Origin of the sequence: Corallococcus sp. EGB (assembly GCF_019968905.1) — a bacterium.
In the GTDB taxonomy this organism is placed as follows: domain Bacteria; phylum Myxococcota; class Myxococcia; order Myxococcales; family Myxococcaceae; genus Corallococcus.
Genome location: NZ_CP079946.1, coordinates 3,420,211 through 3,535,553, shown reverse-complemented (window position 1 = coordinate 3,535,553; position 115,343 = coordinate 3,420,211). Strand labels below are relative to the sequence as shown.

General features: G+C 68.7%; 91 protein-coding genes, 2 tRNA genes and 3 rRNA genes (2 of these 96 only partly in view). 45 read left to right on the top strand and 51 right to left on the bottom strand.

The window, feature by feature from the left end; genetic code table 11:
* The 5 genes in view from KYK13_RS14835 to KYK13_RS14815 are tightly spaced (at most 57 nt apart) and all read left to right on the top strand, a layout consistent with a single transcriptional unit that may run on beyond the window.
* Positions 1 to 7, top strand: partial view of a hypothetical protein gene (locus KYK13_RS14835; protein WP_223645090.1) — the final stretch only. It extends 290 nt beyond the left edge of the window; only the last 7 of its 297 coding nucleotides appear in the window; its start codon lies off the left edge, out of view; its stop codon occupies positions 5 to 7.
* Complete coding sequence (locus KYK13_RS14830; RefSeq protein WP_223645089.1) at positions 4 to 732, top strand: ImmA/IrrE family metallo-endopeptidase; 729 nt, start codon at positions 4 to 6, stop codon at positions 730 to 732. The genes KYK13_RS14835 and KYK13_RS14830 overlap by 4 nt, the downstream gene beginning before the upstream one ends.
* Before the next feature lie 2 nt (positions 733 to 734).
* Positions 735 to 1,922, top strand: a complete 1,188-nt coding sequence (locus KYK13_RS14825) for a hypothetical protein (protein ID WP_223645088.1) — start codon at positions 735 to 737, stop codon at positions 1,920 to 1,922.
* Between the two features lie 18 nt (positions 1,923 to 1,940).
* Positions 1,941 to 4,040, top strand: coding sequence for an ATP-binding protein (locus tag KYK13_RS14820; RefSeq protein WP_223645087.1), 2,100 nt, complete (start codon positions 1,941 to 1,943; stop codon positions 4,038 to 4,040).
* A 57-nt stretch (positions 4,041 to 4,097) separates the two neighbouring features.
* A complete protein-coding gene (locus tag KYK13_RS14815) occupies positions 4,098 to 5,465 on the top strand; it encodes a hypothetical protein (RefSeq protein ID WP_223645086.1) in 1,368 nt (455 codons plus the stop codon).
* Positions 5,466 to 5,469: 4 nt separating this feature from the next.
* On the opposite strand, the gene KYK13_RS14810 is transcribed toward KYK13_RS14815, so the two are convergent.
* From KYK13_RS14810 to KYK13_RS14800, 3 genes are all read right to left on the bottom strand, one after another.
* Complete coding sequence (locus tag KYK13_RS14810; RefSeq protein WP_223645085.1) at positions 5,470 to 5,787, bottom strand: hypothetical protein; 318 nt, start codon at positions 5,785 to 5,787, stop codon at positions 5,470 to 5,472.
* 148 nt (positions 5,788 to 5,935) lie between these two features.
* Positions 5,936 to 6,232, bottom strand: a complete 297-nt coding sequence (locus KYK13_RS14805) for a hypothetical protein (RefSeq protein ID WP_223645084.1) — start codon at positions 6,230 to 6,232, stop codon at positions 5,936 to 5,938.
* A 162-nt stretch (positions 6,233 to 6,394) separates the two neighbouring features.
* Positions 6,395 to 7,582, bottom strand: a complete 1,188-nt coding sequence (locus KYK13_RS14800) for a cyclic nucleotide-binding domain-containing protein (protein WP_223645083.1) — start codon at positions 7,580 to 7,582, stop codon at positions 6,395 to 6,397.
* A 146-nt stretch (positions 7,583 to 7,728) separates the two neighbouring features.
* Between KYK13_RS14800 and KYK13_RS14795 the strand changes: the two genes are divergently transcribed.
* From KYK13_RS14795 to KYK13_RS14780, 4 genes are all read left to right on the top strand, one after another.
* A complete protein-coding gene (locus KYK13_RS14795; protein ID WP_223645082.1) occupies positions 7,729 to 8,715 on the top strand; it encodes a Rieske 2Fe-2S domain-containing protein in 987 nt (328 codons plus the stop codon).
* Positions 8,702 to 9,613, top strand: coding sequence for a fatty acid desaturase (locus tag KYK13_RS14790; protein ID WP_223645081.1), 912 nt, complete (start codon positions 8,702 to 8,704; stop codon positions 9,611 to 9,613). The genes KYK13_RS14795 and KYK13_RS14790 overlap by 14 nt, the downstream gene beginning before the upstream one ends.
* 83 nt (positions 9,614 to 9,696) lie before the next feature.
* Positions 9,697 to 11,136 (top strand): phosphatase PAP2 family protein, encoded by a 1,440-nt coding sequence (locus tag KYK13_RS14785; RefSeq protein ID WP_223645080.1) that lies wholly within the window; start codon positions 9,697 to 9,699, stop codon positions 11,134 to 11,136.
* 102 nt (positions 11,137 to 11,238) lie between these two features.
* The gene (locus KYK13_RS14780) at positions 11,239 to 12,549 is read left to right on the top strand and encodes a DUF418 domain-containing protein (RefSeq protein WP_223645079.1); all 1,311 of its coding nucleotides are present in this window, start codon (positions 11,239 to 11,241) and stop codon (positions 12,547 to 12,549) included.
* Here the strand turns inward: KYK13_RS14780 and KYK13_RS14775 are convergent.
* A complete protein-coding gene (locus KYK13_RS14775; protein ID WP_223645078.1) occupies positions 12,512 to 13,138 on the bottom strand; it encodes an SgcJ/EcaC family oxidoreductase in 627 nt (208 codons plus the stop codon). The genes KYK13_RS14780 and KYK13_RS14775 overlap by 38 nt on opposite strands.
* A gap of 199 nt (positions 13,139 to 13,337) precedes the next feature.
* The gene (locus KYK13_RS14770) at positions 13,338 to 14,498 is read right to left on the bottom strand and encodes an IS4 family transposase (RefSeq protein ID WP_223645077.1); all 1,161 of its coding nucleotides are present in this window, start codon (positions 14,496 to 14,498) and stop codon (positions 13,338 to 13,340) included.
* A 612-nt stretch (positions 14,499 to 15,110) separates the two neighbouring features.
* Between KYK13_RS14770 and KYK13_RS14765 the strand changes: the two genes are divergently transcribed.
* Positions 15,111 to 16,400: a FadR/GntR family transcriptional regulator gene (locus KYK13_RS14765; protein WP_223645076.1), complete on the top strand. Its 1,290-nt coding sequence runs from the start codon at positions 15,111 to 15,113 to the stop codon at positions 16,398 to 16,400.
* Between the two features lie 204 nt (positions 16,401 to 16,604).
* On the top strand, positions 16,605 to 17,894 hold the full coding sequence (locus KYK13_RS14760; protein WP_370645419.1) for a type I restriction enzyme HsdR N-terminal domain-containing protein: 1,290 nt from the start codon (positions 16,605 to 16,607) through the stop codon (positions 17,892 to 17,894).
* A gap of 16 nt (positions 17,895 to 17,910) precedes the next feature.
* Here the strand turns inward: KYK13_RS14760 and KYK13_RS14755 are convergent, their stop codons facing one another.
* Together KYK13_RS14755 and coaA are read right to left on the bottom strand one after the other, a co-directional pair.
* Complete coding sequence (locus KYK13_RS14755; RefSeq protein ID WP_223645074.1) at positions 17,911 to 18,903, bottom strand: cysteine synthase A; 993 nt, start codon at positions 18,901 to 18,903, stop codon at positions 17,911 to 17,913.
* Between the two features lie 16 nt (positions 18,904 to 18,919).
* Positions 18,920 to 19,873 carry a type I pantothenate kinase gene (gene coaA / locus KYK13_RS14750; RefSeq protein ID WP_223646625.1) on the bottom strand — a complete coding sequence of 318 codons (954 nt, stop codon included), beginning with the start codon at positions 19,871 to 19,873 and terminating at the stop codon, positions 18,920 to 18,922.
* 177 nt (positions 19,874 to 20,050) lie between these two features.
* Between coaA and KYK13_RS14745 the strand changes: the two genes are divergently transcribed.
* Both KYK13_RS14745 and KYK13_RS14740 read left to right on the top strand, forming a co-directional pair.
* Positions 20,051 to 21,349: an OprO/OprP family phosphate-selective porin gene (locus tag KYK13_RS14745; protein ID WP_223645073.1), complete on the top strand. Its 1,299-nt coding sequence runs from the start codon at positions 20,051 to 20,053 to the stop codon at positions 21,347 to 21,349.
* A gap of 163 nt (positions 21,350 to 21,512) precedes the next feature.
* Complete coding sequence (locus KYK13_RS14740; RefSeq protein WP_223645072.1) at positions 21,513 to 22,520, top strand: hypothetical protein; 1,008 nt, start codon at positions 21,513 to 21,515, stop codon at positions 22,518 to 22,520.
* 4 nt (positions 22,521 to 22,524) lie between these two features.
* On the opposite strand, the gene KYK13_RS14735 is transcribed toward KYK13_RS14740, so the two are convergent.
* A complete protein-coding gene (locus KYK13_RS14735; protein WP_223645071.1) occupies positions 22,525 to 23,811 on the bottom strand; it encodes an AAA family ATPase in 1,287 nt (428 codons plus the stop codon).
* Positions 23,812 to 23,839: 28 nt separating this feature from the next.
* Positions 23,840 to 24,535 (bottom strand): glutamine amidotransferase, encoded by a 696-nt coding sequence (locus KYK13_RS14730; protein ID WP_223645070.1) that lies wholly within the window; start codon positions 24,533 to 24,535, stop codon positions 23,840 to 23,842.
* A gap of 227 nt (positions 24,536 to 24,762) precedes the next feature.
* Here KYK13_RS14730 and KYK13_RS14725 point away from each other — a divergent pair, with 227 nt between their 5' ends.
* The 7 genes from KYK13_RS14725 (at position 24,763) to KYK13_RS14695 (ending at position 31,791) form a co-directional block, all read left to right on the top strand.
* A complete protein-coding gene (locus tag KYK13_RS14725; protein WP_223645069.1) occupies positions 24,763 to 25,848 on the top strand; it encodes a M35 family metallo-endopeptidase in 1,086 nt (361 codons plus the stop codon).
* Positions 25,849 to 25,938: 90 nt separating this feature from the next.
* The gene (locus tag KYK13_RS14720; RefSeq protein ID WP_223645068.1) at positions 25,939 to 26,562 is read left to right on the top strand and encodes a protease; all 624 of its coding nucleotides are present in this window, start codon (positions 25,939 to 25,941) and stop codon (positions 26,560 to 26,562) included.
* 133 nt (positions 26,563 to 26,695) lie between these two features.
* Positions 26,696 to 27,784 (top strand): isopenicillin N synthase family oxygenase, encoded by a 1,089-nt coding sequence (locus KYK13_RS14715; protein ID WP_223645067.1) that lies wholly within the window; start codon positions 26,696 to 26,698, stop codon positions 27,782 to 27,784.
* Positions 27,785 to 27,855: 71 nt separating this feature from the next.
* Positions 27,856 to 29,139 (top strand): MFS transporter, encoded by a 1,284-nt coding sequence (locus KYK13_RS14710; protein ID WP_223645066.1) that lies wholly within the window; start codon positions 27,856 to 27,858, stop codon positions 29,137 to 29,139.
* A 185-nt stretch (positions 29,140 to 29,324) separates the two neighbouring features.
* Complete coding sequence (locus KYK13_RS14705) at positions 29,325 to 29,504, top strand: hypothetical protein (RefSeq protein WP_223645065.1); 180 nt, start codon at positions 29,325 to 29,327, stop codon at positions 29,502 to 29,504.
* A 43-nt stretch (positions 29,505 to 29,547) separates the two neighbouring features.
* Positions 29,548 to 30,114 (top strand): class I SAM-dependent methyltransferase, encoded by a 567-nt coding sequence (locus tag KYK13_RS14700; RefSeq protein ID WP_223645064.1) that lies wholly within the window; start codon positions 29,548 to 29,550, stop codon positions 30,112 to 30,114.
* Between the two features lie 42 nt (positions 30,115 to 30,156).
* Positions 30,157 to 31,791, top strand: coding sequence for a fumarate hydratase (locus KYK13_RS14695; protein WP_223645063.1), 1,635 nt, complete (start codon positions 30,157 to 30,159; stop codon positions 31,789 to 31,791).
* A 9-nt stretch (positions 31,792 to 31,800) separates the two neighbouring features.
* Here KYK13_RS14695 and KYK13_RS14690 read toward each other — a convergent pair whose 3' ends face one another.
* Positions 31,801 to 33,225, bottom strand: coding sequence for a ComEC/Rec2 family competence protein (locus tag KYK13_RS14690; protein ID WP_223645062.1), 1,425 nt, complete (start codon positions 33,223 to 33,225; stop codon positions 31,801 to 31,803).
* A gap of 21 nt (positions 33,226 to 33,246) precedes the next feature.
* Positions 33,247 to 34,320 carry a type IV pilus twitching motility protein PilT gene (locus KYK13_RS14685; protein ID WP_370645418.1) on the bottom strand — a complete coding sequence of 358 codons (1,074 nt, stop codon included), beginning with the start codon at positions 34,318 to 34,320 and terminating at the stop codon, positions 33,247 to 33,249.
* A 237-nt stretch (positions 34,321 to 34,557) separates the two neighbouring features.
* Here KYK13_RS14685 and KYK13_RS14680 point away from each other — a divergent pair, with 237 nt between their 5' ends.
* Complete coding sequence (locus KYK13_RS14680; RefSeq protein WP_223645061.1) at positions 34,558 to 34,851, top strand: FruA-associating protein, FapA; 294 nt, start codon at positions 34,558 to 34,560, stop codon at positions 34,849 to 34,851.
* A 99-nt stretch (positions 34,852 to 34,950) separates the two neighbouring features.
* Here the strand turns inward: KYK13_RS14680 and KYK13_RS14675 are convergent, their stop codons facing one another.
* On the bottom strand, positions 34,951 to 35,349 hold the full coding sequence (locus KYK13_RS14675; protein ID WP_223645060.1) for a MarR family winged helix-turn-helix transcriptional regulator: 399 nt from the start codon (positions 35,347 to 35,349) through the stop codon (positions 34,951 to 34,953).
* Positions 35,350 to 35,561: 212 nt separating this feature from the next.
* Between KYK13_RS14675 and KYK13_RS14670 the strand changes: the two genes are divergently transcribed.
* From KYK13_RS14670 to KYK13_RS14660, 3 genes are read left to right on the top strand one after another with little or no spacing between them, the layout of a single operon-like run.
* Entirely contained in the window at positions 35,562 to 36,998 is a 1,437-nt protein-coding gene (locus tag KYK13_RS14670; protein WP_370645358.1) for a TolC family protein, read from the top strand.
* A gap of 26 nt (positions 36,999 to 37,024) precedes the next feature.
* Entirely contained in the window at positions 37,025 to 38,212 is a 1,188-nt protein-coding gene (locus KYK13_RS14665; protein WP_223646623.1) for an efflux RND transporter periplasmic adaptor subunit, read from the top strand.
* Between the two features lie 30 nt (positions 38,213 to 38,242).
* Positions 38,243 to 41,401: an efflux RND transporter permease subunit gene (locus tag KYK13_RS14660; protein ID WP_223645058.1), complete on the top strand. Its 3,159-nt coding sequence runs from the start codon at positions 38,243 to 38,245 to the stop codon at positions 41,399 to 41,401.
* Positions 41,402 to 41,493: 92 nt separating this feature from the next.
* Here KYK13_RS14660 and KYK13_RS14655 read toward each other — a convergent pair whose 3' ends face one another.
* Both KYK13_RS14655 and KYK13_RS14645 read right to left on the bottom strand, forming a co-directional pair.
* Positions 41,494 to 42,486, bottom strand: a complete 993-nt coding sequence (locus KYK13_RS14655) for a hypothetical protein (RefSeq protein WP_223645057.1) — start codon at positions 42,484 to 42,486, stop codon at positions 41,494 to 41,496.
* 145 nt (positions 42,487 to 42,631) lie between these two features.
* Entirely contained in the window at positions 42,632 to 44,200 is a 1,569-nt protein-coding gene (locus KYK13_RS14645) for a glucan 1,4-alpha-maltotetraohydrolase domain-containing protein (RefSeq protein WP_304504110.1), read from the bottom strand.
* A 193-nt stretch (positions 44,201 to 44,393) separates the two neighbouring features.
* Between KYK13_RS14645 and KYK13_RS14640 the strand changes: the two genes are divergently transcribed.
* On the top strand, positions 44,394 to 45,680 hold the full coding sequence (locus KYK13_RS14640) for an MFS transporter (protein ID WP_223645056.1): 1,287 nt from the start codon (positions 44,394 to 44,396) through the stop codon (positions 45,678 to 45,680).
* Positions 45,677 to 46,168, top strand: a complete 492-nt coding sequence (locus KYK13_RS14635; protein ID WP_223645055.1) for a GNAT family N-acetyltransferase — start codon at positions 45,677 to 45,679, stop codon at positions 46,166 to 46,168. Before KYK13_RS14640 ends, KYK13_RS14635 begins: the two co-directional genes overlap by 4 nt.
* A gap of 1,570 nt (positions 46,169 to 47,738) precedes the next feature.
* On the opposite strand, the gene KYK13_RS14630 is transcribed toward KYK13_RS14635, so the two are convergent.
* Genes KYK13_RS14630 through KYK13_RS14620 form a run of 3 tightly spaced genes read right to left on the bottom strand, consistent with a single transcriptional unit; the run spans position 47,739 to position 51,228 of the window.
* Positions 47,739 to 48,971: an HlyD family secretion protein gene (locus KYK13_RS14630; protein WP_223645054.1), complete on the bottom strand. Its 1,233-nt coding sequence runs from the start codon at positions 48,969 to 48,971 to the stop codon at positions 47,739 to 47,741.
* 3 nt (positions 48,972 to 48,974) lie between these two features.
* Positions 48,975 to 50,606, bottom strand: coding sequence for a DHA2 family efflux MFS transporter permease subunit (locus KYK13_RS14625; protein WP_223645053.1), 1,632 nt, complete (start codon positions 50,604 to 50,606; stop codon positions 48,975 to 48,977).
* Position 50,607: 1 nt separating this feature from the next.
* Complete coding sequence (locus KYK13_RS14620) at positions 50,608 to 51,228, bottom strand: TetR/AcrR family transcriptional regulator (protein ID WP_223645052.1); 621 nt, start codon at positions 51,226 to 51,228, stop codon at positions 50,608 to 50,610.
* A gap of 362 nt (positions 51,229 to 51,590) precedes the next feature.
* Between KYK13_RS14620 and KYK13_RS14615 the strand changes: the two genes are divergently transcribed.
* Complete coding sequence (locus KYK13_RS14615; RefSeq protein ID WP_223645051.1) at positions 51,591 to 52,250, top strand: hypothetical protein; 660 nt, start codon at positions 51,591 to 51,593, stop codon at positions 52,248 to 52,250.
* 48 nt (positions 52,251 to 52,298) lie between these two features.
* On the opposite strand, the gene KYK13_RS14610 is transcribed toward KYK13_RS14615, so the two are convergent.
* Positions 52,299 to 55,568, bottom strand: a complete 3,270-nt coding sequence (locus KYK13_RS14610) for a C45 family autoproteolytic acyltransferase/hydolase (protein ID WP_223645050.1) — start codon at positions 55,566 to 55,568, stop codon at positions 52,299 to 52,301.
* Positions 55,569 to 55,812: 244 nt separating this feature from the next.
* On the opposite strand from KYK13_RS14610, the gene ada reads away from it, so the two are divergent.
* The 3 genes from ada to KYK13_RS14595 all read left to right on the top strand — a co-directional run bounded on the left by ada (position 55,813) and on the right by KYK13_RS14595 (position 58,660).
* Positions 55,813 to 56,886 carry a bifunctional DNA-binding transcriptional regulator/O6-methylguanine-DNA methyltransferase Ada gene (gene ada, locus KYK13_RS14605; protein WP_223645049.1) on the top strand — a complete coding sequence of 358 codons (1,074 nt, stop codon included), beginning with the start codon at positions 55,813 to 55,815 and terminating at the stop codon, positions 56,884 to 56,886.
* A 17-nt stretch (positions 56,887 to 56,903) separates the two neighbouring features.
* Positions 56,904 to 57,584: a 2OG-Fe(II) oxygenase gene (locus KYK13_RS14600; RefSeq protein ID WP_223645048.1), complete on the top strand. Its 681-nt coding sequence runs from the start codon at positions 56,904 to 56,906 to the stop codon at positions 57,582 to 57,584.
* A 200-nt stretch (positions 57,585 to 57,784) separates the two neighbouring features.
* Positions 57,785 to 58,660, top strand: a complete 876-nt coding sequence (locus KYK13_RS14595) for a CARDB domain-containing protein (protein ID WP_223645047.1) — start codon at positions 57,785 to 57,787, stop codon at positions 58,658 to 58,660.
* 436 nt (positions 58,661 to 59,096) lie between these two features.
* Here KYK13_RS14595 and KYK13_RS14590 read toward each other — a convergent pair whose 3' ends face one another.
* Positions 59,097 to 60,515 (bottom strand): cytochrome P450, encoded by a 1,419-nt coding sequence (locus KYK13_RS14590; RefSeq protein WP_223645046.1) that lies wholly within the window; start codon positions 60,513 to 60,515, stop codon positions 59,097 to 59,099.
* A 21-nt stretch (positions 60,516 to 60,536) separates the two neighbouring features.
* Positions 60,537 to 62,567, bottom strand: coding sequence for a lipoxygenase family protein (locus KYK13_RS14585; protein ID WP_223645045.1), 2,031 nt, complete (start codon positions 62,565 to 62,567; stop codon positions 60,537 to 60,539).
* Between the two features lie 292 nt (positions 62,568 to 62,859).
* Between KYK13_RS14585 and KYK13_RS14580 the strand changes: the two genes are divergently transcribed.
* Complete coding sequence (locus KYK13_RS14580) at positions 62,860 to 64,923, top strand: lipoxygenase family protein (RefSeq protein WP_223645044.1); 2,064 nt, start codon at positions 62,860 to 62,862, stop codon at positions 64,921 to 64,923.
* 7 nt (positions 64,924 to 64,930) lie between these two features.
* Here KYK13_RS14580 and KYK13_RS14575 read toward each other — a convergent pair whose 3' ends face one another.
* Positions 64,931 to 65,824, bottom strand: coding sequence for a 1,4-dihydroxy-2-naphthoyl-CoA synthase (locus KYK13_RS14575; RefSeq protein WP_223645043.1), 894 nt, complete (start codon positions 65,822 to 65,824; stop codon positions 64,931 to 64,933).
* An 87-nt stretch (positions 65,825 to 65,911) separates the two neighbouring features.
* Here KYK13_RS14575 and KYK13_RS14570 point away from each other — a divergent pair, with 87 nt between their 5' ends.
* From KYK13_RS14570 to nth, 3 genes are read left to right on the top strand one after another with little or no spacing between them, the layout of a single operon-like run.
* A complete protein-coding gene (locus KYK13_RS14570; RefSeq protein WP_223646620.1) occupies positions 65,912 to 66,229 on the top strand; it encodes a putative quinol monooxygenase in 318 nt (105 codons plus the stop codon).
* A gap of 1 nt (position 66,230) precedes the next feature.
* On the top strand, positions 66,231 to 67,397 hold the full coding sequence (locus tag KYK13_RS14565; RefSeq protein ID WP_223645042.1) for an iron-containing alcohol dehydrogenase: 1,167 nt from the start codon (positions 66,231 to 66,233) through the stop codon (positions 67,395 to 67,397).
* A 10-nt stretch (positions 67,398 to 67,407) separates the two neighbouring features.
* Positions 67,408 to 68,043 (top strand): endonuclease III, encoded by a 636-nt coding sequence (gene nth / locus KYK13_RS14560; protein WP_223645041.1) that lies wholly within the window; start codon positions 67,408 to 67,410, stop codon positions 68,041 to 68,043.
* 4 nt (positions 68,044 to 68,047) lie between these two features.
* Here nth and KYK13_RS14555 read toward each other — a convergent pair whose 3' ends face one another.
* Positions 68,048 to 68,836 (bottom strand): hypothetical protein, encoded by a 789-nt coding sequence (locus KYK13_RS14555; RefSeq protein ID WP_223645040.1) that lies wholly within the window; start codon positions 68,834 to 68,836, stop codon positions 68,048 to 68,050.
* Between the two features lie 113 nt (positions 68,837 to 68,949).
* Positions 68,950 to 69,270 (bottom strand): hypothetical protein, encoded by a 321-nt coding sequence (locus KYK13_RS14550; RefSeq protein WP_223645039.1) that lies wholly within the window; start codon positions 69,268 to 69,270, stop codon positions 68,950 to 68,952.
* A gap of 390 nt (positions 69,271 to 69,660) precedes the next feature.
* Here KYK13_RS14550 and KYK13_RS14545 point away from each other — a divergent pair, with 390 nt between their 5' ends.
* Both KYK13_RS14545 and KYK13_RS14540 read left to right on the top strand, forming a co-directional pair.
* Complete coding sequence (locus tag KYK13_RS14545) at positions 69,661 to 71,325, top strand: M14 family zinc carboxypeptidase (RefSeq protein ID WP_223645038.1); 1,665 nt, start codon at positions 69,661 to 69,663, stop codon at positions 71,323 to 71,325.
* 117 nt (positions 71,326 to 71,442) lie between these two features.
* Positions 71,443 to 74,226, top strand: coding sequence for a CHAT domain-containing protein (locus KYK13_RS14540; protein WP_223645037.1), 2,784 nt, complete (start codon positions 71,443 to 71,445; stop codon positions 74,224 to 74,226).
* Between the two features lie 12 nt (positions 74,227 to 74,238).
* Here KYK13_RS14540 and KYK13_RS14535 read toward each other — a convergent pair whose 3' ends face one another.
* Complete coding sequence (locus KYK13_RS14535) at positions 74,239 to 75,132, bottom strand: cupin-like domain-containing protein (RefSeq protein WP_223645036.1); 894 nt, start codon at positions 75,130 to 75,132, stop codon at positions 74,239 to 74,241.
* On the bottom strand, positions 75,129 to 75,959 hold the full coding sequence (locus KYK13_RS14530) for a cupin-like domain-containing protein (protein ID WP_223645035.1): 831 nt from the start codon (positions 75,957 to 75,959) through the stop codon (positions 75,129 to 75,131). Before KYK13_RS14530 ends, KYK13_RS14535 begins: the two co-directional genes overlap by 4 nt.
* A gap of 267 nt (positions 75,960 to 76,226) precedes the next feature.
* Between KYK13_RS14530 and KYK13_RS14525 the strand changes: the two genes are divergently transcribed.
* Positions 76,227 to 76,397 carry a hypothetical protein gene (locus KYK13_RS14525; protein ID WP_223645034.1) on the top strand — a complete coding sequence of 57 codons (171 nt, stop codon included), beginning with the start codon at positions 76,227 to 76,229 and terminating at the stop codon, positions 76,395 to 76,397.
* 26 nt (positions 76,398 to 76,423) lie between these two features.
* Here KYK13_RS14525 and KYK13_RS14520 read toward each other — a convergent pair whose 3' ends face one another.
* From KYK13_RS14520 to aspS, 3 genes are all read right to left on the bottom strand, one after another.
* Entirely contained in the window at positions 76,424 to 77,404 is a 981-nt protein-coding gene (locus KYK13_RS14520) for a cupin-like domain-containing protein (protein WP_223645033.1), read from the bottom strand.
* Positions 77,405 to 77,466: 62 nt separating this feature from the next.
* Positions 77,467 to 78,723 carry a carbohydrate porin gene (locus tag KYK13_RS14515; protein WP_223645032.1) on the bottom strand — a complete coding sequence of 419 codons (1,257 nt, stop codon included), beginning with the start codon at positions 78,721 to 78,723 and terminating at the stop codon, positions 77,467 to 77,469.
* 188 nt (positions 78,724 to 78,911) lie between these two features.
* Positions 78,912 to 80,729 (bottom strand): aspartate--tRNA ligase, encoded by a 1,818-nt coding sequence (aspS, locus tag KYK13_RS14510; protein ID WP_223645031.1) that lies wholly within the window; start codon positions 80,727 to 80,729, stop codon positions 78,912 to 78,914.
* 169 nt (positions 80,730 to 80,898) lie between these two features.
* On the opposite strand from aspS, the gene KYK13_RS14505 reads away from it, so the two are divergent.
* From KYK13_RS14505 to KYK13_RS14495, 3 genes are all read left to right on the top strand, one after another.
* Positions 80,899 to 82,197, top strand: a complete 1,299-nt coding sequence (locus KYK13_RS14505) for a hypothetical protein (RefSeq protein WP_223645030.1) — start codon at positions 80,899 to 80,901, stop codon at positions 82,195 to 82,197.
* 11 nt (positions 82,198 to 82,208) lie between these two features.
* Entirely contained in the window at positions 82,209 to 82,985 is a 777-nt protein-coding gene (locus KYK13_RS14500; RefSeq protein ID WP_223645029.1) for a hypothetical protein, read from the top strand.
* Positions 82,986 to 83,188: 203 nt separating this feature from the next.
* Positions 83,189 to 83,428, top strand: a complete 240-nt coding sequence (locus KYK13_RS14495) for a YHS domain-containing protein (RefSeq protein ID WP_223645028.1) — start codon at positions 83,189 to 83,191, stop codon at positions 83,426 to 83,428.
* Positions 83,429 to 83,449: 21 nt separating this feature from the next.
* Here KYK13_RS14495 and recJ read toward each other — a convergent pair whose 3' ends face one another.
* On the bottom strand, positions 83,450 to 85,165 hold the full coding sequence (gene recJ, locus KYK13_RS14490) for a single-stranded-DNA-specific exonuclease RecJ (RefSeq protein ID WP_223645027.1): 1,716 nt from the start codon (positions 85,163 to 85,165) through the stop codon (positions 83,450 to 83,452).
* Between the two features lie 170 nt (positions 85,166 to 85,335).
* Here recJ and KYK13_RS14485 point away from each other — a divergent pair, with 170 nt between their 5' ends.
* On the top strand, positions 85,336 to 85,920 hold the full coding sequence (locus KYK13_RS14485; RefSeq protein WP_223645026.1) for an outer membrane beta-barrel protein: 585 nt from the start codon (positions 85,336 to 85,338) through the stop codon (positions 85,918 to 85,920).
* Between the two features lie 70 nt (positions 85,921 to 85,990).
* Here the strand turns inward: KYK13_RS14485 and secF are convergent, their stop codons facing one another.
* The 6 genes from secF to KYK13_RS14455 form a co-directional block, all read right to left on the bottom strand.
* Positions 85,991 to 87,154, bottom strand: coding sequence for a protein translocase subunit SecF (gene secF, locus KYK13_RS14480; RefSeq protein WP_223645025.1), 1,164 nt, complete (start codon positions 87,152 to 87,154; stop codon positions 85,991 to 85,993).
* 30 nt (positions 87,155 to 87,184) lie between these two features.
* Positions 87,185 to 88,957: a protein translocase subunit SecD gene (gene secD, locus KYK13_RS14475; RefSeq protein ID WP_223645024.1), complete on the bottom strand. Its 1,773-nt coding sequence runs from the start codon at positions 88,955 to 88,957 to the stop codon at positions 87,185 to 87,187.
* Complete coding sequence (gene yajC, locus KYK13_RS14470; protein WP_223645023.1) at positions 88,957 to 89,307, bottom strand: preprotein translocase subunit YajC; 351 nt, start codon at positions 89,305 to 89,307, stop codon at positions 88,957 to 88,959. Before yajC ends, secD begins: the two co-directional genes overlap by 1 nt.
* A 151-nt stretch (positions 89,308 to 89,458) precedes the next feature.
* Positions 89,459 to 90,595 carry a tRNA guanosine(34) transglycosylase Tgt gene (gene tgt, locus KYK13_RS14465; RefSeq protein ID WP_370645417.1) on the bottom strand — a complete coding sequence of 379 codons (1,137 nt, stop codon included), beginning with the start codon at positions 90,593 to 90,595 and terminating at the stop codon, positions 89,459 to 89,461.
* Positions 90,596 to 90,651: 56 nt separating this feature from the next.
* Positions 90,652 to 91,740 (bottom strand): tRNA preQ1(34) S-adenosylmethionine ribosyltransferase-isomerase QueA, encoded by a 1,089-nt coding sequence (queA, locus tag KYK13_RS14460; RefSeq protein WP_223645021.1) that lies wholly within the window; start codon positions 91,738 to 91,740, stop codon positions 90,652 to 90,654.
* A gap of 51 nt (positions 91,741 to 91,791) precedes the next feature.
* Positions 91,792 to 92,898, bottom strand: a complete 1,107-nt coding sequence (locus KYK13_RS14455; protein WP_223645020.1) for a SpoIID/LytB domain-containing protein — start codon at positions 92,896 to 92,898, stop codon at positions 91,792 to 91,794.
* Positions 92,899 to 93,012: 114 nt separating this feature from the next.
* On the opposite strand from KYK13_RS14455, the gene KYK13_RS14450 reads away from it, so the two are divergent.
* The 3 genes from KYK13_RS14450 (at position 93,013) to KYK13_RS14440 (ending at position 94,585) form a co-directional block, all read left to right on the top strand.
* Positions 93,013 to 93,561 (top strand): hypothetical protein, encoded by a 549-nt coding sequence (locus KYK13_RS14450; RefSeq protein ID WP_223645019.1) that lies wholly within the window; start codon positions 93,013 to 93,015, stop codon positions 93,559 to 93,561.
* A 38-nt stretch (positions 93,562 to 93,599) separates the two neighbouring features.
* Positions 93,600 to 93,935: a hypothetical protein gene (locus tag KYK13_RS14445; RefSeq protein ID WP_223645018.1), complete on the top strand. Its 336-nt coding sequence runs from the start codon at positions 93,600 to 93,602 to the stop codon at positions 93,933 to 93,935.
* A 62-nt stretch (positions 93,936 to 93,997) separates the two neighbouring features.
* On the top strand, positions 93,998 to 94,585 hold the full coding sequence (locus KYK13_RS14440) for a hypothetical protein (RefSeq protein ID WP_223645017.1): 588 nt from the start codon (positions 93,998 to 94,000) through the stop codon (positions 94,583 to 94,585).
* A gap of 33 nt (positions 94,586 to 94,618) precedes the next feature.
* Here the strand turns inward: KYK13_RS14440 and KYK13_RS14435 are convergent, their stop codons facing one another.
* The 10 genes from KYK13_RS14435 to KYK13_RS14390 form a co-directional block, all read right to left on the bottom strand.
* The gene (locus tag KYK13_RS14435) at positions 94,619 to 95,854 is read right to left on the bottom strand and encodes a KamA family radical SAM protein (RefSeq protein ID WP_223645016.1); all 1,236 of its coding nucleotides are present in this window, start codon (positions 95,852 to 95,854) and stop codon (positions 94,619 to 94,621) included.
* Positions 95,854 to 97,224, bottom strand: coding sequence for a KamA family radical SAM protein (locus KYK13_RS14430; RefSeq protein ID WP_223645015.1), 1,371 nt, complete (start codon positions 97,222 to 97,224; stop codon positions 95,854 to 95,856). The genes KYK13_RS14435 and KYK13_RS14430 overlap by 1 nt, the downstream gene beginning before the upstream one ends.
* A 116-nt stretch (positions 97,225 to 97,340) precedes the next feature.
* Complete coding sequence (locus tag KYK13_RS14425) at positions 97,341 to 100,145, bottom strand: serine/threonine-protein kinase (protein WP_223645014.1); 2,805 nt, start codon at positions 100,143 to 100,145, stop codon at positions 97,341 to 97,343.
* A gap of 370 nt (positions 100,146 to 100,515) precedes the next feature.
* Positions 100,516 to 100,632 (bottom strand): 5S ribosomal RNA (rrf, locus tag KYK13_RS14420).
* Positions 100,633 to 100,810: 178 nt separating this feature from the next.
* A 23S ribosomal RNA gene (locus tag KYK13_RS14415) occupies positions 100,811 to 103,776 on the bottom strand.
* A 293-nt stretch (positions 103,777 to 104,069) separates the two neighbouring features.
* Positions 104,070 to 104,142, bottom strand: a tRNA-Ala gene (locus KYK13_RS14410).
* Positions 104,143 to 104,186: 44 nt separating this feature from the next.
* Positions 104,187 to 104,263: transfer RNA gene (locus KYK13_RS14405), tRNA-Ile, on the bottom strand.
* 213 nt (positions 104,264 to 104,476) lie between these two features.
* A 16S ribosomal RNA gene (locus KYK13_RS14400) occupies positions 104,477 to 106,012 on the bottom strand.
* Together the 16S, 23S and 5S rRNA genes with 2 tRNA genes alongside form the textbook arrangement of a ribosomal RNA operon.
* A 957-nt stretch (positions 106,013 to 106,969) precedes the next feature.
* Positions 106,970 to 107,593, bottom strand: a complete 624-nt coding sequence (gmk, locus tag KYK13_RS14395) for a guanylate kinase (protein ID WP_223645013.1) — start codon at positions 107,591 to 107,593, stop codon at positions 106,970 to 106,972.
* Positions 107,590 to 108,468 (bottom strand): YicC/YloC family endoribonuclease, encoded by an 879-nt coding sequence (locus KYK13_RS14390; RefSeq protein ID WP_223645012.1) that lies wholly within the window; start codon positions 108,466 to 108,468, stop codon positions 107,590 to 107,592. Before KYK13_RS14390 ends, gmk begins: the two co-directional genes overlap by 4 nt.
* Before the next feature lie 82 nt (positions 108,469 to 108,550).
* Between KYK13_RS14390 and KYK13_RS14385 the strand changes: the two genes are divergently transcribed.
* On the top strand, positions 108,551 to 109,660 hold the full coding sequence (locus tag KYK13_RS14385; protein ID WP_223645011.1) for a glycosyltransferase family 9 protein: 1,110 nt from the start codon (positions 108,551 to 108,553) through the stop codon (positions 109,658 to 109,660).
* A gap of 168 nt (positions 109,661 to 109,828) precedes the next feature.
* On the opposite strand, the gene KYK13_RS14380 is transcribed toward KYK13_RS14385, so the two are convergent.
* The 6 genes in view from KYK13_RS14380 to KYK13_RS14355 are tightly spaced (at most 31 nt apart) and all read right to left on the bottom strand, a layout consistent with a single transcriptional unit that may run on beyond the window.
* Positions 109,829 to 110,317 (bottom strand): adenylyltransferase/cytidyltransferase family protein, encoded by a 489-nt coding sequence (locus KYK13_RS14380; RefSeq protein WP_223645010.1) that lies wholly within the window; start codon positions 110,315 to 110,317, stop codon positions 109,829 to 109,831.
* Positions 110,314 to 111,327 (bottom strand): bifunctional heptose 7-phosphate kinase/heptose 1-phosphate adenyltransferase, encoded by a 1,014-nt coding sequence (locus tag KYK13_RS14375; RefSeq protein WP_223645009.1) that lies wholly within the window; start codon positions 111,325 to 111,327, stop codon positions 110,314 to 110,316. The genes KYK13_RS14380 and KYK13_RS14375 overlap by 4 nt, the downstream gene beginning before the upstream one ends.
* A 31-nt stretch (positions 111,328 to 111,358) precedes the next feature.
* On the bottom strand, positions 111,359 to 112,438 hold the full coding sequence (gene lpxK, locus KYK13_RS14370) for a tetraacyldisaccharide 4'-kinase (protein ID WP_223645008.1): 1,080 nt from the start codon (positions 112,436 to 112,438) through the stop codon (positions 111,359 to 111,361).
* Positions 112,435 to 113,466 carry a glycosyltransferase gene (locus KYK13_RS14365; protein ID WP_223645007.1) on the bottom strand — a complete coding sequence of 344 codons (1,032 nt, stop codon included), beginning with the start codon at positions 113,464 to 113,466 and terminating at the stop codon, positions 112,435 to 112,437. Before KYK13_RS14365 ends, lpxK begins: the two co-directional genes overlap by 4 nt.
* Positions 113,466 to 114,467, bottom strand: coding sequence for a glycosyltransferase family 4 protein (locus tag KYK13_RS14360; protein WP_223645006.1), 1,002 nt, complete (start codon positions 114,465 to 114,467; stop codon positions 113,466 to 113,468). The genes KYK13_RS14365 and KYK13_RS14360 overlap by 1 nt, the downstream gene beginning before the upstream one ends.
* A protein-coding gene (locus KYK13_RS14355) for a 3-deoxy-D-manno-octulosonic acid transferase (RefSeq protein ID WP_223645005.1) crosses the window boundary here: on the bottom strand, positions 114,464 to 115,343 show its 3' portion. It continues 404 nt past the right edge of the window; 880 of the gene's 1,284 nt are visible here — the last part of the coding sequence; the start codon falls outside the window, past its right edge; the stop codon is at positions 114,464 to 114,466. The genes KYK13_RS14360 and KYK13_RS14355 overlap by 4 nt, the downstream gene beginning before the upstream one ends.

The window sequence follows — 115,343 nt, the reverse complement described above, 5'->3', positions numbered from 1 at the left end:
GCCATGAGTGAGCAATGGCTGGAGGAGGCCATCGCGGTGAGCAGGCTCTCCTTCCCACCGGAGTTCCCCCGCGACATCGCGGCGGTGGCCCCACTGCGCCATCCGCTCGATCTCGTGGGAATGCCAGGCCTGACGGCGGAGGGCATACGCCAATGGCTCGTTCAACGCGGCCGACCGGCTGAACTCAGAGGAGCCAACCGTAGGCTCTACGGATGCATGGTGGCCCGGGCGGGGACTGCGGCGTTGTTTTTCGACAGCGATGACTCCGAGGCGGAACAGCGATTCACCCTGGCCCACGAGGTGGCGCACTACGTGCTCGACCACCTCCTGCCCAGGGCCCGGGCCCTGGAGTTCTTTGGTAAGGACATCCTGCCGGTCCTCGACGGCGAAAGGCACCCAAGGCTGGACGAGTACATGGACTCGCGGTTCAGCGACGTCCCCCTGGGCCTCCAAGTGCACCTGATGGACCGGGGTGCAGGGGGACGCGTGGACTCGAGTTCCGTGCTGGAGGCGGAACAACAGGCGGACCGCCTAGCCCTGGAGTTCCTCGCGCCCGTGGAGGTGGCTCGCGCGGAGCTGAAAGAAGTGTCCGTCATGGACGGCCCCCGGCGGCTGGAGGCCCGCTTCGGGCTACCGACCTCGGCGGCGCGGACCTACGCCCGGATGCTGCGTCAGCGTCGCCATCCACCGGAGCTCTCAGTCCTCGACTTCCTGGGTGATGACGAAAGGTGACCATGGCCGACGAAACGCCCCCTGACGATGCCGTACCCAACCTCCTGGGTGACAAGGAGTTCAGGACCACCTTTGGCGAAGACTTGGCGCAGACGCTGAACCTGGACACGTGGAGTCCGGGCATGGACCCGAAGGAGATCATGTTCCGGTTCCAACGGGAGATCTCCACCTCGGTTCAAAGGGAAGACCGCATGCGGGAGCTCATCCGAAAGGAGCTCCTCCCACGCATCGCGGGACGCAAGCACGGCCCTGCGGAGGCCGGCGTGTTCCGGGCGACCCCACAGGAATTGACCACCGTCCACGAGGGGCTGCTCTTTCCAGGGAATGTCATCGCCGTGCTGGGCACGTCGGTGTCCCATGAAAGTCTTCCGCTGGGCATCACCCAGATTGGGGTAGCGGCCGTCGGCTATCAGGGGAACGCGGGGACATTCTCCCAGCGCCTCTTCCGGAAGGACCTGGCGGCGAAGGACACCAATTCTTTGCAGGAAGCTGTCGACTACATCGCGAACCGCCACAACCCCAAGACCGTCAGCCACCGGGAACTTCTCTCCCGCCTGGCCCAGCGGGGCATCCGCACCTACGCGGAGCGAGCCGTCCTGGTGGACAAGGTGACGACGGAGTGGCGCATCGGGCATGGCAATCCTTTCGCGCATGAGTTGCTCACCGGCTCGGGCCATGTCGGTCTGTTGAAGGCTTCGCTGGCGGTGCTGGATCGCCTCGTCCGGGTCCAGCAGAAGTTCGTGTTCGTCTCCAACGCGCAGATGGAGCGGGGGCTGCTGACGCTGGGCCTCTCCCTCGACGCGGGCGAATACATCGTCTTCGAGAACTTGGAGCGGCTGAGCAGTCAGTTGTTCGGCTCGTGGAAGGAGACCGACCCTCGCTTGCCCTTGGTCCGGAAGTTCGTCCAGTCCTACTGCCCCAACGTGCTTCTTGGCGTCTTCCGGGTCTCGAACCGCACGGCACCGCGCCTCTTCTACGCCCACCGCGAGCACGTCCACATGGCGGCCCGCGTGGCCATGGCGGACAGCATCCTGCGCCTGGAGAAGAGCTATCCACTTCTGCTGGACGTCGCGGACCTCACATGCCGAAGCATCTTCGGCGAGGACGGCTTCGAAGGGCTGGTGCAGGACGCCTACGCGCAGGCGGGAGCGCACCTCCAGTATCTGCTCGAGCGCGAATCACGTCGGTAACGGGGGAAGACACACACCATGTCGAACAACGGCAAATCATTCAATCCACCAGGCACGGCCTCTCTCAACGGCGCTTCTCATCCCGCCCAGCCCCCGCCGCCCCGGCCGTCCGGAAATGTCGTCCGCACCGGGACGCAGGCCCCCGTCGCAAAACCGGCTTCCCCCTCCATGAGCGCGGACGGCGGAACCGCGCAGAAACAGGACGCGCCAAGGCCACTCATCAACCAGACTCCCGCGAGGACGCTCAGCGAATTGGCCGACATCAGCAACCGGGCCGGCACGATGCCCCAACTGGACCCTGAGCTGGCGAGCGCGGTGGGCTTCACGCACTTCGACACCTCGAGCAGCGATGACAACCTGCTCACGGTGTTGATGACCCGTGACGACCTGCACCGGTTGGCGTCCCAGACGCTCGTCCGGGTGAAGTCGCGTGAGGACAAGCGCGACTACCTGGGAGTCGTGGTCCGGGGGCCTTTCGCTGAGCCCAATGGCGTTCCCGCGAACTCCACAATGGCCGTGGGGGTCATTACGCACGGCAAGAAGCTGACGTACACGTTCGAGTACCACGGCCGTGCCGAGATCGAGCTGTTGGGGCAGGAGGTCGGAGGCGTGCTACAGCCGCCCCGCTTCCGGCCTCGCCCCCAGAGCCCGGTCTTCGTGCTGAGCGAGGAGGAGAGCGCGAAGGTGCTGGGCGTGGGCGGATTGCTGAGCCTGGGCCGGGTCGTGGGCTATGAGCGCATGGAGGCGAGGCTGAATCCTCGCGACAAGGCCATCCTTCCCCGTCACACGGGCATCATTGGCACCACGGGCGGCGGCAAATCTACGACCGTCGCGACGCTCATCCACCGAGTCCAGCGCTCCGGAATCGCGACCATCGTTTTCGACGTGGAGGGTGAATACACCCACTTGGACAAACCCACCGACCACGATGCGATGCGCGAGATGCTCAAGCGGCGGGGACAGGAACCTGAAGGCGTGGATGACATGCACATCCACCACCTCACGGGCCGAGAAAGCCGCAATCCAAAACATCGACATCGGCACGACTTCTCACTGAAGTTCTCTAGCCTGTCGCCCTACGCCATCTCGGAAATCCTGAACATGTCGGACGCGCAGCATGAGCGGTTCCTGCGCGCCTTCGACGTCACGAAGCTGCTCTTGGAGGACTTCAAGATCTTCCCCAGGAACGAAGCCGAGAAGCAGCGGGTCCTGGAGGTGGACGAGCAGGACACCGGCTATCCACGAATGACCATCGACCACATCCTGGATGTCGTAAATACCTATACGTACAGCCTGGGCAGCGAGGGCAGGACGGAGGCGAAGGCTGGCGGCGGACGGCGCAGGCGGGCCGAGGAGCCTGATCCCGAGGGAGAGGAGGACAGCGCAGAGGAAGCGCCCAGCGTATCGCGGGGTCTCACTCTCCTTAGCGAGTTCCGAGGCAACGCCAAGCTGGTGAAGGCACGGGTCATGGCGCAAAGGAGCACCAGTGAGGCGAGTTGGAAGACACTGAGCAACAAGCTTCAGCTGCTGAAGCGACTGAAGGTCTTCGACGTTGAGAACACCGCTGGCGTGAACTACGAATCCATGCTCCAGGCCGGACGGGTGTCGGTCATCGACCTGTCGAACACGGACTCGCCGCAGCTGAACAACCTGGTCATCGCGGACATCCTGCGGGGACTTCAGGAGCACCAGGAGCAGCACTACCAGAAAGCATCCGAGCGGGACGAACCCGTCACGCCCGTGCTCATCATCATTGAGGAGGCCCACGAGTTCCTGTCCGCCAGCCGCATCTCTCAGATGCCCGTGCTGTTCGAACAGGTAGCGCGGATCGCCAAGCGGGGCCGCAAACGGTGGCTGGGGCTCGTCTTCGTCACGCAACTGCCCCAGCACCTGCCTCCGGAAGTGCTTGCCCTGCTCAACAACTTCATCATCCACAAGATCACGGATGGGGCCGTCATCAACCAGCTGAAGAAGAGCGTGGGCAGCATCGACGAAAGCCTGTGGAGCCGCGTGTCGCGGCTCGCGCCCGGCCAGGCACTGATGTCGTTCAGCCACTTCACCCGGCCGCTCATGGTGGCGGTGGACCCCGCGCCCGTGAAGCGGCTGCTCGTCGACTAGGGTTGACCCAAAGTCCAGGAACGACCGGAGGCAGGAGCGATAAAGAGGCGAGCCGTCATGCTCGGCTCCGCGCTCCTTGCCTCCGTCATCGTTGCCCAGGCCCCTGTGTCCCCGGTCTCACGTGCCGCGGAAGAACTGGGCCTGGGCCCTGTCCTCGACTCCGTCGTTCACCAGGGCGTCACCTACGCCGCGCTCGCACGGGGCGGCATCGCCGTGCTCAAGCTGGACGGTGCGGCGCCTCAGCTCGTGCGGCGCATCGAAGAGGGTCGCCGCTTCGTGCGGCTCGTCGTCGTGGGCGCGTCACTCCTCGCCATCGAGCAGCGCGAGGAGGCCCATGCGTTCTCGCTCGCCACGCCGGAACAGCCCCAGCCGGACTCGCTCGCCTCCGCGCTGGGCTCGGCGCGCGACCTCACCGTCGTCACCCAGACGCCGTATCCCCAGTCACCACCCCCCGCATCCATCCCCTCCTCCTCCCGGGTCACCGTCACCGCCGTGAGTGATGGTGACGTGACGCTCTCCGGAGGTGCTCGGGCCGGCCTGACGGAGGGCACCCGCGTCCGGGTGCGCACGCAGGACTCCCGTGAGGTGGTGCTGAGCGTCATCGACTCACGCGAGGACACGGCTGTCGCCCGCCTGGGCCGTGGGGAAACGGTGCGCGTGGGAGACACCGCCGCCGTCACCGACGCTCCCGCCACCGCGCGCCTCTTCTTCCCAGAGACCGCCGTGCCGCGCCTGCGCTACGGCTTCCATGCCCGGCCCTTCCTCGCGCTGGACGCGAAGACGCGCGCGGGCAACTCCGCTCGCGCGGGCGGCCTGCTCCTGGATGCGTTCATCGCGTGGCGCCCGGGAGACCTGCCCCTGGTGCTGAGCGCCCAGTTCGACCCGGTGGGATTCGGGCTGGGCACCGGCCTTCGCCACACGCCGGGCTCCGGCTACGTCGCCGTGGCCTACTCCACCGCGTTCCTGGAGGTCGGACTCGGCGCGGGCGCGCTGTTCGGTCAGAAGGCGTGCCACACCGAGTTCGACTACGACCCCATCACCTACGAGCCCGTCACCCCGCGGGACGTGTGCGACTCCAAATCAGGGCCTTCCTTCCAGCAGGTGCTGCGGCTGGGTGCGCTCGACGGGTTCCACCTCGCGTGGAACTCCGCCATCCTCTCGCGCGACAACCAGTTCCGCTTCGGCTCCGGACGCGGCGAAGTCCAGGTGCCCCTCACGCCCAGCCTCTCCCTCTTCGGCGCGGGCGGCGGCTCGGCCAGCGGATGGAACTTCGGTGAGCTGGGTGTGCGCAGCTTCCTCAAGGGCACTGGCGGCTCCAGCACCACCGTGCTGTCCGCCAGCCTGGGCATCGTGTCGCTGTCTGACGGAACCGGCGAGTCCCTCACCGGCCCCTCCATCGCCATCGGCATCGAGCGCCGGCCCTGAAGCGTCAGTGGCCGGAGACCGTCGACGCGGCGAACTCCTCGGGCACCATCGCGCCAGAGATGGGGAAGTCCTTCGGCGCCCGCTTCCACGCCTTCCCACCGGCCGGGCGTGCGGCCGTCTGGGAGAGCCGCCCCAGGCCCATGAGCGTCAGCGACAGCACGCCCAGGCCCACGGCGCCCGCGGCCAGCTCGCTCACGAGGCCGGCCCGGCGAAGGCCGCCCACTCCCAGGAGCGGGAGCGCGGCGATGGGCGTGGCCACCCACGCCAACCACGTGCGCCAGTTCGCGCGTGCCTGTTGCCGCAGTGCATCGATTGAAGCCATGGGGGCGTCCTTCCGAACGGAAACGTTGTTCAGGACGATGGGGGCGGCCCGCTGGCCGTGAAAGGCCCCCTCGCCGTGCTCGCCTGCCCCCTCACGGGCGGGGCTGGAGTGCTCGCGGGTCGCGCGGACACAACGGCCTGAAGCCCCTTCAGGATTTGCGCCGGGTGAAGCCTTCCTTGCGCAGCTTCTTCATCAGGCGGTCCGCGGCGGCCTGCGCCTGCCACTCGTGCGCGAAGCGCTTGGACGTCGTGCGCCCCTTCTCTCCCAGCGAGCCCTTGCGGACGTGGAGCACACTGCGGGCGACCCGCACGCCTTGGAACCGGCTGTCCGCGTGCGCGTAGAGCACCTCCCCCCTGACTCCTCCACCCGCGGGCTTCTTCGGCGCCACCAGGGGCTTCGCGGCCTTGAGGCTCACGTCCACCCAGGCCGCGCGGCGCACCCCCACCTGGGGCTTTCGTGCCGAAGTGGAACGTGACGTGCCAGCGCGCCTGGGCCTCGGACTCGAAGAGGGCCTCGCCCCACGATTTGCATGCGCCTTGGAGACTGGTCGAATCACCCAAGGTGCGGGACCGTAGGAGGCCCACGCTCACCCGGGACACTCCCGAGTTCAGCCGCTCAGCGCCCGCACGCGCGCCGCGAGGCTCTGCGTGAAGAGCCGGTGGATGTGCAGCGAGGCCGCGTCGTGCGTGGCCAGGTAGTGCTGGAAGCTCTCGCGGGTGATGCGCAGCGCGCGCACCGCCGTCTTCGCGCGCACGTTCGCGGACACGGGGCCGTCCTGCACGAGCGAAATCTCTCCCAGGAACGAGCCCGGCCCCAGCGTGTTGAGGAGCCGCGCGTTCGGCTCGTTGCCGGAGAAGACGTCCACCGTGCCCTCCAGCAGCACGAGCAGCCCCGTGCCGGGCGCGCCCTTCTCCAGCAGCACCGTGCCCGGCGCGGCGTTCACGGGCCGCGCCAGCCGGTACAGGTCCTTCATGTCCTCCAGCGTCAGCTCGCCGAAGATGGGGATGGCCTTGAGGAAGCGGTAGCCGCTGGCCTCCGGCACGGACGCCCCCGCGGCGAGCCGCGCGAGCAGCGCCTCCGCCTCCACGTCCAGGCCCATGCGCCGGAGCAGCCGCGCCTTCTCCGTCACCAGGATGGGGTCCGCGCGCAGGTGCTCGGAGCTGCTCAGCGCGTCCGCCAGCACCGCGAGCGCCCGGTGCGTGAAGCCGCCGCCGTCCAGCACCTTGCAGGTGCGCAGCACGGCCTCCACGTAGCGAGGGTCCTCCGCGAGCACCCCGCCCAGGGCCTCCGCCTCCGCGTGGGCCTGGCCCAGCTCATGGTAGAGGTCCGCGGCCTCGAAGGGGCGGCCCAGGCGGACCAGACAGTGCGCCATGGACTCGCGGGCGCCCAGGCCCCGGTAGACCTCCAGCGCACGCTCGAGCGCCCCGCCCCGCTCGAAGGCCGCCGCGGCGCGCTCCACCTCGCCCGCGCGCAGGTACGCCTCCGCGGCCGCCACGTGCTGACCGCCTTGGGCATACAGGTCCGCCACCGACACGTCGTCGCCGCTGCCGTCCAGGAGCCGCGCCGCGCCCGTGAAGTCGCGCGCCCGCCGCAGCACGTCCACCAGCCAGTGGCGCTCCTTCACCGTCCCCTGCGCGGCCTCCTTGCGCAGGCGCTCGCGCTGCGCCGCGCCCAGCTCCTCGTAGAGCTGCGCCGCGCGCTCCGGCTCACCTTGCGCAGCCAGGGACTGCACCACCTGGAGCGTGCCGCCCCGCGCCGAACCGCCCCGACTGCTGCCCGCCGTATCGCCTGCCATGTCACACGTCCCTTCCCAGGCCCGCCCCGTCGGGGCGACGCGCCCGGCTCCGCCAGCGCCTGACTAACCAGGAACCCGGGCGTAAAGCCAGCCTCCACCGGCCTCCTCGTGGCCCTCACGACACCGGGTCCAGTAGGGTCCCGGGCATGGTTGTTCCCGTCCCGGCCGGGGTGGCACCGGACCGTCTCCCCGGGCCCTCGCGCCCGCGCTCCTGGTACCTGGTGGCTCCGTCCGCGGCCTTGCGGCCCGGTCAGACGATGGGCGTCCAGGTGGGGGGCCAGGAGGTGGTGCTCTTCCGGAGCCAGTCAGGCCAGGTCCACGCGCTGTCGGCGCACTGTCCCCACCTGGGGGCGCACCTGAAGCACGGCACCGTCCAGGGCGAGCTGCTGCGCTGCCCGCTGCACCATTGGGACTTCGACGGAGAAGGCCGCTGCCGCGCCGTGCCCGGCCGCAGCGATGTGTCCTGCCTGCCAGGCCCCCGGACGTGGCCGGTGGAGGAGCGCTTCGGCGGAGTGCTCGTGTTCAACGGCCCCGAGGCGCTGTTTCCCCTACCCGACCTGGAGGGTGAGGAACACGTGTGGGACGTGGGACCTCCGGTGACGGTGGGCTGCCCCTGGCTGCCGCTCGCGGCGAACTCGTTCGACCTGGATCACCTGCGCACGGTGCACCACCGCGAGCTGTGGACCGCGCCGGCGTGGGAGACGCCGGACCGCTACACCCTGCGGCTTCGCTACACGTCGCGGGTCATCGGCACCGGCGCGAGCGACCGGCTGATGAAGGTGCTGTCGGGCAACCGCATCCGCGTGGAGCTCACGCTGCATGGGGGGACGCTGATGTCGGTGAAGAGCGACCTGGGCCGGGCGCGGGGGCTGCTGCTCGCGAGCCTGACGCCGGTGGCCGAGGGGACGTCGGTGAGGCTCGCCGTCGCGGCGAGGCGGGGACGGTTTCCGGGCGCGGACGCGCTGGTGCTCGGGGTGTCGCGGTGGCTCTACACGTCGTTCCTGCGCAGGGACCTGTCGGTGCTGGACGGCATGCGCTTCAACGTCGCGACGGCGACAGCGGATCCGGTGATGCGCCAGCTGCTCGACCTCGCGGTGGGCCTGCCCGAGGACGGGGACGATGCGCGCCGATGACGCTCCACCGATTCCCGCCGCGCTCAATGCCGTATTGCTCGCCGCGGCGATGGGCGCGGGGGCGCTGTGTCTGTGGACGGCGTCGCACGCGGAGGCCCTCTGGGCGCGGCTGGTGGCGGCCGGGGTGTTCTCCTACGTGAACAACACGGTGTTCTCGCTGCTGCACGAAGCGACGCACGGGGTGCTGCACCCGTCGCGGCGGATCAACGACGGCTTGGGCCGCGTCGCGGCGACGTTCTTTCCCACGTCCTTCACGTTGCAGCGCGCGTTCCACCTCACGCATCACCGCTACAACCGTACGGCGCGCGAGCAGTTCGACTACCTGCATCCGGGCGACCACCGCTTCCTCAAGTATGCGCAGTGGTACGTCATCCTGACAGGCATCTACTGGCTGTTCGTGCCGCTGGGAGCGCTGGTGTTCTCGCTCGCGCCGGGACTGCTGCGGAGGCTGCGGGGACCTGGCACGCGCTACGGGGAACAGACGGGCGCGGACGCGTACCTGGGGCGCCTGGAGGACGCACCGCGGGCGGCCATCCGAGCGGAGGTCCTGGGCATGCTTGCGGTGCACGCGGGGCTTGTGCACGCGCTGGACCTGACGCTCGCGGGCTGGGGGCTCTGCTACGCGGCGTTCGCGGTGAACTGGAGCTCGCTCCAATACGCGGACCATGCCTGGTCGCCGCTGGACGTACGCGAGGGCGCATGGGACCTGAAGGTCGCGGCGCCGGTGCGCTGGGTGTTCCTCAACTACCACTACCACCGAGCGCATCACCTGCACCCGCAGGTGCCCTGGCTCCACCTGGGCCGCTACGTGGACGAAGGTGTCGAGCGGCCATCCTTCCTGGGCATCTGGCTGTCCATGTGGCGAGGCCCGCGGCCGTTTCCGGAGCAAACGAAGTGAACCTGCCCGCCAGGAAGGGACCGCATGCGGAAGGCCCGCTCTTCGGCATTCCAGCACCAGGGGAACTGAAGCGCACGGCCGCGATGGCCTGCTTCTTCGCGCTGTTCTTCCTCGCGGCCTACGGCGGCGCGAGCTGGGTGACGGGCTTCTATCCCGGGGGCCTGCGGGTGGACCTGCCCTTCGAACGGCACATCCCGTTCCTGCCCGGCTTGGCCGCCATCTACGTGAGCATGGACGTGTTGCTGCTGTTGTCCCTGTTCATCTTCCGGACCTGGAGACAGATGCTCCCCTTCGCGCTGGTGCTCTGCGCGGAGACAGCGCTGGGAGCGCTCTGCTTCCTCGTCCTGCCGGTGGAGGTGGCGTGGCCGCAGCGCACCGTGACCGGCGTCTGGACCTCCGTCTTCCAGGCCGCGGACACGATGAACCTGGAGCGCAACTACCTGCCGTCGCTCCACGTCGCCTTCGCCTGTACGGCGGCGCTGGCCTACCGCGAGCGTTCAGGACCGATGGCCCGCGCCGTGTTCACGCTGTGGGCGCTGGCCATCGCGGCGTCCACGCTGCTCATCCACGAGCACCACCTGGTGGACGTGGTCGCGGGAGCGCTGCTCGCCTGGGGCATGTGGCGCGTCGTGGCGCCCCGGCTCCGGCGGGAGGTGTTCCTCGAAGCCGTGCGGGTCGAGGCGCTCTGCGCGCGGGAGATGTACCGCTTCGCGCGCAGGCACCCGCGTTACGGGCTCATCGCGCTCGTGCTGTATCAGCAGTCGCTGGGGCGCTGGCGCAAGGCACGAAGGGCGCGGGTGGGATTCAGTTTCCTCCAACTGGTGGACGACGTGCTGGATGGAGACCGCCCCGTCGACGGTGAACCGCTGGACGCCATCGACGCACTGCTCCACACGCTGGAGACCGGAGCGCCGGGCCCCGCCACGGAGTTCCACGACACCGCCATCTCACTGGGCCAGACGCTGCTCACGGAGCTGACGGCCCCGGAGGCGCGTGGGCATGTGTTCGAACTGGTGCGCACAATGCGCAGGGACCGCGAACGCGTGCGAGAGGGTCGCTGGTGGGACGCGACGGCACTCCAGGCCCAGTTGGAGGCCACCTTCCGGCTGTCCGTGAGCTTGATGCTGCACGTCGCGGACGCACAGGTGCGGGCCGAGGAGTCCCCTTCCCTGCTCGCGGCGCTGGCCTGGTGCTCCGTGATGCGCGACCTGCGCGAGGACCTGGCCCAGGGCCTCTTCAACGTGCCGGTGGACGTCGCCGAGGATGTGCGCGCCCAGGGGCATGATCCGGCGGACTTCGACTCACTGCTCGCGACGGAGCCCGGGCGGGCCTGGGTGCGCGGTGAGTACCAGCGGGCCCGCGCGCTGCTGGACCGCTCCGCGAAGGAGCTGGCCTCGTTGGAAGGCAGGCAAGGCGCTGCGCTGCTGCGCCTCTTCCACAGGTCTGTGGAGTCCTTCTGGGCCCGGAAGCTCCCGCGTCGCATGCCCTTCCTGCGCGAGGCGGCGGTGCTCGATGCTTCCTGAGACCTTCACTCGCGGTCGTCGTCCATGCGCGTGGGGTGAGGCTGCCGCGAACGACGCGGTGCATGCGTTGACGTGAAGCAGACGGAGGCATCTGCTGGACGAATGTCCGACTCCGCCTCTTCCGTCGCCGGCGCCCGCCCGGTGGATGTCTCCGAACGGCTGCCGCTCCTGGACGTGTTGCGCGGCTTCGCGTTGTGGGGCGTCTTCTTGTCGAACAGCTTCTCCTGGTTCAGCGGGCGGGTCCTCATGCCGAAAGAGCAGGTCCAGGCGCTGGCGGCCCCGCCCCCCGAAGCAGCCGTCACGACGCTCTACAACTTCTTCGTGAACCAGAAGTTCGTCACGCTGTTCGCCTTCCTCTTCGGGCTGGGCTTCTCCATCCAATTGAAGCGCGCCGAGGGCCGAGGCGCCTCCGTCGTCCCGGTGTACTCACGGCGCTTGCTGGTCCTGCTGGGCATCGGGATGGTGCATCTCTTCGCGCTCTGGACGGGAGACGTGCTCTCCACGTACGCGCTGCTGGGCTTCGCGTTGCTCCTCTTCCGGGACCGGTCGGACCGGACGCTGCTGGTGTGGGTGGGCCTGTCGGTGGTGGTGGTGCCGCTGCTGGTGCCGGCGATCCTGCACTTCGGCCCCATCCTCCTGCACGGAGCCCAGGCCGCGGCCGACGCCGCGAAGGCTACCGACGCCCTGGAGTCCCAGCACCGTGAGCAACTGCTGCTCGGACTTTCGAGCGACTCGCTCTGGAAGACGCAGTCCGCGAACATGCACTTCGCCCAATACATGCTGTTTTCGCTGAAGCGGCTGCTGTGGATGATCTTCATCCTCGGCCGCTTCCTGTTGGGGCTGCTCGCGGGCCGGCACCTGTTGCTCCAGGACGTGGAGAGGCACCGCGCCTGGCACCGGAGGCTGCTGGGCTGGGGCCTTTTGTTCGGAGTTCTGGGCAATGGCGCGTGGGTGGTGGTGCAGCACCTGCGCGTCGCGGGGGTATTGGACCCATCGAAGGCACACTGGATGTTCACCCTGTCGGCCATCCAGGAACTGGGCTACCTGGGCCTCGCCGCGTTCTACGTGGCCGCCTTTGCCCTGCTCTTCCAGAAGGAGCGCTGGCGCAGGTGGCTGGGCGTCCTGGCGCCCGTGGGGCGCATGGCGCTCACCAACTACCTGATGCAGACGGTGGTGAGCCTCTGGCTCTACGACGGCTGGGGGCTGGGGCTCATCGGCAGGCTGCCGCCGTCGCAATGCGTGGCACTGACGCTGCTGGTGTTCGCGCTCCAGATTCCCTTCAGCCACGCGTGGCTGTCGCGCTTCCGCTTCGGTCCAGCCGAGTGGCTGTGGCGCTCGCTCACCTACGGCCAGCGCCAGCCCATGCGGCTCGCGCTCAAGCCGTCGCCGGCCGGCGTCCCCGACGGCCGATGAAGAACCCCGCGGCCAGCGCGGCGACGGCGACGAGGGGCCCGAATCCCATGGCAGCGTTCTTCACCTTCGTGAGCAGGGGGTTGTCGAACACGTTGGTGGAGTAGTGGAACGCGGCGATGAGCCACTGGTCCCCCTCCTTCACCAGCGTGCAGGTCCACCGTCCATTGACGACGAGGTCCGTGCCGTCATTGAGGATGTAGTGGTCCAGCGACGAGCCATAGGCAACGCCCGAGTTGCCATACAAACGCGTGAGGGCATCCACATCGAACTTCGCGGTGACCTTCTTCACGACGCTGTTCGGGCCGCCAAGCATCTCCGCGTAGTAGGCGCGGATGGCGTCCTTCCCCACACGAACGTCATTGTTCATGGTGGAGAACACGACATCCGGGTGCAGGTGTGACAGCAGCCGGTCCAGGTCCCGCTTGTTGAGCGCATCCTCCATGTCCTGCTTGATGGCACGCAGCGCCTGATGCGTCGCCTCATCGCCTGAAGCCACCGCCACCGGAGCCACGGCATCCTGCGCCCTCGCGACGACGGGGACCGCGACGAACAGCAACGCCAGGAGACCAACGAACCGGGTGCGTACCATCGAAGCTCCGTGAAGGAAGGGACGGCGCGCATCCTAAGCATGTCACCCGCTGTTCGTTAACAACGCCTGCATCCCAAAGGTCTCTACGACGACGCACATGTCTCGGAGCACAGCATCAGGCCGCGACGTCGGACTCGCGTGGCCCCCGGTGCAGCAAGCAGCCCCGCCCACCGGGCGCTGAAGCATCCCCTCATCTGACTCAGATAAGTCCGAATGCCTCTTGGAAGACGGCGTGCTCACGGACGAGTTGTCCGAATCGCTCCACCAAGGGGCGGAGTCGTTCATCGCTCATGCGCGGCATGGCCATGAAATAGTAGGTGCCTTGGGTGAAGAGCGAGTGCGTACGCCGCTTCACCGTATTCACCTTCAAATGCTTGTCGTACCCCAGCGCCTCCCCCGCGGCTCCCAGCAGCGTCAGAAGGACCTGAGCCAGGGCACTGATGAGCAGCAACCTGTCTCGACGCTCCGGCGTCTTCACGCGCACCTGCTTCAGCCCCATGCCGAACTTGAGGTCCTTCACGTCCCGGAACGTCTCCTCGATGGTGAATCTTCGGGCGTAGACGTCCATCACCTCCTGGGCCGTGGCGTCCGTGAGGCTGGTGGCCAGGCACCAAGCGTCTTTCATGCCCTTGCGTTTCACACACACCACGGCTCCCACCTCGGCCATGGTGGCGGTGACGCGTGCGCCTCGCAGCAGCTTCGCGCGTCCGCCTTCTGGGACCCACTCCGCCGCGCGCTTCGTCTCCTGCTCCTCGGACGTGACAAGCATGTCCGCACGGAAGCGCACCACGTACTCGAAGCCCAACTGCCGCAGCAGCGCGTAGAACTTCGCATCCGCGAAGCCCCGGTCCGCGACCACCGTCACCTTCACCTGCGCGCCAATCGCCTCGCGCAGCCGCTGAAGCGTCTGGTCCTCCACCAGTTGCCGGTTGCCCGCGGAGGCGGACTTCACCAGCGTCGTCCACACGAGCGGCGTGGCCCGCCCATGCCGGGTGATGAGGCTGGCCACGAGCGTCTCCTGGTCGTCTCGCTCGAAGTCCGTCCAGTCCAGCGCGATGACGGCCTCGGTCCGCTCCGCCAGCACGAAGGGCACCCAGCGCGCGAAGAGCTTCCAGACATCGAAGCCCCCATTCGACAGCAGTCGGTCCACCTGTTTCACCGCGTGCTTGGACGTGACGTCCTCTCCACGCGCCCACGCCATGGCCTTGCCGATGGCCGCCACGGACAGGCTCGCCGCCTGCACCGCCCCCAACGTCGCGTGCGACAGGGACAGGATTCGTTTGACGTGCAGGTCGTCCTCGAACACCTCCGTCAGAAACGCCAGCACCTGCTCTTCGTCGATAGCCACCTTGCGCCTCATGGTGGCTGCCTCTTTGCGTGGACACCAGCGCCTTCGCACGCAGCCGCCGAGCGAGCGTGTGCTGATCAACTCGCTAGATGAGGGGATCCTTCAGCACCGGGCGCGGTTCCCGAAAACCTGTCCGACTGTCCGACAGGTTCGGGCCACACGGCGCCCAAACCCGTAGACAAGTCCGACTGTCCGACAGGCTTGTGCAGCATGGCGCGCGACCCAAGGGACGTGCCCGACAGTCGGACAGCTTTTCTCTTCCTGCGGTCCAGCTCTACGAACCGGTCCGACAGTCGGACCCGCCTGCGCAACGTGGGACCCGAGCTCACGAACCGGTCCGACAGTCCGACCCGCCTGCGCAACGTGGGCCCCGAGTTCACGAACTTGTCCAACAGTCGAACCAGCCTGCGCTGCGGACCTCGAGTTCACGAACTTGTCCGACAGTCGGACAGGTCTGCGCTGCAACCTCTGCGTTCACGAACCTGTCCGACAGTCGGACTGGTTTTCGCAGACCGAGGCCCGGGGGCTCGCTGTCCCGGAAGGAGACGCGGACAGTTTGCCACCCGTGTCCATGTCAGCCCCCTGTGGTTGGATGGCGATGCTGGGGCGAGGAAGGGGAAGGGGATGGGACGGGGTGGGCTCGTGGCATATGTCGAGGCGGAGTTGGAGCGCGATATCGCTCTGGGGCGGCTGCCGCCCAGCGGGCAGTTCGGCTCAGAAGCGACGCTGGCGCGTCGCCATAACGTGTGTCGGGGCACCATTCGTGAGGCGCTGCGGCGGCTGGCGGCACGGGGCCTGGTGGTGCAGCGCTCCGGACGCAAGACGCGCGCGGTGGCACTGGATGAGTCGCTGACCCTGGAGAACCTGGGGTTGGCGCTGCATGACGCGCGCTCACCGGAGGCCCGGTGGCTCCTGGAGGGCTACTTCAGCCTCCGGCGGCAGGTGCTGGTGGAGCTGCTGGTTGACTGCTGCGCGAAGGCCTCCGAGCGCGACCTGGACGTGCTGGGCAGCCTCTGCTTCAGGCTTTGGGACGCGGCGAAGTGGGAATTGGGAGAGCGATGCGCCCAGGTGGAGTTCGAGCTGCTCCGGCTGGCGGCCCGGATGGCGGAGCGGCCCGGGCATGTCCTCCTCGTTCAATCCCTGCATCGTGCCTTCCTGGGCGGCCCGGCCCGACTGTTGCCCTTCATGGAAGGGGAAGCACTGCGCCAGTGGGTCATTTGCGCGACGGATGCCCTGAGGGAGCGTGACACGCGGGCGCTCCAGCAGGACCTGCCCACGTTGATGAAGGCTTGTGATGACCGCTTGCTGAACGCCTTCGCCCCCGTCGCCCGTGAGCCGGACGCCCCTGTCTCCCAAGGCGAGAGCCTCAGTCCCCCTTCGTCAGCTCCCGTGCTGGATGAGAACCGGGAGGAATACCTTCGCTTGGAAGGGGGTGGCATCGGAAGTCCCGCTTCAGCCGTTAAGGCCGCGGAGGTGATTGGGTTTGGCTCCTCAACCCATGTGAGTTCCTTGGCCGTAGCGCCCAGCAACACAGCTTTGCTGAGTTCAGCGGAGATGGAGCCTCCCTCCAGGAAAACCGGCGCGGAGGAGGCCAGGGGAGATGGGCTGAACGAGCCCTCGGGCAACCTGTCCGACGATCGGACATATTGTGGCTCGCCCTTTCCGAGGGAGACTCCACAGCCCGATCCGCGCCCCATCGGCTCATGCAGACAGCCTGAGCGAACGGGAGGGGCGCACGTCGAGCGACCTCACTCGCATCCGTGGAAGCGGGGCATCCACGCCAGGCCCATCCATCAGCTTCTGGTGAGCTGCCTGGACGCCCTGTGCGTTCATTCAGCACGTTTCAAGAGGGCCATGAACGTCTTTCACGAGCGTTCCAGTGCTTCTCGACGCAACAGCGCTGCGTCACATTGACGGATGCGTCAGCAAGCATCTTGAGACGGGGCCGGGCCCTACCTTGAACTGAAACATCATCACCGCGGCGTCTGCTGGGGTCCTGGCTCCCTCGAATGGGGTATGGACCCAGGACCTCCAGAAGGATTGGACTCCTGAATGCAGCCAGTGGGTTCCCACCGCTGGCTCGGCCCGGGACTCGACGCGATGCAAGGGGGTAATACCGTGGACGCGAATCAATTGCTGGAGCTGGTCAAGCGCTACCAGGACTCCAGGTCCTTCATCACCAACGAAGAGACCGCCAAGCTGGCGCTGGTGGTCCCCTTCATCCGGCTGCTCGGCTATGACCCCGGCCTCCCCCGGGAGGTGCGGCTCGAGTACACGGCGGACTTCGTCCAGGGAGATGGCAAGAAGCTCCCGGACCGGATGGACTTCGCCATCTTCGACCAGACGGGTCAGAAGCCGCTCATCGTCATCGAGACCAAACCCCTGGGCACCGACCTCAAGTCCCGCGCCCAGCAACTGGCACGCTACCTCTCCCAACTCCCGGAGCTCCACTTCGGCATCATCACGGACGGCTGCCATTACCTGTTCTTCGGTGACCTGGAGAACCCCAATGTCATGGACCCGGAGCCCTTCTTCACCTTCTCCCTGGAGGACACGAAGTCGGACTGGGCCAAGGTCGCGAAGTTCCTGTCCAAGTTCAGCCGCGAGTCCTTCAACGCCATCACGCTCATCACCGACGCGGAGAACAGCCGCTACCGCCAGGGAATGATCGACAAGCTGTCCGCCGCCCTGAGATCACCCGGCGAGCATGAGGGCTTCCTCAAGTGGCTCACCGAGGACGTCTACAAGGGGAAGCGGACGACCGCCGTGATGGAACGCCTCGCGGAGGTCGCCAAGGAGGCCATCGAACCCACGCTCCTGCGCGTCATGGGCGACGACTTCCTCGACAAGCTCAAGGAACGTCTCCAACGGCTGAACGAAGGCACGGAGCCCCCCGCCGCCAAGGACAGTCCCAACGTGGCGAAGGCCGACAGCACGAAGCCCTTCGAGACGGAGCCGCGTGCAGCGGGTGACGACAAGGGACGCGCCGTCATCGAGACCACCGAGGAGGAACTGGCCTTCTTCGGCGTCATCCGCGACATCTGCACCAAGAACGGCCACGCGGCGGAGGATGTCCTCTACCGGGACACCTCGAACTACTTCAACGTGTCCTTCAAGAAACCCACGAAGTGGTTCGTGCGCTTCTTCGGCAATGGCAAGCGCAAGTGCATCGCCACCTGGGTGCCCGTCGCCGAGGCGAAGACCCTCGCCGCGGGTTTCGAGGTCGAGTCGTCCCCCGCGGCCTTCGGCGTGAGCCGCATCTACATCCAGACGGTTCCGGAGATGTGGGCGCTCAAGGCGCTCGTCGCCCGGAGCCTGGAGCTCTCCCTCATGGCCAAGGAGGAATCGCCCACCGAGCCCGCTCGCGAGGAGGGCCGGACCGCGCTCAAGGTGGTCGCCAGCCAGTAGCGGCCACCCCGCGCGCTCACACCGCCGGCAGCGGCTTCACCGTGAGCCCCTTGGACGCGAGGAACTCCGGATTGAAGACCTTGGAGGCGTAGCGGCTGCCGTGGTCGCACAGGAACGTGACGATGCGCAGGCCCTGGCCCTGGTGCTTGCGCGCCACCTCCCACGCCGCCCGGACGTTCAGGGCCGCGGAGGTCCCCACCACCAGCGCGTCCTCGCGCGCCAGGTGATAGAGCATCTCCAGCATGTCCTGGTCCTCCAGGCGCATCGCCTCGTCCACGCGCGCCTGCCGGAAGTTCTCCGTCAGCCGCATGATGCCAATGCCTTCCGTGATGGAGCTCCCCACCGTCTCCATCTTCCCCGTGCGCACCTGGCAGTAGAGCCCCGACCCCGGCGGATCCACCAACACCACGCGCAACGCCGGGTTCTTCTCCTTCAGGTAGCGGCTCGTCCCGGACAGCGTGCCGCCGCTGCCCACCGACGCCACCAGCACGTCCACCCTTCCTTCCGCCTGCTCCCAGATCTCCGGCCCCGTCGTCTCGTAGTGGAAGTCGCCGTTCGCCGTGTTCTCGAACTGGTTCATCCACGCCCAGCCGTTCGCCTCCGCCAGCGCCCGAGCCTGGTGGAAGAAATGCGAGGGATTGGAGAACGGCACCGCCGGCACCCGCCGCACCTCCACGCCCATCGCCTCCAGGTACTCGTACTTCTCGCGTGCCTGGTTGTCCGGCATCGTCACCACCACGCGGTAGCCCCGCTCGCGCCCCAGCAGCCCCAGCCCGATGCCGGTGTTGCCCGCGGTGCCTTCGACAATCGTGCCGCCCGGCTTCAACTGCCCCGCGGCCTCCGCGCGCTGGATCATCCCCTTGGCGGCCCGGTCCTTGATGCTCCCACCCGGGTTCATGAACTCCGCCTTGGCGACGATGTCACAACCCGTCTGACGGCTGAGCGAGCCCACGCGCAACAGCGGCGTGTTCCCCACCGCGTCCCAGAGCGAACCCATTCGTGGCGCCATGTCCGTCCTCCCGCAGCTACAGCTTGCGCATCCGCACACGGCGGACCTTGTGGTCACTGCCCTTCACCAGGATGAGCCGCGCCCGTGAACGCGTGGGCGCGATGTTCTCCGCCAGGTTGGGCCCATTGATCTCCGCCCACACCGACGCGGCCCGCGCGATTGCCTGCTCGCGCGTCAATTCGGAGAAGCGCCGGAAGAAGGACCGCTCGTCGCGGAACGCCGTCTCCCACAGGCGCAGGAACCGCTCCACGTACCAATGGCGGATGTCCGTCTCCGTCGCATCCACGTAGATGGAGAAGTCGAAGAAGTCCGACAGGAACGTGTGCGGCAGCCGCCCGCCCTCTACCGGCCCCGTCTGCAGGACGTTGAGCCCCTCCAGGATGAGGATGTCCGGCTGCCGGATGGACTGCGCCTCCTCCGGCACGATGTCGTAGACGAGGTGCGAGTACACCGGCGCCGCCACCTCCTCGCGCCCCGCCTTCAGCTCCGCCAGGAAGCGCACCAGCGCGCGCCGGTCGTAGCTCTCCGGAAAGCCCTTGCGGTTCATGATGCCCCGCTCGGTCAGCACCCGGTTGGGGTACAGGAACCCGTCCGTCGTCACCAACGCCACGCGCGGATGATCCGGCCATCGCGCCAGCAACGCCTGGAGGATGCGCGCCGTGGTGCTCTTGCCCACCGCCACGCTCCCCGCGATGGCGATGATGAACGGCACCTTGCGCACCGAGTACCCCAGGAACGCCTGCTGTGCCGCCCACAGCGACTGCGCCGACGCCACCTGCAGGTGCAAAAGCCGCGACAGCGGCAGGTAGACGTCCTCCACCTCCTGGAGATCCAACCGGTCCCCCAGGCCCCGCAGCTTCTCCACTTCGTCCGCCGTCAGCGTCAGCGGAGTGGCGGCCCGCAGTTCGCGCCACGCGTCGCGGTCCAGGTCGACGTACATCGATACGGCGCGGGGCTTGGTCACGGACATGCCGCCCAGCTTGAACCAGACCTCCCCACCCCCGGCAAGTGAAGGCGACAACAGGTCTTCCCAGTGTTCCTTGACAGCAAGACTTTCCCGTCGCCAACGTGCCCGCCCGCTTCTTCGTCGCGCCCCGGGCTCCCGGGGGCACTCCACCCTCGTGGAGCCCGTTCCCGGAGGTCCCGCGTGTCCCCCGTCCCCGTCCTCCTCGCCGCCACGGGCCTGCTGCTCGCCGCGCCCCGCGCCGAGGCCTCCGAGCCCGTGACCGCGCCCGCCTCGGAGGAGCCCCGGAAGGCCGCGGAGCCCCCCATCGTCCTGATTTCGGAAGAGGGCTTCGCGCTGTCGTCCGCGGACAAGGCCTTCGTGCTCAAGCCGCGCGGACAGCTCCAGGGCGACGGGCGCTTCTACTTCGATGACCCCGACCGCACGGGCACCAACACGTTCCTCATGCGGCGCGTGCGCCCCATCCTGGACGGGACGCTCTTCGGCTTCATCGACTTCCGCATCATGCCGGACTTCGGCAGCGGGCAGCCCATCCTCCAGGACGCGTTCATCGACTTCCGCCCGGGAGAGTGGATCCGCCTGCGCGCGGGCCGGTTCAAGACGCCGTTCGGACTGGAGCTGCTCCAGTCCGACATGGACAACCCCTTCATCGAGCGCTCGCTCACGGTGGACCTGGTCCCCAACCGCGACGAGGGCCTGGAGTTGCACGGCGAGGGGCAGGGTGGCCGGTGGCAGTACTCGCTGGCGGTGGTGAATGGCGACCCCGACGGCACCAGCACCGACTCCAACATCGACGACAGCTTCGACCTGGTCGCCCGCGTCTTCGCCCTGCCCTTCAAGGGCCGCGAGCCCGCCTTCCTCCAGGGGCTGGGCCTGGGAATCGCGGTGACGCATGGCCTCCAGTTCGGCACGGCCACCAACACCGGGCTCGCGCCCTTCCGCAGCACCGGCCAGGAGGTCATCTTCAGCTACCTGAACAACACGAGCACCGGACAGATTGTCACCGCGCACGGCCAGCACCTGCGGCTCTCGCCCCAGGGCCACTTCTACTGGGGCTCCTTCGGCCTCCTCGCGGAGTACGTGCGCTCGTCACAGGAGGTTCAGGTCGCGGACGCCCGCGCGCGGCTGCGCAACCACGCCTGGCAGACGGCGGTGTCGTGGGTCTTCGGGGGCAAGGCGTCCTTCGAGGGCGCCCGGCCGACGAGGCCCTTCGACCCGAAGACGCTCCAGGGCGGCGCGCTGGAGGTCGCGGCGCGCTACCACGCGCTGGACATCGACAACGCCGCCTTCCCCCGCTTCGCCAACCCCGCCAGCTCCGTGAGCCAGGCGAAGGGCTTCGGCGTCGCCACCACCTTCGCCGTCAACCGGCGCGTGCGCTTCGCCATGAACTTCCACCGCACGAACTACGTGGGCGGCGCCCCGGACGGCGGTGACCGCCCTCCGGAGAACGTCCTCATGTCCCGCTTCCAGCTCACGTTCTGAAGACACGCGGTGAGGAGGGAAGACCACCGCTGACGCCGGGTGTCATCCGGCTTCGTCCGGGTGCGTCTTGAAGCGGCCGCGTCAGGTGCCCGACGCTCCCGCTGCCCGCGACGGGTGGCCCTTGCCCGGGGGCCGCTCCCGCGGGCTCCCGCCGAGAGGACGCATGCCCGCGAACGTGTTCCCGCAGCGCCCGACGTCTGTCCGCTCCCCATCCCTGCCAAAGGTGCTCACGCGCGCCGCGCTGCTCGCCCTGCTGGGCCTGGGCGTCCCCGTGGCCGCGCAGCAGCCGCAGCCCCCCGTGACGGAGGACGAGCCGCCCCCGGTGCAGCCGTCCCTGCCGGACCGCCGCGTCTTCTTCACCACGCTCAACGTCGTCCGATACAACCCGCTGGGGCTCGAGTCGCAGAACCGGCTCGTCTACCAGAAGCGCCTCTTCGACAGCCCGTCGCTGCTCCTGCGCGACACGTTCGCCAGCGCCGCCGCGAGCCTCAAGCTGAGCCCCGCGTTCTTCAAGCTGGGGCCCGTGGTGGAGCTGCAGCCCCTGGCGGTATTCAACGTCCGCGCCGGCTACGAGTACGTCCAGTACTTCGGCACCTTCGGCAGCATCCAGTCCTATCCGGACTCCTTCCAGCCCTACGACGACGACCTGCGCAGCGCGACCAATGACGCAGCCTACGGCACCTCCGGGCACCACTTCTTCGTGGAGCCCATGCTCCAGGCGAAGGTGAAGTCCGTGGCGCTGCGCACGAAGCTGGCCATCGAGTACTGGAACGTGTCCCTGCGCGACGGCGGGACGCGCGGCACGTTCTACGACCCGACGCTGGACACGCTGGTGCCGGGCAAGGGCTGGGTGCTCGCCAACGACACGGACCTGCTCTGGCTGGGCGGACAGTGGACGCTGGGTGCCCGGCTCTCCGCGGTGTGGCCCCGCTACAGCGAGGACACCACCGCGGTGGAGCCGCTGCCCGGCCGCAAGCTGCCCACCAACGAGCACATCCGCGTGGGCCCGCTCGTCGCGTATGCCTTTGACACGAAGCCCGGCGGGCTCATGAACAAGCCCACCGTGCTGCTCATCGCCGGCTGGTACCTGAGGCATGAGAACCGGGTGAGCGCCATGCCCTACCTGCTCGGCGGCTTCTCCTTCAGCACGGACCTGCTCTCCGGCCGCTGAGAGCTCACCCGAAGCCCTGGGCGCGCAGCATCGCGCCCAGCGGCACGGAGCCCGCGCGGTACGCGTCGAACCACCGCGCGGCCTCGTCCGGAGTGGGCTGCGTCCACCGCCAGGCGCCATCTCCGCCGCCCACCTCGCAGCGGATCAACGAGGTGCGCAGCTGCTCCGCGTTGGACAGCTCCAGCTGTTCCAGGAGCAGCGGGCTCTGGCTGGTGACGAAGGCCTGCCGCTCGCCCATGTCGCGCACGCACGCGCGCACCAGGTCCGGGTGCAGGCCATCCGCCAGCTCGTCCGCGACCACGAAGCCCGGGTGCACGTCCAGGTAGTAGAGGAAGGACAAGAGCCGCTTCTGGCCATGGCCCAGCTGCTCCTGCGTCACCGGCGAACCATCCGGGCGCACGAACGCGAAGCGGAAGCCGCTGAAGCCCAGCCGGCCGCCCTGCGACAGCGGCGTCGTCTCCGTCACGTCCATCGTGAGCGTGCCGGAGGCGAACCCCGCCAGCGCCACGAAGCGCGCGAGGAAGCCCTGCGGCAGCGCATCGTGCCGGAGCAGCAGTGACGGGGGCACGGGCTCGCGCTCCACCTGGTCGCGCAGCCAGCCTGGCATCCACGTGGGCAAGGCCATGAGGCCCAGGGGGAACAGCTCCTCGCCACGCTGCTCCATCGCGTAACGGATGGCGCCGATGCGCTCGAACATGCCCAGCGCTTCATCGAAGCGCGGCGGCGCCAGGAGGAACGTCTCCCGCAGCAGGTCCTTCAGCCGGTCCTTCACGCCGCGCTCCAGGTACTGCGCGGCCATGAAGAGCAGCGTCCACACGGAGCGGTCCAGCACCGACCAGTGCATGCGCTTGGAGAAGCCGGCCGAGCCCGACACCTCGCACGCGAAGCCCGTGGCGCTGGCGCGCATCACGAGCCGCGCGTCCTCCGCCGCGTCCCACCGCACCGTCGCCACGATGGAGGGCATCAGCCCATGCGCCAGCGCTCCCGGAGGCAGCGCCAGCGCATCCCCGGGACCGCCCTCCCCTGCCGTCGAGGGCAGCGCCGCGGGCGGCTCGTTGCGCACGGCCACGTCCACCGTCAGCGCGTCGAAGCGCAGCGCGTAGTCCAGGGCGAACGGCTCGCGCAGGAGCCCGGAGAAGTCCGAGCACAGCACCGAGGACACCAGCTCCAGCAGCGTCGTGCGCCCGCTGCCCGTCGCGCCCACCACCACGTTGAGCGCCGGGCCGAACGTCAGCACCGTGTCCGGCGCGAGCCCGCGGTAGTGGTGGACGTGCAGGCGGGTCAGCTTCATGGCGTCCAGCCCTCCCCGTGGACGGCCGTCAGCGTACGCCCTTGGCCAGCTGATGCGCGAGCCGGTGGAGCAGCTCCGTGTTCTCCGCCTCCGCGGCCTTCAGCCTGGGCAGCTGCGCCTTCAGCGCCGCCACGTCCTTGCCCCGCGCGACGAGCCCCGCCTCCCCCAGCTCCAGCCAGCGCCCCAGCTCCTGCGCCGTCAGCTCCAGGTGGAACTGGAAGCCGTAGGACTTCCCCAGCCGGAAGGCCTGCTGCGAGTACCGGTCCGTGGACGCGAGCAGCGTCGCGCCCGGCACCGGCGTGTACGTATCCCCGTGCCAGTGCGCCACCGGCGTGCGCGCCCGCGCCCCCGCCACGACCGGGTCCTTCAGCGCGTCCTGCGTCCAGCGCACGGGCCCCACGCCCACCTCGAAGCCGTTCTTGCCCGGCGACACCGTGGCCCCCGCCGCCGCGGCCAGCAGCTGCGCACCCAGGCACACGCCCACGCACGCGCGGTCGTTCGCCAGCCGCTCTCCCAGCAGCGCCAGCTCGTCGTTGAGGAACGGGTGCGCGTCCGCCTCGTACACGCCCATGGACCCGCCCATCACCACCACCAGCGGCGCGTCCACGTCCTCGCGCTTCACCGTCCGGAAGCGCCGCACCAGCGTGAACCCCGCCGCCTCCAGCGCGGGCCCCAGCAGGCCCGGCCCCTCATGCCCCTCGTGCTCGACCACCACCGCGCGCATCGTCCGCCACCCCTTGGCTGTGTCTTCGTCCGCACCGCTTGCCGCGTGAAGACTAACGCTCCCAGCCACGGCTGGCCGCGACGCGGCGTGAACCCGGATAATGGGGAGGTGTTTATTTCACAGTATTTCATGCCATCATCAGCGCGCCCGGTTTCCCCTATAAGCGTGCGTACCCGGGCGTTCCCCTTGGGTGTTTCCGTCGCGTCGTTTCCGAAAGGAAGTTCCTCGTGAGCAAGAGCCTTCGCGGTTTCAAGTGGCTGGTGGGCACGGTGGTCGGCGTTTCCCTGCTGGGCGGTTGCGGTGCTCCTCCGGCGGAGGGTGAGTCCACCCCGGCCGAGGCCACCGAGCAGGCGCAGGGCGCCCTGACGGCGCAGGTGTCCGCGGGCAAGGCCTCCATGGCCGCCAGCGAGCGCGTGACGGTGGAGGTGACGCTGACCAACACCTCTTCGTCGCCGGTGAGCCTCTACAAGTGGGACGCGCCGGGAGAGGGCCTCACCGAGGGCCGCCTGTCGGTGTCGCGCGACGGCCAGCCCGTGGCGTACACCGGCGCGCACTACAAGCGCGTGATGGGCCGCGCTGAAGACCTCATCACCCTGGCCCCCGGCCAGAGCATCTCCGGCCCGGTCGTGGTGTCGGACGCGTATGACCTGTCCGTCTCCGGCAACTACACCCTCCGCTATGAGCTGGAGGCGCACGCGGGCGTGTCCGCGCTGTCCTCCAACTCGGTCACCCTCTTCATCGAAGGCCGCCGCAACAGCCTCGAGGGCGCGCAGGCGATGGGCGTGGTGACGGGCGAGAGCCTGTCCTACTCCGGTGCGTGCACCACGTCGCAGCAGAGCTCCATCTCCTCGGCGTTCAGCGGCGCGCAGACGTACTCCAACAACGCGTACACCTACCTGAGCGGCACGCCGTCCCCGACCAGCCGCTTCACCACCTGGTTCGGCACGTACAACACCACCAACTGGAACACCATCAAGTCGCACTTCAGCGCCATCAAGAGCGCGTTCGCCTCCGCGGCGGTGACGGTGGACTGCAGCTGCAAGGACACCGGCACGTACGCGTACGTCTACCCGACGCAGCCGTACAAGATCTACGTGTGCGGCGCCTTCTGGAGCGCCCCCACCACGGGCACGGACTCCAAGGCCGGCACGCTGGTCCACGAGATGAGCCACTTCAACGTCGTGGCCGGCACGGACGACTGGGCCTACGGCCAGACGGCCGCGAAGAACCTGGCCAAGTCCAACCCCACCAACGCGCGGGACAACGCGGACAGCCACGAATACTTCGCGGAGAACAACCCCTCGCTGCCGTAAGGTGACGACGGACCGTTGACCGGAGGGGCGCGGGCCACGAGGCTCGCGCCCCTTTTCATTTCGCCGTACGCGCACAAGGAGCGTCACGTGATGGGGCTCGGACGAAGAAACCTCGCATGGCTCGCGGTGCTGGCCGCCGCCGCCGGTGTCACCGCCTGCACCCCGAAGCCCGCGGAGGCGCCCGCGCAGCAGCAGGCCCCCGCCGCGACGCCTCCAGCCAAGACGCCGCCTCCGGCCCCACCTCCCCCCGCGCAGGAGCCCGCCCCCGTGACGACCCCGAAGCTGGAGTGCGCCCTCAGCGTCCACCCGAAGGCCAGGGTGGGCGAGCCCATCGAGGTCCTCTTCAAGCTCACCAACCGCTCCGACACGCCCTTCTGGGTGCTCAAGTGGCAGACGCCGCTGGAGGGCATCCTGGGCACCGTGTTCCAGGTGACCCGCGACGGCGCGGAGGTGCCGTACCAGGGCCCCATGGTGAAGCGCGCGCCCCCGAACGCGGACAGCTACGCGCTCATCGCCCCGGGCGCCACGGTGGAGAACGCCGTGGAGGTGACGCGGGCCTGGGACTTCACGAAGCCGGGCACCTACCGCATCACCTTCCGCGACTCACTGATGGACGTGGCCACGCGCCAGGAGGACGTCCCCCGGGCCGGCGGCGAGTACAAGCCCACGCCCGTCACGTGCGCCCCCGTGGACGTGACGGTGGCCCGACGCTGATGGGTGCGGTGAGGCCGTAGGCGAGGGCCCTTCCGGATTTCCCTGGAACGAGGAGGGCGGACGGACACGCTCCCCCTCCTCAGCCGGGCCCGGGCGCGATACACCTGGGCCCACCATGGCGGACACCCCTTCAATGAACATCCCGACGGTCGACCTCTTGGACCTGGCCTCGGGTGAACCGGCGCGCCTGGAGCGCGCGGCGGCGGCCCTGCGCGAGGCCTTCGGCGTCTTCGGCCTCGTGTTCGTGAAGAACCACGGCGTGGACGCGCCGGCGCTGGAGCGCTTCTATGACGCGTTCTCCGCCTTCGTGGCCCGCCCGGACGCGGAGAAGCGCCCGCTGGGCCGCGCGGACCTCTGGTACCAGCGCGGCTGGACACCTCCCAACACGGAGGTCGCCGTCGCCAGCAACGGGCAGCCGGACTTCAAGGAGTGCTACTTCGCGGCGCCCACCCCCACGGACCCGCAGTCCGCCATGGAGTTCCCGGAGCTGTACCCGGAGAACATCTGGCCGGACAACGCGCCGCCCTTCTTCCAGGAGGGCCTGCTCACCATGGGCCGCGCGCTGCACGAGGCCGGCCTCAAGCTGCTGCGCGGCGCCGCCCTGGCGCTGAGCCTGCCGGAGGACACCTTCACCGCCGCGTGCGAGAAGGCGCCCCACGTCACGCGCGCGCTCCAGTACCTGCCCCTGGGCCCGTCCCAGGTGAACACCGGCATCCTCTGGGGCGAGGAGCACACCGACTTCAACCTGCTGACGCTCCTGCCCGGAGGCCGGTTCCTCGACCCCGAAGGCCGCCCCGCGCCGAAGCCGGACGACAAGAGCGGCCTGTACCTTCGCACGCGCGCCACGCCGGACGCGCCCAACGGCCACATGGTGCGCGGCACCGCGCCCGCGGGCTGCATCGTGGCGCAGGTGGGCCAGCAGCTCGAAATCCTCACGGGCGGCACGTTCCTCGCCACGCCGCACGTCATCACCGCGCCGGGCGTGCCGGGGTGGCAGCGCCAGTCCGCCGCGCACTTCATGCACGTGCACACCAGCCAAGTGCTCTTCCCGCTGCCCGGCTTCCGCACGCCGGAGGCGGTGGCCAACTACGCGCCGCCGGTGCTCGCGGGCACGTACGACATCAAGACGCTGGTGGACATCGGCCTCGCGCCGCCCGCCGCGCTCGACAAGCTGGGCTACCGCCACTACGACCGCTTGAACCGGATGCGCGCGACCTCATAAGCCGCGCCTGGGGCGCGCGCCCCTTGTCACTGGCGCAAGGGGGACGGGCTGCGTTACAGCGCAGCCACCCCATGGCCATCCCCTCCGCGCTCGCCACATCCATCTTCCGTCACCGCGACTTCCGGCTGTATCAAATCGCCCGTCTGTGCGCGGTGCTCGCGGCGCAGATCGAATCGGTGGCCATCGGGTGGCAGGTGTACGAGCTCACCGGGAGCGCGCTCGCGCTGGGCTACACGGGCCTGTCCCAGTTCGTCCCCTTCCTCGCCTTCAGCCTGTTGGGCGGTCAGGTCGCTGACCGCTACGACCGCCGCAGCATCCTGGCGCTGTGCCAGGGCGTGATGATGGTGTGCAGCCTGCTGCTCCTGTCCTTCACGCTGGGCCACTTCCAGGACGTGCGCTTCGTCTACGGCATCCTGGTGCTGTTCGGCACCGCGAGAGCCTTCTACGCGCCCGCGGGCTCCGCGCTCACGCCCTACCTGGTGCCGAAGGAGGAGCTGACGCGCGCCGTGGCGGTGAACTCCACCACGTGGCAGGTGGCCACCATCGCGGGCCCCGCCGTGGGCGGCCTGCTCTACGGGTGGCTGGGCGGCAAGGGCGTCTACATCACGTCCGCGTCGCTGTGCGCGCTCACCATCGTGTGGATCCTCTCGCTCAAGGTGCGCACGGGCAGCGCGTCGCGAGAGCCCATCTCCCTGAAGACGCTCGTCGCGGGCCTGCGCTTCGTGCGCCAGAAGCGGATGCTCCTGGGCAGCCTCACCCTGGACCTCTTCGCGGTGCTGCTGGGCGGCGCGGTGGCGCTGTTGCCCATCTACGCGCGCGACGTGCTGCACACCGGCCCGTGGGGCCTGGGCCTCTTGCGCAGCGCTCCGGCCGCGGGCGCCGCGGTGGTGGCGGTGCTGCTCACGTTCCGTCCGCTGGGCGGGCACGCCGGGTGGAAGATGTTCATCGCGGTGGCGGTGTTCGGCGCGGCCACGCTGGTGTTCGGCCTGAGCACGTCCCTGCCCCTGTCGCTCGCGGCGCTCGCCATTGGCGGGGCCGCGGACATGGTGAGCGTGGTGGTGCGCCACACCCTGGAGCTGGTCTCCACGCCGGATGAGATGCGCGGCCGCGTGAGCGCGGTGAACCTGATGTGCATCGGCGCCTCCAACGAGCTGGGCGAGTTCCGCGCGGGCTCGCTCGCCGAGGCCCTGGGCGCCGTGCACGCGGTGGTGATTGGCGCCGTGGGCACGCTCGTCGTCGTGGGCCTCTGGGCCTGGTTCTTCCCGGAGCTGCGCAACGTGGACCGGCTGGAGTCCGCCGCCCACCGCCCGCCCCCACCCGAGCCGGACGCCGCAGAATCCGCGCCCTCCCTCTGAAGAGCCCCCCTGCGCCGGGGAAACCATGGCGCGCGAAAGGGTTCAACGCAGGGTGAAGGCGCTGTTGCCTGGACGGACACCGTTCAGCCGTCCTTGTAGCCAGGAAGGCCACAACCAGAGTCCGCCAGCCTCCGCCTCCAGAGGAGAGGGCCGGATGGTATGGTCCGTGCTTGGACCTTCGTCCCATGGCGTACTACTTCAATGTACTGGCACTCTGTGTCGGGGCTGCCCTGTGCTTCGTGCTGGGCCGGGCGCTCTTCGACGTCAACGAGCGCGCCCCCGCCCCGGCGTCCGTCATCAGCGCGGTGGACCCCGGCCTGCCGCGGGTGGTCCGCGCGGACGCGTGCCAGCACCCCCGCAAGTAGGGCCCCACGCGGGGGCGCCCCCGCGCGATGATGCGCGCCTGTCGTGAGCGCGACCGGCCCCCTCCTCCTGATGCTGCTCTGGGCGGTGCTCCTCGTGGGGGTGCTGTCCATCGTCGTGTCCACGCTGCGCACCGGCGCGCCGCCCATGCCCAGCTCGCCCCGCGTGCGGCGGGCGCTGTTGGCCATGCTGCCCAGGGACATGCACGGCACCGTGCTGGACCTGGGCTCGGGTTGGGGGGACGTGGCCTTCGACCTGGCGGATCACTGCCCCCAGGCGCGCATCGTCGCGTACGAGCTGTCCTGGCTGCCCTGGCTCTTCAGCCGCCTGCGCCAGCGGCTCTTTCCGCGTGGAAACCTCACGCTCCTTCGCGGGGACTTCTTCTCCGCGTCGTTCCGGGAAGCGGCCTGCGTGGTCTGCTACCTGTCCCCGGGCATCATGACGCGCCTGGCGCCCCGCTTCGCGGCCGAGCTCCCCGGAGGCGCGCGCATCCTCAGCCACACCTTCGGGCTCCGAGGCTGGACGCCCGTGCGCGGCGTGCGGCTGACGGACCTGTACCGCACGCCCGTCTACCTCTACGAAGTGCCGCCCCGCGCGCCGCCCCATGAGTAGAGTCCCCCTCCGTCCACCCCTTCTCGAAGAGACCCTCCCGCGATGAGTGACTTCCAGTTCCAGGACATGCTGCCGCTTGGCAAGGACGAGACGCCCTACCGCCTCCTCACGAAGGAGGGCGTCTCCACGTTCGAGGCCGCGGGCCGCACCTTCCTCCAGGTGGAGCCGGAGGCGCTCACGCGGCTCACGCGCGAGGCCATGCGGGACATCTCGCACCTCTTGCGCCCGGGCCACCTGCAGCAGCTGGCGAACATCCTCAAGGACCCGGAGGCGTCGTCCAACGACAAGTTCGTCGCGCTGGAGCTGCTCAAGAACGCGAACATCGCCGCGGGCGGCGTGCTGCCCTCCTGCCAGGACACCGGCACCGCCATCGTGATGGGCAAGAAGGGCCAGTACGTCCTCACCCGCGGCGGCGACGAGGCGGCCATCTCCCGGGGCGTGTTCGACACGTACCTCACGGCCAACCTGCGCTACTCGCAGATGGCGCCCCTGGACATGTACAAGGAGGTCAACACGGGCAACAACCTGCCCGCGCAGATCGAGCTCTACGCGACCGACGGCGACGCCTACAAGTTCCTCTTCATGGCCAAGGGCGGCGGCTCCGCGAACAAGAGCTACCTCTTCCAGGAGACGAAGGCCGTCCTCAACCCGCAGAGCCTGCTCGCGTTCCTGGAGCAGAAGATCCGCTCGCTGGGCACCGCCGCGTGCCCGCCGTACCACCTGGCCATCGTGGTGGGCGGCACGTCCGCGGAGTTCGCGCTGAAGACGGCGAAGTACGCCTCCGCGCGCTACCTGGACACGCTGCCCACCAGCGGCAACGCGCTGGGCCGTGGCTTCCGCGACGTGGAGCTGGAGCAGGAGGTGCTCAAGCTCACGCAGCGCACCGGCATTGGCGCGCAGTTCGGCGGCAAGTACTTCTGCCACGACGTGCGCGTCATCCGCCTGCCGCGCCACGGCGCCTCCTGCCCGGTGGCCATCGCCGTGTCGTGCTCCGCGGACCGCCAGGCGCTGGGCAAGATCACGCGCGACGGCGTCTTCCTGGAGGCGCTGGAGACGGACCCGGCGAAGTACCTGCCGGACACCCCGGACACGGACCTGTCCGGCGACGTGGTGAAGCTGGACCTGGACCGCCCCATGAGCGACCTGCGCGCGGAGCTGTCGCGCTACCCCATCAAGACGCGCCTGTCGCTGTCCGGCTCGCTGGTGGTGGCGCGCGACATCGCGCACGCGAAGCTCAAGGAGCGCCTGGACCGGGGCGAGGGCATGCCCCAGTACCTCAAGGACCACATGGTCTACTACGCGGGCCCGGCGAAGACGCCGGAGGGCTACGCGTCCGGCTCCTTCGGGCCCACCACCGCGGGCCGCATGGACGCGTACGTGGACCAGTTCCAGGCGGCGGGCGGCAGCTTCGTGATGCTCGCCAAGGGCAACCGCTCCCCGGCCGTCACCGAGGCCTGCAAGAAGCACGGCGGCTTCTACCTGGGCTCCATCGGCGGACCGGCGGCGCGGCTCGCGCAGGACTGCATCAAGAAGGTGGAGGTCCTGGAGTACGCCGAGCTGGGCATGGAGGCCGTCTGGAAGATCGACGTGGTGGACTTCCCGGCCTTCATCGTCGTGGATGACAAGGGCAACGACTTCTTCGCGAACATCCACAAGCCGTCCGCGAAGAAGGCCTGAAGCGGCGGGCTACGCGTCGCAGTCGAAGCCCTTCTTGAAGAGGGGGCGGCAGTCGGCGCAGGCGTACCAGGCCTCTCCGTGCGAGCACTCCACCAGCTCCTCGCCGGAGGGGTCGCCGTCCGGGGCCTCGGTGCAGCCCACGCACGCGCCCAGCCGCTTGCCCTCGTCCGCGTGGTCGGTGGTCTGCTTGCGCTTATGGCCCCGCTTCGGGGCCGTGGTGGTCGGGGGATCCTCGGCCACGGTGAAGTTCGGTGGGTCCTCGATGAACTGGTGGATGGGGCTGCCAGGCCGCAGCTCGGTGCGCCGCCCATCCCCGTCCAGCCCGAGCACGTTCCCGAAGGTGAAGGGGAGCACGGGTTTCAGGCGCAGGCGCTTGGCCCTGTAGTTCTGGACGCTCGGGGACAGCTCCGCCAGGCGGTACTCCGGGTATTCGTGCTCGCGCAGGTGGACCACTCCGCCGGGCAGGCAGCGCTTCGCCAGGTGGTTGAGGTTGGAGCAGACGTGCTTGTAGGCCCGCCACGGCCCCTGCCCCTGGGGCGGCGGGCGCAGCACGAAGAAGCCGACCTTGGAGTCCGCGTGCTGGCGGCTCAGCTTGTCATCCGTGTAGACGACGATGTGGCCCAGCACGCCATGGGTGCGATTGCTGCACACCAACCCCTTGGCGTGGACGGCGCCCCGCGTGTCCTCGTCGTGGAAGCCCACCCGCGGGTGGATGCAGTTGGTGGAGTAGACGCGCTGAACGGACGGTTCGGCGTACAGGTAGTCGAGGATCTCCTGCCGGGGGTGACCGTGCGCGTGCCGCCCCGCGGAGATGAAGGCCGCGGACGGATTCAGCCCGGCGACGAAGGTGGCGGACGTGCTCGTCTCCGCGCCATGGTGGCCGACCTTGAAGGCACAGACATGGTTCCCCAGGTCCAGCTGCTCCTCCATGGCCCAGGGGAGGTCTCCGCCGGTGTAATACTTGAACTCATTCATCTGCAGCAGGCAGGCGATGCTGGCCGTGTTGTCGTCCCGGAGTTCCGGCGTCCCCACGTGCTTGATCGTCAGCGAACAGGACTGGCTGTTGAAGAGCACCTGGTCCTGGGTCGCGATACTCCACGTGACGCCTTGCTCCTGACACGCCCGCTTCAGGGTTTCGAACTTGTCCGCGTTGTGGCCGAACTTCGGGACCAGCAGCGTTCCGATTCCGAAGTTCGTGGACTTGACGACCGGGACCAGCCCCTCGTGGTGGTCGTTGTCCAGGTGGGTGCAGATGATGAAGTCGAGGCGGGGGATGCCCAGCTCCTCGAGGATGCGGGTGACGTACTTTCCCCGGCACTTGCGCCCTCCGTCGATGAGGACGTGGTGGCTTCGCAGCGGCCCCAGCAGGCTGATGAGCGAGGACTCCCCCTGGGACACGTCGAAGTGGATGATGCGCAGCCTTGCCGTGTACATCGCGCTCCCTCGGTGTGGTGCTTACTCGAACTCGAGTGCGCGCTGGAAGTCCGCCGGGTTGGAGGCCGCGCTCTGCGCCGTCTCCAGGGTGATGTCGCCGGCGCGGTACAGCTGCGTCAGGTGCTGATCGAAGGACTGCATGCCGAACATGTCGCGGCCCTTCTCGATGACGTCCTTCAGCTCCGCGGCGCGGTCGTCGCGGATGTACTGCTCCACCGTCTTCGTCTGCACCATGATCTCCAGCGCCACCACGCGGCCCTTGCCGGTGGCCTTGGGCAACAGGCGCTGGGAGATGGTCGCCTTGAGCGAGTCCGCCAGGCGCATGCGCACCATGGTCTGCTCCTCCGCGGGGAAGACGGACACCAGGCGGTTGATGGTGCGCGACGCGTCCGTGGTGTGCACCGTGGAGAGCACCAGGTGGCCCGTCTCCGACGCCTTCAGCGCGATGTCGATGGTCTCCGTGTCGCGCATCTCGCCCACCAGGATGACGTCCGGGTCCTGACGCAGCGCCGCACGCAGCGCGATGGCGAAGTTCGCCGTGTCAGGGCCAATCTCCCGCTGGGAGATGGAGGACTTCACGTTCTTGTAGATGAACTCGATGGGGTCCTCGATGGTGAGGATGTGCAGGCTCTCCGTCTGGTTGATGTGGTTGATCATCGACGCCAGCGTGGAGCTCTTGCCGGACCCCGTGGCCCCCGTCACCAGCACCAGGCCGCGCTCGTTGCCCGCGATCGTCTTGAGCACCTGCGGCAACCCCAGCCCGTCGATGCTGGGAATCTCGTCCGGGATGATGCGCAGGATGCACGCCAGCGAGCCGCGCTGCCGGTAGATGTTCACCCGGAAACGCGCCACGCCCGGCAGGCTGTAGGACGAGTCGCATTCCTGCACACTGTCGATCTGCGCCTTCATCAGCTGATCGTTCATCACGTGCAGGGCCACCTGCTTCGTGTGATCCGCTTGAAGCTTTTCCATCTTCAACGGCCGCAGCACGCCGTTCACCCGGTAGATGGGCGGATCCCCAGGGCGAAAGTGGATGTCCGATGCCCCGTTCTGGACGCCGACGGTGAGCAGCTTGTTCAGGGTGTTCTGGTCCAGGTAATCCCTCTCACGTCACGAATGGAGCGGAGGATTCTAGGAGAACGCTGCCCAATCCCTCCATGATTGCAGTATGGGAAGCATTTCCCCAGCCTCACTGTACTAATTTTCCCCGCAAAACGCGAAATGCGAGTACCCCAGGGGATGAAGGAACTGTCCTCGATTGCTCACCAGTGGCCGTCGTCCTGCCCGGAAGGCCCGGATGCCCTGCCCCAAATCCGTGGCGAACATCCGGGCATGAACGCACGAACCGAGCAGGCCCCCCACTACGAAGAGCTGTCTTCCGCTGACTACGCCGCGCTGGAGGTATGGGATCCGACCCAGGTGGTGATTACGCCGCGCATGGCGGCAAGGCTGTGGTTGCAGACCAGCCTCCGTCTGACGCGCGCGCAGAAGGAGCTTCACGACGCCATCTTCGCCAACGACGCCAGCGAAGCGGCGAAGGACCGCTACGCGGAAGCCCGCGCGGAGCTGGACTCGGCGGAGGCCTGGGCCCTGCACGTGGCCCGCAACATCCCTCGCAACCGGTAGACGACAGCGCTCCACCTCCCCCCCGGACGTGGCGCACGGGTGGCGGCGGGCTGGCGGAGGGACGGGCCTTGAAGTGGGCCCGGCCTTCCGCCCCCGTCGTCACCCGTTGTCGTTCGTGGGAGCCGGCGGGTCGGCCGGTTCATCCTTGCGCGGCGGCGGCGCGGACTCGTTGCCCAACAACTGGCACAGCCCCGCCTGGAGCTTGTCCAGAAGACGCGACAGCTCGTCGGCCTCCGGCGGAGGCAGGAACGCGCGCGCCTGGGCATCCACCCACTGCGCGGCGAGCTCCAGCGCATGGAACTCCCGGCGCCCCGCTTCGGTGATCTCCAGGCGCACGCAGCGGCGGTTCTCCCCCGCGCGCCGCTCCACCAGCCCATCCTCTTCCAACCGGTCCACCAGCCGGCTCACCGCGGGCGCGTCGATGAGCAGCCGCTCCGCGATGACGGCCTGACTGTGGATGCCGTGCACGCCGATGTTCTTCAGCACGAGCAGTTGCATCAGCGGCCGATCCGTATGCTCTCCAACTTTCTGGGTGAGCAGCCGGACCACTGCGCGTCGCGTTGATGCCACTTGCTCAGCGATGGTCATGGGCGTAAGAGATGATTGCATTCGACAACGGTTGTCAATTACATCTTGACTTGACTGCGCGCAGGGACCCGGGGGTGGGTACCACCACTCGCTCCTGCCGGAAAGACCTGCCGCACCTGAGTATGGCCACCCCCAGCGCTCTCCTGGTTTTTCTCCTCGCCGCTGCACCGCAGGCTCCGTCCGTGTCTGCGCAGGCCCCTTCCGCTCCGGCGCAGCAGCCCACGCCGGAAGCCAGCACCGCCGCGTCGGGCCCCGTCCCCTTCCAGCCGAAGGTGGAGGACCCCATGCTCACGCCCGTTCCGCCCGCGGCGGAACAGGTGAAGACGTGGGATGACGCCCTCACCCGCGTGCGCCAGCGGTCCACGGACCTGCGCAACGCGGAGGCCGGCGTGACGCGGGCCCAGGGCCGGTGGCGCCAGTCGCTGGGCCTGCTGTTGCCCAACGCGCGCGCCACCGCGGGCGTGGGCCTGGACGTGCTCCACCCGGACGTGCCCTCCGCGGCGGGCGGCGGCGTGGTGGGAGGCGCCAGCGCGGATGGCAAGCTCCCCACCGCGCCGCTGGGCACGCTGAGCGCGACCCTCACCCAGTCCATCATCGATGTGAGCGCGTGGCGGGGCCTGTCCTCCGCGAAGTCGTCGGAGGCCTCGGCGGTGGCCAGCCTCCAGGACGTGCAGCGCCGCCTCACCCAGGGGCTGGCGCAGGTGCTGGTGGCCACGGTGGCCGCCGAGCGCGCCGCGGAGATCAACCGCGTGGGCCTGCGCCAGGCGCTGGAGCGCCAGGCCATCACCCAGCGCTCGTTCGAACTGGGCGCCGGCACGCAGCTGGACGTGGTGCGGGTGAGCCAGGACGTGGCGGTGGCCCGGCAGACGCTGGTGGCCGGGGACGAACAGCTGCGCCGCACGCGCGAGTCGCTGGGCCTGTCCCTGGGCGAGGACCACGCCGTGGGCGTCAATCCGGACTTCAACCTGACCGGGCTGGTGGAGCAGACGCGCCAGCAGTGCGCCCCCCTCCAGGACCTGGCCAACCGGCCGGACCTGGTCGCCCAGCGGGCCAACGTGGACGCGGCCCGGGAGAGCCGCCGCCAGGCGTCCGCCGGCTACCTGCCTACCCTGGGACTGAGCAGCACGCTGCTGGGCTTCACCACCAACCCCGGCTTTGGCCGCTTCGCCACCTGGAACGTGTCCGCGGTGCTCTCCGTCCCCCTCTGGGAGGGCGGTCAGCGCGGAGGCCTCGTGCGCGAGCGCGAAGGCATCGAGGAACAGGCCGCCCAGTCATCCGAGGCCACCCGCCGCAATGTGAGTGTGGAGGTCTCCCGCGCGCGGCGTGGAGTGGAAGTGGCCGAAGCTTTGTTGAAGACCGCCGCCGAGTCCCTGGAGCTGGCGGACCGGACGGACCGGCTCTCGCGCCGGGCCTTCGAGGTGGGACGCGGTAGCAGCTTGGAGCTGGTCCAGAGCGGAGCCGCCCTCCGCCAGGCCCAGCTCGCTTTGGTTTTGAGGGAATTCGAGCTCGTCCAGGCCCGCCTGGACGCGTTCCTGACGGAGGCCCGGTGCGACTGGTGACGAGGGTGCGCCCCCTGAAGGCGCTGATGACGAAGACGGTGTTGGGAGCGGCGCTGGTGGCTGGCGCGGCCGGGTGCTCGGGCAAGACGGAGGCGAAGGCCCCTCCCCCGCCGCGCGAGGTCCAGGTCGTGGCCCTGGCGCCGCACGAGGTGCGCGACACCGGGGAGTACCTGGGCTCGCTCCTGTCGCGGCAGAGCGTGTCGGTGCTGCCGCAGGTGAACGGCTACATCCGCAAGATCCTGGTGAAGCCCGGCCAGAAGGTGGAGGCCGGCGCGCCGCTGATCGAGGTGGACGCGCGCCAGGAGACCGCGGCGCTGGACAGCGCGCAGGCCCAGCAGAGCTCCTCCGCGGTGGAGCTGGAGCTGGCGAAGCGCACCCTGGCGCGGACGGAGTCCCTCAACCGCGAGGGCCTCGCCAGCGTGCAGGAGCTGGAGCGCGCCCAGGCGGCGGTGAAGGCCGCGGAGGCGGCGGCGCGCGCGGCGGGCGCGACGGTGGCCCAGCGCCAGGTGCAGCTGCAGTTCCACGTGGTGCGCGCGCCGTTCGCGGGCACCATGGGCGACGTGCTGGTGCGCGTGGGTGACTACGTGAGCGCCACCACGACGCTCACCTCCGTGGCCCAGGCGGACGTGCTGGAGGTCAGCGTGTCCGTGCCGGCGTTCCGCGCCCGGTCGCTCAAGCCGGACACCCAGCTGGAGCTGTTGGATCAGCAGGGCCGGGTCATCCTCACCAGCACGGTGTTCTACGTGGCGCCGCAGACGGATCCGCGCACGCAGCTGGTGGAGGTGAAGGCCGCCTTCCGCAACACGGTGGGCCTGCGCCCCAGTGAGCTCCTGCGGGCGCGGCTGGTGTACTCCACGCGGGACGCGCTGCAGATTCCGGCGCTCGCGGTGGTGCGCCAGAGCGGCCAGCCCTTCGCCATGGTGGTGGAGAAGAAGGATGGCAAGACACTGGTGGAGCGCCGCCCGGTGGCCCTGGGGCAGCTGGGCGACATGAGCTACGTGGTGGAGGGCGGCCTGAAGCAGGGCGACCTCGTCGCGGTGTCGTCGCTGCACATGCTCCGCGACGGCATGCCCGTCATCCCCAAGCAGGTCACGCTCAACACCGAAGAGCCCCCCCGGCAGCAGGGCACCGCGCGGGCCGATGAGGTCCCGACCAATACCCAGCTGCCCCGCACGGCATCCGGCTCCGGCGGCACCACCGGCGGCAGCCGCTAGCAGGCGATTCATCAAGAGAGGCGCCACACCGTGTTCGTCGACTTCTTCATCCGCAGACCTGTCTTCGCCATCGTCTGCTCCATCATCCTGACGCTGGTGGGCGTCATCGCCATCCCGACGCTGCCCATCGCGCAGTATCCGGACCTGGCGCCGCCGCAAGTCACCGTCACCAGCACCTACGTCGGCGCCAGCGCCGAGGTGGTGGAGTCCGCCGTCACCATCCCGTTGGAGCAGGAGCTCAACGGCGTGGAGGACATGCGCTACATCACCTCCACCAGCAGCAACGACGGCACCAGCACCATCACGGTCACCTTCGCCCCCACGCGCAACATCGAGGTGGCGGCGGTGGACGTGCAGAACCGCGTCAGCCGCGCCGCGGCCCGCCTGCCCGCGCAGGTGAACCAGACGGGCATCGTGGTGAACAAGGCCTCCAGCCAGATGCTGCTGACGGTGGGCCTGTCCTCCCCGGACAACCGCTACGACGCCAAGTTCCTCTCCAACTACGCGGACGTGAACCTCAAGGACGCCATCAAGCGCGTCCGGGGCGTGGGCGAGGTGCGCATCTTCGGTGAGCGCAAGTTCTCCATGCGCCTGTGGTTGGACCCCACGGAGCTGGCGCGCCGGAGCATGACGCCGCAGGACGTGGTGCGCGCGCTCCAGGAGCAGAACCTCCAGGTGGCCGCGGGTCAGGTGGGCCAGCCGCCGTCCAGCGACGAGCAGCCGTATCAAATCGCCGTGCGCGCCCGGGGCCGCCTGGTGGAGCCGGAGGAGTTCGGCGACATCGTCCTCATGCGCAACAACGACGGCCGCGCCGTCACGGTGAAGGACGTGGGCCGCGTGGAGCTGGGCGCGGAGAACTACGGCACCCTCTTGCGCTTCAACGGCCGCACCGGCGTGGGTCTGGCCATCTTCCAGCTGCCCACCGCCAACGCGCTGGACGTGCGCGACGGCGTCATCAAGGAACTGGACCGCCTGGCCCTGTCCTTCCCGCCGGGCCTGGAGTACCGCGTGGGCACGGACACCACGCTCGCGGTGCGCGCCTCCGTCAACGAGGTCATCCACACGCTGGTGGAAGCCATCGCGCTCGTCATCCTGGTCATCTTCCTGTTCCTGCACGGGTGGCGCAGCGTGCTGATTACAGCGCTCACCCTGCCGGTGTCGCTCGTGGGCACGTTCGCGTTCGTCTACCTGATGGGCTTCTCCATCAACACGCTGACGCTCTTCGGCCTCACCCTGGCCACGGGCCTCGTGGTGGACGACGCCATCGTGGTCATCGAGAACATCGAGCGCCTGATGGCGGAGCGCGGGCTCACCCCGCTCCAGGCGGCGCGCGAAGGCATGAAGGAGGTGGCCGGCGCGGTGGTGGCCATCTCCGTGGTGCTGGTGGCGGTGTTCATCCCGGTGGCCCTCTTCCCGGGCACCACGGGCTCCATCTACCGGCAGTTCGCGCTCACCATCGCCGCGTCGGTGGCCCTGTCCACCTTCTGCGCGCTGACGCTCACGCCCGCCCTGTCCGCGCGGCTGCTCAAGCACCACCACGGCCCCAAGTGGGTGTTCTTCCGCAAGGTGGACCAGGTGCTGGACTGGACGCGCGACCTCTATGGCAAGGGCCTGCGCAAGCTGCTCGCGCACCCGGTCATCGTGCTGGTGGCGTTCCTCGCCTGCATCGGCATCACCGTGATGCTCTTCCGCACGGCGCCCACGGGCTTCATCCCGGATGAGGACCAGGGCTACGTCATCGTCTCCGTGCAGGGGCCGGAGGGCATGTCCCTCAGCCAGACGGAGAAGGTGCTCCAGGAGGTGGAGGCGGTGCTCAAGGCCCAGCCGGAGGTGAGCGTGATGTTCGCCATCGGCGGCTTCTCCCCCAACGGCAACGGCTCCAACTACGCCACCGTCTTCACGGCCCTGAAGCCGTGGGAGGAGCGCAAGGGCAAGGAGCAGTCCGTGGCCGCGCTGGTGGAGCGGCTTCGCGGGCCCCTGGGCAAGATTGGCAGCGCGCGCGTCATCCCCTTCCAGCCCCCGGCCATCCGCGGCGTGGGCAGCGTGGGCGGCTTCCAGTTCATCGTGGAGGACGTCGCCGGCAGCCACACGCTGGAAGACCTGGCCAACGCCACGCAGGAGATGGTCCAGAAGGGCAACGAGGAGGGCCGCCTGCGCGGCGTCTTCACCCCGTTCAACGCCAACACGCCCATCCTGGACGTGGAGGTGGACCGCCAGAAGGCCAAGGCCCTGGGCGTGCCCATCGAGCAGATCTTCGGCGTGATGCAGCTCTACATGGGCAGCCAGTACGTCAACGACTTCAACTACGCCAGCCGCACCTACCGCGTGTACGTCCAGGCCGAGCAGCAGTTCCGCGACAGCCCCCAGGACATCGGCTCGTTCTACGCGCGCACGGACGCAGGGGACATGATCCCGCTGGAGTCGCTGGTGAAGGTGACGCCCATCGTCTCCGCGCAGGTCATCAAGCACTACAACCTGTTCCGCTCCGTGGAGATCAACGGCCAGGGAGCGCCCGGCGTGTCGTCGGGCCAGGCGCTGGACGCCATGGAGAGCGTGGCCAACCAGGTGCTGCCGCAGGGCATGGCGTCGGAGTGGACGGGCATCAGCCTGGAGCAGAAGGAGTCCGGCGGGCAGACGATGATCATCTTCGCGCTCGGCATCCTCTTCGTGTTCCTGGTGCTGGCGGCGCAGTACGAGTCCTTCAGCCTCCCGTTCGTCATCATCCTGTCCGTGCCGCTGGCCATCATGGGCGCGCTGGGCTTGCAGGTGGCGCGCGGCTACGCGAACGACGTGTTCTGCCAGGTGGGCCTGGTGATGCTCGTGGGCCTCGCGTCCAAGAACGCCATCCTCATCGTGGAGTTCGCGGAGCAGCTGCGCGAGCAGGGCAAGGGCGCGCTGGACGCGGTGGTGACAGCGGCGGAAGTGCGCCTCCGCCCCATCCTCATGACGTCCATCGCGTTCCTCCTGGGCGTGGTGCCGCTGATGACGGCGTCCGGCGCGGGCGCGGCGGCGCGCAACTCGCTGGGCACCGCGGTGTTCGGCGGCATGCTGGTGTCCACCATCGTCAACCTCATCTTCATCCCGGGCCTCTACATCCTCATGCAGAAGGTGCGTGGGGACGCGAAGCGCTCCAGCGGTGAGGAGGAGACGCCCCCGTCGCACGAGCCAGCCCCGGCCCACGCGCCGTGAGCTGATTCGCCAGCGCTTCGAAAACAGACCGCCCTCCCCTTCCGGTTCGCGAAGAGGAGGGCGGTGGTGTTTTCAGGGGACTGCCGCGTGCGTCAGATTTCGTGGGCGGTCTGCTCGTACACGATGACGTGGCGGGAGACGGGGAAGAGGATGACGTTGAGCCAGCGCCAGTTGTCGCCGTTGGGGCCGGTGCTGAACGTGCGGAAGTAGCTCTTCACCTGCACGTTCTCGCCCGGCTCGCCGTAGGCGGCGAGGAGGGCCGGGTGCAGCGGCCGGTACTGCCAGTACATCTGCGGCTCGAACGCGGCATAGGTGTACGTGGCCGGGGTCGGGTACGTGCGGTAGCCCTTGTACTCACTCTTCGCGAGCACCGCCGCGGCTGCCGCGTCCAGCGTCGCGGGCGTCGAGTACGGCCACGCGAAGTCATACCGGTCCAGGAAGGAGAACATGTCCTCGCGGTACGCGTTGCCCGTATCGAGCAGCGCCTGGAGGCTCGGCTCGAGGGGGAACTGCGCCAGCGTCACCGGGGCGCTGGCCGGCGCCGGCGTGGGGTTCGTCACGCACGCGCCGCCCACGCAGGAGGCCTGGAGGCGGTACTGCTTGCCCAGGCCGTTGCTCCAGCCCACCACCACCAGGTACTCGCCCGCCTTGTCGAAGGTCGCGAGCGGAATCTTGCTCAGCTCGCCATAGCCGGAGTCGTCGTCCTGGAAGAGGATGCGCGCGCCGTAGCTGCCGCTCGCGTCCTTGGGGCCGTACACGAACAGGCCGGTATCCACGCCCACGCCCGTGCCCAGGTGCGTCACCTCCAGCGCCACCTGCGCGTGCGCCGCGACGGTGAGCTTGAAGCCCTCGTAGGCCGCCGTCGTGCCCGTGTTCGACGCCACCGCGCCCCCCACGGGGAGCGTGCCCAGGTAGTTCATGAAGCCGCCAGACAGCGTGGGCGGAGGCGACACCAGCCGCTGCGCCGTCGTCGTCACCGCGTCGCCGTTCGCCGGGGTCTGCTCCGGCTGCCCTCCACAGGCGCCCAGGAGGCCCACCGCGGACAGCCCCAGCACCGCGCTTCGCACTGCCGTTCCACGCTTCATCGCGTCCACCTTCTCGAGGAGGGCGGGAGGACCCGCCCTGGGAGTGAAACGCCCCCTGTGACAGCTTGAAGACTGGAACTCAAGCAACAGGTGAAACACAGGCACCCCTCGGGAAACGTGCGACAGGGGCGCCTGTCTCGGCGTCTCAGAAGCTGGCGGTGGCGGTGGTGCTCCCGCCGGCGGCCGGGGTGGTGAGGGTGTTGTTGCTCCCGCCCTGCCAGACGACGTTGCCGCTGCCGTCGCGCTTGAGGCACTTCCACTGCACGGTCGTGTTCGCGGGCAGCGCGTAGGTGCCGCGCCAGGTGGGGTACGCGGTGGGGCTCAGAATCTTCGTGGTGGTGGGGCTCCAGGTGTCGAGCTCCGCGACGCTGCCGGTGACGTAGACGTTCTGGCCCATCACGGTCGTGCCGTTGTTGCACACGAACTCCACGTTGGCGGTGGTGCCGGTGGGGGGCGGCGTGTTGGTGGTCCACACGGTGTAGTCGGTGCCGGAGGCGGCCTGCGTCCAGCCGGTGCCGGGGCTCCAGGAGCCGCTGCCCAGCTTCACCGCCACCTTGCCGCCGATGATGGCCGCGTACAGGCCGCTCTCCGCGCGCTGGATGCTGACGGTGGATTCAGACGTGAGGCCCGCGCTCTTGCGGATGTCCATCAGCGCCTTGATGGAGCTGCCCAGGCCCCAGTTGAAGTAGTGCGCCCAGTAGACGGTGGGGATGCCCGGATGGGTGAGCACGTAGGCGTAGCCCTGCATCACCTTGGCGCACGGCACCGGCCAGTGGTTCTGCCCGTTGCCGCACGACTCGCTGGGGCCGGTGTCGTGGTTGTCCACGAAGGTGACGTGGCGGCTGGCCCACCAGCCGATGCCGCCCGCGGGCTTGCCGTCGGACGCCTTCAGGCGCGTGTAGTTGTTGTTGGTGAGCGCGTCGTTGAGCAGGCCCTTGGTGGCGAAGTCGAACGCGGCGCAGGTGCCCGTCGTGGCATCCACCCAGTTGACGATCTGCTGCTTCCAGTCGTTGGGGTTGTTCGCGTCGAAGTAGTTGGTGGGCCAGAACTCGCCCACGCAGAACCAGGGGTCCGTGGCGGCGACGTACTCCTTCACGTAGCTGCCCGCGAAGCCCTTCACGAAGTCGAAGCGCCAGCCCGCGAAGCCCACGCCCTTCAGGCGGCTGTTCATCCACGTCTTCAGGTCCGCGCGCACGTTCGCCTGCGAGTGGTCCAGGTCGCGCGCCGCGGCGTAGCCCTCGCCGCTGTCGGCGTTGCCGCATGCGCCCGTCCACTCGTCACCCGCGACCACCGCGCTGCAGCCGGGCCAGGTGGGGTTGGTGAAGTCCGCCCAGTTGGTGGTGCCCACGCGGTGGTTCACCACGATGTCCGCGATGGGCTTGATGCCCTGCGCGTTGAGCGCGGCCAGCGCGGCGGTGAGCTCCGCCTCCGTGCCGTAGCTGGAGTTGAGCACGTTGAGCTGCCGGGGCAGGTAGCCCTGCGTGGACGCCGCGTCCGAGGGCGGCGGCAGCCAGATCATCGTGAAGCCCGCGGCCTTCAGCGTGGCCGCGTTGTTCTTCACCGTGTTCCACCACCCGCCCGCGCTGGCGGAGTTCCAGTGGAAGCCCTGGATCATCACGTCGGTGCTCGCTCCATCGAGCGGCTTGGCCACGGCGGACGTGGCGGCGAACAGGCCGGCCGTGGAGACGGCCAGCAGGCGGGTCTTCAACGTCATCGGGGGACCTCGGGGTTGTGGGGGAAGGCGCGGGCAAGCTAGTCCTGCTTTCCGCCATGAACCAGGACTCCCCGTTGAAGGGGCTCCTCCCACCCCGTGCTTCCGAGGAGACAGCGCAGCGCGTTGCGCTGTGCAGGACGCCAGAGGTGTCTAGAATCCCACCCTCCCCTGTCCGCCCCTGTAGGTGTCGCCCTTGATTGAACAAGAAACTGCCCTTCCGGCCACCGCCGCCGGCGAGGAACCGCGCTGGTCCTGGCCCCCGCTGTTCGGCCTGTTGGAGGTGCAGTTCGGCGCCGCCGTGGGCTACCTGCAGACGGCGGTGCCGTACTGGCTGGCGAAGGACGGGATGCCGCTGGCGGAGATTGGCGTGCTGTCCGGCACGGCGTTCTCACCGCACGCGTGGAAGCTGTTGTGGGTGCCGCTCATCGACCTGGGGCCGTGGCGCCGCGTCTGGTACGGCGTGAGCACGCTGCTCACCGCGCTGCTCATCCTGGCGTGCGCGGTGTTCCCGGAGCCCGCGCAGCACCTGGGGCTCTTCACGCTGCTGCTCACCGCGCTGCAGGCCGCGGCCACGACGGCGCACGCGGCGCTCAACGGGCTGATGGCCACGACGTCCAGGCCGTCGGACAAGGGGCGCACGGGCGGCTGGCAGATGGCGGGCAACGTGGGCTCCACCGCGATGATGGGCGCGCTGGCCATCTTCCTGGCGACGCAGTTCTCGCGGCAGGTGGCGGGCATCGTGCTGGCCACGATGGTGCTGGCGAGCGGCGCGGGCATCTTCTGGATCACCGAGCGGAATGATGCCTCCACCGCGCCCACCGGGCCGCTCTTCAAGGCGGCGGTGGACCGGGTGAAGAGCATCGTGATGGACCTGGTGAAGACGGCGTTCAGCCGGGACGGGCTCATCATGCTGGTGCTCTGCCTGGCGCCGGTGAGCTGCGGCGCGCTCACCAACCTCTTCAGCGCGATGGCGGGCGCGTATCAGGTGCCGGAGCACACCGTGGAGATGGTGAACGGCCCGGGCATGGGCGTTACCGGCGCGGTGGGCTCGCTGATGGGCGGCTGGCTGTCGGACCGGATGAACCGCAAGCTCGCCTACGCGCTGATGGGCGGCGCCACGGCGCTGTGCGCGTTCGCCATGGCTGCGGGCCCCCTGACGACGGACACGTACATCTGGGGTTCGCTCGCGTACAGCCTGGCCAACGGCGCGGGCTTCGCGGCCTTCGCCGGCATGGTGCTGGAGATGGTGAGCGAGGGCGCGGCGGTGACGACGAAGTATTCGCTCTTCGTCGCGGCCTCCAACTTCGCCATCAGCTACACGACGGCGCTGGACGGGCACGCGTCGGAGTTCCGGGGCATCGGCACGCGCGCCACCATCGCGGCGGACGGGCTCATCACGCTGGTGGGCATCAGCATCGTGGCGCTCATCTTCGTGCTCTTCCTGCGCAAGAAGCCCGCCGCGGCGGCCGCCACGGTGTGAGCGCCAGGGTCTCCTCGTCCGTCGAGGTCGTCCCCTATCGGCCGGAGTTGCGCGAGCACTTCGAGCGGCTCAACCGGCAGTGGATTGAGAAGGACTTCCGCATCGAAGGCTCGGACGAGGCCTCGTTCGCGGACCCGCACGGGATGTTCGTGGCGCCGGGGGGCGAGGTGTTCTTCGCGCTCGTGGACGGGCAGGTGCTGGGCACGTGCGCGCTCGGACGCGAGGACGCGGAGACGTTCGAGCTGTGCAAGATGGCGGTGGCCCCGGAGGCGCGGGGCCGCGACCTGGGCGACGCGCTGATGCGGGCCGCGCTGGCCACGGCCCGGCAGCGAGGCGCGAAGCGGATGGTCCTGGTGACGAACAGCGCGCTCGGGCCAGCGCTGGGCCTCTACCGCAAGCACGGCTTCGTCACGACGCGGACGGGCCCGGAGATAGCGCGGGAGACGGGCTATTCGCGCGCGGACGTGGAGATGGCCGTCGAACTCTGAAGGCGGTCAGCCGCCCCGTGACCGCCGCCTGGCTGGAGCAGCCCTCGTCGGCCACAGTCTTCCAAACCGGTCCGACAGTCGGACAAACATCCCGCAGCCAGGGTGGTTCGGCGGCCCAGGAATGGCGTTCCAAACCGGTCCGACTGTCGGACCGGTTCCCGCCTCACCCAGGGAGCAGATGCCCTCCCGGCCACGATCCTTCAAACCTGTCCGACTGTCGGACAGCCTCCGCGGCCCAGAAGAATCGGAGGGCCCAGGCACGGCGTGCAAAACCTGTCCGACGGTCGGACAGGTTTCGGCGATCCGGCTGGCGTGGACGCTCCCAGCTGCGGCCCTCCAAGCCTGTCCGACTGTCGGACCGGTCTTGTCGCCCCGAGGAAGCACAGGTCCCTGGCGGCGGGCGCTCCAACCTGTCCGACTTGCGGACAGGCTCTGCGGCTCCGGGTGCGAAAGTGCTCCCTGCGACGGTCACCCCAACATGTCCGACCGTCGGACCGGATGCGCTGCATCGTGTATGCGGAGCCCCTGGCCGAGGTTGCCCAACCTGTCCGACTGTCGGACCGGAGATGCGCTGCACCGTGTATGCGGAGCCCCCACGGCTGCGGTTGCCCAACCTGTCCAACCGTCGGACCGGAGCCGCGGCACCGTGTACGCGGAGCCCCCACGGCTGCGGTTGCCCAACCTGTCCGACTGCCGGACCGGATGCGCGGCACCGTGTATGCGGAGCCCCCACGGCTGCGGTTGCCCAACCTGTCCGACTGCCGGACCGGATCCGCGGCACCGTGTACGCGGAGCCCACCTGGCCGCGGTTGCCCAACCTGTCCGAATTGCGGACCGGTCTCGCAGCACCGTGTGCGCGGAGCCCACCCGGCCGCGGCTGCCAGAACCTGTCCGACTGTCGGACCGACTCTCCTGCGCCGGGTGCGCGGAGGCCCATGCGCCAATTGCCACAACCTGTCCGACTGTCGGACCGACTCTCCTGCGCCGGGTGCGCGGAGGCCTATGCGCCAATTGCCACAACCTGTCCGACTGTCGGACCGACTCTGCTGCGCCGGGTGCGCGGAGGAACCTGCCGGTTGCCGCAACCTGTCCGACTGTCGGACCGACTCTGCTGCGCCGGGTGCGCGGCCCCCCCGACCGCGGTTGCCGGAACCTGTCTGGCTGTCGGACAGGTTCTGCGGCTCCGGGGGCGACGGGGCGCCCTGCTGCGGTTGCCCAACCTGTCCGACGACCGGACCGGCTCCGCGGCTCGGTGTGCGCGAAGCCCCCTGGGTGGCAGTTGCCCCAAACGGTCCGACTGTCGGACCGTTCTCGCTTCTCCTGGTGCGTGGAGGCTCCCTACGGCCGTTGCCCGAGCCGGCCCGACTGTCCGACAGGTTCGGACGATGCGCGGCCAGCAGGAGGTCCCGGCAGGGCTTCGTACCTTCTCAGCCGTGGAACCAGCGCGCACGTCCGAGGGCGTAGCCCTCCATTGGGGGACGGGCGCGCTCTGCCTGATACCTGACGGCATGAAAAAGCGCCGCGTCCCTGTTGGGGCGCGGCGCCGGGGTGTGGGACTTCGGGCTTGTGACTACTTCGTGTGCACCGTCACGTCGGCGGAGAGGCCGGCGCGCAGGGCCAGGCCCTCCGGCGGGTGCACCCAGCTGATGCGCACGGGCACGCGCTGCACCACCTTCACGAAGTTGCCGGACGCGTTGTCGGGCGGCAGCAGGGAGAAGCGGGCGCCGGTACCGCCGGACAGGCTCTCCACCCGGCCCTCCAGCTTCTCACCGGAGAAGGCATCCAGCTCCACCTCCACGCGCTGGCCGGGCTTCATGTGGCCCACCTGCGTCTCCTTGAAGTTCGCCACCACGTAGGTCGTCGTGGGTACCAGCTCCGCCACGGACTGGCCGGGGGAGAGCAGCTGGCCCACGTGCACGGACAGCTTGGACACCTGGCCATCCGCCGGAGCGACGATGCGCGTGTCCTCCAGTTGCAGCTTCGCCTGGTCGAGCGCGGCCTCCGCGCCCTTCACCCGAGCGTGCGCCAGTGACGCACTGGCCTGGGCAGCGGCGATCTTCTCGTCGATGGGCGCGCTCACGTCGAGCTGCCCCTTCGCCTCCGCCACCTTGCTCTCCGCCGTGCGCCGGCCTTCCTCCGCCACGGCGAGCTGCGCACGAGCACCCGCGAGCGCGGCCTGCGCCGTGTCATTGGCCGTCTGTGCGTCATCCAGCGCGCTCTGCGCCACCACGTTCTGCTGACGCAGGCTCTGGGCGCGCTCCAGGTCCAGCGTCGCCTTGCGCGCCTGGGCCTCGGCGCGCGTCAGGGCCGCACGGGCCGCCGCCACCTGTGCTTCGGCGCTGCTCACCGCGGACGTGCTCGTGGACACGAGCGCCTTCGCGCTGGACAAGCCACCCTTCGCGCCGGCCGCCGCCACCGTGGCCTGTGCGTCCGCAGCGACCGCCTGGGCGCGCGCGGACTCAAGCTCCGCTTCCGCCTGCTTCACGCGCGCCTCGTATGGACGCGGGTCGATCTGGAGGAGCACGTCGCCCTGGTGCACGGTGGCGTTGTCCACCACCGCCACCTTCACCACCGGGCCGGACACGCGCGCGGCCAGGGGCACCACGTCCGCCTCCACCTGCGCGTCGTCGGTGGACTCCTGACCAGCCGTGAGGACCTTGAAGCCGCCTATGCCCAGCACGAGGGCGGCCACGATGACGCCGAGGATGAGGAAGCCCCGCTTGCCGCGCTTCGCCTGCGCCGCGGCGGCGGGCGCGGGCGCCGCTTCGGGGACCAATTGGGGAGCAGTCGTTGTCGTTGCCATGCCTTAAATCTCCACGTCGATGTGCGGTTTCTCGTGGGAGCCCCCGACGCTCGGGGGGTCCTTGAGGAAGTAGATGAGCGGCAGCACCACCACGAACATCAGCGCCGCCAATACGAAGAGCTTGTCGAACGCGAGCACCATGGCCTGCCGCGACACGGTGCCCACCATCATCTGGAGGCTGGCCATGCTGGCGCTCGCGGCGTCCAGGCCATGCTGCATGAGCCCCTTCTGGGTCGCGGCCATGCGGCTGGCCACCTCCCACCGCTCCGGGTTCAGGTGCGCCGCGATGGAGGCCTTGGACAGCACGGTGTAGCGCGACAGGAGCGTGGTGAAGATGGCCAGGCCCACGGACCCGCCAATCTGACGCAAGAGGGAGTTGAGGCCCGTCGCGTCCGCCATGCGCTCGCGCGGGATGCTGCCGAGCGCCGTGGCGCTGAGCGGCACGAACATCAGGCTGAACCCCACGCCCTGCAGCGCGATGGCCGCGATGATGTTGCTGGAGCCCGTCGCGAGCGAGAAGTGGCTCATCTCGAACGCGCCGAAGCCCGCGAACACGATGCCCGCGCCCACCAGGATGCGCGCCGGCACCTTGCCGTACAGCCGCCCGACGATGGGCATCATCAACATCATCACCAGCGTGCGCGGCATCAGCGAGAAGCCGGACTGTGTCGCGGTGAAGCCGAGCAACTCCTGCATGAACACCGGCAGCAGGAACATGCTGGCCATGAGCACCGCGAACACCAGCGCGCCCAACAGCGTGCCGGACGCGAACACCGGATCCTTGAACAGCCGCAGGTTCACCGCGGGAGCCTCCGCGGTCAGCTCGCGGATGACGAAGGCGATGAGGCACGTGGCGGAGATGAGCGCGCAGATGACGATGACGGGGGACTCGAACCAGTCATCCGCCTGCCCCTCCTCCAGGAAGTACTGGAGCGTGGCCAGGCCCATGCAGAGCAGCGTGATTCCGGCCCAGTCCATGTGCTTGCGCTGCTTCTCAGCCTCCAGGCGCGCGGTGGCCCGCAGCTGTTCGTCCTCCTGGACGAAGCGGGCCACCATGAAGAAGCCCAGGATGCCCACCGGCACGTTGATGAAGAAGATCCAGGACCAGTGCCAGTTGTCCACGATGTAGCCGCCCAGCGTGGGGCCAATGGCCGGGCCCACCATCACGGCCATGCCGAAGATGGCCATCGCGGTGCCCTGCTCCTTGGGCGGAAACGTCTGCCGGAGGATGGCCTGCTCGGTGGGTTGGAGCGCGCCCGCGCCCAGTCCCTGCAGGAAGCGGAAGAGCACCAGCGTGGGCAGGTTCCACGCGAGGCCGCACAGGAACGAGCCCGCGACGAACAGCACCAGACACGCCAGGTACACGCGCTTCTGGCCGAACATGCGGCCCAGGAAGCCGGTGAGCGGCATCACCATCACCGTGGCGATGACGAAGCCGGTGGTGGCCCAGGTGATCTCCTGCACCGTGGCGCCGACAGCGCCGCGGATCTGCGGCAGCGCGACGTTCACGATGGACGAGTCGATGGCGCCCATCAGCGTGCCGAACGTCACGGAGAGCGTGACGAGCCATTTGTTGACGGGGACCTTGGGCGCCGCTGGCGCCAGGACCTCCGGTGTTGCGACAGCTGTCGCCATGTCAGTCGACCTCGATGCCCTTCAAGAAGACGCGGAGGATCTCCTCCGCCCAGGCGGCCGCCGGAGGGTTCGCGGCGTCGTCCTCGCGCAGGCGGTCCAGGGCGCCGCGCACCATCCCCATCAAGAGAGCCGGATAGAGCGAGCGCCCTTCCGCGCGGACCTCCCCGGCCTGGATGCCCCGGTCGAGGATGACCATCACGCGCCGGTTGAGCTCCGCCAGCATCCGGCTCTTGCGCGCAGGGTCCTCCGGCAACTGCATCAACACCCGCACGAACGCGTCGCGTTCCGCCACGTGGGCGAACACCGCCATCACGAAGGCGCGCAGCTGTTCGCGCGCGGGCCGCTCGGCCACGGGGGCCAGGGCCGCGTCCAGCCGGTCCAGCATCACCTGGCGGCGCTTGGCGCGCAGCGCGTCCAGCAGGGCCGCGCGGTCGGTGAAGTGGTTGTAGAGCGTCCCCACCGACACGCCCGCCTGCTCGGCAATGGACTCCATCTTCGCCGCGTGCAGGCCGTCGCGAGCGAACACCTCCGCGGCCGCCGACAGGATGGCGTCGGCGGTGGCTTCCTTCAGACGTGAGCGCAGCCGTTTGACGGGCGCCTCAGATTTTGAATCCCGATTCATTTCCTGAAGGATGATTTAACCCGCCCCGCGGCGGAGTCAAATCGGCCAGGGGGTTCATGAGGGCAGGCAGGCGAGCGGACGGTGGGTGGTAGGCCCTGGCCCCACATGGAGCTTCCCACGCGCGCGCTTCCGGCGGACGTCCAGAAGAATGCAAGCCCTTGCAAGTCCGGACGGCGCGCGAGGAGCACGGCGTCTAGGATTGCGGCGTTCAATTCCTCTCAGGAGCTGCCCCCATGCCCCGCGGCGTTTCCCGTAACCCCGGTCCGAGTGTTGGTCCCATCCGGACCGAGTCCACGTCCTCCACCCAGCGCCACAATCCATTCGGCACGCGGCCCAGCCGGCGGACGGCCCTCCCGGACCCGATGCCGCAGGGCTTCAAGAGCACGGAGAGCGGCAAGTACAAGCTCAGCGATGACGCCCCCATGAAGGTCCTTGTTCGCGAGGGCAATGGGGTCCAGCGCCCCTCGACGCCGCCGCCCGCGGCCTTCGCGGAGAGGACGGGCAAGCGCTACCAGGACGGCGCAGACACCTTCGAGGAGTACCGCGCGAAGCCCGGGAGCACCACGCGCGACTGCCTGAACACCGCCGAGGAGGTCATGCACCAGAAGCAGCTCAAGCCCTTCGCGGAAGACTACAGCCGGGAGAAGGTCACGCAGGATGCGTTTGGTGGCTCGGCCCAGGCCAACATCAGCACCGCGCAGCAGGCCCGCCAGAAGGCACCGGGGTCCGTCAATGACAACGCCGCGCCGGGCAAGGGCGAGGGCTTCGTCAGCGTGCGGGAGAGGGAGGTGGACGACGGGGCCCGGCACCACGCCGAAGGCGTCTGGGGCACGGACGGCAGGGACCGCCTCACCATGCACGTGTGGTCCGACGGCAGTGCCAAGTCGGAGAAGCGTCAGCACACGCCCGACTTCAAGAAGTACAGCACCGATCCGAACGCCCCCGACACCTTCCACAAGACGTGGAAGGACGCTTTCGGCGGGGACCCGGTCACCACCACCGTCCTCGAGAAGAAGGACTAGGCGCTCCGGCGGCGCCCAGTGCTTGCTGGGAGCCGCCGCTTCCGTCCATCAGGGCGTGAGCATGCCCAGCTTGGGAGCGGGCAGGTCCACGGACAGCTCCTGGGTGAGGCTCTCGGTGGCGTGGAAGCCCTTGCCGCTCACCTCGCCCGCGCGGAACAGGGCCCAGCTCTGGAGGCCGCGCTGGAACGAGCGCGTCATGTGCCACAGCTCCAGGCCGCTGTTGGCGACGAAGAGGTAGAGCGTCCGCTTCGGGTTCCAGGGGTTGGGCAGCGCCATGGCCAGGCCGTCATCCGCGCGGCCGTACGTCGTGCCCTGCCAGCGGAAGAAGCGCCGGCCCAGCTCCACCGGCAGCTTCTTCTCCGCCTGGAGGCGCGCCAGCAGCCCGTTGTCCTCCAGGCCGCCGAAGACGACCAGGTCGCGATCCGCCAGCTCCGCGTCCGTCACCTCGGCGTCCGGCTTGATGGGGGCCAGCCGCTCCGGGGACGCGTCCGCCAGCTGCTCGCGGTAGTTCGTGGCCAGCGTGCGCATGGACTCCACCTGGTGCGCGGAGCCGTACACGAAGAGGAGCTTGTCCCAGTCATCCAGCGTGTTGGCCAGGGTCTGGTAGCGCTCGCGGGCCACGGGGATGTCGTTGCCCACGTTGAACACCACGCGCACCGGCCGGTCCGCGACCTTCACGGTGAAGGTGTCGCTCGCCCCCTTCACCTCCACGCGGTCCAGCACGGCGCCCTTCTCCGTCTGCACCTCCACCAGCGTGGCGAAGCGCCAGGGCGTGCCGGACTGGTCCACCTTCAGCGTCACCTCGTAGCCCTCCTTCGCCTTCTGCGCGCGCGAGGTGAGCCGCGGCGCGGGCAGGCCGCCGCGCTCCACCCACTGCTTCACCAGCGGCCCCACGTCCTGGCCGGCGGCCTCCGACGCGATGCGGATGAAGTCCTGGGTGGTGAGCTTCTTGTTGGCGAACTTCGTGTGCACCGCGTCCATCACCCTGGCGAACTTCGCGTTGCCCAGGATGAGCCGCAGCTGGTGCAGCAGGTACGTGCCCTTGATGCGAGGCACCGCGTACGTGCCGTAGCGGCCGTAGTCCGTGCGCGCGGCGGACGGCACCACATCGCCCTCGCGAGCCGTGACGTACAGGTAGCGAGCGTTGAGCTCCGCGAGCGCGTCGCGCTGGGTGTCGAAGGCCTTGGAGAGGTCATCCCCTTCCGGCAGGTCCTTGAGCTGCGTCCAGTACGCGGCCGAGCCGCTGCCGAACCAGTTGTCCCCATCCGTCGCGGGGAACACGGTGTTGGACCAGAGCTTCTTCTCGTCGAAGCTGAGCGCGTCCTTCACGCGAGCGAAGTCGCGCTTGGGCTTGTCCGCCTTGGGCTCCGGCTTCTGCTTCGCCTTGGCGGCCTTGAGCTGCTCCGCCACGTAGATGGGGCTGAAGGCGGTGTAGCCCAGGGACAGGTGCGGCGTGGCGCCGGGCAGGTCGGGGATCCAGCGGCTGCCCACCATCTTCTCGCGCAGCGTCGTCTTGCCGTAGTGGGCGAGGAACATCAGCTTCTCCGCCATCTCCGACGTGGTGACCTTGCCGTCGCACGCGTGCGGGCGGTTGATGGGGCTGGAGGCCATCATGCGCGTGGCGCTGTCCACGTCGAAGCCGCCCTTGCCGTACTTCGCGTAGGCCTCCTGGAAGGCGATGTCGCGGTTCCAGGTGTTGAAGGCCAGGTCCAACGGGGCGTTGTTCGCGTTGGCAAGGGACTCCTTGCGGACCTCCGGGTCGCGGTTGTTGTTGTTGGCCCAGATGAAGTCCTTGAGGTTTCCAGGCGTGTCCGCGGCCTTGCCCTTGCTGCCCGTGCGCCACAGGCGCGTCTTCGCCGTACCCAACAGCAGGCACGCGCCCTCATCCGTCTTGGTGTCCGCGAGCGTCCAGTCGTTGGTGTAGAGGCCGTTGTTGCGGTCCTTGAGGATGCGCTCCACATCGTCGATGGAGTTCGCGTACTGCACGGCCTTGCGGATGCGGTTGCTCTGCGGGGTGCCGTCGATGTTGAAGGGCGTCTGGCCCACGGTCGTCTCACCGATGATGACGCCCGCGTCGTTGAGCATCCAGTCAGAGCCGCTGTGGATGCCGCCCGGGAAGGTCTGCATCACGAAGCGGTGGCCCTTGGTGGGCTGCACGTCCAGCACCACGTCCCAGTGGACGCCGGTGTAGCCGTTCCACATGAAGATCTGGCCCATGACGACGCGGCCGTCCTTCGTCGCGGACTTGGTCGCCACGAACGAAGAGCAGTGGTCACCCTCCCCCGCGCGGCCGTTCTCGTCCTCGCCCTTGAGGAAGGTGCGGCCGGAGAGCGGGGACGCGGTGACGCGGTTGGCCTCGTCCAGTTGGCCCAGGTCCACGGCGGAGTTGAGGGCGACGACGTCCAGCACGTCCAGGTCGCGCTCCTTGCCATCCGGGCCCTTGAACTTCGCGCCGCCCACGTTGGCGCCGTCGGCGATGCCCTTCATCTCCTCCAGGTACTCGGGCTCGAAGCGGCGCAGGAACAGCGAGTCCGCGAGCAGGCGCACCTGCGCCCAGCCCTTCGCGGCGTCCGCCTTGTCCTTCTGGATGCCGAGCTTCTCGATGTAGCGGACGATCTCCTGCGACACGAGCTCGCCGTACTGGCGGCCGCGCTCGTAGGGCTCGCCCTCGATGTGGACGTACACCCAGCCACCGTCGTCGTAGCGGAAGCCCTTGCCGGCCCAGCGCACGCTCTCCATGGGGACGTACGCGGTGATGTCGTCCACCTCCTCCAGCTTCACGTCATCGAACCACGCGGTGCCGGTGGCCTTGCCGTTGTGGCCCAGGTGCGCGCGCACGCGGTCCGTGGACTGGGTGGCGAAGAACAGCACCTGCACGCGGCCGCTCTGGTCCGCGCCCTGCGGCGGCGAGCAGTTGGTGAAGGGGAAGCTCTGCATGGACAGACACGCGCCCAGCGCCGTGGGGTAGCGGGCCTGCGCGTCCGCCTGCACGCCCTGGGTGCGCACCCAGGCGGAGAGCCGGTAGAGGCGGCCCACCTGGAGCCTCACGGGCTCGGACTGGACGGTGGTCTCCGCGCCGCCCTGGGGGCTTTCGATGACGAGGCTGCGGCTGCCCTCGGACTTCGCGTCGGTGCGAGCGGAGACCTTGCCCTGACCGGAGGCGGTCCAGCCCTGGGGGAGGTTGTTGGCGACGGACTCGAAGCCGGCGTTGGGGACGGCGATGGACGCGGGGGCCGCCCATGCGGAGGCCGAGGCGCAGACGGCCAGCGCAGGCCAGAGCAGACGGGAGCGTTTCCACATCAGACGCAGGTGGGGCATGGCTTGCTCATGGAAGGAGGAATGGGTGCGGCATCCTGTCACGTCATACGCGGACGTGCTGGCATGCATTGCGCGCACAGACGGCAGGCGGTTCACTCCCAGCGAGACTGGAGCACGTCACGCCATGACGCCCTGTTCCATGCCCGTGCCGAATTCGACCGCAAGGCGCGGAGTGCTGGCCTGAAAATGGGGGGTTAGGTTTTCGCTCGTGGTCATGAGGACCGCGCTCGAAGGGAGGCAGCGAATGGCGACGAAGACGGAGGCCCTCGCGGCGGCGACGATGGGCGACCCGCGCTGGGCGGCGGTCGTCGCTCGGGATGCGGCGGCGGATGGGCGCTTCTTCTATTCCGTGAGGACGACGGGCGTGTACTGCCGTCCGTCATGCGGAGCCCGGACGCCGCGGCCGGAGAACGTGGGGTTCCACGTAACGATGCAGGCGGCGGAGCAGGCGGGATTCCGAGCATGCAAGCGGTGCAAGCCGGGGGAGCCCTCCCTCGCCGTGAAGCACGCGGACCGGGTGGCCGAGCTGTGCCGCTTCATCCAGGCCGCCGAGGCCCCGCCGAGCCTGGAGGAGCTGGCCGAGCGCGCGGGCCTGTCGCCGTATCACCTGCACCGCGTATTCAAGGCGGTGACGGGCCTGACGCCCAAGGGCTACGCGGCGGCGCAGCGGGCGGAGCGGATCCGCACGGGGCTGACGAAGCGCCGCTCCGTCACCGAGGCCATCTACGACGCCGGGTTCAATTCGAGTGGCCGCTTCTACGAAACCTCCAGCCAGGTCCTGGGCATGACACCAACGAACTTCCGCGCCGGGGGCGCGAACACGGAGATCCGCTTCGCCATCGCGGAGTGCTCGCTGGGTCCCATCCTGGTGGCCGCGAGCAACAGGGGCGTGTGCGCCATCCTGATGGGAGATGATCCGGACGCGCTGGCGAAGGACCTCCAGGACCGCTTCCCGCAGGCGACGCTGGTGGGCGGGGACGCGACGTTCGAGCAGCTTGTGGCGAAGGTCGTGGGCTTCGTGGAGGCGCCGCGCGTGGGCTTGGACCTGCCGCTAGACGTGCGAGGCACGGCGTTCCAGCAGCGCGTGTGGCAGGCGCTGAGGGAAATCCCGGCCGGGAAGACGGCGAGCTACACGGACATCGCGGAGCGGATTGGTGCACCGAAGTCGGTGCGGGCCGTGGCGCAGGCATGCGGCGCGAACGCGCTGGCGGTGGTGATTCCGTGCCACCGGGTGGTGCGCAACGACGGCGCGCTGTCTGGCTATCGCTGGGGCGTTGAGCGCAAGCGCGCGCTGCTGGAGCGCGAGGCGCAGCGGTGAGGAGACGGGTCCGCGCGGTGGATTGGGAAGCAACGGGCCGGGACCTGGATGCCCGTGGGTGCGCGGTCCTGGAGCGCCTGCTCACGCCCGATGAGTGCGAGGCATTGGCGCTGCTCTACGACATGGAGGATGCCTTCCGCAGCCGCGTGGTGATGGCGCGGCACGGATTTGGCCGGGGTGAATACAAATACTTCGACCATCCGCTGCCGGAGGTCGTGACGGAGCTGCGCACGGCGCTGTACCCATACCTCGCGCCCATCGCGAACCGCTGGAACACGGCGATGGGAATCGACGTGCGGTATCCGGACGCGCACGCGGACTTCCTCGCGCGTTGCCATGAGGCCGGACAGGTGCGGCCCACGCCGCTGCTCCTGCGCTACGGCGCGGACGACTACAACTGCCTGCACCAGGACCTGTACGGTGAGCACGTCTTCCCACTCCAGGTGGCCATCCTCCTCTCCGAACCCGGACGGGACTTCACGGGCGGCGAGTTCGTGCTGACGGAGCAGCGTCCCCGGATGCAGTCACGGGCGGAGGTCGTCCCCCTGCGTCAGGGAGACGCGGTCGTCTTCGCGGTGCATCACCGCCCCGTGCAAGGCACGCGAGGCACGTACCGCGTCAATCTGCGGCATGGCGTCAGCCGTGTGCGCTCCGGCATGAGGCACACGGCGGGCATCATCTTCCATGATGCGGCGTAGCCCGCGGTTCACCACGTCCAGTCCAGGAGTCCAGACGCAAAGACAATAGTGGATTCCCCCGGGCCCAAAACCACCTCAGACGGGGCCAATCCCACCCACACAAAGAGCCCTTGATTTAATCATCTGAGCTTGTCCATCCTGAGAGAATGACAAGACTCAAGCATCTCCTGTCGGCGGCCGTCGCATTGATTTGCATTGCCGTGACTCCGGCCCAGGCGGCGATTGGGGTCACGACGGTCACCGCCCCCGCGACGATTCCCAACCCCAACTCCATCTTCACGGTGACGTACGCCCTGAATGGGAGCAGCACGCTGGCTTCAGCACAGATGCGGTTCTACCTGGCGACCAGCCCGCAGGGGACCTCGAACCGGGTCTTGATGAGCTCGCAGCAGATCCTGCTCGGACGGGCCGGAACAGGGCTCTACCTCCCGCCTGCGGGCACCCAGTCGGCGTCCTTCTCCAGGGCCACGGTCCAGGCGGCTGCGCAGACCGTGCTGGATCAGGCCGCGGCCGCGTGCGCTCCGCAACTCTATTACATCCAGGTCGAGGCGGACCTTTCGTCCCGGTGGGGCGACGACACGCTGATTGGCACCACCAAGCTCCCGGACTTCTACTTCACGGCCGGGACGCTGACGCCCTCGACCATCACGCCGGGTGGCACCGTCACCTTCACGGCGGACCTCTTTACCGCCTGCCCCGTGAATGCCCCGTCCACGATCGGGGTCTTCCTGGCGGACGCCAACTTCAACCTGCTCAGCTACATCGGTGGGATTTCCGTGGGCACGGGCGCGGGGACGTTCTCCGTCGCGCCCACGGCCATCACGTTCTCGACGGCCATCGAGCCGGGGACGTACTACCTGGTCCTCGTGGCGGACGTGGATGGGGTCATCGCGGAGAGCAACGAGAACAACAACCAGGGTGCCTTCACCTTGCAGGTCGTCGCGAGTCAGCCGTTGACGGTGCGGGACTCGGCCAGCGCGCTGGAGTCCGACCTGCCCGGTCCGGTCCGCGCGGACATCGAACAGTACGCCCCGACGATTGGGTTCGTGGACGGCTACGCTTCGTTGTCGCGCTGATGAAGCGCTCGCCCTCCTGCCATGCGCAGGGCTTCGTCCTCGGGCGTTCCATCCTGGAACCGCTCACCGCTCGTCCCAAGAACGACCGATCATGGCGTCGACTCGAAATTGGAGCTGTGCGCCATCGGCCCCCGACAAAGCGGCATCGGGCTCGAAGTACCGGCTGGCCATGCGAATGAGAAAGTGAAAATTCTGCGGAGACGCCCTGTCGACGGCGCACCCTACGAACCTGTCCGACTGTCGGACAGGTTTGGAGGAGCGCGGCCGGAGGCCCCCGTTCCCTCCGGTCCGCGAAAACCTGTCCGACTGTCGGACAGGTTTTGAATGGCCGCCGCCGGAGGGGCTCCGCTCCGTCCATGTAGCTCCAACCTTTCCGACAGCCAGCCAGGTTGGAGCCGTGTCAGCGGGGTGGTGTAGGGATTGGACTCCCGGGAGTTCAGGCGCTCCGGGCGCGCATGCCCTGGGATGACGGGGCGGCTCGCGCGACGAGCTTCCCGGTGACGCCCTTGGGCAGCACCACACCGAAGAAGAAGCCCTCCTCGAAGGGTTCCGTCGAGTCGAGCTGCACCTTCACGCGGGACGCAATCGTCGCGAGCGCCGTCTTCAGGTACGTCATCGCGAAGTCCGCGCCCACGCACGCGCGCGGTCCCCGGCCAAACGGGAAGAAGTAGCCGCTCCCCAGCGGGTCCCGTGCCGTTCCTCCGTCGAGCCAGCGCTCCGGCTTGAACGTGTCCGGGGCCTCCCAGTGCTTCGGGTCGCGGTGCAGGTGCTGGTTCGAGATCATGATCATCGCCCCCGCGGGCAACGTGACCCCGGCCAGCTCCGCATCCTTCGACGGCGTGCGCGTCATCACCCGGACCGCCGGCAGGATGCGCAGCGCCTCATACGCCACCGCCTCCACCCACTTCGCGGCCTCCAGCTTCCCGAACGTCAGCGGCCCATCCGCCACCAGGGAAGCGGCCTCCGCGGCGAGGCGCGAGTCAGCGTCGGGGTACTTGTTGAGCTGGTGGAACGCTCCCACCAACGTCACGCTGGAGGAGAACGCCCCGCCGAAATAGGTGCCCCCGAGCATGTGCGCCAACACCTGATCATCAATGCCCGGCGTCTCCCGCAGGTAGCGGGACATGACGTCCACGGCATGCGGGTCCTGCCGCTTGCGAGCCTCGCGGATCCGGTCCACGAAGTGCCCGTAGAAGCGCGCCTTCACCGCCTCGAAGTCCTTGGGTGGCTTCACGAACTTCAGCGGCAGCTTCGACTGGATGCGCGCGTCCGCCGCCCTCGCGAGCAGCATGAAGTCCTCGAACACCTGCTCCGGCAGCTTCTCCCCCACTGAAGCCACCGAGAACGCGTCGAACGTCAGCCGGCGCAGCGCCGGCGTGAAGTCGATGTCCCCCTGCTTCAGCAGCGCATCCACGGACTCGGAGATGGCTGCCTGCATGGGGCCCACCTGCTCCGCCAGCCACTCCGAGGCCCAGGGCTGCGCGCCGGGCTCCAGCGCGCGCTTCTGGACCCAGTCCCCGCGCAGCTCCGCCGTGAAGGCCGTGTCGTCCGTCGTGGACGGGCGGATCTGCTCGCTGATGTTCCCCTTCTCGAACTCCATCCGGCGCGGGGACTCGTAGACCTCCGCGATGAGCGCCGGATCGTTGAGCACCAGCCCGGGATTGGGCCCCATCCAGATGAGCGTGACGCCGCCGTACTCGCGGCCATAGCGGGCGCAGACGTCCCAGGGAGAAGCCCCCAGGAAGTCCCCGGCGGTGCCGAGGATCCCCGGCGGGGGACCGGGCAGCGACGCGAACGGCTTACGCTTCGCGCCGAAGAACAGGTTGAAGAGGCCACGAGAGAGGGCGTTGGGCACGGGCGGTGTCTCCTGACGGCGCTAGACGGTGATGCCGCAGGGGATGCGGTCGGCCTGCAGGACGGTGTAGGGCACCGCGACCTTCGCGTTGCGTGCCTTCACGGCCTCGCACTGCGCGCGCAGGCGGGAGTGGAAGCGGTCGCGGATGGCGATGAGCTCCGGCTCCTGGAAGTAGTCCTCGCGCCAGCCTCCCTCGTGGAGCAGGTACTCCTCGTCGTCCCCGAAGCTGGACAGCGCGCGGCCCACCGCCACCTGCCAGAGCATCTGCGTCTTGGAGGGAATCATCGCTTCGATGTCCTTCTCCCCCAGGGCACCCTTTTGCCGCGGCGGAGGCTGGCGCATGCACAGCGGCGCGTTGGGCACGAAGGCGTAGTGCTCGTACTGGAGATAGTTCACCGCCGCGTGCTGGACGCTCACCGTGAAGAGCACCGTGGTGAGGATGTCCGCGAGGTCGGACACGCGCTTCAGCTCCGCGCACGGGAGCTTGTCCACGGGCAGGCCGTGCTCGGTGAGGTCCTTCCACCAGCGCTGCATGTCGGCGTCGCGCACCAGGTCCTCGTCGGACTTGTAGAAGGCCCCCAGCACCCCTCCGACGTACTCCTCGAGCGCGTCCCACAGGAGCAGCGCGTCGTCACGGTACGGGTAGTGCGGGAGCACCGCCGGGTCGAGCACGCCGCGCCGCTCGATGTCCGGGCGCGGCTTGTTGTCCGCGAGCTTCCAGGCCTTGTACCCCTTCCTGCCCAGGAACAGGTGGCCCTGGTCGGGGCCGCCCGTGGCGATGAGGTCGTCGAACACGCCGCCCTCCGCGAGCAGGCCCTTTCGCGCGCCCTCATTGATGGCGAGCGTGTAGCGGAAGTGGCGGCGCAGCAGCTTGTAGACCGGGTGCGGGTCCGGGAGGTTGCGCATCGTCGCCATGACGAACGGCTCCGCCACGAAGTGGGTGCGCAGCGCGTGGCCCACCATCTGGTGCGCGTTGCCCTCGCTGCACCGCAGGTAGATCTTCGCGGCCAGCCAGTCGTGCGGACTGTCATTGGGCGTGAACACCGGGTCCTGCTCCGGGTCACGACCGAGCTGGATGGCGATGGGCCGCAGCTGCTGCGTGTCATCCAGATACAGCAGGCACCGGGACGCGGGCGCCCAGCGGCGCTCCTCGACGCCCGCCTTGTCCGTCTTCTTGAACATGGGCACGTCGCCCAGGATCTCGAAGTCGAGGAGGAACACACGCTTTTCCTCCAGCGCCTGCTGGAGCGTCACGCCCGGCGACAGCTGCCCCTTCAGCGCGTCATCCGTCACGGGCATGCCCTCCGGCAGCGCGATGATGGACTGGATGTGGACGGGGCTGATGCCCTGGACGGCCTGGCGGGCGAACTCGAAGTCATCCTGCCAGCGGCGGGCGATGCTGGGCAGCTCGATGCCCTTGAAGAAGTCGAAGATGTCGACGAGGCCGTGCCACGCCTTGCTCAGCACAGGCATGTGCAGCTTGATGGCCGCCAGCGTCTTCGCGATGACGACCTCGTAGCTGCCGTCCACCAGCCCCCGGTAGAGCTCGTCCTTGGGGAGCGGACGCGAGGGCGTGACGTCGAGCGCACCGGGCAGGCCGGCGGTCGCCTCCGCGGGACGCCACGGGTACATGCGCTGCCGGGCCTGGAGCAGCTCGCTCCGGGCGGCCCGCTCCCGCTCGTGCTGGACGTGCTGGGGCAGCCGGGCGGTGCCCTCCAGGACGTCCGCGGTCGTCCTGGCCAGCACCCACCGATAATAGGGGAAGAACCAGTACTTCCCCGGCGAGGTGACCGTCACCGAGTCCAACAGCCAGTCGCCGCCAATCCCGCCGCCCGCATTGGAGAAGCGCAGCAACAGCAGGTCTCCCAGGTCCTGGGCCTTGACGACATAGGCATCCACCGCTCCGGCCTCGAAGTCGTTGTGGAAGCGCTTGTCCAACAGCTGCGGCTGACTCTCACCCTGGGTGCCCACCAGCACCACGGAGATGGCCGCGTTCGTTCCGGCGCCGAGCTTCGAGCTCGTGCGAATCGTCAGCGTGTAATCGACAGTCATGGATTTCCCCACTAGCACGTCAAATCCAGGGTACGCCGCTGAAAGACGCAGCGGACCCGCCATGGCTCGCGAGGCACAGGTGCTCCGAGGGCACTTGCCGTGGATCCAATAGTGGGTCGCCCCGGAGGGCGAGCGCGCTGCGATGGGTTGGACAGGGGGCGCTCGGTCGAGAGGGCGTGGTACCTTCCGCCGCGATGAAGCGCGCCCAGCGACGTTCCGCGTGGATGGATGGCTCCGGCAAGACCTCTCTCAGGTCGACGTTGACCACGACTGGGATTGAGGCCCGGCGCTGATGCGGACCGCGTGGCGCCGGCTGTTGACCTCGCTGGGTTTCTCTTCAAAGGCCGGGGAACCGCCGCTCCTGGAGGCAGAGGAGCTGGCCCGGTGGTACGCGGGGCTGGGATTGAAGGAGCGGCTGGCGGTCAGCCGCAACCTGGTCAAGCAGGTGCGTGCGCCCCGAGCGCTCCGGGATGCGTCGGCGCTCCCCGCGGTCGTCACGGGCAGGCTGATGTTCGAGCACGACGGGCCCCAGGGGCCCATCCCCTTGCATCACATCAAGGTCGAGCTGTGGGACCGCGACTTCGGGACGCCGGACGACTTCCTGGGCGAGGGCTTCACGGCCGCGGATGGTTCGTTCGCGATCCGCTACGACCCGGCGGACGCGGGCGAAGGAGACCTGCCGGACCTGGAGCTGCGCTTCTTCGAGCCGCAGCACACGTTCCGCCAGGATGGCCGGGTGGTGGAGACCTGGAGGCGCATCGGCTCGGAGCGCGGGCCGGATGACCACGCGGGCCTGGAGTACGACTTCGGGACGCTGCGGCTGCCCTACTGGGAATACGACCCGTCGACGCCGCTGGCGCGGTTGCTGGTGGTGGAGGAAGGCACGCCGCCCACGGCCTATGCGCCCGGCCGGGCGCTGGCGATGCTCAAGGCCGTCGCGCCCATCGAGCTGGTGAAGCGCCAGCACCAGCTCCAGATCCGGATGGGACAGGCGCCGAGCCTCGCGAAGATCCAGGCGGACTACCCGGAGACGATGACGGTCCGGATGGAGCGCGAGTCCCCGGGCTCCTCGCGGAGCGACGCGTGGTTCGGAGAGCGCCTGCTCAACGGGATGTTCTCCAGCATCCTGGACCGGGACCCGGAGGTGCCCGGGGATGCCCACGCCTTCCGGCTGTACCTGCCGTGGAATGCCTATGAGCAGGACGGCGTGCATTGCCTGCCGGACGTGGACCTGCGGCTGCGGTTGGTGGACGGGAAGCTGATGCCCCAGCGGATCATCCTGGGGATGCGCGAGCCCGGTGCGACGGCGCCGGGCTCACCGGTGACACGCCGGACGTACACGCCAGCGGATGGCGCGGCCTGGGAGGCGGCGAAGCGGATGGCGCGGGTGAGCGCGACGCTGGACGTGGAGCTGGGCAATCACCTGGGGCAGTGCCACTTCAACGTGGAGCAGTACGCCATCGCCGCGCACCGCAACCTGCGGCGCAATCCCTTGCGCTGGCTGCTCATGCCGCACCTGCGCGAGGTGGTGTTGATCAACCACGCCGCCAACGGGTTCCTGGTGGGGCCCACGGGGTACATCACGCGGGCCAGCGCGCTGACGGAGGCGGGGATCCGCCAGCGGCTGGAGCACCTGATGGGCAGCTATGACTGGAAGGGCTTCGCGCCCGCGGCGCCGGTCTGCGAGGGGCACCGGTATGCGCACGCGGGCCAGCTGTTCTGGAAGCTGCTCGGGGAGCACGTCGACGCGTTCTTCGCGGAGCACGGCGCGGCGGTGGAGGCGCAATGGCAGGAGGTGCGCCGGTTCTCGGACGACCTGGTGGCGCACTCGGCGCCCGCGTTCGTGTGCCGCTATCTGAGGGCGAAGGTGCCGGGCAAGGACGCGCCGTGGTTCGTGCGCTCGGAGCGCATGGACCTGGACGCGAAGGTCACGGAGCCCGGTGCCAGGGCGGTGAGCGCGGTGACGCGGACGGATACGCCCCAGCCCGGCGAGGTGGAGGCGCTGAAGCACCTCTGCCGCTACGTCATCTTCTTCGCGACGTTCCGGCACGCCTGGGCGAACAACCTCCAGTGGGAGGACGCGGGGGAGGTCCTGTACTCGTGTCTGGGATTGCGTTGGGGCAGGGGCGGCGCGCTGTCCACGGAGGAGGACCTGGACGTCGCGCCAACCCCTGACGCGGCGACGGAGATGCTGTGGATCTCCTGGATGCTGTCCAAGACGAACTACGGCTTCATCCTGTCCAACGAAGAGGAGGACGTGCATCCCCGGCTGCTGGAGCTGCTCCGGGCCCATGCCGCGGACTTCGCGGCCCTGGGCCTGGATGTCCGGACGGTCAGCTCCCGCATCAACATCTGAAGCGGCATCAGTACGTCCAGGGGAACCGCTTGAAGTCGCGCTTGCGCTTCTGCACGAACGCGTCGCGGCCTTCCTGGGCCTCCTCCGTGCCGTACCCCAGACGCGTGGCCTCGCCCGCGAAGAGCTGCTGGCCCACGAGCCCGTCGTCCGGGAGATTGAAGGCGTACTTCAGCATCTTGATGGCCGTGGGGCTCTTGGTGTTGATCTCCGCCGCCCACTCCAGCGCGACCTTCTCCAGGTCCTTGTGCGGCACGACCTTGTTGATGGCGTTCATCTGGAACGCCTCTTCCGCCGTGTAGGCCTGGCCCAGGAAGAAGATCTCCCGCGCCCGCTTCTGCCCCACCTGCCGCGCCAGCAGCGCGCTGCCGTAGCCCGCGTCGTAGCTGGCCACGTCCGCGTCCGTCTGCTTGAACATCCCGTGTTCCTTGCTCGCGATGGTCATGTCGCAGACCACGTGCAGGCTGTGCCCGCCGCCCGCCGTCCAGCCCGGCACCACCGCGATCACGACCTTCGGCAGGAAGCGGATCTGCCGCTGGACCTCCAGGATGTGCAGCCGTCCCAGACGCGCCGGGTCCGCCGCGTCCTCGCCGGGCTCGTACTTGTAGCCGTCCTTGCCGCGGATGCGCTGGTCGCCGCCCGAGCAGAACGCCCAGCCGCCGTCCTTCGGGGAAGGGCCATTGCCGGTGAGCAGCACCACGCCCACGTCCGTCATGAAGCGCGTGGCCTCCAGCGCCCGGGCCAGCTCGTCCACCGTCTTCGGACGGAACGCGTTGCGCACCTCCGGGCGATTGAACGCGATGCGCACCGTGCCCTGGTCCACCGCGCGGTGGAACGTGATGTCCTTGAACTTGTGGCCTTCCACCGGCTGCCAGCGGGACGCGTCGAAGAGGTCCGAAACCATGCGCTGTCTGCTCCGAATCTGGGGAGAGTGAACGGCCCGGAACCCTAGCGGTTTCCGCTCGGGGACGCCCGCGCTACCGTGCGCGCCATGCCCACGAGCCTGCTCGTCATCCATGTCCACGTGCACGTGCTGCCCCAGCACGTCGATGCCTTCCTCCAGGCCACCCTCGCCAATGCCCGCGAGAGCGTGAAGGAGCCCGGCATCGCCCGCTTCGATGTCTGCCAGGACAACGAAGACCCCACCCGCTTCGTCCTCGTGGAGGCCTACCGCACGCCGGACGCTCCCGCCGCGCACAAGGAGACCGCCCACTACCTCACGTGGCGTGACACCGTCACCCCCATGATGGCCGAGCCCCGCGTCCCCCGCCGCTACACCAACCGCTTCCCCGACGACGCGGGCTGGTGACATGCCCGCCCCCTCCTTCGAGTTCGCCACCGCCACCCGCGTCCTCTTCGGCCCGGGCCGCCTCCAGGAGGTCCCCGACCTCGTGCGCGGACTTGGAGGCCGGAAGGTCCTGCTCGTCACCGGCACCAACCCCGCTCGCGCCGAACCCGTCCGAGCCGGGCTCGAACGGCTGGGCATCCCGTCCGCCGCATTCCGCGTCCCGGGCGAGCCCACCGTCGACCTCGCGCGCGAAGGCACCGCCGCCGCCGTGGAGGCCGGCTGTGACGCGGTCGTCGCCATCGGCGGAGGCAGCGCGCTCGACGCGGGCAAGGCCATCGCCGCGCTCGCCGCAAACGGGGGCGACCCGCTGGACTACCTGGAGGTCATCGGCCGGGGCCAGGCCCTGACGAAGCCGTCGCTGCCGTTCGTGGCCGTGCCCACCACGGCGGGCACCGGCTCGGAGGTGACGCGCAACGCGGTGCTGGGCTCGAAGGAGGCCGGCGTGAAGGCCAGCCTGCGCAGCCCGATGATGCTCCCCCGCGTGGCCCTGGTGGATCCGGACCTGCTGGAGCATGCGCCCGCGGAGGTGCTCGCGGCGGGCGGCCTGGACGCGCTGTCGCAGCTCATCGAACCGTTCCTGTCCATCCGCGCCCAGCCGCTCACGGACGCGCTCGCACGTGAAGGCATGCAGCGCTCGGCCCGCTCGCTGCGCAAGGCCGTGCTGCACGGCCCCGGCCCGGCGGAGCGCGAGGACCTGGCCATCGCCAGCCTCTTCGGCGGCCTGTGCCTGGCCAACTCAGGCCTGGGCGCGGTGCATGGCTTCGCGGCGCCTTTGGGCGGCATGCTCGGTGCGGCCCATGGAGCGCTGTGCGCCGCGCTGCTCGGGGCCACGCTGGAGGTGAACCTGGAGGCGCTGCGCTCCCGCGCTCCGGACCACCCCGCCCTGCCCCGCTTCCAGGAGCTGGCCGCGCTGCTCACCGGCCAATCCGACGCCCGCGCCGAGGACGGCATCGCCTGGGTGAAGGACCTGGTCCACGCCGTGCATATCCGGGGCCTGCGCGCCATGGGCCTCACCGACGCGGCCGTGCCCGGACTCGTCGTCAAGGCGCGCGCGGCCAGCAGCATGAAGGGCAATCCGCTGCCGCTCACGGACGCGGAGTTGACGGCGCTCGTCGAACGTTCGATGTGAGGAGCCAGCCATGAAACCCGCCGCCCTCGTCCCCGTGGTGCTCGAACGCCTGCGCGAGAAGTATCCCGACGCGAAGTACGAGCTGAACTGGAACACCCCCTATCAATTGCTGGTGGCCACCATCCTCGCCGCCCAGTGCACGGACGAGCGCGTCAACCGCGTCACCGCCGAGCTGTGGAAGAAGTACGACGGTCCGCGGGCAATCGCGGACGCGGACACCGTGGAGTTGGAGGAAGACCTCAAGCCCACCGGCTTCTTCAAGCAGAAGACCAAGACGGTGCAGGCCATGAGCCGCGCGCTGCTGGACGCCCACCAGGGCGAGGTGCCCGACCGCATGGAGGACCTGGTGGAGCTGCCCGGCGTGGCGCGCAAGACGGCCAACGTCGTGCTCAACACCGCGTTCCAGCAGGCCTCCGGCATCATCGTGGACACGCACGTGGCCCGCGTCAGCCAGCGCCTGGGCCTGACGAAGCAGGAGAAGCCCGAGGCCATCGAGACGGACCTGATGAAGTGGGTGCCCAGGGACGACTGGACCTTCTTCGGCCCCGCCGTGGTGCTGCATGGCCGCTACACCTGCGTGGCCAAGAAGCCCAAGTGCCCGGAGTGCGTCTTCAACGACGTGTGCCCGAAGCTGGGCGTGACCTGAGCCGTCACATGTGCGCGAGCACCACCAGCGTCAGCACCCAGTCCAGCCCGGCTTCGAGGAAGTAGTAGGTGGAGCCGTCCAGCGAGGTGCCAAACCCGGTGCCCAGGTGGCCGATGGGGCCCGCGAAGAACTTCATGCCCACCTCGGCGCCCAGGTTGATGGGGTTGCGCCGCGAGTTGGCCACGTCCAGGTACGGGCCCACCAGCGCCCGGGTATAGGGCGCGAACCAGCTCGTCACGAAGTGCTGATAGCCCACGGTGGCGTTCAGCGATGCCCGCTTCGGGTCCGCGCTCGCGTTGAGGCCCAGGACCAACCGCCGGGCCTTGAGCCCCATGGGCTGCACGTTCACGTCCAGCGCCAGGCCCATCCCGCCGTCGAACGGGACGCGCCAGCCGAACGCGAACTCCGTCGTCGACTTGTCGATGGACAGCGCCTCGTAGCGGTAGTGCGCCGCGCCCGCGGCATCCCCTCGCGCGTCGTGGAGGTCCGCGAGCGCCAGCGTGGCCTCCTCGGACTCCGCGTCACGGGCCTTGCGCAGGGGCTGCTCCGCGCCGTCCAGGTCGCCCCGCGTCATCCGGTCCTTGCCCTGCTTCAGGCAGGCGGACGTGGAGCCCATGGAGCACGCGAGCCCGAAGGCCCGGTCCGCCTCTTCCGTGCGGTGATCCGCCAGGAGCTCCTGCCCCCACGTCTCGCAGGCCCAGGCACTCCCGCCGTCGCACTTCTCCTGCAGCGTGGGAGCGCGCGTCACCTCGTTCATCGTCGTCACGCACGCCACCGTCAGCAGGCAGGGCACCAGGCACGACGCACGGAGAAGTGACAGCAGGGGACCCCGGAGGGGTGGAGCCGCATCCATGGTCCACATTCAAACACACCGCCGGGCCACGGCGTGTCGGGGCGGTGCGTCTTTCAGTGTCCCGGGGCAGGCGCTTCGCCGTCGTGGGGGGTGCCCTGCGCGTGGTCGGGCTTGTGTTCCTGGGAGGTCGTGTCGCCGGAACCGCCCGCGCCCTCCCGGAAGCCCCTGGCGGCCTCGTGGCCGGACTGGCGGACGCTCTCCGCGGCCCGGCTGGCGCCATGCTGGACGTCCTTGGCGGCCTTGCCTACCTCCTGCCCGGCCTGTCGGGCATTCTCGTTGGCGGCTCGCTGCTGGTGTTCATTGCACCCCGTCATGACGCCCACCGTGCCAATGACCCCCAGCACGACGAGCCCGTTGAAGTGGCGTGTCCACATGGTCGTCTCCCCCGAGGGTCCCGGCCCTCTGAGGTGAAACGTAGGCACGCCTGCTCCCCGACGAAGGCCCGGCTCCCGGCCCGGAAGGGCTTGAGGGCGATGCTCGCCTGTCAGCCCCCGCCTGGACGGGAAAGGAGCGCGTGGGCCCTCCACTTCCGCGCGGACTCCCATGAGTCCCGCAGCCATGACACGTCCGTCCAGGCGGGCTGGGACCGTGAAGCCCGGGTTCGCGAGTGGCACGCGCTTGCCCATCGCACGCGGCCGGAAATACAGCGGCAGGCAGCGGTAGCTGCGCCGGTTTCATTGGGACACCGCCACGGCGCGGCAAGGCGGCCCCCCATCGCGCGTGCTTGACGCGGCCGGGCTGGAGCGCTCGGATGCGCGGCACCTATGCCCACTCCCAAGCTGCTCACCCGCGCGGAAGCCACCGACTATCAGGAAACGTCCCGCAGCGCCGACGTCGTCGCCTTCGTCGACGCCCTGTGTGCCCAGACCCAGCTCGCGAAGCGCGTGGACTTCGGCGAGAGCGGTGAAGGCCAGCCGCTCATGTCGCTCATCCTGAGCGACCGCAAGTGCTTCACGCCGGAGCTGGCGAAGAAGCAGAAGAAGCTCATCGTGATGGTGGAGGCCAACATCCACGCCGGTGAGGTGGAGGGCAAGGAGACCCTCCAGGCGCTCGCGCGCGACCTCACGCTCACGTCCCTGGGCAAGAAGCTGCTGGACCGGCTGTGCATCGTCTTCGTCCCCAACTTCAACCCGGACGGCAATGATCGCATCAGCAAGGGCAACCGCGCGCTGGACCTGAAGAACCTGGAGGGCCAGGTGAACCCGCCCGGCGGCGTGGGCATGCGCTACACGGGCGAGGGCTGGAACCTCAACCGCGACAACATGAAGCAGGAGGCGCCGGAGACGCGCGCCCTGGCGAAGCTGTACCAGACGTGGTGGCCGCACCTCTTCGTGGACTGCCACACCACCGACGGCAGCATCCACGGCTTCGACCTCACCTTCGACATCCCGCACGGCAACGCGGAGCTGCTGCACACCTCGCGCGACGCCAACCGCGCGCTGGCCGAGCGCGTGTCCGCCGCGGTGAAGACGAAGCACGGCTTCGACAGCTTCTGGTACGGCAACTTCCGCAAGGAGGGCGACCCGCGCTCCGGCTGGCACACCTACCCCGCCCTGCCCCGCTTCGGCAGCCACTACCGGGGCCTCCTGGGCCGGCTGGACGTGCTCCTGGAGACGTACAGCTACATCGACTTCCCGCGCCGCTGCGCCGTCATCCGCGCCTGGGTGCTGGAGCTCATCCGCGACGCCGCCCGCTACGCGAAGGAATACCGCCGGGCCACCGAGTTCGAGGAGGCCGCCATCATCGCGCGCGGCAAGAACCCGGACGTCCAGACGCTGGTGGGCATCAACTACGGCGTCGCCCAGCGCACCGCGGACGGCGCGCTCCAGTACGACTACCCGGCCTACGTGAAGGACGGCGACACCGCCACCATCCTCTCCTTCGACGAGGCCTCCATCCAGGAGCGCCGCTACCCCGGCAAGCGCAAGAAGGTCTACAAGACGCCGCACCACCGCACCTTCGTGCCCACGCAGTCGGTGAGCACCCCGGCCGGCTACCTGGTGCCCGCGTCGCTCGCGTCGCGCCTGGACGGCCACGGCATCCGCTACGAGAAGCTGGCCAAGGCGCAGCGCTTCCAGGTGGACAGCTACCGCATCGCGCGCAAGGAGGAGACCTTCAGCCCGGACGTGGCCGCCAACGTGCCGCCCCCGGGTCAGGACGAGGTGCCCTTGAGCCAGAAGCCCAAGCCGGTGCGCTTCGAGACCATCCTCACCGTGGCCCCCGAGCGCTCCGAGCAGGAGTTCCCAGCCGGCACCCTCGTGGTGGGCACGGACCAGCGCACGGGCACGCTCATCACCTACCTGCTGGAGCCGCACTCGGATGACGGCTTCTGCCGCTGGCAGTTCCTGGATGACAGCCTGAAGGTGGGCGAGCTGTACCCCATCCACCGCCTGGTGGAGTCCACGCGCGCGCCCCAGAAGGTGGAGTAGGCGCCCCCTCTTCGGAGCGCCCGCCGCCCCCGGGTTTGTCAGGCCCGGGGGCATTGGCCCTAGACTTGGGGCCGCAGGACCCGCGGAGAGCATGCGGGGGCTCGCGGGAGGCCCCAGATGGCTGGCAGGCAGCAGACGCCCCGAGGCACGCCGCTTCCGGGGCGCACAGGCGTGACGCGCGTGGGGGGACTCGTGGCCCTCGCGCTCTGCATGGCCCTGGGCTTCATCTCGGTGCGCGTCTGGAGGCAGCGCGGCACCGGGCCGGAGACGCCCGCGCTGTGGCTCTCCGACGCGCCCCACCGTCCCCTGGAGGTGCGGCTGAGCGTCCCCGCCGCGGACGTGTACCGCCCCCATGCGCCGCCGCGCGGAGGCGACGCGCTGGCCACGCCGGTGCCCCTGGGCGCGCTGTCCCGCCTGGAGGAGCGCGGCGACACGCACGGCGTGGGCGTCAGCTACCTCCTGCATGGCGACACGGAGCAGGCGCTCGCGTACCTGAGTCGCGCGTCGCCCTCGCTGGACCGCGACAGCGACCTGGCCGCCGTCGCCATCCTGCGCGGCCACTTCGACGACGCCCTGACGCTGCTGGACGCCACGCTGGAGGCCATGCCCGAACACCCGCAAGCGCGCTGGAACCGCGCCGTGGTGGCGCGAGAGCTGGGGCTGACGCTCCTCGCGGCCACGGCGTTCGAGGCAGTGGCCTCGAAGGGCGAGCCCGGCTGGAGTGACGAGGCGCGCGAACAGGCCCGGACGTTGCGCGCCCGGCTCCAGGCGCGAGCGGAGGCCTGGAAGGCCACGCGCGAGGCGTTCCTCACCCGGCTGAGCTCGCCCCAGGCGCCGCTGCCGCTGGAGGGCGCGGCGCGCTTCCCGGGCCTGGCGCGCGAGTCCTTCTACGACCTGCTGGCGATCGCGGAGAACTCCGAGCAGGTGGAGGAGTTGCTGCCGCTGGGCCGGGTGCTGGACCACGCGGCCGGCGGGGGCGCCGTGCTGGAGGACACCGTGCGGCGAACGGCGGTGCTGGATTTCGCGCGCCGCTCGCCGCTCGCCCGCGAGTACGCGAAGTTCCTCCAGGACGCGCACCCCGCCCCGGCGAGCTTCATCGAACGGCTGCGCCATGAGCCTACCGCGAGAGACCTGCTGCTGGGCGCGCTCCTGCGCACGCAAGGCGTGGCACACACGCACGAGGAGCTTCGCGCCCTGACGGCGGAAGAGACGGACCCCTGGGTCCTCTCGCGCGTGGCGCAGGAGGACGCGCGGCTGGACGACCTGGCGGGACAGGGGCCCCAGGCCGGGGACCGGCTGCGGGAGGCCCTGGGGCAATGCCGCGCGAACAAGCTGCCCCTGCGCTGCGTGGACCTGCTCCTGAGGCTGAGCAGCCGCGCCACCGCGTCCAACCGGCTGGTGGAGGCGGAGGAGGCCGCGAGGACCGCGTGGCACGAGGCCGCCGCGCTGGGCGAGTGGGAGCGCGAAGGCGCGGCGCTGGTGATGCTGGCCAACGCGACGCGCTTCCAGGTGCGGGTGGCGCTGTCGCGCGCCTACCTCATGGAGTCCCTGGCCCGTCAGCCCGACGACTGCATGGCGCGCACGCAGGCGCATCGCAACCTGGCCTCGCTGGCGCTGATGCGCTTCCGGCCGCAGGAGGCCCGGCAGGAGTTGGAGGCGTCGCTCGCGTGCGGCCAGACGCCCGGGCTGCAGGGCGCGTGGATCCTCGCGGACCTGGCGCGGTTGGATCCGCGTCCGTCCGACGAGGCGCGCCTGAGGGCGGAGCTGGACCGGGTGTCGCCGCTCAAGGAGAACGCGGGCCGGCGCGTGCTGGCCACGCTCATCCGGGGGCGCTTCGAGGTGGACCGCGACTGGCGCGCGGGCCAGAAGGTGCTGCGGCAGGCCATCGCGGAGGCGGAGCCGCTCCTGAGGGTGAACGCGGACGCGCGCGACGCCCGGGCGGTGGCCTTCCAGACGCTCGCGGTGAGCGCGGGCCACGCGGGTGCCTTCCGCGAGGCGCTGGAGGTGGTGGCCGAGAGCCTCCAGGTGCCCGTGCCGGAGGGCTGCGTGCTGGCGGCGGCGGTGGAGGCGGAGCGCACCGTGGCGGTGGTGCGAGGGCCGCAGGGCCAGGTGCAGGGCGCCTATGACGCCTCGCGAACGGTGCCCCTGCGCGATGACCTGACAGGGCTGGTGCCCGCGAGCCTGGTGGACATGCTGCGCGACTGTCCGCGGGTCGCGGTGCTGGCCGCGCCGCCCCTGGACAGCCGCGCGGGCATCCTGCCGGCGGACCTGGCCTGGAGCTACCGCGTCGGCACGGGCGCGCACGCGGCGTCTCCCGCGAAGCCGCCCCTGCACGTCGTGGTGTCGGACGTGGAGCCCCCCACGACGCTGAAGCTGGCGCGGCTGCCCTCGGTGGCGGACACGGACCTGGCGGGCGCGCAGCGGCTCTTGCGGCTCAAGGGCGCGCAGGCCACGCCCGAGCACGTGCTGGAGGCAATGGAGCAGGCCACGGACATCGACATCCACGCGCACGGAGTGGTGGACCGGGCGCTGTCGGACGCCACGGTCATCGCGCTGTCGCCGCAGCAGGACGGCCACTACGCGCTCACCGCGGAGGAGCTGCGCCGCCGTCACCTGCAGGGCGCGCCCCTGGTGGTGCTGGGCGCCTGCAGCGCGGCCCGCCTCGCTCCCTTCCTGCATGAGACGTCATCGCTGCCGCAGGCGTTCGTCGCCTCGGGAGCCCGGGCGGTCTTCGCCGCCACGGCGGACATCCCCAACGACGCGGGCGCCTTCTTCCGCGCGGTGCGTGAGCGCATCCAGTCCGGCGAAGAGCCCTCCCAGGCCCTGCGCGCCGAGCGCCTCGACTGGCTCCGCAAGCAGCCCCACCTGCGCTGGGTGGACAAGGTGCTGCTGTATCAGTAGCGCCCTGCCCCCTCAGTCTCGCGGAGGCAACGGTGAAGGCCGGGGCTCCGCGTCGGCGTCCCAGGTCACGTTCGGCTCCGGCAGCGCGAAGGCCTCGAACGAGACGGCGGCGCCGCCCCCGGGCGCGCTGAAGCCGTACCACCACCCCACCGGAAGCAGCACCAGGTCCCCGGGCGACAGCGTCACGTCCAGGCACAGCGGTGCGTCGCGAGGCTCGGAGGAAGCCACCGTCACGCGCCGCAGCTCGAAGGCCGGGATGAGCTGGAGCCGCCGCTCTCCATGCACCTGCGCCAGCAGGACGTTGCGCCGCGCCGCACGCAGGGGGACCTCCGTCCCGGGCGGCTCCCACCACAGGCGGGGCTCGCACGCGCGCGCCTCCTCCGCCGTGAGTCCCCGGAGCGTCGTCAGCCCCCGCGACAGGGGCTCCAGCCGCGAGTCCTCGAACAGCGGCACGCAGCACGCGTGTCTCGCTTCTCGCTCGCCCAACAGCGCCGCGAGGTTGCCGGGGCTCCAGACCTCCGGCGCCAGCGACGCGCTCCACCCCGCCCGCAGCACCACGGGCAGGTTGTCGAAGTAGTAGCGGTCGAAGAACGCTTCGGGCGTGAGCGCTTCGTGCCGGTCCACGCGCGGCGGACCTTCCGTCTGCTGGAACAGCTCCGCGTACACGTCCAGCAGCCCCTCCAGCTTGCGCTGCATGCCCACCGCGCGCAGCGCTCCGGCGACGAAGGGCTCCTGCTGCTCCACCTCCACCGCCCGCCGGGCCTGCTCCGCGTCCACTCCCGACTTCTCCAGCGACGCCACCAGGTCCTCCGGCGGCACCCCGCGCACCAGGTTCTCCACCAGCCACCGCCGCCATTCGGGCGTCAGCGGCGAAGCCCCCGCCCCCACGTCACGCGATGCGCTCATCGGTGCTCCTCCAGAGGCATGGCACCCAGCCAGCCCTCGCGCCAGCAGGTGTTCGCCCCAGGCGTCTGTTCGAAGCTCACGAACGTCACCGACAGGCTCGGTTCCAACGCCCGCAGCGCATGCCACCACCCCACCGGGATGAAGAGCGTGTCCCCCGGCCCCACCTCCACCGTGCGCAGCGCCACCCGGGCGAAGTCCGGGAAGCGCTCCAGGTCCGGCGCCAGCACGTCCACCGCGCTGTAGAAGCCGCGCACGTTGGACATCCACGGCGTCTCCCACGACGGCACCAGCCACACCCGCTTGCGTCCCCACACCTGGCAGAACAGGACGTTGAGATGATCATGGTGCAGGTTGGACAGCGTCCCCGCCGGCCCCAGCCACAGGTGGACCCGGTCGGGCCCGTGCATATCCGGCTGGATGTATCCCTCCGGCGCGCGCAGGTCCTCCAGCAGCGGCCGGAACGCCTCGCGCAAGAGCAGGCTGTTTCGAGCCACCAGATACATGTCGTTCGCCGGCGCACCGTCGAACCGGGCCAGCAGCTCCCGCAGCGGCACCTCCCGGCGCAGGCGGTCCGCGTGGAGATCCGGCAACTCCTGTGCATCGCGCCCCGCCATCACCTCCACCGTCTCGTCACCGAAACGCTCCGCCATCCACGCGGGCGTCCACCGCATCCGCGCGGGCCAGTCCTCCATCAGCCCTTCAATGACAACCGGCCGGTTGCGCCGGTAGTAATCAGTGAAAAACTCCGCTGGTGACAGCCGGACACGCCGCTCCACGTCCACCGCGGGCAACGCCTGTCGTCGCGACGCCGACCGCGTCTCGAGCAATGACTCAAGCAATCCAAGACGTGTCGTGAATTCACGCGCCCGCGTCACCGCGGGATGTCTCTCCGCGGCGCGAATCGTTTCCCAGACGACCTGCGGCGCGACTCCCGCCGTCTCCAGTCGGGCTGCGAGGCTCGCGGACGGCACCCCACGCGCAAGGTTCTCCGCGAGCCACGTTCTCCATTCAGGGGGGACGGCCGACGTCATCGCCGGCCCCCTTGAGTCGGGCTGAACCCTTTGGGCCGTCCACATCCACCACGAGCGGACTCCATGACGCCTCCCGAGAACTCATACAAAATCGTCCCGAATCCCAATCCCCCGTGCGACCCCGAGCAGGAGGACCTCACCCGGAAGCGGCTCCCCGAAGTGCCCGTGCCCACGCCGCCGCCCGCCGCGCCGCCCCTTCCTGAAACGCCGAGGGACGAAAACCTCGACGGCTGACGTGAAGTCCGCACGCGGGGCACACCTCACCCGAAGGTGTGCCACCGCGCGTTGCCGCCCGGCACGTCGAGCGCCTGGAACGTCACCGACACGCTCACCTCCAGCGCGTGCACCTGGTGCCACCAGCCCACGGGGATGAAGAGCATCTCGCCCGGGCCCACCACCACCTCGTGCACGTGCACGGCGGCGAAGTCCGGGAAGCGCTCCAGGTCCGGCGCCGCCGCGTCCACCGCGCTCCACACGAATTCGCGGTTGTAGACGTGCGGCGTCTCGAAGGACGGAACCAGCCAGAAGCGCTTTCGCCCGTGGACCTGGCAGAACAGCACCGAGTCCACGTCATGGTGCAGCGCCGTGCGCGTGCCCGCGGGCCCCACCCACAGCTTGATGCTCCCGGGCTGCCGGGACGGATACACGAAGCCCGGGGCCGGCCGCAGGTCCTCCAGCAGCCCCCGCAGCTCCGGCCGCTCCAGCGCGAAGTTGCGCGCCGTGAGGTACAGGTCGTTGGTGGGGCCGCCCTGCTCCAGCCGGCGGAGGAACTCCGACAGCCGCATCACCGTGCGGCACGCATCCGGGGACACGTCATGGTCCGCGCGGGCTTCACGGCCCGCCATGACCTCCACCTCCACGCCGCCGTGGTCCCGCGCCAGCGCCTCCGGCCGCCAGCGCTCCAGCAGCGGCCAGCCCTCCAGGAAGTCCTCCAGCACGACGGGCCGGTGCGCGCGGTAGTAGCGGGCCTGGAACTCCTCCGCGGACACGCCCCGCCGCCGCTCCACCCCCCTGCGAGACTGCGCATGCAGCGCGGCGCGCACATCCAGCAGCGACACCACCTCCGCGCGAGGAAGGCCCGCGGCCTCCACCGCCGGATGCCGCCGCGCGTGCGTCACCTCCGCGCGCGCCACCTCCGGAGCCACCCCTCCTTCGATCAGCGCCCGGGTCAGCGCCTCCTCCGGCACGCCCCGCAGCAGGTTCTCCGACAGCCACGCATCCCACGAGGGTGACAGGGCCATGGCCCCAGTCTAGGTCACCCGCGAAGGCACACGGAAAGGGGGGGCGCTTCCGCCCACATGGCCTACAGGGTCAACGCGCCCTTGAGGCCCAGCACGATGATGTTGCGTGCGTTCTCGTCACCGCCGGGGCGGATGTACTGGAAGTTGGGCCGCAGCACGAGCCACGGCGTCGCCTGGAGGCTGTAGTACAGCTCGCCCAGGTACTCCGTGCGGGGGATGACCGTGTCCGGGGCCTGCGCCTGCTTCAGCCGCTGAGCGGTGACGTAGCGCCCGTTGGAGTGCGTGGCGCCCAGCGCGAAGCCCACGTCGTCATCCGCGCGGCCGAAGATGCCCGTGTACCCCAGGCCCAGCGTGTACTGACCATCCAGCGCGGAGGTGTCCACGTCCGTCTGGGTCAGCCGCACGAACACATTGAGCCCCTGCGCGGCGTTCTCCGCGCCCGCCACGTGCGTGAGCTGCTGACGCGCGACGAAGTAGATGCCGTAGCGCCCCTGCCGCTCCACGTCGGGCAGCAGCACGTCCGGCGCGTTGGACGTGTCGTACCAGACGCCGACCTTGTAGAGCCCCTCCAGCAGGTCGCCGTGGAACTTCGGATTCCACCCCAGCTCCAGGGGCAGCAGCACGCCCGTCGCCCCGTTGAAGTGCCCCAGGTAGAAGGCCTCCTCCAGGTTGCGCGGGTTCACCTCGTACGCGGCCAGCTGCACGTAGGCCACCTTCTTCAGGTCCACGCGCAGCCGCGTGCCCCACTGGCTCACCGGCCAGTTGAACCAGTAGTTGCCCACGATGTTGCCGGGCTGCGCGCCGCAGAAGGACAGGTTCTGGAAGTCGCAGGGGAAGTCCGCCGTGTCCTCGTCCACCGTGACGCGGCCCAGCTTCAGGTGCACCCGCTCGTCCCAGAGGAGCTGATCCCACCAGAGCTGCGTCAGCCGCCCGATGTTGCCGCGCCCATACACCTCCTGCACCAGCTGGAGGCTGCCCAGCGCCATGTCCGCGTTCAGGTCGTTGCCGTTGCGGTGCGTGAACGTGAACTGGAAGCTGCCGCCCTTCACCCCCGCCAGCGTGTCCATGTCCAGCCCCAGCTGCACGTCGAACTGGCCCGCCTGCCGCAGCGCATGCCCCTTGCCACCGCGCGCGTTGTAGGCGAGCTCCGTCACGTAGCGGACCTGGATCGCCACGCCCAACTCGAAGAGAAACCCGCGCATCCCGCCCCACCCGCCGGTGACGCCCGGGACCATCTTCTTCGGCGCGTCCGCGAAGGCCGGCCCCGCGCACAGCAGGGCCCACGCCATCACCCACGCCGCGAAAGCCCTTCCCCGCATCCGGCCCCCCTCTCACGCCATGGGCCCTCAATGGCCATGGCCGCGAGGATGTCCAGCCGTGCGGGAGCGCCATCCGTCACCTTCCAGCCACTCCCCCGCGCCATTCGGAGGGCCCGGAGTGCGGCGAGGAACGGAAGCGGCGCGCCGGGGGTGTCCGCCACCCGGCGCGAGGGCCTTCGAGCCTCCAGCTACTTCTGCGGCAGCGGCACCGTGCGCACGTGCAGGTCGCGCAGCTGCTTCTCGTCCACGTCGCCGGGGGCGCCCGTCATCGTGTCCGTGCCCGTCTTCGTCTTGGGGAACGGAATCACGTCGCGCAGGGACTCCGCGCCGGTCAGCAGCATCACCAGGCGGTCCATGCCCAGCGCGATGCCGCCGTGCGGGGGCGCGCCGAACTTGAGCGCGTCCAGGAGGAAGCCGAACTTCACGCGCGCCTCCTCCTCGTGGATGCCCAGCGCCTTGAAGACCTCACCCTGCACCTTCGGGTCATGCAGGCGGATGGAGCCGCCGCCAATCTCGAAGCCGTTGAGCACCACGTCGTAGCGGTGGCACTTCACGCGGCCCGGGTCCGTGCCCAGGTACTGCACGTCCTCGTCGTGCGGCCGGGTGAAGGCGTGGTGCGCCGCCGCCCAGGTGTTCGTCTCCTCGTCGAACTCGAAGAGGGGCGGGTTCACCACCCAGAGGAACTTCCACTGGCCGCCGCTGCCGTACTCGGGGATGAGCCCCAGCTTCTTCGCCACGTGCACGCGCAGGTTCGCCATCACCGTGTGGACCAGCGACTCCCTCCCGAACTGGAACAGGATGAGGTCGCCCGTCTTCGCGTTCACGGCCTGGTTGATGGCCTGCCGCAGGGCCGGAGTGATCGTCTTGGACAGCGGGGACTGGGTCCACTCACCGCCCTCGCCTACCTTCGCGCGCGCCAGGCCCTTGGCGCCCGCCTGCTTCGCGAAGTCCTCCAGCTTGTCGCTCTCCGCGCGCGACAGCGCCTTCTCCGCCGGGACGACCATCGCCTTGACGATGCCCTTGTCCTGCACCGCCTCCCACATCATGGGCACGCCGCCCGCGGCGCCGTGCTCGCGGATGACGTCCGTGAGCACCACGTGCTCCAGCCCGAAGCGCAGGTCCGGCTTGTCGTTGCCGTACTTCGCCATGGACTCGTAGAAGTCCATGCGCATGAAGGGCGTCGGGATGTCGATGCCCAGCACCTCGCCCCACAGCTTCTTCAGCAGCCCCTCGATGATGGTGAAGATGTCGTCCTGGGTGACGAAGCTCATCTCCACGTCGATCTGCGTGAACTCCGGCTGCCGGTCCAGGCGCAGGTCCTCGTCGCGGAAGCACTTCACGATCTGGAAGTACCGGTCGAAGCCCGCGACCATGAACAGCTGCTTGTAGAGCTGCGGGCTCTCCGCCAGCGCGTAGAACTTGCCCGGGTTCAGCCGGCTGGGGACCAGGAAGTTGCGCGCGCCGCCCGGCGTGTACTTGCCCATGAAGGGCGTCTCCAGCTCCAGGAAGCCGTTGCCCGCCAGGTACGAGCGCGCCAGCGTGTTCATCTTGGAGCGCGTCATCAGCGTCCGCTGGAGCGGCGCGCGGCGCAGGTCCAGGTAGCGGTGCGCCAGGCGCTTCTCCTCGGACGTGTCCACGTTGTCCTCGATGAGGAACGGCGTGGGCTCCGAGCGGTTGAAGATGGTCAGGTCCGAGGCCTTCACCTCGATCTCCCCCGTCTTCATCTTCGGGTTCACGTTCTTGCCGCGCGACAACACCCTGCCCTTGATGCCGATGCAGTACTCCAGGCGCAGGTGCCCGGCCAGCTCATGGGCCTCCTTGCTGTCCGGCTCGAACACCACCTGGGTGAGTCCCTCGCGGTCCCGCAGGTCGATGAACACCGCGCCGCCATGGTCGCGCCGGTTGTGCACCCAGCCGAAGAGGACCACCTCTTCGCCAACGTTCGCGGCCGTGAGCTGACCGCAGTTGTGGGTACGCTTGACCTCGGAAATGAACGGGACCGCCATGGAGACCGCCTGCGTTTGGTTCGGGAAGGAAGGCCGGGCACCATAGCGGATCGAGGAAACGACGCGTCAAGGAATCCATGGCGCGCGGGCACCTCCGCGCTTCCCCGCCAGCCCGGTCCCTTTCGGAGGGGAATACACGTTCCGGGCGGTCCGGAGTAAAACGGGCATCATGCTCCGAACAGTCACCACCGCCGCCGTCGGGCTGGGCCTCCTGGCCTCTGGCTGCGCGCCGGACAGCGAGGCCCCCGTGAAGGTCTCCGTACTGTCCCGCTCCAGCAACGGCCAGTACGTCCCCACGCAGGTCGAGCTCACCACCATCGAGGACATCGTCGGCCTGAAGGGCACCGTCGGCGACCTCCAGGGTGGCGCCCGCATCGTCATCGACGCGAACGACCCCGCGCTCCAGAACGCCACGGAGGCCACCGTCGCGGACGTGCTGCTCAAGAACAAGGGCCACGACGTGAAGGCCAGCTACATCACCCAGAAGGATGAGAAGACGGGCGCGGACGTCCTCTGGCCCGCGGACTTCCACTCCTGGAACATGGTGACCTCGTATTACAACCTCGAGCGCGCCAACGAGTACTTCCGCACCGTCGCGAACGTGAAGGTGGCCACGTTCGAGCCCATGCCGACGCTCTACTACTTCCCGGACTTCATCCAGCGGCAGCTGAGCAAGGACCCGCTGCGGGACAACGCCATCTTCTACCCGGTGCTCCAGTCCTTCCTGGTGCTGCCGTTCGACAGGATCCAGCGCGCCCCCCTGCCCCTCAACGCGGCGGTGATGGCGCACGAGTACTCGCACCTGGTGTTCAACCGGCTGGCGTACGCCGGCCAGTCGCTGCCCGTGTCGCTGAGCGTCTGGTCCTCGGAGTCCCCCAGCCAGGGCGCCAACGTGCTCAAGGCCTTCGACGAGGGCCTGGCGGACTACCACGCCTACGGCGCCACCTGCCGCAGCGTCAGCGGGTGTGACCCCCGCTTCATGGCGCCCTCCTTCGACGGCGGCCCCTTCGCCGGGGTGACGGACGCGCGCGACCTGTCTCGCGGCGACCGCTGCATGACCGCGACCCTGTACGTCCGCGTGAGGGATCAGGACGTGGCCAGCTTCACCTCCGACGGCGCCGAGTACCAGGTGGGCACGCTCGTGGCGACCGCGCTCTACCAGGCGGGCCGCTCCACCGGCCAGGAGGCCCAGCTCCAGCGCGACATCGTCTCCGCGTACTACGACACGGACCCCGCGAACCCGGGCATCTACCAGTACACGCAGCAGGTCCTGGGGGATCAGACCCTCTTCACGCTGGCCGTCCCCGCCCGCGCCATCATCTCCCACATCACCGACCTGGAGCTGCGCAAGGCCGTCTGCAACGAGTTCATGGACCACCTGCAGATCCCGCGTGACCTCCTCATCGGCAACAACCTCTGCCCGGCCAGCGCGGCGGGCGGCACCACCTGCCCGAGCATCTTCCAGTGAGGCCCGCTCCCTTGAACACCTGGCTCAAGGCCTGCCTCGCCGGCAGCCTGCTCCTTGCCCCCGCCGCCTTCGCCCAGAGCTCGGACGACGACGACCCCTACGCCTATCCGGACGACACGGCTGACCGGGCCCACCAGAAGGCCCAGAAGGAAGACGACGACGCCTACGAGCGCCGCCGCAAGCTGGTGGACGAAACGGACGAGTTCCGCGACGCCGCCGAGGCCACCAACGACGAGGGCTTCCGCGGCATGTCCCGCCTGGACGACCCCAACCTGGGCGTCGCGGTGGAGCTGGTGGGCGGACTGTTGATGATCGACAGCGCCCGCGGTGACTTCTCCGACAACAAGCCCGGCCTGGGCGTGCGCGCCACCTGGGAGTTCGGCCGCACGTTCTTCACGGAGAACGACACCCTGCGCGAGGCCCTCTTCGCGGACCTGCGCTGGCTCTACGGCAGCCTCAGCGACGGTACGAATTTCATCAAGGGGGACACGCGGCTTCACTACTTCACGCTCGCGCCGGCCTGGCTGTTCCGCTTCGGCGACTCGCCCTTCGGTCTGTTCCTCCAGGCCGGTGGCGGACTCGCCTACCAGAACACCGGCATCACCGTGGGCGACGACGAGACGAAGGTGAACGGCCTCAAGCCCGTCATCCAGTACGGCCTGGGCATCCGCGGCCGGCCCGCCCTGTCGCGCAACCTGCACCTCACCTTCCGCCTCGAGGCCATGGGCCTCCGGCGCGGCTACGCCAACGACATCTTCCTCGGTGGCAGCGCCGGCATCGGTTTCTGAAGCCCACGCCCCGGGCCCCCTTCGGCCCCCGCGCCCTTCCCCCTTCGCGGGAGGCGGTGGCGGGGGCTGAACTTTTTCCCCTCCTCCCGCCTCGGATGCCCTCCGTCTGCTTGGTCTTCCAAGGAGATGGATCCCTGGCATGCGCCCTGCTTACATTCGCGGCGAATGGGGCAGTCGGGGCGGCGTCGGGCTGGAGGTGGACGATGAAGGGCGGACACGAACACGGGCAGGGCAACACCCGACACTGGGATCCGGTGTGCGGCAGGCACCTGGAGGCCCCGGAGGGCCATCCCTCGTCGGAGTACAAGAAGCGCCGGTACTTCTTCTGCTCGGAGGGCTGCCGCACCGCCTTCGAGCGTCAGGCGGAGCGCTTCCGCCTCAACGAGCTGGCGCGGGCCGGGGCGCTGATGTCGCCGGGCCGGGTGCGCTGGGGGCTCGCGTAGCGAAACCTCAAGCGGCGTGCGTCAGGCGGCCTGGCGCACGTCCTTGAGGCGCAGGGACAGCTTGCGCTGGCCGCGGAAGGTGTCGAAGCCGGCCTGGAACGCCAGGTCCACCGGCCCCTCCACCAGCGACACGCGGTCCGCCATGCCGAAGCCAATGGCATCCAGCTCCGGCGCGTCCACGAGCGCGAGCTTGAGGTGCCCCGCGCCCGGAGCCCCGGACTTCGCGGGCAGCACGCGCGGCCGGGCCTGCTGGCCGCGCAGCACCAGCACCGGCTCCGGGTTGCCCTGGCCAAAGGGCCCCAGCTTCTGGAGTGACTCCACCGCCGTCGCGTCCAGCTCGTGCGGGTTCACCACCGCGTCCACGCGGCAGCGCGGAATCATGTCCTCCGGCGTCAGGCGCTGCTGGGCGATCCGCGCGAAGGCCTCGCGGAAGGCGGGCAGCTGCTTCGCGTCGATGGTGAGTCCCGCGGCGTGCTTGTGGCCGCCGTAGCGCATGAGCAGGTCCGAGCAGCCGGTGAGCGCGTCGTACAGGTGGAACGCCTCGATGCTGCGCGCCGAGCCCTTCCCCACCCCGTCCTTCACGCCCACCATCACCGTGGGCCGGTGGAAGCGCTCCACCACGCGAGACGCCACGATGCCGATGACGCCCGCGTGCCAGCCCTCGTCGAAGAGCACCAGCCCGCGCGCGTCCTTGTGCTCCTCCGCCTGCGCCAGCGCCTGCGTGAGGATGCTGCTCTCGATGCCCTGCCGCTCCGCGTTCGCGCGGTCCAACACCTGCGCCAGCGAGCGCGCCGTCTCCACGGAGTCCGCGCACAAGAGCTGCAGGCCCAGCGACGCGTCATGCAGGCGGCCCGCGGCGTTGATGCGGGGCCCCAGGCGGAAGCCCACCTGACCGGCGGTGACGGCGGCGTCCGGCTCCATGCCGGCCACCTCCTTCAGCGCGCGGATGCCGGGGCGGCGGCCCTGGGACAGCTCCTGGAGGCCGTGCGCCACCAGGATGCGGTTGGCGCCGGTGAGCGGCACCACGTCCGCCACGGTGGCCAGCGCCACCAGGTCCATCAGCGCCTTGAGGTTGGGCTCCTTGCGCGTGGCGAAGAAGCCGTCGTCGCGCAGCCGCTTGCGCAGGCCCATGCACAGGTTGAAGGCCACGCCCGCGGCGCACAGCACCTTGGTGGGGTATTCGCAGCCGGGCTGGTGCGGGTTGAGCACCGCGGTGGCGGGCGGCAGCGTGGGCGGCACCGTGTGGTGGTCCACCACCACGACGTCCAGGCCCATCTCCTTCGCGCGGGCAATCTCCGCCACGGAGGTGATGCCGCAGTCCAGCGTCACCAGCAGGCGCGTGCCGTCCTGCGCGATGCGCTCCACCGCGCCCAGGTTGAGGCCGTAGCCCTCGTCCAGCCGGTGCGGGATGTACGTGGCGGGCGTCGCGCCCAGCTCCTTGAGGAACAGGTACATGAGCGACGTGGAGGACACGCCGTCCACGTCGTAGTCCCCGTAGAGCGTCACCTTCTCCTTGAGCCGCACGGCGCGCAGCACCCGCTCCACCGCCGCGTGCATGCCCTTCATCCGGAACGGGTCCGGCAGGTCCGCCAGCCGGTCCGACAGGAAGGCCGACGCCGCCTCCGGCGTGCGGTAGCCACGGTGGAGCAACACCCTCGCCGCCAACGGGTGAAGCGACAGCTCACCCGCGAGCGACCCGACCTCCTGCTCGACGACATCTGGAAGCAACCACCGCATGACGAAGCACAGTACCTCAGACGTCCGACCAAGGCAGTCCAACCCGCCCACTCACACCGACCTCCTGCACGCACGTTCAGACGTACGCTCGGCTGCCTCCCCGCCACCGACCTGCACGGCGGGTATGCGGTGCCCAGCTTGGGTGCGTACTCGTGGACAGGGAGGTCCGCATGTTTCGCACGTTTCTCCAGGGCGGCGCCCTGACGGCCGTCGTGTTGTGCGCGCAGCCCGCGCTCGCGCAGAAGAAGCAGGGGGACGTGAACGTCTTCCTGCGCGGAGGCATCGGCGACTACACGGGCGACCTGGGGGACCTGGCCAACACCGGCCCGCTGTGGGGCCTGACGCTCAACCTCCAGCCCACCACCTTCCTCGGCTTCGAGGTCGGCTACGAGGGCTCGCGGAACAAGGTGAGCGACGGCCGCCTCTTCGACGGGCCCTCGCTGGTGCGCAACGGCGGCAGCGCGCTGGTGAAGGTGTCGCCGCCCTTCCTCACCGCGGTGCGCCCCTTCGCGGGCGTGGGCCTGGGCCTGTCCTACGTGGACGTGCGCGGCGCGAGCGCGGGGCTCTACGACAGCGACCTGATGGAGGAGGTGCCGCTCGCGGTGGGCCTGGAGTTCAACACCGGCGGCCTCACCGCGGGCGTGCGCGGCACATACCGCGTCCTCATCGACCAGGACTTCGCGAACGTCACCTCCACGGACGACCACGGCGGAGGACTGATGGACGCGTCACTCACGCTGGGGGCGCGCTTCTGACGAAAGCGAAGGGCCCTCGCTTCCCCGACGGGAAGGAGGGCCCTCGTCACTTCAAGCCATCAGACAGCGCTCAGGCCGCCTTCGGCTCCTGCTTGGCGCCGTGGTGCCCCTCGCGGGCGTGCGCGCGCTCGTCCAGCCAGATGACCAGCGGGCTGGCGATGTACACGGACGAGTACGTGCCCACCAGGATGCCCACCAGCATCGCCATGGCGAAGTCGAAGATCTCGCCCACGCCGAAGATGAGCAGACCGATGAGCGACAGCGCCGTCACGCCGGAGGTGAGGATGGTGCGGCCCAGCGTGTCGTTGACGGCGATGTTGATGATCTCCGGCAGCGGCTTGCCCTTGTACTTCGCCATGTCCTCGCGGATGCGGTCGTAGATGACGATGGTGTCGTTCACCGAGTAGCCCACGATGGTGAGCAGCGCCGCGATGGACGTGAGGTTGAACTCGCGCCGGCTCACCAGGTAGTAGCCCGCCACCATGATGACGTCGTGGACCATGGAGAGCAGCGCGCCCGGGCCGAACTTGAAGTCGAAGCGGAACGCCACGTAGATGAGGATGGCGACCATCGAGTACAGCAGCGCCATGATGCCGCGGTTGCGCAGCTGCTTGCCCACCTGCGGCCCCACGTAGTCCACGCGGCGCTGCTCGAAGTTGGGCTTGTCCAGGCCGGCGCTCAGCGCGGAGAACACCTTGTCCGCCATGCCGCTCGCGACGACCTGGTAGTCGTAGCCGGTGCCGCCCTGGTTCGCGCCCAGGTCACGCACCTCCTGCACGCCAATGCCCGCCGCCTCGACGGCCTTCTTCACCGCCTGCGCGTTCATGGGCTGGGAGGAGCGGAAGTTCACGATGCCGTTGGCCATGTCGGCGTAGACGTTGCGCGTCTCGCCCAGGCCCTGGATGGCCGCCTTCGCGTGCTCGGCGTTCTCTTCCGTGAGCTGCGTGACGCCGCCCATGCGCAGGAGGAATGAGTTCTCCTCGGCCGCGCCCACGCCCTGGACGCTGACGTCGTGCAGACCGCCGGCCTGGGCCTTCTCACGGACCTGCTCCGCGGTGGTGGGCGTGTTGTACTTCAGCTCCACCACCGTGCCGCCGGCGAAGTCCACGCCGAAGTTGAAGCCCACCGCGGCGATGCCGACGATGATGGCCAGGTTGACCAGCGTGGAGATGAAGAGCGCCGGCTTGCGCTTCCCAATGAAGTCGATGTGCGTCTTGTGCTTGAGAATCTGCATGGCGGATTTCCCGAAGGCGCTGGAGGCCCGTTAGACGGACACCGACTGCGCGTTGCGGCCGTGGACGAAGTAGGTCGTGATGACGCGCGTCACCACGATGGACGTGAACAGCGACGCGAGCAGACCCACGATGAGCGTGGTGGCGAAGCCGCGGATGGGGCCCGTTCCCGTGAAGAACAGGATGAAGCCCGCGATGAGCGTCGTCACGTGCGCGTCGAAGATGGTCCAGAAGGCGCGGTCGTAGCCCTGGTCCACCGCCGCGCGCGCGGACTTGCCGTGCGACAGCTCCTCGCGGATGCGCTCGTTGATGAGCACGTTCGCGTCCACCGCGATGCCCAGCGTGAGCACGAAGCCCGCGATGCCCGGCAGGGTCAGCGTGGCGTTGAAGAACGCCAGGCCGGCCAGGATGAGCAGACCGTTGAGCAGCAGCGCCACGTCCGCGATGAGGCCGGACTTGCGGTAGTACACCGCCATGAAGACGACGACGAGCGCCAGGCCCACCAGCGCGGCCAGGCTGCCCTTCTTGATGAGCTCGTCGCCCAGCGTCGCGCCCACCTGGCGGATTTCGCCCACCGTCACCGGCGCGGGCAGCGCGCCCGCCTTCAGCACCAGCGCCAGCGTCTGCGCCTCGCCCAGCCACTCCTCGAAGCTGCGCCCGCTGGCGCGGCCCATGGTGATGCGCGCGCGCCCGCCGCCGATCTTCTCGTTGATGCGCGGCGCGGTGTGCACGTTGTCGTCCAGCACGATGGCCATGCGGCGGCCCACGGCGGCCTCGGTGAGCTTCTCGAACTCGCGCGCACCGGCCGGGTCGAAGGCGATGTTCACCTCCGGCTCGTTCATCTGGCTCACGGACGCGTCCGCGCCCGCCAGGCTCTCACCCGTGAGCGGGACGTTCTTGTCCAGCAGGTAGCTGCGGTACGCGATGCAGTCGTTCTTCTTCACCGGGTTCGCCACGCACTCGGTGACGACGTCGCGGCCCGGGGGCGTCTTGTCCTTCGTGTACGCCAGCAGGGCCTCGCGGTTGGGCGAGGACAGCTGCGGGAAGCCCTCGTCCTCCACCAGGGTGATCTTGCTGTCCGCCGGGGGCGGGTGCTGCTGGAACATCTGCGCGAACACCTGCGGGTTGGTGTCGTCCACCATGCGGAACTCCAGCTGCGCGGTGGTGCCCACCAGCTCCTTGGCCTGCTCCGGGTTGCTGCGGCCGGGGAGCGAAATCTGGATGGAGTCCGTGCCCAGCTTGCGCACGTCCACTTCCGCCACGCCCCACTTGTCGATGCGGCGGCGGATGACAAGCATGGCCTGGTCCACGGCCTCGTCGCGGAAGCGGTTCACCTGGCTCTCGTCCGGCTTGAGCACCAGCGTGCCGCCGTTGCGGGACTCCAGGGTGAAGTCGGTGAAGGTGGCGAGCACCTCCTTCTGGATGGCGTCCATGGTCGCCGGGTCCTTCGCGGTCAGCACCAGCTGCAGCCGCTCCGGATCCGTCTCCGCGGTCACCTCACCCAGCTTCTTGTCATTGATGTAGGTGGCAATCTGCTGGCCGCGGCGCTCGGTGCGCTTCTGCAGGGCCGTCTTGGTGTCCACCCGCATCACCATGTGGATGCCGCCCTGCAGGTCCAGCCCCAGGTTGAGGCGGTACTTCGCGGGGGGCGCCCACTTGGGCAGCCGCTGCTCCAGCACGGCGATGTTGTTGCGCTCGCTGCGATCCAGGACCACCAGCGAGTAGTACGTCGGGACGAGGAACCAGATCGTTCCCAGCGTCACCGCGACGATCATTCCGAACTTCCACCACCAGCCGCGGTCCATTACTTCTCCTCCTTCTTCTCAGCGGGGGTCGCCGCCGGGGCTCCCGCCACCGGAATGGTCCCCTTCGCAGTGACAGCCGACTTGAGCACGCGCACGCGCACCCCGCTTGCGACTTCCAGCGTCACGGTGGAGTCGTCCACCTGGTGGATGCGCCCGAGGATGCCGCCGGACGTCATGACGTCATCGCCCTTCTTCAGTCCCGCGAGCAGGTTGCGGTGCTCTTTGATCTGCTTTTGCTGGGGGCGGATCATCACGAAGTACATGATGGCCACCAACATGGCGAGGAAGCCGAAGACCCCCAGGGGGGAGTTCGCCCCGGCCTGCGCGAGAATCAGGAAACTGTCAGCCACGTACTGCCTCGTCGTTGGAAGGGATGGACTCGGGATTGCGGCCCCGACCCGGCGGACGGGTGGGGTCAAAACATCCGAAAGGGTGGCCTCTTAGCAAGGGCGCCCCATGTGAGCAAGTGAACGCCGGAAGCGCGGCAAACCCGTTGCCCGCTCACCGGCCGCCTTTACGTTCGGCCTCCTGCGCCTGGGCTCTGGCCCGGAAGTCCCGGGCGAACGCGGCGAAGCGGTCCTCGGCGATGGCGCGCCGCACCTGGGCCATCAGGTCCAGGAAGTAGTGCAGGTTGTGCAGCGTGTTGAGCCGCATCGCCAGGATTTCTCCCGCCGCGAACAGGTGCCGCAGGTAGGAGCGGCTGAAGTTGCGGCAGGTGTAGCAGGAGCACGCCGGGTCCACTGGCCGGGGGTCCTTGGCGTACGCCGCGTTGCGGATGACCAGCTTGCCCTCCGAGGTGAAGAGCAGGCCGTTGCGAGCGCACCGCGTGGGCAGCACGCAGTCGAACATGTCCACGCCGTGCTCCACGCACGTCACCAGGTCCAGCGGCGTGCCCACGCCCATGAGGTAGCGCGGCTTGTCCCGGGGCAGCAGCGGCGCGGAGTAGGCCACGCCCGCATGCATGGCCTCCGGGGCCTCGCCCACGGAGTAGCCGCCCAGCGCGTAGCCGGGCAGGTCCACCGAGCACACCTCCTCCGCGTGGCGCTTGCGCAGGTCGTCGTGGAGGCCGCCCTGCACGATGCCGAAGAGCGACGAGCGCTCGCGGCCCCACGCCTTCACGCACCGGTGCAGCCAGCGCGTGGTGCGCGCCAGGGACTTCTCCAGGTAGGCGCGGTCCTCGGTGGACGGCGGGCACTCGTCGAACGCCATGATGACGTCCGCGCCCAGCGTCTCCTGGATCTCGATGGAGCGCTCCGGCGACAGGAAGTGACGCGACCCATCCAGGTGCGACTGGAAGGCGGCGCCCTCCTCCGTGATCTTCCGCTTCTCCGACAGGCTGAACACCTGGAAGCCGCCGCTGTCGGTGAGCATGGGCCGGTCCCAGGAGATGAAGCGGTGCAGGCCGCCCATCTCTCCGACGAGCGCGTCCGTGGGGCGCAGCATCAGGTGGTACGTGTTGCCCAGGATGATCTGCGCGTCCAGGTTCTTCAGGTCGTCCGGGCCCACGCCCTTGACGCTGCCCACCGTGCCCACGGGCATGAAGATGGGCGTTTCAATGGGGCCGTGCGGCGTGTGCAGCCGTCCGCGGCGCGCCTTGGTGCCGCTCGCGTCCTCGTGCAACAGCTCGAAGCGCACCAGCCCCGGGGGCACGCGGGTATCGCCCTTCTCCTTGCGCTGCTCGTCGACCACGGCACTCACTCCTTCACCAACATGGCATCGCCGTAACTGAAGAACCGGTAGCCCGCGCGCACGGCCTCCTGGTACGCGGCGAGCGTCCGCTCCCGGCCCAGGAGCGCGCTCACCAGCATCACCAGCGTGGAGCGCGGCAGGTGGAAGTTCGTGAGGAGCACATCCACCTGACGGAAGACATAGCCGGGCCGGATGAACATCGTCGTCTCACCGGGGCCGCTGCGCAGCCTGCCCGTGTCCGGGTCCGTGGCGGACTCCAGCGTGCGCACCACGGTGGTGCCCACGGCGACCACGCGGCGGCCTTGCGCCTTCGCGGCGTTCACGGCGTCGGCGGTGGCCTGGGGCACGGTGAAGCGCTCCGGGTGCATGTGGTGCTTGTCCAGCGCCTCTTCACGGACGGGGAGGAAGGTGCCGGGCCCCACGTCGAGCGTCACCTCCGCGCGCTGCACGCCCTTCGCCGCGAGCTTCGCGAAGACCTCTTGCGTGAAGTGCAGGCCGGCGGTGGGCGCGGCCACGGCGCCGGACGCGCGCGCGTACACGGTCTGGTAGCGCTCGGCGTCCGCGGCCTCGGGCTCGCGGGTGATGTACGGAGGCAGGGGCAGGCGGCCCGCCGCGTCCAGGAGGCTGGCGAGCGAGGTGCCCGGCGCGGCGTGGAAGCGCACCCGGTACTCCCCTCCTCCCAGCGCCTCCAGGATGTCCGCGGCCAGTCCCCCGGCGAAGGTGACGGACTGGCCGGGCTTGAGCCCCTTGGATGCCTGGCCCAGGCAGACCCACTCGAGCGACTCCGGAGCGCCCCCGAGCGCCGCGGAGGTGAGCGTGGCCGAGGCGGCGGGACGCACCACCAGCAGCTCCACGCGGCCGCCGGTGCCCGTCTTCTGGCCCAGCAGGCGCGCGGGGATGACGCGCGCGTCGTTGAGGACGAGCAGGTCGCCCTCGCGCAGCAGGTCCACGAGGTCGGTGAAGTGCTGATGGCTCCAGGCGCCGGTGGCGCGGCTGACGACCATCAGGCGCGACGCGTCCCGGTGGGGCAGCGGGGCCTGGGCGATCTGCGCCTCGGGGAGCTCGAAATCGTAGTCGGAGAGGAGGGACGACACGGGGTTGGCGCTTGTAGCAGCCCCCGCGCCCTCGCGGAACCGGAGAGGCCGTCAGTAGAGCTGCTGGAACTCGGCACCGGGGTAGTAGTGGGAGAGGATTTCCCGGTAGGTCTTGCCCTGGTCGGCGAAGGCCTTGGCGCCCCACTGGCACAGCCCCGCCCCGTGGCCGAAGCCACGTCCGGTGAACACGTAGTTCCTGCCGGAGGCTTCCACGTCGAAGTCCAGGCTCTTGAGGCGCGTGTAGCCCAGCTTGCGGCGGAACGTCACACCGTCCACCACGGTGCCATCCGCCAGCGTCACGCGGGTCACCCGGTGCGTGGGCGTGCGGCCGGTGACGCGCATGCCGCCTGGCGAGGACTTCAGCGCCCCCCGCAGCTCCGCCTCGGAGAGGGTCGCGGACCAGCGGCTGGCGGGCAGCTTGCCGCAGGGGCAGTCGACGGGCTGCAGGTACGGCAGGCTCCGCTGGAGCGCGTCCTGGCCGGACTCGGTGCGCCCGCCGCACGAGGCATGGAAGTACGCCTCGATGGGGGACAGGTCGTACGTGAGCACCTCGCCCCGGGTGGCCTCCACGGCGGCGCGCGTCTTGGCGTCCTCGCGGTTCACGCCGCCGTACACCTGGTGGAGCACGCTGCTGCCCATGTGGAACGCGGCGCCATAGGCCTCCAGCTTCTTCTGCAGCGCGTACGTCCGCGCGGCCACGGCCTGGGCCTTGAGGGCCTCCAGCGGGAAGGACACGGGCATCTCGCTGCCGAGCACCGCCGCCAGGTAGTCCTCCAGGGGGATGACGTTGATGAGCTGGAGGCTGTTCTTGAAGAGGCGCACGACGACGTCGCCGCGCACCTGCGCGCTGCCCGCCTTGAGGGGTTCGTTGCCGGGGCCGCCCGCGTCGCGGGCCTCCATGCCGCCCCGGAAGCGGATGGCGTCCCCCATCACCGGCGCGCCGTTGACCTCCAGCTTGCCGTTGTGGCGGCGCACGGTGGCCTGTCCGGAAGGGACGGCGACATAGCTCCCGTCCTCGGTGTCGGGGCCGAAGCCCAGGCCCCGGCCGCTCACGCGGACCTCGTCGCCGGGGTCGTCCATGGCAATGCGCATCGTCTCCACGGCGAACGCCCGCGGCGACGCGAGCAGGAGCAGCAGCAGTGCCACACGTTGCAACATGGTCCAACAGTCTAGGGGCCAGGCGATCCGCCTCAAGAAATCGGCCGGGCGGCCGGCCATGGCCCCTGGCGCCGCCCGCGAAAACCCCGTGCGGATGCCGCAGAATGGGCCCCAGTGACCGCCTCCGTCCCCGACGCCGCCCGCCTGTCCCCCGACGCCCTCGCCGAGGCCCTCCGCGCGCTGGAGCCCCGCACGGCGGCCGTGCTGGTCCGCCGGCTCGTGGAGCGCCGTCCGCAGTCGGAGTCCGCGGCCTGGTACGGGATTTCGAACGACGCCTTCTCGGTGCTCCTGCTCCGCTCGGCGGTGGCCCTGGCCCGTCAGCTGGGCCAGCCCGCGAGGCCGCCCGAGAGCCCGGAGGAGGCCAGCGCCTGGGAGCGGATGCTGGCCATGGCCATGGAGAAGGACACCGCGCCCGTGCCCGTGGCGCTCGCCCCCGTGGCCTCGCTGTGCCGGCGGGTGCGGGAGGTGGGGCCTGAAGTGGAGGCCGCGCTGGACCGCGCCGCGCAGGCCGACGCGGACTCACCCACCCGGGCGCGGGAGGAATGGCTGCGGAGGCTGGCCGTGGCCGCGCTCCTGGCGCTGACGGCCTGGCTCTACTGGAACCGCCCCCCGGAGCCGGAACCCCGCCCCGAGCGCCGCATGCTCTCCCCCGACCGCCGCTGACTGGACGCGGCCACGAGGGGGCGCGTATGGGTAGGCCCATGCGAGCGACCCGGTCATGGCTGGCCCTCCTCACCGCAGCAGTCGCGCTGACGGGCTGCGCGAAGCACGTGGACACCCGGGTGGCCGGGGACGACGACGCGGCCATCGACGGGCTCGAGGCCCGCCTCGACGAACTGCGCGCCCGCGAGCAGGGCGATGACCTGACATGCGCGGAGCAATGCGCCGTCTCCGCGAGGACGTGCACCACGGCGGAGGAGTTCTGCGCCTTGGTGGAGAAGCAGTCGGACCGGGACGACCTCCCGCCGCGCTGCGCCAGGGCCCGGGAGCAGTGCGCGGGCGCGGGCGATGGCTGCACGCGATGTCAGACGCCCTGAAGAACCAGCCATGCGCCGGCTCGGACTCCGTGTCTATGATGGGCGGATTGAGGAGCCTCCCCATGACCCCCCGTCTTTCGTTGATGCTCGCTGCCTCGTCACTCGTGCTGGCGACCCCTGCCCTCGCGGAGGAGGAAGGCCTGACGCCGGAGAAGGTGGCGGCCATCCAGCGCGATGAGGCCGCGGCCCAGGCGAAGGTGGACGCCGAGCACGGCAACCGCAAGCCGTCGGAGATGAGCAACGCCGAGCGGGGTCAGGCCATCCGCGACCAGCAGAAGGAAGCCGCCAAGGTCTTGGAGAAGCACGGCGTCTCCGCGAAGGAGTACGCCACCTTCACGGCCCGGATGACGCCCGACGACAACCAGCGCGCCGCCAACGAAGCCAAGCGGCTCGACGACAAGGAGAAGGCCGAAAAGGAGGCCGAGGCGAAGAAGCGCAAGGGCGACGGCGAGGTCCACATCCAGCAGGGCTTCAGCGACGCGGACCCCGTGGAGCTGGAGTCCACGGATGGCGCGGAGCCCTCCGTCGACGTCGACAGCAACCTGGACAGCACGTCGGGGGCGCCGGTCGTGGAGATTGGCGGCAACGCCGGCACGCCGCAGAAGTCCATCAGCCGGAAGTCGTCCAAGTCCTCGCGCCGCGGCAAGTAGCCCCGGCGCGGCACCGGACGACCTCCGGGGCCATCAGCGGCCCCGGAACCCGAGCTCTCGCGACCGCGCCTGCCACACCTCATCATAGGGGCAGGAGCAGTCGGTCTCCTCCGGCTCCGGATACGCGTACGTCTCGCCCTTGTAGTTGCGGAACAGCGTCTCGCGCTCGCCCCGCTCGACGACGTAGTCGGGCTGGAGGGTGACCTTCCCTCCCCCACCCGGCAGGTCCACCGCGAGGTGCGGCACCGCGAGCCCGCTGGTGTGTCCGCGAAGCTGCTCGAGGATCTCCAGTCCCTTGGCGATGGGCGTACGCAGGTGCTCGCAGCCCTCCGCGACATCCATCTGGTGCAGGTAGTACGGCCGCACGCGGCTGCGCAGGAGCACGTGCGACAGCTCCTTGATGATGCGCGCATCCGAGTTGAGCTGCCGCATCAGCACCGCCTGGTTCTCCACCGGCACGCCGTGGTCCACCAACCGCTCGCACGCCTCACGCGCTTCCGGCGTCACTTCCTTCGGGTGGTTGAAGTGGGTGATGACGTAGACGGGCGCGTAGCGGCGCAGCAGGCGCGCCAGCGAGTCCGTGACGCGCATGGGCAGCACCACGGGCACCCGCGTCCCGATGCGGATCATCTCCACGTGCGGAATCTCGCTCAGCGGCGCGAGCAGCGACTCCAGCCGCTCCTCGCTCAAGAGGAACGGATCGCCGCCGGAGATGAGCACGTCGCGCACCTCGGGGTGGCTGCGCACGTAGTCGATGCCCCGGCGCATCTGGTCCTTGGTGAGCTCCGCCTCGCCGCCCTTGGTGATGCGCCGCCGCGTGCAGTGGCGGCAGTAGACCGAGCACGTATCGATGGCCAGGAACAGCACCCGGTCCGGATACTTGTGGACGATGCACTCCTCCGGGCGCGTCTTGTCCTCGCCCAGCGGATCCGCCAGCTCCCCGGGCCGCACCCGCGCCTCCGCGCGCACCGGAATGGACTGCATGCGCACCGGACACGACGCGTGCTCCGGATCGATGAGCGACAGGTAGTACGGGCTGATGCCAATGCGGAACAGCGAGGACGTCTCCTGCACCCCGGCGCGCTCCTCCGGGGTCAGGCGCACGTAGCGCTCCAGTTGCTCCAGGTTGCGCACCGAGTGACGCTGCTGCCAGCGCCAGTCCGCCCACTCCGCGTCGGTCGCGGAGGGGAACAACCGGGCCCGCCCCTCGGCACTGAGCGAGGGACGGGGAGACGACAGGGGCGCCATCGCGCCCGCGGAGGAATCCATCACGCCGCCTTGGGCTGATCCCGCCACCACGCCTGGCCGGACTCCGGCAGCGTGTCGATAGGATCGAAGTACTCGTACTTCCGTTCAAGCGCGCCGGCGTCGTTCGCTTCCACGCTCGTGCGGTAGTTCTTGGTCCAGTAGGAGATGCCGCGCTCGCGGTCGTACTCCGCCACCTGGTGCACCCAGCGCTTCCCCACGAACGGCACGTCACAGACGATGCGCGGCGTGGCGAAGCCCGGCATGTAGCCCATGATGTCGTGCTGGAGCTTCTGTGCCTGCGCCACCGACAGCCGCCAGTGCTCGCTGTTGGGGATCATGTCGCACATGTAGAAGTAGTACGGCAGGATCTTCGCGTGGTCGAGCAGCGTGAAGCACAGGTCCAACAGCGCCTTGGGGCTGTCGTTCACGCCGCGCAAGAGCACGCCCTGGTTGCGCACGTCGCGGAAGCCCATGTCGAGCAGCTTGCGCACCGCCTTGCCCACCAGCGGCGTGAGCTGCTGCGCGTGGTTGACGTGCGTGTGCATCGCCAGGTCCACCCCGCGCTCCACGGCCTTCTTCGCCAGCCGGTCCAGCCCCGCCAGCACGTTGTCCTGGAGGAAGTGCTGCGGCAGCGCCATGAGCCCCTTGGACGCCAGGCGGATGTCGCGGATGTTCGGGATGTCCATCAGCGCGCTGACGAACGGCTCCAGCGCCTGGATGGGCAGGTTCGCGATGTCGCCGCCGGACACCACCACGTCGCGCACGGTGGGCGTGCGGCGCAGGTAGTCCAGCATCAGCTCGTAGCGCTCCTTCTGCGCCGTCCCGAACTTGTGCTTGGACACCTGCGGGACGTCGTTGCCCACCAGGTCCATGCGCGTGCAGTGGCCGCAGTACTGCGGGCACGTGGGCAGCATCTCCGCCAGCACCTTCGTCGGATAGCGGTGCGTCAGGCCCTCGACGACCCACATGTCCTGCTCGTGGAGGCTGTCACGGCTGGCGCGCGGGTGGTTGGGCCAGTCCGTGCGGCGGTCGGCGATCGCCGGCAGCATGTACCTGCGGACCGGGTCGTTCCACAGGTCCTCCAGGTTCATGGTGTTGAGCATCTGGGGCGGGACGAGGATGGACATCGTCGCCCGCTCCTTCTGGTCCAGTTCCATGCTCGCCGCCAGGTCGTCCGGCAGCAACGGCCCGAGCGCGGCCTTCAGCTCGCGCAGGTTCTTCACGGTGTGCTTGCGCTGCCACACCGAGCTCTCCCACTCCGCCGCGGTGACGTCCTTGTAGCCCGGGATGCGCCGCCAGTCGGGCTCCACGAACTCCTTGCGAAGGGGATAGGTGAAAGGCTGCTGCGCGGGGCCAGCGTCGGGCTTGCCTCGAGTAGACGTCGTGCTCATGAACACATCACCTCAACGTAAGGATCGTCGTGGGCGAGGCGTCATAGCTTGCCCCCCGACATCCCTGCTCAACAATCGCCAGGGGCCCAAGATGCCCCGTGGCGCAGTGCGTCTGTTCATTCCACCTTGACGTTGATGAGCTTGGCCACACCTTCTGCCTCGACCACCACGACCTGGGGCTTGGTCGACGTCCCATTGAGCTTGAAGACGACCTTGCGCTTGCCCACCGGCAGGGACAGCGGGTTGCCCAGCGGCACGGGAGTGACACGGCCCGTGTTCTTCCCATCCACCCAGATTTGAGCGCCCGCCGGCAAGGTGCTGCAGGCGAACTTGCCCATCGCCGCGGCCGCGGGCTTGGGCTTGGGCTCCGGAGGCGGCTTCGGAGCCTGCGCCACGGGCACGGGCTTGGGCTTGGGCTCCGGAGGCGCGGGCTTGGGCTCCGGAGGCGCGGGCTTCGGCTTCGGCTCGGGCGGAGGGGCCTCGGCCACCATGTCCACGGGGACGCGCACCTCGGCGTCACCGTTGGACGTGAAGTCACCGGAGAACGGCTTGAAGCCCGCACGCTTCGCCGTGAACGTGTACTTCTTGCCCATCACCAGGTCGCCGAGCTTCGCCCCGGGCAGCTTGCCCAGGGACTTGCCGTCGACGGAGATCTCCGCGCCCTCCTGGCCTTCGAACAGGGCGGTGAACGTCTTCGGCGCGGGCGGCTCGGCGGGCTTCTCCTGGGGCGGCTCCGGCGTCGTGGGCGGTGGCGTGTTGTCCACCACCGGCGGCGTCGTGGGCGGCGGCTCCTCGGGCTGGGGAGCCTTGGGCTCTGGCTGCTTGGGAGGCGGCGCATCCGCCTTCAGGCTGAGGAGGATGGGGGCCGCAGCCTGACCGGCGGTGACTTCAATCTGCTGCGTCACGGGCTGATAGCCCGGAGCCGAGGCTGTCACGTTGTGGATGCCCGCGGACAGCTCGATGACCTGGTTCGCGTTCACGGCCTCACCGTCCACGAGGACGGAGGCGCCTACGGGCGCGACGAAGTTCACGGAGCCCGTGGACGAGCCACGGACCACGAAGATCACCGCGACGAGGATCAACAGGCCCGCGCCCGCGGCCATGCCGATGATGGCGGGCTTGGGCAGCGGCTTCTTCGGGCCGGCAGGCGCCTTGGGCTTGTCCACCCTGGCGGGCGGAGCCGGCTTCGCGATCTTGGGAGCCTTCTGCGGGAGGGGCGCCGGGCCATCGGCCTCGTCGTCGTAGGGCGGCTCTTCGCCCTCCTGCCCCTCGTCTCCGTAATCGTCCGGGTCCTGGCCGTCGCGGTCGTACTCGTCGCCCTGGTCGTCGTAGGCGCCGTCCGGGTCTTCCTCCTCGGCCGCCTGCGCACGCAGGCCGTTGTGGCGCGAGCCCACCGGGACGGTGATGTTGCCGGTGGTCTCCTCCTCTTCCTCGGTCGCCAGCACCGGGGCCGCCGAGCCACCGCGGGAGCGCGCAGGAGGCGCTGTCGGAGCCGGACCGATCATGGTCGCGCCCGCATAGGCCTCGCCGCCCTCGTCGCCGATGATGACCTGGGACTTGGGGCCGCTCTTGCCCTTGCCGCGAGGGCTGTCGTCCTGCGCGAAGGGAGAGGCACTGGTGTGGTGCCCCGCCCTGTCGATGGGGTTCTCCGTGCGGCCGGTGACGCTGTCGTCCACGACGACGCTGCTGTCCGCGATGCGAGTCTCCGGCGCGCGGAAGGTGTGCGTGGAGTCGACAATCTGCGTCTTGTCCGCGGCGCCATCCATCTCCGCCAGCTCCTCGGCGGACGGCGGCGGGATGTAGCCCGGCGCGGGCTGGGCGGGCGCGGTGGAGGCGCGCCCCACGGGCGAACCGGTCGAGGACGCCGCAGGCGACTTCTTCTGCGCGGTCGGACGGGGCGCCGGGGTGGGAGGCGGAACCGTCACCCCCGAGTGCTCAATCTGATCCGGCCGCTCGACGGAGGCATAGCGCTCCATCTTCTCCGCCTCGCGGAGCATGTCCTCGGCGAAGGCCTCCTTCATGAAGCCGGACAGGTGCTTCGAGGAGTAGATGGCGTCCCCCGCGAGGAGGAAGCGCATCAGGTCCTCCTGGAGGTCGGACGCCCACTGGTAGCGATCCTCGGGCTCACGCGCGAGCGCCTTGAGGACGACCTTCTCCAGACCCGCGGGGATGTTCGGATTGAACTCGCGTGGCAGCGGGATGTCCGCGTTGCGCACCTTCTCCAGCGTGGAGAAGTCCGACTCGCCCACGAAGAGCTTCTCGCCCGTGAGCATTTCGTAGAGCAGCACGCCGACCGCGAAGATGTCGCTGCGCCGGTCAATGGGCATGCCCCGGACCTGCTCCGGGCTCATGTAGCCGAACTTCCCCTTGAGGATGCCGGCCTGCGTCTTCTGAGAGCGGTTGGCGGCCTTGGCGATGCCAAAGTCGATGATCTTCACCTCGCCTTCGTACGAGACGAGGATGTTCTGCGGGGAGACGTCGCGGTGGATGATGTGCAGGTCCTGGCCGCGCGCGTCCTTCTTGCGGTGGGCGTAGTCCAGGCCCTCGCACATCTTGGAGACGACGAACACCGCCTGAGCGGTGGGCATGATCTCCTTGCGGCGACGGTAGCGCTCCAGGAGCGTGCGGACGTCACGGCCTGCCACGTACTCCATGGCGATGAAGTAGGTGTCCTCGTGCTTCCCGAGCTCGTGGATGTGCACGATGTTGGCGTGGTTCAGCTGAACGCTGATCCGCGCCTCGTCGATGAACATCGTGATGAACTCGTCATCCTCCGCCATCGTCGGAAGGATCTTCTTGATGGCGAGGATGCGCTCGAAGCCCTCGACGCCAAAGGCCTTCGCGATGAAGACCTCGGCCATACCGCCGACGTTGATGCGCTCGAGGAGCAGGTACTTCCCAAAGAAGGTCGGCTTCTTCATCTCGCGGGGCTGCCCGGCGCCGGCGAGTACGGACCGCGGCAGGCGGTGCGCAGACCGGGGGGAGAGGTGACTCTAGATCCAGTGAGAACGGCGGTCAAACATCCACGACGCCGCGATTCCCCAAGGAATCCGAGAACTTGGCTCCCTCTCGCACGGAAATTGACCCACCCGTGTTCCCATCGCGGCCCGGCAAGCCCCCACCGCGGGTCCAGCTCTGCGTGCTCCGGGCGGCCGGATGCCCACGGTCCTGACGTGGCTCGAGCCCCCGGCGAGCGCGGCTCGCGCTCAAGCCGGGTGGCGAGGAGGAAACAAGCCCAAAAAAGACAAAGCCCCTGATGCCATGAAGGCATCAGGGGCTTTTGAGAAAAGAATCCGGCAGCGACCTACTCTCCCACGCGGTTTCCCGCGGAGTACCATCGGCTCTGGAGGGCTTAACTTCCGTGTTCGGGATGGGAACGGGTGTGACCCCTCCGACATTGCCACCGGAAAATGGGATGACGGTGCATACGAAGGGTAAGTTGCAAGCTTCTGCTTGGAGTGAAGCCTCTTCATTTGAAGAAGAGCGAAACAGCTGTCTTCCGGGCGGACGCGGGCATGCGCGTCCATGGCCTCGGCCTTGGCCCCGAGTCCCTTACTCCCCACGAGGGGGCATGCAAGAGAAGGGGGGAAGTAAGCCGCTCGACTTATTAGTACTGGTTAGCTTAACGCGTTACCGCGCTTACACACCCAGCCTATCAACGTGGTAGTCTTCCACGAGTCTTCAGGGGCTTGCGCCCGGGATACCTGGTCTTGAGGTCGGTTTCCCGCTTAGATGCTTTCAGCGGTTATCCAATCGGCACATGGCTACCCAGCGATGCCTCTGGCGAGACAACTGGTACACCAGCGGTGCCTCCAACCCGGTCCTCTCGTACTAAGGTCAGAGCCTCTCAAGTATCCTACGCCCACAGCAGATAGGGACCAAACTGTCTCACGACGTTTTGAACCCAGCTCGCGTACCGCTTTAATTGGCGAACAGCCAAACCCTTGGGACCTGCTCCAGCCCCAGGATGCGATGAGCCGACATCGAGGTGCCAAACCTCCCCGTCGATGTGAACTCTTGGGGGAGATAAGCCTGTTATCCCCGGAGTACCTTTTATCCGTTGAGCGATGGCCCTTCCATTCAGGACCACCGGATCACTATGACCTGCTTTCGCACCTGCTCGACCTGTCGGTCTCGCAGTCAAGCTCCCTTATGCCATTGCACTCGACGCCCGGTTTCCAATCGGGCTGAGGGAACCATCGCGCGCCTCCGTTACTTTTTGGGAGGCGACCGCCCCAGTCAAACTACCCACCAGACAGTGTCCCAGTCCCGGCTGACGAGACGTGGTTAGACACCAGAAATCAACAGGGTGGTATTTCACCGTTGCCTCCACCGAACCTAGCGGCCCGGCTTCAAAGGCTCCCACCTATCCTACACAGTCAATCCCTAGTGTCACTGTCAAGTTGTAGTAAAGGTTCACGGGGTCTTTCCGTCTTGCTGCGGGTAAACTGCATCGGCACAGCTATTTCAATTTCGCTGAGTCCCTCTCCGAGACAGTGCGGAAGTCGTTACTCCATTCGTGCAGGTCGGAACTTACCCGACAAGGAATTTCGCTACCTTAGGACCGTTATAGTTACGGCCGCCGTTTACTGGGGCTTCGGATCATCGCTTCGCCTTGCGGCTGACGAATCCCCTTAACCTTCCAGCACCGGGCAGGAGTCAGACCCTATACGTCGGCTTGTCGCCTTCGCAGAGTCCTGTGTTTTTGGTAAACAGTCGCTACCGCCATTTCTCTGCAACCTCTCTCGGCTTCGGCTGTACGCCTACACCTACCAGAGGCCCACCTTCTTCCGAAGTTACGGTGGAAATTTGCCTAGTTCCTTGGAGGAGAGTTCTCTCAAGCGCCTTAGGATTTTCTCCTCACCCACCTGTGTCGGTTTGCGGTACGGACACCCTGCAGACTCCCTGCGGGACTTTTCTTGGAAGCCGAGCATCAGCGACTTACCCCTTGCGGGGCGCCATGGGGTCTCGGGGATGACTGCCGCGCCTTTATTCGTACGCGACACCCCTACGCCTTTAGACTGACACAACCACCGGTCAGCTCGCCTAGCTTTCTCCGTCCTCCCTCAGTTCAACGTCTGCAAGATGGCGCAGGAATATTAACCTGCTTGCCATCACCTACGCCTTTCGGCCTCGGCTTAGGACCCGGCTAACCCTGGGAAGATTAACTTGACCCAGGAAACCTTGGGTTTACGGCGAGGGGGTTTCTCACCCCCTTTATCGCTACTCATTTCGGCATCAGCACTCCCAGTCGCTCCAGCGGCCCTTTCGGTCCACCTTCGCTGCAACTGGGACGCTCCCCTACCGCCATGCATGCCAAACATGCATGACCCGAAGCTTCGGCACTAGTCTTGAGCCCCGTTACATTTTCGGCGCGGCCTGTCTTGACCAGTGAGCTATTACGCTTTCTTTAAAGGATGGCTGCTTCTAAGCCAACCTCCTGGTTGTCAATGACCTGCCACATCCTTTCTAGTGTTCACTTAGACTAGATTTGGGGGCCTTAGCTGTCGGTCTGGGTTATTCCCCTCTTGCCAATGGACGTTATCACCCACTGACTGCGTCCCGGGATAACAATTGCCGGCATTCGGAGTTTGATACGGTTTGGTAATCTGGTGAGACCCCTAGCCGTTTCAGTGCTCTACCTCCGGCATTGAATTACCCGAGCCGATACCTAAATATCTTTCGGGGAGAACCAGCTATCACGGAGTTTGATTGGCCTTTCACCCCTACACACAGCTCATCCCAGAAATTTTCAACTTTCATGAGTTCGGTCCTCCATGCGGTGTTACCCGCACTTCAACCTGGCCATGTGTAGATCACCCCGCTTCGGGTTATAATACACGCAACTTAGCGCCCTGTTCGGACTCGCTTTCGCTCCGGCTCCACCTATCGGCTTAGCCTCGCTACGTATATTAAGTCGCCGAATCATGATGCAAAAGGTACGCTCTCGCACTGGCTTGCGCCGTAGTGCTCGAACTGCTTGTAGACATGCGGTTTCAGGTTCTTTGGACTCCCCTCACCGGGGTTCTTTTCACCTTTCCCTCGCGGTACTTGTTCACTATCGGTCGCCAAGGAGTATTTAGGCTTACCGGATGGTCCCGGCAGATTCAGACAGGATTGCACGTGTCCCGTCTTACTTGGGTAACCCGCTCAGCTCCAGACGGCTTTCGCGTACGCGACTATCACGCTCTTTGGTGCACCTTTCCAGGTGCTTCCGCTAGCCCTCCAGAGTCCTACCGCGGACCCGCTACCCCACCGCCATTTGCATGACGTTGGTTTGGCCTCTTCCCATTTCGCTCGCCACTACTTTGGGAATCACTCGTTGTTTTCTCTTCCTCAGGGTACTGAGATGTTTCACTTCCCCTGGTTTGCTCTGCAACCCTATGAATTCAGGTTGCAGTAACGCAGCTCTTCGCCACGCTGGGTTTCCCCATTCGGACATCTCCGGATCAACGTTTGGTTGGCAACTCCCCGAAGCTTTTCGCAGCCACCCACGTCCTTCATCGCCTCTTGGCACCTAGGCATCCACCGCACGCCCTTAGTAGCTTACTTGCCCTAATCTCTTGTCCAACGCCCGCCTCCCGGCGGATTGTCGAAACTCGAAACCAAGGCCCAGGCCTCTGCTCTTCGCTAGCAGGCCCGGAAGACTTTACTTATTGCTGTTCTCTTCACTGCTTCTTCTTGTGTGGGAGACTTCGTTCCCCTCTACCCGGCTGCCTCGCGGCGCCTGGTAAAGCAGATTTCGAAGTCGGCACTTCTGTTGAGAACTTCACTCAGCAGAAATTGCAACTTACCCTTCGTATGCACTTGTCAAAGAACGTCCCTGCTTGGAAGCAGGTAACTTGTGGAGCTGATCGGGTTCGAACCGACGACATCCAGCTTGCAAAGCTGGCGCTCTCCCAGCTGAGCTACAGCCCCGACTCTCGCGTCGGCACCGCCTTCGTCCCCCCAATGAGGGAGAATGGTGGGCCTAGGTGGACTTGAACCACCGACCTCGCGCTTATCAGGCGCGCGCTCTAGCCAGCTGAGCTATAGGCCCAGGTGGGGGCTAAAGCATCGGCAGAACCCTACAGCGTCCTTCATTCTCAAAGAGCCGAGCCGCCTTCGCTCGGTCCTTCAAAACCAAACAGCAAGCCCGAAGTTGATAATGGATTGTTTACCGGAAACTTTGACCTAGTCAGACCTGACAGCCCGAAGGCTGCTGGTGTTGCCTACTCTCCCGAAGGATGAGTCCAACACCCGGTCTCCTTAGAAAGGAGGTGATCCAGCCGCAGGTTCCCCTACGGCTACCTTGTTACGACTTCACCCCAGTTACCGAGCACTCCTTGGGCATCTCTTGGTGAGATGACTTCTGGAGCAATCGACTCCCATGGTGTGACGGGCGGTGTGTACAAGGCCCGGGAACGTATTCACCGCAGCGTGCTGATCTGCGATTACTAGCGATTCCGCCTTCATGGAGTCGAGTTGCAGACTCCAATCTGAACTGAGACCGGTTTTCTGCGATTAGCTCCCCCTCGCGGGTTTGCAGCGCTCTGTACCGGCCATTGTAGCACGTGTGTAGCCCTGGTCATAAAGGCCATGAGGACTTGACGTCATCCCCACCTTCCTCCGGTTTAACACCGGCAGTCCCTCTAGAGATCCACTTGCGTGGCAACTAAAGGCGAGGGTTGCGCTCGTTGCGGGACTTAACCCAACATCTCACGACACGAGCTGACGACAGCCATGCAGCACCTGTCTCTCGGTTCCCTTGCGGGCACTCCCTCATCTCTGAAGGATTCCGAGGATGTCAAGACCAGGTAAGGTTCTGCGCGTTGCGTCGAATTAAACCACATGCTCCACCGCTTGTGCGGGCCCCCGTCAATTCCTTTGAGTTTTAGTCTTGCGACCGTACTTCCCAGGCGGAGAACTTAATGCGTTAGCTACGGCACCGCGGGGGTCAACTCCCACGACACCTAGTTCTCATCGTTTACGGCGTGGACTACCAGGGTATCTAATCCTGTTTGCTACCCACGCTTTCGCGTCTCAGCGTCAGTTACCGTCCAGGTGGCCGCCTTCGCCACCGGTGTTCCTCCCCATATCTACGAATTTCACCTCTACTTGGGGAATTCCGCCACCCTCTCCGGCACTCAAGCTCTGCAGTTTCGGGCGCACTTCCTCAGTTGAGCTGAGGGCTTTCACACCCGACTTGCAAAGCCGCCTACACGCGCTTTACGCCCAATAATTCCGAACAACGCTTGCACCCTCTGTATTACCGCGGCTGCTGGCACAGAGTTAGCCGGTGCTTCTTCTCCCGGTACCGTCAAGGCAAAGCGTATTAGGCTTTACGGTTTCGTCCCGGTCGAAAGTGCTTTACAATCCAAAGACCTTCATCACACACGCGGCGTTGCTGCGTCAGGCTTTCGCCCATTGCGCAAAATTCCCCACTGCTGCCTCCCGTAGGAGTCTGGACCGTGTCTCAGTTCCAGTGTGGCTGATCGTCCTCTCAGACCAGCTACCCGTCGTCGCCTTGGTGGGCCATTACCCCGCCAACTAGCTGATGGGCCGCGGACTCATCTGGTTGTGATAGCTTGTATACAGAGGCCACCTTTTCCCTCAGTCTCCGAAGAGACCGTGGGCTTATCCGGTATTAGCCAATCTTTCGACTGGTTATCCCAGGCATCCAGGCAGATTATCCACGTGTTACGCACCCGTGCGCCGCTCTACTAGGGTTTCCCCATTCGCGCTCGACTTGCATGTGTTAGGCACGCCGCCAGCGTTCGTTCTGAGCCAGGATCAAACTCTCCAATTGTATTCTTGGTTTGCTTGAACCGGCGTCCCCCGAGACCCGGCTAAGGAGTCTCGGCTCGCTGATTCGTCGGCACTTCCCTCTCGCTGCGCTTTTCAGCGCTGCCCTCGAGGTGAAGATGCCCTCAAAAAATTGACTGCGGTTTCCGCAATCCATTACTGCTTGGGCTTGCTATTTGGTTTTCAAAGACCGAGCCGCTTGTGTTGCCTCGCGACTTTTGTTACCGTCTACTTCGCTGCCGGTTTCGTCTCAACCGGCGGGGTTGCAGCTTCTATTTCAGTTCGCAGTCAGCGTCAACTTCGCTTTTGCGTCCTGCGGGCTGCTTCGAATCTCGTCGGCGCCGTCCAGTGACTTCCGCCGCTTTCTTTCGAAGGGGAGCGGCTTCTACTTCAGCGCCGTCTTCCCTGTCAACCGCTTGCTGTCAGCTTCCTTCACCGCTTTGCGTCCGTCTTGTTGCCTGCCGGACGCCTGCTTCTTCGGTGGGGCGCGGCTTCTATCTCTTCGCCGCATTCGCTGTCAACCCGCTCGTTGACTGCCCTATTTCCTTGTCGGTGCTGCTCTCTCTCCGAAGTGCCTTCCGCGCCAGTGCGCGGGCTTCGAAGCGAGGGGCGCGGCTTCTACCACCGCCGCACGTTGTGTCAACTGCCCTACGGTTGCTGCTGCTCCCCGACCTGCTCCGCCTCCCATGAGGCGGCAACCCACTCCAACACCTTCAACGCCCGCCGATCGCCTGTGCTGCTGCGGCAGCCATCTAAGAATCGGTTCGGAGAATGTCAACTTCCCGTCACCGGCCCTCGTCGCGCAGGTGCCACCGGGGTGACGCCTGCGTGTCGCCGCGAGGTGGGCGGCTTATCCATCAAGCGATCGGGTGGCGCAAGAAATTTGATGCAGGCCGCCGGCGCGCTGCGACGTGGTGAAGGGGGAACCCGTGGGGCGGTTCCACCCATTCCCCGGCGGATTTCAGCTCCCGAACTTGAGCTTCGAGAGGTCCACCCTCCCCCGCCGGCACTTCTCCGCGACCACCACCGAGCGCAGTTCCTGGTAGGCGCGCTCGAAGTCGTCGTTCACCACGATGTAGTCGTAGGACGCGATTCCCCGCTCGATTTCCGAGCGGGCGGCCAGCATCCGGCGGCGGATGGTCTCGTCCGCGTCCGTCTGGCGGTCGCGCAGTCGTCGCTCCAGTTCCTCCATGGAGGGCGGGAGCACGAAGATGAGGACCGCATCGGGGTGCTTGCGCTTGATTGCCTGCCCGCCCTGCACGTCGATGTCGAAGATGGCGGTCCCGCGGCGCGTGCGGGCTTCGTCCACCACCGACTGCGGGCTTCCGTAGAAGTGGCCGTGCACCTCGGCCCACTCCACGAACTCGCCTTTCTCGATCTTCTCCTGGAAGGCGGCGACTCCCACGAAGTGGTAGTCCACGCCCTCCTGCTCCTTGCCCCGGGGACGCCGGGTGGTGACGCTGGTGGAGAAGATGCCGTCCGGCATCTCCTTCAGCAGACGGTGGGCGAGGGTCGTCTTCCCCGCTCCGGAGGGGGCGGAGAGGACGAGGAGCAGGCCAGGCTGGAGTCCAGAGGGTTCGTTCATTCGACGTTCTGCACCTGTTCGCGGATGCGCTCGACCTCGGCCTTCATCGAGACCACACGCGCGGAGATCTCCGCGTGCTGGCTCTTGGAGCCTGTCGTGTTCACCTCGCGGTGCATCTCCTGCACGAGGAAATCCATGCGCCGGCCCACCGGCTCGGGGCTCGCCATCAGCAGCCGGAACTGCTCGAGGTGGGTGGCGAGCCGGGTCACCTCTTCCGCGATGTCCGTCCGCTCGGCGAACAGGGCCACTTCCTGCGCCAGGCGCTGCGGCTCGACCGCGACCCCACGCGCAAGCTCCGCGACACGCTCGGTGAGCCGCTGCTGGTAGTCACTGACCGCTCGCGGCGCGAGCTGGGCGACCTCCTGGCTCCACCCCTCGATGAGCTTCATGCGGGCGTTCAGGTCGGCGTGGATGGATTCGCCTTCGGTGTTCCGCATCATCTCCAGGGCCGCGAGCGCCTGGTGGAGCGCGGTCTGCGTGGCCTGGGTGGCGGACTCCACGTCCACGCCCTTCTCCTCCAGGCGGATGACGCCCGGCTGGTTGGCGACCTGCGACCAGGAGATGTCGGCGGGCTGGCCCAGGGCCTCGGCGACCTCGCGGAAGGCGCGCGCGTATTCGCGGGCGAGGCCTGCATCCACATTGGGAACATTTCCCGAGACCGTCGCGGCCTGGCGGCGCACCAGGATCTCCACCGAGCCACGCGCGAGGCGGTCCTTCACCTGCTTCACGAGCGCGGGCTCGAGCGCGGAGAGTTCGCGCGGAAGCCGGACCTTCACTTCACAGAACTTGTGGTTGAGCGAGCGAGCTTCCACGGAGACCTCTTCGTCCCCCACGCGGGCGCGGCCCGAACCAAATCCGGTCATGCTCTTGAGCATCGGGCCGGGTGCTAGGGGCTTTCCGGCCCAAGGTCAAGCCAGCGTCTTGTGTCCGTTCCAATTCTGGTAGGGTCCGCCGCCGATGGCGTGGCACAAGCGGCTCGAGACGTGGGCGAAGCTGGCACTGGCGCTCCTGGCATCCCTCCTGTTCTGGCGCCCCGGACGCCGCCGTTCCCCCGGGACGCCGCTCCCCCACCCGCGCAAGGTGCTGCTCGTCCGGCCCGACAACCGCGTGGGCGAGGCCCTTCTCACCACGCCCCTGATGCGGACCCTCAAGGCGCATCTCCAGCCGCCTCCCGAGGTGCATGTGCTGGTGCACGCCAAGGTGGCTCGCGTCCTTCAGGGGCACCCTGACGCGGATGCGGTCCTGGCGTTCGACCGGCGCATGCTGTGGCTGGGCCCCCTGGCGCCTGGCATCCGTGCACTCCGCCGCCAGGGCTACGACGTCGTGGTGGATTGCGCCAACTGGAGCGCTCCTTCGGTGACGAGCGCCATCGTCGCCCGGATGGCGGGGCCGAAGGCGGTCGTCATCGGGCCCGGCATCTGGCCGGTGTCCCGGCTGCAGTCGGTGTCCGTTCCGGCGCGCCCCGATACGCGGCATGAGGCCGTTCAGCGGACCCACCTGTTGACTCCCCTGACAAAGGGAGTCGTGGCCCAGGGGCTGTCCTTCCGCGAGCCGGTGCTGGGCGAGGCATTCCGCGACTATCTGGCGACGTTCGCCGCGAGGGGTTCTCGGCGTGCGGTCATCAACCCCGGGGGGCGACTGGGCGAGCGCCGCATCCCCGCGGAGGCCTTCGCGGCGGCCGCCCGGGAGCTGATCTCGCTCGGCTATTCGCCCGTCGTGACGTGGGGGCCGGGTGAGGAGGCCCTGGCCCGGAGCGTGCTCTCGGGTGCTCCGGGGGCGGAGATGGCTCCGCCGACGAGCATCGATGAGCTCGGTGCGCTCATGCGGACCGCGGGCCTCACCATCTGCAACAACACCGGGCCCATGCACCTGTCGGTCGCCGTTGGCGCGCCCACGCTGGCGTTCTTCCTGCGCATCGACATGGAGCGCTGGGGCCATGCGGTGGCTCCCCACCGGATGGTGGACCTGACTCCCATCGTGGATGGGGCTTCAGGGGCCGGCTTGGAGCAGCGCGTGGCCGGGGAGGTCCGGTCGTTCGTCTCGGAGCGGGTCTCGCTCACGGGGTGAGCGGCCGTTCCTCTTCGGGCACCATCCTCGGGACGCCGGCCTCCACGGGCCACGCTTTCCGACAGTGGCGGCAGCGGACTTCGGGCGGGGGACCTTCGTGCTCGTCGAGCGGGCCGTTGCAGTAGGGACAGCCCAGGATGGACCGCAGCACCGGGTCCAGGACCATGGCTACTTCGCACCTTCGCGCCCGAGCCTGCGCGCCAGCTCCGTGGTGCTGTGGTCCTTCGGGTCGCCCGCCACCGCGGTCCGTCCTCCGTAGGCGCGGACCTCGTCGCCTTCCGGGATGGACTCCGGCGTGTAGTCCGTCCCCTTCACGTGCACGTCGGGCTTGAGGGCTCGGATGATGCCGCGCACGTTCGGTTCGTCGAAGACGACGACGCGGTCCGTGCAGGCCAGCGCCGCGATCAACTCCGCGCGCTCCGCTTCCGGGATGTGCGGACGGCCTGGCCCCTTGTAGGCCCTCGTGGAGGCGTCCGAGTTCACCGCCACCACCAGCACGTCCGCCAGGGCCTTCGCTCCTTCCAGATAGCGGACGTGCCCGACGTGCAGCAGATCGAAGACGCCATTGGCCAGGGCCACCGTGCGGCCCTGCTCGCGCCAGCGCTCCCGTTCTTCCGCGATGGCGGCGAGGGGGCGCAGCTTGTCCAGGGTGTTCATCGTGGGCTCCGCAGCGCATCGAGGAGTTCTTCTCGCGAGACCGTCGCCGTGCCGGGCTTCTGCACCACCAGCGCGCCCGCCACGTTCGCGAGCCTCGCGGCTTCACCGAAGGACGCTCCCGCGGCGACTGCCAGTGCGAAGCTCGCGATGACCGTGTCGCCGGCTCCCGTCACGTCCACGGCCGCCTTCGCTCCGTGCACAGGGATGAGGTCCACGCCGCCCTTCGCGTCGAAGAGGGCCATGCCGTGCCGGCCTCGCGTCACCAGCAGCGCCTGGCAGCCCAGCTTGCGGACCGCCTCGTGCCCTGCCTCCAGGAGGTCCTCCTTCGTGCGCACCGGACGCCCCGCGAGGGCCTCCAGCTCTGGCTCGTTGGGCTTGCAGACCGTGAGGCCCGCGAAGGCCGCGAGCGCGTACCGGCTGTCCACGCAGACCGGCAGGCCGGCCGCGGCGAGCTTCCGCAACACGGCGCGAACCTCGTCGCTGACGACGCCCGCCCCGTAGTCCGAGACCACCACCGCGTCCGCGTCCTTCGCCGCGGACTCCACCTGCCTGGCAATCGCCTTGCGCATCCGGGGCGGGAGTGGGCCTCGCTGCCCCCGGTCGACCCGGAGCATCTGCTGCCTCGTGGTGCTGATGCCTCCGGCGAGGATGCGCGTCTTCGTCTCCGTCTGGATGCTCCGGCTGCTGACCGCGTGCAGTCGCACGTCCGCGGCCTGGAAGAGCTTGCGCAGCTCGGTGCCCATCGAGTCCACGCCCAGGGCTCCCACCGCCGTCACCTGTCCCGACAGTGCGCGGATGTTGGCCGCCACGTTGGCTCCGCCGCCAAGCTTCACCTCCGAAGACTCGTATCGGACGATGAGCACCGGGGCCTCGCGGCTCACCCGGTCCGTCTGACCGTAGAGGTAGTGGTCGGCCACCAGGTCTCCCACCAACAACACCCGACGGCGCGCGAAGGCGAGTGGCAGGCGCGAGGACGAAGCTGCCGGACGTGAAGACGGGGCCGCTGGCATGGGCGCGCGTTGTCCCACAGCGTTCCAGCCCTCACAAGTCGCGCGTCTCTCCCGACAGCCCGAGCGCCCGTCTCAGATGCGGTTCGCCCTCCAGGACCTCCACTCCCAGGCGCACCACCCACGCCTCGAAGCCGGCGGGCAGCCGCACCGCGTCCTTCTCCGTCGTCACCACCAGCGCCCCTTGCTGGCGAGCACGGGCCTCGACCTGGCGCAGCTCCTCCACCGTGTAGCGATGGTGATCCGCGAAGAGGGCCGCGTCCCGGACCTCCGCTCCGAGTGCGGTGACGGTCTTCAGGAATCCTCCGGGCCTTGCCAGTCCCGCCAGCGCGAGGACCGGCCTTCCTTCGAGCACCTTCGTCGGGTGCTCGGTGCCCGAGGGGTCCCACCAGCCCGTGGGCCCGTAGCGCGTCCGAACCCTGGGGGCGGTCACGGCTTCGAGCCATGGGTTGGGGGCAACGTCTCCTGAAGCCGCTCTCAGCCAGAGGAGCGTGGCGCGTCGGAGGGCCGATGGGGGCTCCCTCAACGGCCCCCTGGGGAGCAGCTGGCCGTTGCCCAGGCCCACGGCTTCATCCACGACCACCAGGTCCTCGTCACGGTACAGGCGGCGGTGCTGAAAGCCATCGTCCAACAGGACCGTGTCCAGGCTGAAGGCGTCCCTGGCCCGGAATGCCGCCGCGACCCGGTCCGCTCCCACGAAGAGACGGGCTCCCGGGCACCTGCGTGCCAGCAGCAGGGGTTCGTCTCCGGCTTCCGTCACAGGGGGCAAGGACTCCGCTCCCGTGAAGGTGAGCGGCTCCTGGGATTCGCGTCCGTAGCCCCTCGTGAGGATGCCGACCTTGCGTCCTTCGCGGATCAGCATCTCCGCGAGGTGCAGGACCGCGGGTGTCTTGCCCGTGCCTCCGACGTTGAGGTTGCCAACGGAGAGGATGCGCAGACCTTCGACGCGCTCGGCTCGCGTCAGGCCCGAGTCGTAGAGGGCGCCCCGGAGACGGACCGCTCCGCTGTAGGTCCAGGACAACAGCGTGAGCGGTGACAGGAGGGCGCGACGGGTCCAGGGCTCCGGGACCGGCGGATAGAAGATCCGCTCCAGGGCCGTGGGTGCTCCGGTCATCGCCTCGGCTCCGCTGCCTTCTGGTAGAGCGACAGGATGCTCCTGGCGATGAGCTCGTTCGTCGGGTGCAGGGTCGCCGCCCTGGCTCCGGACATCGCGGCGGTGACGACGGCATCCACCGTGGGTGCTTCCACCCTCGCATCCGCCAGGTCCGGGAGCGCGCCTTCGTTCACCGCGACCACTCGGACGTTGCAGGCCCGGGCCTGGGCCGCGGCCCTCGCGCTCCAGTCGTTTCCCAGGCCGAGGATCCAGACCTCGTCCAGGGCCTGGAGCCACTTCGCGAAGTCCGTTCCCTGCTGGTAGCCCGCGAACGTCACGTGCCCGGTGAGGCCTTGCTCGGAGACCTGCGCCCGGGTGGCTTCGAGCAGGGCTCCATCGCCCACCAGCACCAGGCGGGCTTCGGGGCGTTGCTGACGGAACGCGGCGAAGGCTTCTACGCCCAGCGCGTGCCGGCGGCTCTGCTGGAACGTGGAGATCATTCCCACGAGGTGCGTGTCCTCGAGCCCCAGTGTCTGGCGGAGGGCCTTGCGGTCCCTGGCGGGCGCGAACATCGGATCCACCAAGGCGGGCAGGACCTGGACCGGGCGGTGTCTGCCTTCGAGCTTCTCCACCAGGTGCCCCGCGGGCACCGTGTAGGCGGCGGCTTCGGGCAGCGACGAACGCAGTGAGCGTGGCGCATGGATGGAGCGGATCCGCGCCGCTCCTTTCGGCGTTCCCCAGCGGGCCACGAGATGATCATGGGTGAAGTGGGCGTGGATGACGTCCACCTCCCTGCGACGGAGGTTTCGCAGGTCGCTCCAGATCTCCCACGGTGGGGACTTCACGGACAACGACAGGCCTCCCTCGTCCAGGAGGCCCAGTTGCTGGAAGCGTGGGACGGCGGGTTCCTCTGCGGCGATGTCCCGGCGCTTGCGGTCCACCGCCACCGTGACGTCGTGGCCCAGGGCCCGCTGGGCCTGCGCGAGCAGCGCGACGTTCTCCGCCGGGCCGCTCCAGAAGGGACTCGCCAGCAGGTGCAGGATGCGCATCAGCGCTTCACCAGCGAATGGTAGAGGTCTCGGAGCGCTCGGACTTCGTGCTCGACGCCGCAGCGGCGGCGCGCTTCCTCCGCCGCGTTGCGCCCCACCTGACGTGCCCGCTCCGGGTCCCGGGTCAGCTCGTCCAGGACTTCGCGCAGCCCCTTCACGTCTCCGGGTTCGAAGAAGAAGCCCGTGCGGCCGTGCTCGATGAGGGTGTCCAGGTACGGCAGCTTCGAGGCCACCACGCAGCAACCGGACGCCATTGCCTCCACGTGCACCAGCGAATAGCCCTCCACGTAGGAGGGATGCACCAGGATGCTCAGCCCCTGGTACCAGGGCTCAATGGTGGACTGCTCTCCCGCGAGCAGCACCCGGTCCTCGATGCCCTGGCGCAGTCCGTTCACCCACGTCAGGTCCGGCCCCTTCGCGAGCCCCACCAGCACCGCCTGCCAGTCCGGTCGCTGCGGCAACAGCGGCCTCATCGCTTCGATGAAGTCACCCTGCCCCTTCTCCTTGCGGATGCGCCCGATGACTCCGATGCCGTAGCGGCCTCCTTGATGGAGCCTGGCCCAGGCCGCGTCCCGGTCTTCCGGTGGATGGAAGCGCGTGAGGTCGATGCCGTGTGAAATCACCGTGGAGGGGAGCGCGATGATTTCGGAGATCTGATTCGTCAGCGACACCAACGCGTCCGCGCCTCGGGCGAGCCACCGGGTGAAGCGCGTGGGGGCCATCGCGGTGTGCCTCGTGAAGACGAGCCGGACCTTGCCTCCCAATGCCTTCAGGAGCATCCCCGCGAGCAGCTCGTTGTTCCGGTGCGCGTGCCAGACGATGGGCTCCTGGTGCGAACGGCGGATCAGCTCTCCCCAGGTGATGCGCGGCAGGGCTTCCGTGAGGGCGGAGCCGATGACCCGCGTCTCGTCGGCGGTGGCCAGGGCCGGGACCACGGACTCCACGTGCCGGGTCACTCCCGTGTAGCGCTTGTGGAAGTGCGGATGGACGATGAGGGTCATCGGGACGCGGTCCTTGCCTGCTGGCGGGGCAGCGCGGCCATGGCCTCCGCGTTGCGCTCACTGGCGCCGGAGATTCGGCGCACCGTGGCTTCGGCCTGGGCTCCCAGGCGCTGACGGTGCTCGGGATTCGCGAGGAGGTCCACCAGCGCGGCGTGCAGGGCTTCTCCGTCCGCCACCTGGATGCCTCCGTTGCCTTGCAGCAGCGCGACGCTGTCCCGGAAGTTGTCCATGTGCGGGCCGAAGAGCACCGGCCTGCCCTGCCCCGCTGGCTCCAGGATGTTCTGACCGCCCCGCTTCGTGAACGAGCCCCCCACGAAGACCACCGTCGCCAGGCGGTAGGCGCGCGACAGCTCGCCCATGGAGTCCATCACCACCACCGGCGCTCGCTCCGGGTTGCCCTGCGAGCGCAGGCCCACGGTCAGGTTCCGCTCCTTCGCGAGGATCCTGATGCGCTCAGCCCGGTCCACGTAGCGCGGCGCGATGACCAGGCTCAGCGTGGGCCAGCGCTCCCTGAGACGCTGATACACCTGCAACAGGACTTCTTCTTCGCCCTCGTGCGTGCTCCCCGCGAGCCAGACCGGATCCGCTGGGGTCAGGCCCAGCGCGTTTCCGAGGGCTTCATCTTCCGGGGCGGGCCCGGCCGCGAGGGCGTCGAACTTGGTGTTTCCCGTCGTCAGGACCCGGTCGGCCGGTGCTCCCAGGGCCCTGGCCCTTTCGGCTTCCTCGTCCTGCCGCATCAGCAGCAGGTCCATGTCCTTGAGCGGGTTTTCGATGAGGCCAAAGAGCGCCCGGTACTTCCCCACGTTCGCCGGCGAGAAGCGGCCGTTGGTCATCACCACGCTGGCCCCGGACTGCTTCGCGGCGCGGATGAGGTTG

Bases quoted from the DNA above. Each gene is read 5' to 3' on its own strand.
- KYK13_RS14615 (WP_223645051.1), top strand. From the start codon at position 51,591: ATGCCGCAGGGCTTCAAGAGCACGGAGAGCGGCAAGTACAAGCTCAGC.
- KYK13_RS14755 (WP_223645074.1), bottom strand. From the start codon at position 18,903: ATGGCGCCACGAATGGGTTCGCTCTGGGACGCGGTGGGGAACACGCCG.
- KYK13_RS14680 (WP_223645061.1), top strand. From the start codon at position 34,558: ATGAACGCACGAACCGAGCAGGCCCCCCACTACGAAGAGCTGTCTTCC.
- KYK13_RS14675 (WP_223645060.1), bottom strand. From the start codon at position 35,349: ATGCAACTGCTCGTGCTGAAGAACATCGGCGTGCACGGCATCCACAGT.
- KYK13_RS14435 (WP_223645016.1), bottom strand. From the start codon at position 95,854: ATGGATTCCTCCGCGGGCGCGATGGCGCCCCTGTCGTCTCCCCGTCCC.
- KYK13_RS14610 (WP_223645050.1), bottom strand. From the start codon at position 55,568: ATGCCCCACCTGCGTCTGATGTGGAAACGCTCCCGTCTGCTCTGGCCT.
- KYK13_RS14425 (WP_223645014.1), bottom strand. From the start codon at position 100,145: ATGAAGAAGCCGACCTTCTTTGGGAAGTACCTGCTCCTCGAGCGCATC.
- KYK13_RS14445 (WP_223645018.1), top strand. From the start codon at position 93,600: ATGCGAGCGACCCGGTCATGGCTGGCCCTCCTCACCGCAGCAGTCGCG.
- KYK13_RS14485 (WP_223645026.1), top strand. From the start codon at position 85,336: ATGTTTCGCACGTTTCTCCAGGGCGGCGCCCTGACGGCCGTCGTGTTG.
- secD (WP_223645024.1), bottom strand. From the start codon at position 88,957: ATGGACCGCGGCTGGTGGTGGAAGTTCGGAATGATCGTCGCGGTGACG.
- KYK13_RS14575 (WP_223645043.1), bottom strand. From the start codon at position 65,824: ATGGTTTCGGACCTCTTCGACGCGTCCCGCTGGCAGCCGGTGGAAGGC.
- KYK13_RS14565 (WP_223645042.1), top strand. From the start codon at position 66,231: ATGCCCGCCCCCTCCTTCGAGTTCGCCACCGCCACCCGCGTCCTCTTC.
- KYK13_RS14570 (WP_223646620.1), top strand. From the start codon at position 65,912: ATGCCCACGAGCCTGCTCGTCATCCATGTCCACGTGCACGTGCTGCCC.
- lpxK (WP_223645008.1), bottom strand. From the start codon at position 112,438: ATGACCGGAGCACCCACGGCCCTGGAGCGGATCTTCTATCCGCCGGTC.
- KYK13_RS14580 (WP_223645044.1), top strand. From the start codon at position 62,860: ATGCGGACCGCGTGGCGCCGGCTGTTGACCTCGCTGGGTTTCTCTTCA.
- KYK13_RS14810 (WP_223645085.1), bottom strand. From the start codon at position 5,787: ATGGCTTCAATCGATGCACTGCGGCAACAGGCACGCGCGAACTGGCGC.
- KYK13_RS14385 (WP_223645011.1), top strand. From the start codon at position 108,551: ATGGCGTGGCACAAGCGGCTCGAGACGTGGGCGAAGCTGGCACTGGCG.
- KYK13_RS14785 (WP_223645080.1), top strand. From the start codon at position 9,697: ATGGCCTGCTTCTTCGCGCTGTTCTTCCTCGCGGCCTACGGCGGCGCG.
- KYK13_RS14780 (WP_223645079.1), top strand. From the start codon at position 11,239: ATGTCCGACTCCGCCTCTTCCGTCGCCGGCGCCCGCCCGGTGGATGTC.
- KYK13_RS14670 (WP_370645358.1), top strand. From the start codon at position 35,562: ATGGCCACCCCCAGCGCTCTCCTGGTTTTTCTCCTCGCCGCTGCACCG.
- KYK13_RS14770 (WP_223645077.1), bottom strand. From the start codon at position 14,498: ATGAGGCGCAAGGTGGCTATCGACGAAGAGCAGGTGCTGGCGTTTCTG.
- KYK13_RS14825 (WP_223645088.1), top strand. From the start codon at position 735: ATGGCCGACGAAACGCCCCCTGACGATGCCGTACCCAACCTCCTGGGT.
- KYK13_RS14545 (WP_223645038.1), top strand. From the start codon at position 69,661: ATGCCCACTCCCAAGCTGCTCACCCGCGCGGAAGCCACCGACTATCAG.
- KYK13_RS14690 (WP_223645062.1), bottom strand. From the start codon at position 33,225: ATGTACACGGCAAGGCTGCGCATCATCCACTTCGACGTGTCCCAGGGG.
- KYK13_RS14430 (WP_223645015.1), bottom strand. From the start codon at position 97,224: ATGAGCACGACGTCTACTCGAGGCAAGCCCGACGCTGGCCCCGCGCAG.
- KYK13_RS14620 (WP_223645052.1), bottom strand. From the start codon at position 51,228: ATGAATCGGGATTCAAAATCTGAGGCGCCCGTCAAACGGCTGCGCTCA.
- KYK13_RS14520 (WP_223645033.1), bottom strand. From the start codon at position 77,404: ATGGCCCTGTCACCCTCGTGGGATGCGTGGCTGTCGGAGAACCTGCTG.
- aspS (WP_223645031.1), bottom strand. From the start codon at position 80,729: ATGGCGGTCCCGTTCATTTCCGAGGTCAAGCGTACCCACAACTGCGGT.
- KYK13_RS14375 (WP_223645009.1), bottom strand. From the start codon at position 111,327: ATGCCAGCGGCCCCGTCTTCACGTCCGGCAGCTTCGTCCTCGCGCCTG.
- KYK13_RS14730 (WP_223645070.1), bottom strand. From the start codon at position 24,535: ATGCGCGCGGTGGTGGTCGAGCACGAGGGGCATGAGGGGCCGGGCCTG.
- KYK13_RS14765 (WP_223645076.1), top strand. From the start codon at position 15,111: ATGGGACGGGGTGGGCTCGTGGCATATGTCGAGGCGGAGTTGGAGCGC.
- KYK13_RS14455 (WP_223645020.1), bottom strand. From the start codon at position 92,898: ATGTTGCAACGTGTGGCACTGCTGCTGCTCCTGCTCGCGTCGCCGCGG.
- KYK13_RS14380 (WP_223645010.1), bottom strand. From the start codon at position 110,317: ATGAACACCCTGGACAAGCTGCGCCCCCTCGCCGCCATCGCGGAAGAA.
- KYK13_RS14775 (WP_223645078.1), bottom strand. From the start codon at position 13,138: ATGGTACGCACCCGGTTCGTTGGTCTCCTGGCGTTGCTGTTCGTCGCG.
- KYK13_RS14665 (WP_223646623.1), top strand. From the start codon at position 37,025: ATGACGAAGACGGTGTTGGGAGCGGCGCTGGTGGCTGGCGCGGCCGGG.
- coaA (WP_223646625.1), bottom strand. From the start codon at position 19,873: ATGTCCGTGACCAAGCCCCGCGCCGTATCGATGTACGTCGACCTGGAC.
- KYK13_RS14830 (WP_223645089.1), top strand. From the start codon at position 4: ATGAGTGAGCAATGGCTGGAGGAGGCCATCGCGGTGAGCAGGCTCTCC.
- KYK13_RS14820 (WP_223645087.1), top strand. From the start codon at position 1,941: ATGTCGAACAACGGCAAATCATTCAATCCACCAGGCACGGCCTCTCTC.
- KYK13_RS14550 (WP_223645039.1), bottom strand. From the start codon at position 69,270: ATGTGGACACGCCACTTCAACGGGCTCGTCGTGCTGGGGGTCATTGGC.
- KYK13_RS14585 (WP_223645045.1), bottom strand. From the start codon at position 62,567: ATGACTGTCGATTACACGCTGACGATTCGCACGAGCTCGAAGCTCGGC.
- KYK13_RS14735 (WP_223645071.1), bottom strand. From the start codon at position 23,811: ATGAAGCTGACCCGCCTGCACGTCCACCACTACCGCGGGCTCGCGCCG.
- KYK13_RS14710 (WP_223645066.1), top strand. From the start codon at position 27,856: ATGGCCATCCCCTCCGCGCTCGCCACATCCATCTTCCGTCACCGCGAC.
- secF (WP_223645025.1), bottom strand. From the start codon at position 87,154: ATGCAGATTCTCAAGCACAAGACGCACATCGACTTCATTGGGAAGCGC.
- KYK13_RS14525 (WP_223645034.1), top strand. From the start codon at position 76,227: ATGACGCCTCCCGAGAACTCATACAAAATCGTCCCGAATCCCAATCCC.
- KYK13_RS14720 (WP_223645068.1), top strand. From the start codon at position 25,939: ATGGGGCTCGGACGAAGAAACCTCGCATGGCTCGCGGTGCTGGCCGCC.
- KYK13_RS14645 (WP_304504110.1), bottom strand. From the start codon at position 44,200: ATGACGTTGAAGACCCGCCTGCTGGCCGTCTCCACGGCCGGCCTGTTC.
- KYK13_RS14535 (WP_223645036.1), bottom strand. From the start codon at position 75,132: ATGAGCGCATCGCGTGACGTGGGGGCGGGGGCTTCGCCGCTGACGCCC.
- recJ (WP_223645027.1), bottom strand. From the start codon at position 85,165: ATGCGGTGGTTGCTTCCAGATGTCGTCGAGCAGGAGGTCGGGTCGCTC.
- KYK13_RS14655 (WP_223645057.1), bottom strand. From the start codon at position 42,486: ATGAAGCGTGGAACGGCAGTGCGAAGCGCGGTGCTGGGGCTGTCCGCG.
- ada (WP_223645049.1), top strand. From the start codon at position 55,813: ATGGCGACGAAGACGGAGGCCCTCGCGGCGGCGACGATGGGCGACCCG.
- KYK13_RS14440 (WP_223645017.1), top strand. From the start codon at position 93,998: ATGACCCCCCGTCTTTCGTTGATGCTCGCTGCCTCGTCACTCGTGCTG.
- nth (WP_223645041.1), top strand. From the start codon at position 67,408: ATGAAACCCGCCGCCCTCGTCCCCGTGGTGCTCGAACGCCTGCGCGAG.
- KYK13_RS14705 (WP_223645065.1), top strand. From the start codon at position 29,325: ATGGCGTACTACTTCAATGTACTGGCACTCTGTGTCGGGGCTGCCCTG.
- KYK13_RS14495 (WP_223645028.1), top strand. From the start codon at position 83,189: ATGAAGGGCGGACACGAACACGGGCAGGGCAACACCCGACACTGGGAT.
- KYK13_RS14505 (WP_223645030.1), top strand. From the start codon at position 80,899: ATGCTCCGAACAGTCACCACCGCCGCCGTCGGGCTGGGCCTCCTGGCC.
- KYK13_RS14740 (WP_223645072.1), top strand. From the start codon at position 21,513: ATGCCCGCGAACGTGTTCCCGCAGCGCCCGACGTCTGTCCGCTCCCCA.
- gmk (WP_223645013.1), bottom strand. From the start codon at position 107,593: ATGAACGAACCCTCTGGACTCCAGCCTGGCCTGCTCCTCGTCCTCTCC.
- KYK13_RS14540 (WP_223645037.1), top strand. From the start codon at position 71,443: ATGGCTGGCAGGCAGCAGACGCCCCGAGGCACGCCGCTTCCGGGGCGC.
- KYK13_RS14790 (WP_223645081.1), top strand. From the start codon at position 8,702: ATGCGCGCCGATGACGCTCCACCGATTCCCGCCGCGCTCAATGCCGTA.
- KYK13_RS14390 (WP_223645012.1), bottom strand. From the start codon at position 108,468: ATGCTCAAGAGCATGACCGGATTTGGTTCGGGCCGCGCCCGCGTGGGG.
- KYK13_RS14695 (WP_223645063.1), top strand. From the start codon at position 30,157: ATGAGTGACTTCCAGTTCCAGGACATGCTGCCGCTTGGCAAGGACGAG.
- KYK13_RS14630 (WP_223645054.1), bottom strand. From the start codon at position 48,971: ATGGCAACGACAACGACTGCTCCCCAATTGGTCCCCGAAGCGGCGCCC.
- KYK13_RS14815 (WP_223645086.1), top strand. From the start codon at position 4,098: ATGCTCGGCTCCGCGCTCCTTGCCTCCGTCATCGTTGCCCAGGCCCCT.
- KYK13_RS14800 (WP_223645083.1), bottom strand. From the start codon at position 7,582: ATGGCAGGCGATACGGCGGGCAGCAGTCGGGGCGGTTCGGCGCGGGGC.
- KYK13_RS14625 (WP_223645053.1), bottom strand. From the start codon at position 50,606: ATGGCGACAGCTGTCGCAACACCGGAGGTCCTGGCGCCAGCGGCGCCC.
- KYK13_RS14360 (WP_223645006.1), bottom strand. From the start codon at position 114,467: ATGACCCTCATCGTCCATCCGCACTTCCACAAGCGCTACACGGGAGTG.
- KYK13_RS14795 (WP_223645082.1), top strand. From the start codon at position 7,729: ATGGTTGTTCCCGTCCCGGCCGGGGTGGCACCGGACCGTCTCCCCGGG.
- KYK13_RS14515 (WP_223645032.1), bottom strand. From the start codon at position 78,723: ATGCGGGGAAGGGCTTTCGCGGCGTGGGTGATGGCGTGGGCCCTGCTG.
- KYK13_RS14365 (WP_223645007.1), bottom strand. From the start codon at position 113,466: ATGCGCATCCTGCACCTGCTGGCGAGTCCCTTCTGGAGCGGCCCGGCG.
- KYK13_RS14715 (WP_223645067.1), top strand. From the start codon at position 26,696: ATGAACATCCCGACGGTCGACCTCTTGGACCTGGCCTCGGGTGAACCG.